The 113237-nt window shown below is 71.9% G+C and carries 100 protein-coding genes and 1 pseudogene (1 of these 101 only partly in view); 43 read left to right on the forward strand and 58 right to left on the reverse strand.

Annotation, left to right across the window (positions count from 1 at the left end; translation table 11 throughout):
• Positions 1–54 precede the first annotated feature (54 nt).
• Positions 55–1800: a protein kinase gene (locus tag ACH4E8_RS15855; RefSeq protein WP_398448428.1), complete on the reverse strand. Its 1746-nt coding sequence runs from the start codon at positions 1798–1800 to the stop codon at positions 55–57.
• A gap of 585 nt (positions 1801–2385) precedes the next feature.
• Between ACH4E8_RS15855 and ACH4E8_RS15860 the strand changes: the two genes are divergently transcribed.
• Entirely contained in the window at positions 2386–3939 is a 1554-nt protein-coding gene (locus tag ACH4E8_RS15860; protein WP_398448430.1) for a protein kinase, read from the forward strand.
• 18 nt (positions 3940–3957) lie between these two features.
• Here the strand turns inward: ACH4E8_RS15860 and ACH4E8_RS15865 are convergent, their stop codons facing one another.
• From ACH4E8_RS15865 to ACH4E8_RS15875, 3 genes are all read right to left on the reverse strand, one after another.
• On the reverse strand, positions 3958–5034 hold the full coding sequence (locus ACH4E8_RS15865; protein ID WP_398448432.1) for a phosphotransferase: 1077 nt from the start codon (positions 5032–5034) through the stop codon (positions 3958–3960).
• 15 nt (positions 5035–5049) lie between these two features.
• Positions 5050–5487, reverse strand: a complete 438-nt coding sequence (locus ACH4E8_RS15870) for a pyridoxamine 5'-phosphate oxidase family protein (protein ID WP_398449199.1) — start codon at positions 5485–5487, stop codon at positions 5050–5052.
• Positions 5488–5870: 383 nt separating this feature from the next.
• On the reverse strand, positions 5871–6557 hold the full coding sequence (locus tag ACH4E8_RS15875; protein ID WP_398448434.1) for a response regulator: 687 nt from the start codon (positions 6555–6557) through the stop codon (positions 5871–5873).
• A 386-nt stretch (positions 6558–6943) separates the two neighbouring features.
• Between ACH4E8_RS15875 and pdhA the strand changes: the two genes are divergently transcribed.
• The 3 genes from pdhA to ACH4E8_RS15890 are packed head-to-tail and all read left to right on the forward strand — an operon-like array spanning position 6944 to position 10623.
• Positions 6944–8104, forward strand: coding sequence for a pyruvate dehydrogenase (acetyl-transferring) E1 component subunit alpha (pdhA, locus tag ACH4E8_RS15880; RefSeq protein WP_398448435.1), 1161 nt, complete (start codon positions 6944–6946; stop codon positions 8102–8104).
• A gap of 2 nt (positions 8105–8106) precedes the next feature.
• Complete coding sequence (locus ACH4E8_RS15885; protein WP_398448437.1) at positions 8107–9087, forward strand: alpha-ketoacid dehydrogenase subunit beta; 981 nt, start codon at positions 8107–8109, stop codon at positions 9085–9087.
• A 21-nt stretch (positions 9088–9108) separates the two neighbouring features.
• Positions 9109–10623 (forward strand): dihydrolipoamide acetyltransferase family protein, encoded by a 1515-nt coding sequence (locus ACH4E8_RS15890; RefSeq protein WP_398448439.1) that lies wholly within the window; start codon positions 9109–9111, stop codon positions 10621–10623.
• 148 nt (positions 10624–10771) lie between these two features.
• On the opposite strand, the gene ACH4E8_RS15895 is transcribed toward ACH4E8_RS15890, so the two are convergent.
• From ACH4E8_RS15895 to ACH4E8_RS15910, 4 genes are all read right to left on the reverse strand, one after another.
• Positions 10772–11593 carry a hypothetical protein gene (locus ACH4E8_RS15895; RefSeq protein WP_398448441.1) on the reverse strand — a complete coding sequence of 274 codons (822 nt, stop codon included), beginning with the start codon at positions 11591–11593 and terminating at the stop codon, positions 10772–10774.
• Positions 11594–11875: 282 nt separating this feature from the next.
• Complete coding sequence (locus tag ACH4E8_RS15900) at positions 11876–12085, reverse strand: DUF397 domain-containing protein (protein ID WP_398448442.1); 210 nt, start codon at positions 12083–12085, stop codon at positions 11876–11878.
• 28 nt (positions 12086–12113) lie between these two features.
• On the reverse strand, positions 12114–12326 hold the full coding sequence (locus ACH4E8_RS15905; protein WP_398448444.1) for a DUF397 domain-containing protein: 213 nt from the start codon (positions 12324–12326) through the stop codon (positions 12114–12116).
• Positions 12326–13165 carry a helix-turn-helix domain-containing protein gene (locus ACH4E8_RS15910; RefSeq protein ID WP_398448446.1) on the reverse strand — a complete coding sequence of 280 codons (840 nt, stop codon included), beginning with the start codon at positions 13163–13165 and terminating at the stop codon, positions 12326–12328. Before ACH4E8_RS15910 ends, ACH4E8_RS15905 begins: the two co-directional genes overlap by 1 nt.
• Before the next feature lie 180 nt (positions 13166–13345).
• On the opposite strand from ACH4E8_RS15910, the gene ACH4E8_RS15915 reads away from it, so the two are divergent.
• Positions 13346–13567 (forward strand): hypothetical protein, encoded by a 222-nt coding sequence (locus ACH4E8_RS15915; RefSeq protein WP_398448448.1) that lies wholly within the window; start codon positions 13346–13348, stop codon positions 13565–13567.
• A gap of 187 nt (positions 13568–13754) precedes the next feature.
• Positions 13755–14039, forward strand: coding sequence for a hypothetical protein (locus tag ACH4E8_RS15920; protein WP_398448450.1), 285 nt, complete (start codon positions 13755–13757; stop codon positions 14037–14039).
• 155 nt (positions 14040–14194) lie between these two features.
• Here the strand turns inward: ACH4E8_RS15920 and ACH4E8_RS15925 are convergent, their stop codons facing one another.
• The 3 genes from ACH4E8_RS15925 to ACH4E8_RS15935 form a co-directional block, all read right to left on the reverse strand.
• Positions 14195–14740 carry a hypothetical protein gene (locus ACH4E8_RS15925; protein WP_398448451.1) on the reverse strand — a complete coding sequence of 182 codons (546 nt, stop codon included), beginning with the start codon at positions 14738–14740 and terminating at the stop codon, positions 14195–14197.
• A gap of 331 nt (positions 14741–15071) precedes the next feature.
• Complete coding sequence (locus ACH4E8_RS15930) at positions 15072–15992, reverse strand: D-alanyl-D-alanine carboxypeptidase family protein (protein WP_398448453.1); 921 nt, start codon at positions 15990–15992, stop codon at positions 15072–15074.
• Positions 15993–16239: 247 nt separating this feature from the next.
• A complete protein-coding gene (locus ACH4E8_RS15935; RefSeq protein ID WP_398448455.1) occupies positions 16240–17268 on the reverse strand; it encodes a S66 peptidase family protein in 1029 nt (342 codons plus the stop codon).
• 156 nt (positions 17269–17424) lie between these two features.
• Here ACH4E8_RS15935 and ACH4E8_RS15940 point away from each other — a divergent pair, with 156 nt between their 5' ends.
• Positions 17425–18075: a GntR family transcriptional regulator gene (locus ACH4E8_RS15940; RefSeq protein WP_398448457.1), complete on the forward strand. Its 651-nt coding sequence runs from the start codon at positions 17425–17427 to the stop codon at positions 18073–18075.
• On the forward strand, positions 18072–19412 hold the full coding sequence (locus ACH4E8_RS15945; protein WP_398448459.1) for a nitrate/nitrite transporter: 1341 nt from the start codon (positions 18072–18074) through the stop codon (positions 19410–19412). The genes ACH4E8_RS15940 and ACH4E8_RS15945 overlap by 4 nt, the downstream gene beginning before the upstream one ends.
• Positions 19413–19481: 69 nt before the next feature.
• Here ACH4E8_RS15945 and ACH4E8_RS15950 read toward each other — a convergent pair whose 3' ends face one another.
• On the reverse strand, positions 19482–20306 hold the full coding sequence (locus tag ACH4E8_RS15950; protein WP_398448461.1) for a maleylpyruvate isomerase family mycothiol-dependent enzyme: 825 nt from the start codon (positions 20304–20306) through the stop codon (positions 19482–19484).
• A gap of 240 nt (positions 20307–20546) precedes the next feature.
• Positions 20547–20930, reverse strand: a complete 384-nt coding sequence (locus ACH4E8_RS15955) for a hypothetical protein (protein ID WP_398448463.1) — start codon at positions 20928–20930, stop codon at positions 20547–20549.
• Positions 20931–21187: 257 nt separating this feature from the next.
• Here ACH4E8_RS15955 and ACH4E8_RS15960 point away from each other — a divergent pair, with 257 nt between their 5' ends.
• On the forward strand, positions 21188–22750 hold the full coding sequence (locus tag ACH4E8_RS15960) for a recombinase family protein (protein WP_398448465.1): 1563 nt from the start codon (positions 21188–21190) through the stop codon (positions 22748–22750).
• Positions 22751–22816: 66 nt separating this feature from the next.
• On the opposite strand, the gene ACH4E8_RS15965 is transcribed toward ACH4E8_RS15960, so the two are convergent.
• Positions 22817–23122, reverse strand: a complete 306-nt coding sequence (locus tag ACH4E8_RS15965) for a hypothetical protein (protein WP_398448467.1) — start codon at positions 23120–23122, stop codon at positions 22817–22819.
• Positions 23123–23271: 149 nt separating this feature from the next.
• Here ACH4E8_RS15965 and ACH4E8_RS15970 point away from each other — a divergent pair, with 149 nt between their 5' ends.
• Positions 23272–25071, forward strand: coding sequence for a thioredoxin-like domain-containing protein (locus ACH4E8_RS15970; RefSeq protein ID WP_398448469.1), 1800 nt, complete (start codon positions 23272–23274; stop codon positions 25069–25071).
• Positions 25072–25179: 108 nt separating this feature from the next.
• Here ACH4E8_RS15970 and ACH4E8_RS15975 read toward each other — a convergent pair whose 3' ends face one another.
• The 5 genes from ACH4E8_RS15975 to ACH4E8_RS15995 form a co-directional block, all read right to left on the reverse strand.
• Complete coding sequence (locus ACH4E8_RS15975) at positions 25180–25620, reverse strand: MmpS family transport accessory protein (RefSeq protein WP_398448471.1); 441 nt, start codon at positions 25618–25620, stop codon at positions 25180–25182.
• A 98-nt stretch (positions 25621–25718) separates the two neighbouring features.
• On the reverse strand, positions 25719–27023 hold the full coding sequence (locus ACH4E8_RS15980) for a M18 family aminopeptidase (protein ID WP_398448473.1): 1305 nt from the start codon (positions 27021–27023) through the stop codon (positions 25719–25721).
• A gap of 53 nt (positions 27024–27076) precedes the next feature.
• A complete protein-coding gene (locus tag ACH4E8_RS15985; RefSeq protein WP_398448475.1) occupies positions 27077–27700 on the reverse strand; it encodes a Uma2 family endonuclease in 624 nt (207 codons plus the stop codon).
• Between the two features lie 125 nt (positions 27701–27825).
• Positions 27826–28620: a hypothetical protein gene (locus ACH4E8_RS15990; protein WP_398448477.1), complete on the reverse strand. Its 795-nt coding sequence runs from the start codon at positions 28618–28620 to the stop codon at positions 27826–27828.
• A 152-nt stretch (positions 28621–28772) separates the two neighbouring features.
• Complete coding sequence (locus ACH4E8_RS15995) at positions 28773–30599, reverse strand: acyl-CoA dehydrogenase (protein WP_398448479.1); 1827 nt, start codon at positions 30597–30599, stop codon at positions 28773–28775.
• A 127-nt stretch (positions 30600–30726) separates the two neighbouring features.
• Here ACH4E8_RS15995 and ACH4E8_RS16000 point away from each other — a divergent pair, with 127 nt between their 5' ends.
• From ACH4E8_RS16000 to ACH4E8_RS16010, 3 genes are all read left to right on the forward strand, one after another.
• On the forward strand, positions 30727–31215 hold the full coding sequence (locus ACH4E8_RS16000) for an SseB family protein (protein ID WP_398448481.1): 489 nt from the start codon (positions 30727–30729) through the stop codon (positions 31213–31215).
• A 197-nt stretch (positions 31216–31412) separates the two neighbouring features.
• Positions 31413–32369: a pirin family protein gene (locus ACH4E8_RS16005; RefSeq protein WP_398448482.1), complete on the forward strand. Its 957-nt coding sequence runs from the start codon at positions 31413–31415 to the stop codon at positions 32367–32369.
• A gap of 434 nt (positions 32370–32803) precedes the next feature.
• Positions 32804–33871 carry an AI-2E family transporter gene (locus tag ACH4E8_RS16010; RefSeq protein ID WP_398448484.1) on the forward strand — a complete coding sequence of 356 codons (1068 nt, stop codon included), beginning with the start codon at positions 32804–32806 and terminating at the stop codon, positions 33869–33871.
• On the opposite strand, the gene ACH4E8_RS16015 is transcribed toward ACH4E8_RS16010, so the two are convergent.
• On the reverse strand, positions 33868–34248 hold the full coding sequence (locus ACH4E8_RS16015; RefSeq protein ID WP_398448486.1) for a winged helix-turn-helix transcriptional regulator: 381 nt from the start codon (positions 34246–34248) through the stop codon (positions 33868–33870). The two genes, ACH4E8_RS16010 and ACH4E8_RS16015, sit on opposite strands and share 4 nt — an antisense overlap.
• Before the next feature lie 100 nt (positions 34249–34348).
• Between ACH4E8_RS16015 and ACH4E8_RS16020 the strand changes: the two genes are divergently transcribed.
• Positions 34349–34750 carry a RidA family protein gene (locus ACH4E8_RS16020; RefSeq protein WP_398448488.1) on the forward strand — a complete coding sequence of 134 codons (402 nt, stop codon included), beginning with the start codon at positions 34349–34351 and terminating at the stop codon, positions 34748–34750.
• A 275-nt stretch (positions 34751–35025) separates the two neighbouring features.
• Here ACH4E8_RS16020 and aspS read toward each other — a convergent pair whose 3' ends face one another.
• A complete protein-coding gene (gene aspS / locus ACH4E8_RS16025; RefSeq protein WP_398448490.1) occupies positions 35026–36798 on the reverse strand; it encodes an aspartate--tRNA ligase in 1773 nt (590 codons plus the stop codon).
• Between the two features lie 264 nt (positions 36799–37062).
• Here aspS and ACH4E8_RS16030 point away from each other — a divergent pair, with 264 nt between their 5' ends.
• From ACH4E8_RS16030 to ACH4E8_RS16040, 3 genes are all read left to right on the forward strand, one after another.
• Complete coding sequence (locus tag ACH4E8_RS16030; RefSeq protein WP_398448492.1) at positions 37063–39369, forward strand: SpoIIE family protein phosphatase; 2307 nt, start codon at positions 37063–37065, stop codon at positions 39367–39369.
• Between the two features lie 201 nt (positions 39370–39570).
• Positions 39571–40128, forward strand: a complete 558-nt coding sequence (locus ACH4E8_RS16035) for a hypothetical protein (protein WP_398448494.1) — start codon at positions 39571–39573, stop codon at positions 40126–40128.
• Positions 40129–40322: 194 nt separating this feature from the next.
• Positions 40323–41582, forward strand: a complete 1260-nt coding sequence (locus ACH4E8_RS16040; protein WP_398448495.1) for an FG-GAP-like repeat-containing protein — start codon at positions 40323–40325, stop codon at positions 41580–41582.
• A gap of 135 nt (positions 41583–41717) precedes the next feature.
• Here ACH4E8_RS16040 and metG read toward each other — a convergent pair whose 3' ends face one another.
• On the reverse strand, positions 41718–43334 hold the full coding sequence (metG, locus tag ACH4E8_RS16045) for a methionine--tRNA ligase (protein ID WP_398448497.1): 1617 nt from the start codon (positions 43332–43334) through the stop codon (positions 41718–41720).
• A gap of 269 nt (positions 43335–43603) precedes the next feature.
• On the opposite strand from metG, the gene ACH4E8_RS16050 reads away from it, so the two are divergent.
• Together ACH4E8_RS16050 and ACH4E8_RS16055 are read left to right on the forward strand one after the other, a co-directional pair.
• The gene (locus ACH4E8_RS16050; RefSeq protein WP_398448500.1) at positions 43604–44257 is read left to right on the forward strand and encodes a response regulator transcription factor; all 654 of its coding nucleotides are present in this window, start codon (positions 43604–43606) and stop codon (positions 44255–44257) included.
• 20 nt (positions 44258–44277) lie between these two features.
• Positions 44278–45612 (forward strand): sensor histidine kinase, encoded by a 1335-nt coding sequence (locus ACH4E8_RS16055; RefSeq protein ID WP_398449201.1) that lies wholly within the window; start codon positions 44278–44280, stop codon positions 45610–45612.
• Here ACH4E8_RS16055 and ACH4E8_RS16060 read toward each other — a convergent pair.
• Positions 45593–47797, reverse strand: a complete 2205-nt coding sequence (locus ACH4E8_RS16060; protein ID WP_398448502.1) for a VWA domain-containing protein — start codon at positions 47795–47797, stop codon at positions 45593–45595. The two genes, ACH4E8_RS16055 and ACH4E8_RS16060, sit on opposite strands and share 20 nt — an antisense overlap.
• Positions 47798–48112: 315 nt before the next feature.
• On the opposite strand from ACH4E8_RS16060, the gene ACH4E8_RS16065 reads away from it, so the two are divergent.
• The gene (locus ACH4E8_RS16065; protein WP_398448504.1) at positions 48113–50179 is read left to right on the forward strand and encodes a PhoX family protein; all 2067 of its coding nucleotides are present in this window, start codon (positions 48113–48115) and stop codon (positions 50177–50179) included.
• Positions 50180–50342: 163 nt separating this feature from the next.
• Positions 50343–50753, forward strand: a complete 411-nt coding sequence (locus tag ACH4E8_RS16070; RefSeq protein ID WP_398448505.1) for an RNA-binding S4 domain-containing protein — start codon at positions 50343–50345, stop codon at positions 50751–50753.
• A gap of 149 nt (positions 50754–50902) precedes the next feature.
• Here the strand turns inward: ACH4E8_RS16070 and ACH4E8_RS16075 are convergent, their stop codons facing one another.
• Both ACH4E8_RS16075 and ACH4E8_RS16080 read right to left on the reverse strand, forming a co-directional pair.
• A complete protein-coding gene (locus tag ACH4E8_RS16075) occupies positions 50903–51940 on the reverse strand; it encodes an endonuclease/exonuclease/phosphatase family protein (protein ID WP_398448507.1) in 1038 nt (345 codons plus the stop codon).
• 205 nt (positions 51941–52145) lie between these two features.
• On the reverse strand, positions 52146–53063 hold the full coding sequence (locus ACH4E8_RS16080) for a hypothetical protein (protein ID WP_398448509.1): 918 nt from the start codon (positions 53061–53063) through the stop codon (positions 52146–52148).
• Between the two features lie 250 nt (positions 53064–53313).
• Here ACH4E8_RS16080 and ACH4E8_RS16085 point away from each other — a divergent pair, with 250 nt between their 5' ends.
• The 4 genes from ACH4E8_RS16085 to ACH4E8_RS16100 all read left to right on the forward strand — a co-directional run bounded on the left by ACH4E8_RS16085 (position 53314) and on the right by ACH4E8_RS16100 (position 56514).
• Positions 53314–53691: a hypothetical protein gene (locus tag ACH4E8_RS16085; protein WP_398448511.1), complete on the forward strand. Its 378-nt coding sequence runs from the start codon at positions 53314–53316 to the stop codon at positions 53689–53691.
• A gap of 217 nt (positions 53692–53908) precedes the next feature.
• Positions 53909–54463: an NADPH-dependent FMN reductase gene (locus ACH4E8_RS16090; RefSeq protein ID WP_398448513.1), complete on the forward strand. Its 555-nt coding sequence runs from the start codon at positions 53909–53911 to the stop codon at positions 54461–54463.
• Positions 54464–54631: 168 nt separating this feature from the next.
• On the forward strand, positions 54632–55651 hold the full coding sequence (locus tag ACH4E8_RS16095; protein WP_398448515.1) for an ATP-binding cassette domain-containing protein: 1020 nt from the start codon (positions 54632–54634) through the stop codon (positions 55649–55651).
• A complete protein-coding gene (locus tag ACH4E8_RS16100; protein WP_398448517.1) occupies positions 55648–56514 on the forward strand; it encodes an ABC transporter permease in 867 nt (288 codons plus the stop codon). Before ACH4E8_RS16095 ends, ACH4E8_RS16100 begins: the two co-directional genes overlap by 4 nt.
• 227 nt (positions 56515–56741) lie before the next feature.
• Here ACH4E8_RS16100 and ACH4E8_RS16105 read toward each other — a convergent pair whose 3' ends face one another.
• A complete protein-coding gene (locus ACH4E8_RS16105) occupies positions 56742–59972 on the reverse strand; it encodes an ATP-binding protein (protein ID WP_398448519.1) in 3231 nt (1076 codons plus the stop codon).
• Between the two features lie 171 nt (positions 59973–60143).
• Here ACH4E8_RS16105 and ACH4E8_RS16110 point away from each other — a divergent pair, with 171 nt between their 5' ends.
• A complete protein-coding gene (locus ACH4E8_RS16110) occupies positions 60144–60542 on the forward strand; it encodes a DUF732 domain-containing protein (RefSeq protein WP_398448521.1) in 399 nt (132 codons plus the stop codon).
• 155 nt (positions 60543–60697) lie between these two features.
• On the opposite strand, the gene ACH4E8_RS16115 is transcribed toward ACH4E8_RS16110, so the two are convergent.
• The 3 genes from ACH4E8_RS16115 to ACH4E8_RS16125 all read right to left on the reverse strand — a co-directional run bounded on the left by ACH4E8_RS16115 (position 60698) and on the right by ACH4E8_RS16125 (position 65161).
• Entirely contained in the window at positions 60698–62110 is a 1413-nt protein-coding gene (locus ACH4E8_RS16115) for an FAD-dependent oxidoreductase (protein ID WP_398448522.1), read from the reverse strand.
• The gene (locus ACH4E8_RS16120) at positions 62103–63287 is read right to left on the reverse strand and encodes an MAB_1171c family putative transporter (RefSeq protein ID WP_398448524.1); all 1185 of its coding nucleotides are present in this window, start codon (positions 63285–63287) and stop codon (positions 62103–62105) included. Before ACH4E8_RS16120 ends, ACH4E8_RS16115 begins: the two co-directional genes overlap by 8 nt.
• Positions 63288–63739: 452 nt before the next feature.
• Positions 63740–65161 carry a PLP-dependent aminotransferase family protein gene (locus ACH4E8_RS16125; protein ID WP_398448526.1) on the reverse strand — a complete coding sequence of 474 codons (1422 nt, stop codon included), beginning with the start codon at positions 65159–65161 and terminating at the stop codon, positions 63740–63742.
• Positions 65162–65222: 61 nt separating this feature from the next.
• Between ACH4E8_RS16125 and ACH4E8_RS16130 the strand changes: the two genes are divergently transcribed.
• Positions 65223–65948, forward strand: a complete 726-nt coding sequence (locus ACH4E8_RS16130) for a YitT family protein (protein WP_398448528.1) — start codon at positions 65223–65225, stop codon at positions 65946–65948.
• A gap of 77 nt (positions 65949–66025) precedes the next feature.
• Positions 66026–66172, forward strand: a pseudogene (locus tag ACH4E8_RS16135) (IS630 family transposase); the annotation flags it as partial.
• Here the strand turns inward: ACH4E8_RS16135 and ACH4E8_RS16140 are convergent.
• From ACH4E8_RS16140 to ACH4E8_RS16170, 7 genes are all read right to left on the reverse strand, one after another.
• Entirely contained in the window at positions 66171–66548 is a 378-nt protein-coding gene (locus ACH4E8_RS16140) for a nuclear transport factor 2 family protein (protein ID WP_398448529.1), read from the reverse strand. The pseudogene ACH4E8_RS16135 and the gene ACH4E8_RS16140 overlap by 2 nt on opposite strands.
• Before the next feature lie 99 nt (positions 66549–66647).
• Positions 66648–67334 (reverse strand): alpha/beta fold hydrolase, encoded by a 687-nt coding sequence (locus tag ACH4E8_RS16145; RefSeq protein WP_398448531.1) that lies wholly within the window; start codon positions 67332–67334, stop codon positions 66648–66650.
• A 193-nt stretch (positions 67335–67527) separates the two neighbouring features.
• Positions 67528–68259: an FMN reductase gene (locus ACH4E8_RS16150; protein ID WP_398448533.1), complete on the reverse strand. Its 732-nt coding sequence runs from the start codon at positions 68257–68259 to the stop codon at positions 67528–67530.
• A gap of 52 nt (positions 68260–68311) precedes the next feature.
• The gene (locus tag ACH4E8_RS16155) at positions 68312–69400 is read right to left on the reverse strand and encodes an LLM class flavin-dependent oxidoreductase (RefSeq protein WP_398448535.1); all 1089 of its coding nucleotides are present in this window, start codon (positions 69398–69400) and stop codon (positions 68312–68314) included.
• 425 nt (positions 69401–69825) lie between these two features.
• Positions 69826–70023, reverse strand: a complete 198-nt coding sequence (locus tag ACH4E8_RS16160) for a DUF397 domain-containing protein (protein WP_398448537.1) — start codon at positions 70021–70023, stop codon at positions 69826–69828.
• Positions 70024–70219: 196 nt separating this feature from the next.
• On the reverse strand, positions 70220–70420 hold the full coding sequence (locus ACH4E8_RS16165; RefSeq protein ID WP_398448539.1) for a DUF397 domain-containing protein: 201 nt from the start codon (positions 70418–70420) through the stop codon (positions 70220–70222).
• The gene (locus ACH4E8_RS16170) at positions 70417–71247 is read right to left on the reverse strand and encodes a helix-turn-helix domain-containing protein (RefSeq protein WP_398449203.1); all 831 of its coding nucleotides are present in this window, start codon (positions 71245–71247) and stop codon (positions 70417–70419) included. Before ACH4E8_RS16170 ends, ACH4E8_RS16165 begins: the two co-directional genes overlap by 4 nt.
• Positions 71248–71352: 105 nt before the next feature.
• Between ACH4E8_RS16170 and ACH4E8_RS16175 the strand changes: the two genes are divergently transcribed.
• Together ACH4E8_RS16175 and ACH4E8_RS16180 are read left to right on the forward strand one after the other, a co-directional pair.
• Positions 71353–71574 (forward strand): hypothetical protein, encoded by a 222-nt coding sequence (locus ACH4E8_RS16175; RefSeq protein WP_398448541.1) that lies wholly within the window; start codon positions 71353–71355, stop codon positions 71572–71574.
• A gap of 197 nt (positions 71575–71771) precedes the next feature.
• Complete coding sequence (locus ACH4E8_RS16180; protein ID WP_398448543.1) at positions 71772–72047, forward strand: hypothetical protein; 276 nt, start codon at positions 71772–71774, stop codon at positions 72045–72047.
• 229 nt (positions 72048–72276) lie between these two features.
• Here the strand turns inward: ACH4E8_RS16180 and ACH4E8_RS16185 are convergent, their stop codons facing one another.
• The 3 genes from ACH4E8_RS16185 to ACH4E8_RS16195 all read right to left on the reverse strand — a co-directional run bounded on the left by ACH4E8_RS16185 (position 72277) and on the right by ACH4E8_RS16195 (position 74526).
• Complete coding sequence (locus tag ACH4E8_RS16185; RefSeq protein WP_398448545.1) at positions 72277–73077, reverse strand: hypothetical protein; 801 nt, start codon at positions 73075–73077, stop codon at positions 72277–72279.
• 41 nt (positions 73078–73118) lie between these two features.
• Entirely contained in the window at positions 73119–73352 is a 234-nt protein-coding gene (locus ACH4E8_RS16190; RefSeq protein ID WP_398448547.1) for a hypothetical protein, read from the reverse strand.
• Between the two features lie 784 nt (positions 73353–74136).
• Positions 74137–74526, reverse strand: a complete 390-nt coding sequence (locus ACH4E8_RS16195; RefSeq protein WP_398448549.1) for a MerR family transcriptional regulator — start codon at positions 74524–74526, stop codon at positions 74137–74139.
• A 67-nt stretch (positions 74527–74593) separates the two neighbouring features.
• On the opposite strand from ACH4E8_RS16195, the gene ACH4E8_RS16200 reads away from it, so the two are divergent.
• Both ACH4E8_RS16200 and ACH4E8_RS16205 read left to right on the forward strand, forming a co-directional pair.
• Positions 74594–75814 (forward strand): MFS transporter, encoded by a 1221-nt coding sequence (locus ACH4E8_RS16200; RefSeq protein WP_398448550.1) that lies wholly within the window; start codon positions 74594–74596, stop codon positions 75812–75814.
• A 67-nt stretch (positions 75815–75881) separates the two neighbouring features.
• Positions 75882–76097: a hypothetical protein gene (locus tag ACH4E8_RS16205; protein WP_398448552.1), complete on the forward strand. Its 216-nt coding sequence runs from the start codon at positions 75882–75884 to the stop codon at positions 76095–76097.
• A 51-nt stretch (positions 76098–76148) separates the two neighbouring features.
• Here the strand turns inward: ACH4E8_RS16205 and ACH4E8_RS16210 are convergent, their stop codons facing one another.
• A complete protein-coding gene (locus ACH4E8_RS16210) occupies positions 76149–77240 on the reverse strand; it encodes a magnesium and cobalt transport protein CorA (protein ID WP_398448554.1) in 1092 nt (363 codons plus the stop codon).
• 235 nt (positions 77241–77475) lie between these two features.
• Here ACH4E8_RS16210 and ACH4E8_RS16215 point away from each other — a divergent pair, with 235 nt between their 5' ends.
• Positions 77476–78288, forward strand: a complete 813-nt coding sequence (locus ACH4E8_RS16215; RefSeq protein WP_398448556.1) for a Clp protease N-terminal domain-containing protein — start codon at positions 77476–77478, stop codon at positions 78286–78288.
• A gap of 43 nt (positions 78289–78331) precedes the next feature.
• Here ACH4E8_RS16215 and ACH4E8_RS16220 read toward each other — a convergent pair whose 3' ends face one another.
• On the reverse strand, positions 78332–78514 hold the full coding sequence (locus tag ACH4E8_RS16220) for a hypothetical protein (protein WP_398448558.1): 183 nt from the start codon (positions 78512–78514) through the stop codon (positions 78332–78334).
• A 224-nt stretch (positions 78515–78738) separates the two neighbouring features.
• Here ACH4E8_RS16220 and ACH4E8_RS16225 point away from each other — a divergent pair, with 224 nt between their 5' ends.
• Complete coding sequence (locus ACH4E8_RS16225) at positions 78739–81774, forward strand: hypothetical protein (RefSeq protein ID WP_398448560.1); 3036 nt, start codon at positions 78739–78741, stop codon at positions 81772–81774.
• 131 nt (positions 81775–81905) lie between these two features.
• The gene (locus tag ACH4E8_RS16230; RefSeq protein WP_398448561.1) at positions 81906–82526 is read left to right on the forward strand and encodes a hypothetical protein; all 621 of its coding nucleotides are present in this window, start codon (positions 81906–81908) and stop codon (positions 82524–82526) included.
• A 133-nt stretch (positions 82527–82659) separates the two neighbouring features.
• Here the strand turns inward: ACH4E8_RS16230 and ACH4E8_RS16235 are convergent, their stop codons facing one another.
• The 3 genes from ACH4E8_RS16235 to ACH4E8_RS16245 all read right to left on the reverse strand — a co-directional run bounded on the left by ACH4E8_RS16235 (position 82660) and on the right by ACH4E8_RS16245 (position 84810).
• Positions 82660–83004, reverse strand: coding sequence for a VOC family protein (locus ACH4E8_RS16235; RefSeq protein ID WP_398448563.1), 345 nt, complete (start codon positions 83002–83004; stop codon positions 82660–82662).
• Positions 83005–83052: 48 nt separating this feature from the next.
• Positions 83053–84078: a trypsin-like serine peptidase gene (locus tag ACH4E8_RS16240; RefSeq protein ID WP_398448565.1), complete on the reverse strand. Its 1026-nt coding sequence runs from the start codon at positions 84076–84078 to the stop codon at positions 83053–83055.
• A 273-nt stretch (positions 84079–84351) separates the two neighbouring features.
• On the reverse strand, positions 84352–84810 hold the full coding sequence (locus ACH4E8_RS16245) for a MarR family winged helix-turn-helix transcriptional regulator (protein ID WP_398448567.1): 459 nt from the start codon (positions 84808–84810) through the stop codon (positions 84352–84354).
• A gap of 215 nt (positions 84811–85025) precedes the next feature.
• Between ACH4E8_RS16245 and ACH4E8_RS16250 the strand changes: the two genes are divergently transcribed.
• Positions 85026–86543, forward strand: a complete 1518-nt coding sequence (locus ACH4E8_RS16250) for an alpha/beta hydrolase (RefSeq protein ID WP_398448569.1) — start codon at positions 85026–85028, stop codon at positions 86541–86543.
• A 282-nt stretch (positions 86544–86825) separates the two neighbouring features.
• On the opposite strand, the gene ACH4E8_RS16255 is transcribed toward ACH4E8_RS16250, so the two are convergent.
• From ACH4E8_RS16255 to ACH4E8_RS16275, 5 genes are all read right to left on the reverse strand, one after another.
• A complete protein-coding gene (locus ACH4E8_RS16255) occupies positions 86826–87731 on the reverse strand; it encodes an NAD(P)-dependent oxidoreductase (protein WP_398448571.1) in 906 nt (301 codons plus the stop codon).
• A 155-nt stretch (positions 87732–87886) separates the two neighbouring features.
• On the reverse strand, positions 87887–88948 hold the full coding sequence (locus ACH4E8_RS16260) for an erythromycin esterase family protein (RefSeq protein WP_398448572.1): 1062 nt from the start codon (positions 88946–88948) through the stop codon (positions 87887–87889).
• A gap of 104 nt (positions 88949–89052) precedes the next feature.
• Positions 89053–93807, reverse strand: a complete 4755-nt coding sequence (locus ACH4E8_RS16265; protein ID WP_398448574.1) for a DNA repair ATPase — start codon at positions 93805–93807, stop codon at positions 89053–89055.
• Positions 93808–94386: 579 nt separating this feature from the next.
• Complete coding sequence (locus tag ACH4E8_RS16270) at positions 94387–96363, reverse strand: SPFH domain-containing protein (RefSeq protein WP_398448576.1); 1977 nt, start codon at positions 96361–96363, stop codon at positions 94387–94389.
• A 67-nt stretch (positions 96364–96430) separates the two neighbouring features.
• On the reverse strand, positions 96431–97015 hold the full coding sequence (locus tag ACH4E8_RS16275) for a hypothetical protein (RefSeq protein ID WP_398448578.1): 585 nt from the start codon (positions 97013–97015) through the stop codon (positions 96431–96433).
• Between the two features lie 198 nt (positions 97016–97213).
• Here ACH4E8_RS16275 and ACH4E8_RS16280 point away from each other — a divergent pair, with 198 nt between their 5' ends.
• Positions 97214–98266: a PucR family transcriptional regulator gene (locus tag ACH4E8_RS16280; protein WP_398448580.1), complete on the forward strand. Its 1053-nt coding sequence runs from the start codon at positions 97214–97216 to the stop codon at positions 98264–98266.
• A gap of 1 nt (position 98267) precedes the next feature.
• Here the strand turns inward: ACH4E8_RS16280 and ACH4E8_RS16285 are convergent, their stop codons facing one another.
• The 4 genes from ACH4E8_RS16285 to ACH4E8_RS16300 form a co-directional block, all read right to left on the reverse strand.
• Positions 98268–99068 carry a phosphotransferase gene (locus tag ACH4E8_RS16285; RefSeq protein ID WP_398448582.1) on the reverse strand — a complete coding sequence of 267 codons (801 nt, stop codon included), beginning with the start codon at positions 99066–99068 and terminating at the stop codon, positions 98268–98270.
• A 126-nt stretch (positions 99069–99194) separates the two neighbouring features.
• Positions 99195–99782 carry a hypothetical protein gene (locus ACH4E8_RS16290; RefSeq protein ID WP_398448584.1) on the reverse strand — a complete coding sequence of 196 codons (588 nt, stop codon included), beginning with the start codon at positions 99780–99782 and terminating at the stop codon, positions 99195–99197.
• A complete protein-coding gene (locus ACH4E8_RS16295; protein WP_398448586.1) occupies positions 99779–101038 on the reverse strand; it encodes a hypothetical protein in 1260 nt (419 codons plus the stop codon). Before ACH4E8_RS16295 ends, ACH4E8_RS16290 begins: the two co-directional genes overlap by 4 nt.
• Positions 101039–101041: 3 nt before the next feature.
• On the reverse strand, positions 101042–101785 hold the full coding sequence (locus ACH4E8_RS16300; protein WP_398448588.1) for an ATP-binding cassette domain-containing protein: 744 nt from the start codon (positions 101783–101785) through the stop codon (positions 101042–101044).
• A gap of 134 nt (positions 101786–101919) precedes the next feature.
• Between ACH4E8_RS16300 and vph the strand changes: the two genes are divergently transcribed.
• Positions 101920–102777, forward strand: a complete 858-nt coding sequence (gene vph, locus ACH4E8_RS16305; RefSeq protein WP_398448590.1) for a viomycin phosphotransferase — start codon at positions 101920–101922, stop codon at positions 102775–102777.
• Between the two features lie 22 nt (positions 102778–102799).
• Here vph and ACH4E8_RS16310 read toward each other — a convergent pair whose 3' ends face one another.
• The 3 genes from ACH4E8_RS16310 to ACH4E8_RS16320 form a co-directional block, all read right to left on the reverse strand.
• On the reverse strand, positions 102800–104290 hold the full coding sequence (locus tag ACH4E8_RS16310) for an alpha/beta hydrolase (protein ID WP_398448592.1): 1491 nt from the start codon (positions 104288–104290) through the stop codon (positions 102800–102802).
• A 292-nt stretch (positions 104291–104582) separates the two neighbouring features.
• Positions 104583–105545 (reverse strand): electron transfer flavoprotein subunit alpha/FixB family protein, encoded by a 963-nt coding sequence (locus ACH4E8_RS16315; protein WP_398448594.1) that lies wholly within the window; start codon positions 105543–105545, stop codon positions 104583–104585.
• 84 nt (positions 105546–105629) lie between these two features.
• Positions 105630–106418, reverse strand: a complete 789-nt coding sequence (locus tag ACH4E8_RS16320; RefSeq protein WP_398448596.1) for an electron transfer flavoprotein subunit beta/FixA family protein — start codon at positions 106416–106418, stop codon at positions 105630–105632.
• A 165-nt stretch (positions 106419–106583) separates the two neighbouring features.
• Between ACH4E8_RS16320 and ACH4E8_RS16325 the strand changes: the two genes are divergently transcribed.
• The 5 genes from ACH4E8_RS16325 to ACH4E8_RS16345 all read left to right on the forward strand — a co-directional run bounded on the left by ACH4E8_RS16325 (position 106584) and on the right by ACH4E8_RS16345 (position 111549).
• Positions 106584–107309 (forward strand): TetR family transcriptional regulator, encoded by a 726-nt coding sequence (locus ACH4E8_RS16325; protein ID WP_398449205.1) that lies wholly within the window; start codon positions 106584–106586, stop codon positions 107307–107309.
• A 160-nt stretch (positions 107310–107469) separates the two neighbouring features.
• Entirely contained in the window at positions 107470–107871 is a 402-nt protein-coding gene (locus tag ACH4E8_RS16330) for a Zn-ribbon domain-containing OB-fold protein (RefSeq protein ID WP_398448598.1), read from the forward strand.
• Between the two features lie 104 nt (positions 107872–107975).
• Positions 107976–108686: a hypothetical protein gene (locus ACH4E8_RS16335; protein WP_398448600.1), complete on the forward strand. Its 711-nt coding sequence runs from the start codon at positions 107976–107978 to the stop codon at positions 108684–108686.
• Positions 108683–110155 carry a hypothetical protein gene (locus ACH4E8_RS16340; protein ID WP_398448601.1) on the forward strand — a complete coding sequence of 491 codons (1473 nt, stop codon included), beginning with the start codon at positions 108683–108685 and terminating at the stop codon, positions 110153–110155. The genes ACH4E8_RS16335 and ACH4E8_RS16340 overlap by 4 nt, the downstream gene beginning before the upstream one ends.
• On the forward strand, positions 110152–111549 hold the full coding sequence (locus ACH4E8_RS16345) for a hypothetical protein (RefSeq protein WP_398448603.1): 1398 nt from the start codon (positions 110152–110154) through the stop codon (positions 111547–111549). The genes ACH4E8_RS16340 and ACH4E8_RS16345 overlap by 4 nt, the downstream gene beginning before the upstream one ends.
• A 9-nt stretch (positions 111550–111558) precedes the next feature.
• On the opposite strand, the gene ACH4E8_RS16350 is transcribed toward ACH4E8_RS16345, so the two are convergent.
• On the reverse strand, positions 111559–112443 hold the full coding sequence (locus ACH4E8_RS16350) for a nucleotidyl transferase AbiEii/AbiGii toxin family protein (RefSeq protein ID WP_398448605.1): 885 nt from the start codon (positions 112441–112443) through the stop codon (positions 111559–111561).
• Between the two features lie 177 nt (positions 112444–112620).
• Positions 112621–113237 carry the 3' portion of a hypothetical protein gene (locus ACH4E8_RS16355; RefSeq protein WP_398448607.1) on the reverse strand. 241 nt of this gene lie beyond the right edge of the window, so the window shows 617 of its 858 coding nt (coding positions 242–858); its start codon lies beyond the right edge, outside the window; it ends in the stop codon at positions 112621–112623.

The following is a 113237-nucleotide window of genomic DNA, read 5'->3' on the forward strand; positions in this document are numbered from 1 at the left end:
AGAGCCCCGGCAACGGCCCCGGCAGCAGTCCGGGGCGCCCCTCCTACGGCCTGCTCAGCCGGCCTTCCCCGTGGAGACCTTCAGCTCGAACTCCTGGCTCCTGGGGGTGACGGCCGTGTTCGGGCTGGGGAACTGGTCGACCACCGCGTCCTTCGGGTACTGCGGGTTGTCGACCTCGGTGAGCCGCCACGTCCAGCCCGCCGCCCGCAGGCAGTCCTTCACCGAGAGCACGTCCCGGTACCGCAGGTCCGGCGCGTACACCTTCGACGGGTCGTCGCTGTCCTCCGTCGCGTCGCTGCACTTGTCCGCGTCGAGCTTGCGCGTGCGGTCCGGCGGGATCACGCCGTCCGAGCCCGTGTTGTCCGCGGAGGCGGAGGCGGTGGGGTCGCCGCTGCGGCCCGCTTCGTCGTCCTTCTTCTTGTCCGGGTCGGTGAACGACTGGACGATGCCGATCACCAGGAACAGCCCGAGGATCCCGCTCACGATGATCAGCGCCGCGGTCTTGCCCCGACCGCCGCGACCGCCGCCCCGGCCGGCGCCCCCGACGGTGTGCGGCTGCGGGGAGACGGCGTACGGCGCCGGCGTGGGCACCCCCGCGCCGTGCTGCCCGTGCTGGTTGGGGTGTCCGTGCCCCACGCCCTGCCCGTGCGCCACACCCGCGTGCCCCGTCTGCGGATACCCCTGCGCCGCGTGCTGTCCGTGCTGCTGCTGCGGATAGCCGTACGGCTGCGGCGTCGGCTGTACGGGCGGCGGCGTCGCCGGTCCGTACGGCCCCGGCGCGGGCTGGTAGGGCGCCTGCACGCCGTGCGGCGCGGCCCCCTGGGCCGCGCCCTGCCCCAGCGGCGGGAACACCGCGGAGCCCACGCCGGACCCGCTCGACGGCGCCGGCGTCCCGCTGACGATCACCGGCGCCGCGCTCTGGCCCGCGCTCGCGACCCGCAGCACCTCGGTGCGCATGGCGTCCGCGCTCGGGAAGCGCTCGTTCGGGTTCTTCCGCAGCGCCCGCAGCACGAGCGCGTCCATCGCCGGAGTGATCGAGCGGTTGATCGTGGAGGGCGCGACCGGCTCCTCCTGGACGTGCGCGTACGCGATCGCCAGCGGCGAGTCCGCGTCGAACGGCAGCCGCCCGGTGAGCAACTGGAAGAGCATGATCCCGACCGAGTACAGGTCGGAGCGGGCGTCCACGCCCCGCCCGAGCGCCTGCTCGGGCGACAGGTACTGCGGGGTGCCCACCACCATGCCGGTCTGCGTCATCGAGGTGACGCCCGACTGCACGGCCCGCGCGATGCCGAAGTCCATCACCTTGACGACCCCGCGCTTGGTGACCATCACGTTGCCCGGCTTGATGTCCCGGTGGACGAGCCCGACCTCGTGGCTGGTCTCCAGCGCGGCCAGCACGTCCGCGGTGACCTTGAGCGCCCGGTCCGCCGGCATCGCGCCGTGGCCCTGCACGTCCGTCTGGAGCACGGAGCCCAGCGGCTGGCCCTCGACGTACTCCATGACGATGTACGGCATCGGTGCGCCGCCGAGCACGTCCTCGCCGGTGTCGTAGACGGACACGATGTTGGTGTGCGAGAGGTTGGCCACGGCCTGCGCCTCGCGCCGGAACCGCTCGCGGAAGGACTGCTCGCGGCTCAACTCGGTGTGCAGCGTCTTGATCGCGACCTGGCGGGCCAGCGCCGTGTCGTAGGCGAGGTACACGGACGCCATGCCGCCCTCGCCGAGCAGGTCGCGGAGTTGGTAGCGACCGCCCGCGATCGAAGCGCCCACGTGGCGGCCCTGCGTGCCGTCCTGGCTCATGGTTCTGCTTCCCCCCCCGGCGTGAGGAGCCGGCGCGCCCGGAGGCGCGCCCGTCGGCGGCTGCTCACGCGACGATCCGTTTCGATCCGCTCCGCGCTCGACCTGTGGTGCGTGTGGTGCCCGTGTCGTGGTGTCCAGGGCGCCGGTGCGCGTGATCGTGCTCCGGTGCCCCGGCCAGTCTGCCCGAGCCGCGCGCTCCGACGTCAAGTCGGGTGCCCGTTCCGTGACCGTAACCACGCGAAGCGTCCTGGAAGCGTTACCGGAACACCACCGGAATTTGCGTGGCCGTGCTCACAGCGGGTTTGATGACCGGTCCGTCCCGGGCGGTCATGTCGTATGAAGGCTGTAGCGTGAGGCAACGGAACGCACCGCGACTCCGTTATATGGACGCACCCCCTTAACAGAAGCTCCCACGAACCCCTCACAATCACCCAGAGCGCACGGCGACACCCGCCGCGGAACCCGCCGCAACGGCAAGTGCGCCGGCGCGGCGGGCAGTACGACGGACAGGCAGTACGGAAGCCCCGGCACCGGCGCTGATGCACGACGGCTCCACTGACAACGGACAACGGACGGCGAGGACTGATGGCACCCGAACCCGAAGCAGGCGGCCGCGGTGTGCCGGACTCCGGGGACGCCTGGGGCATCGGCGGACTGGTCGGCGACGGTCGGTACCGGCTGAGCTACCGCCTCGGACGCGGCGGCATGGCCGAGGTGTTCGCGGCCGAGGACGTACGGCTGGGCCGGGACGTCGCGGTGAAGCTGCTCCGTACGGACCTCGCCGAGGACCCGATCGCCAAGGCCCGCTTCACCCGCGAGGCACAGTCCGTCGCCGGGCTGAACCACCACGCGATCGTGGCGGTCTACGACTCCGGCGAGGACGAGGTGGCCGGCCAGTCCGTCCCCTACATCGTGATGGAGAAGGTCGTCGGCCGGACGATCCGCGATCTGTTGATCAACGCGGAGGCGCCGCCGGTCGAGCAGGCGCTGATCATCGTCTCCGGCGTCCTGGAGGCCCTGGCCTACTCCCACCAGCACGGCATCGTGCACCGCGACATCAAGCCGGCGAACGTCATCATCACCGACTCCGGCGCGGTCAAGGTGATGGACTTCGGCATCGCCCGCGCCCTGCACGGCGCGTCCACGACGATGACGCAGACCGGCATGGTCATGGGCACCCCGCAGTACCTGTCGCCCGAGCAGGCGCTCGGCAAGGCGGTCGACCACCGCTCCGACCTCTACGCGACGGGCTGTCTGCTCTACGAACTGCTGGCGCTGCGCCCGCCGTTCACCGGCGAGACCCCGCTCTCCGTGGTGTACCAGCACGTCCAGGACACCCCGGTGCCGCCGTCCCAGGTGCTGGACTCGGTGCCGCCGGAGTTGGACGGCCTGGTGATGCGTTCCCTGGCGAAGGACCCGGACGACCGGTTCCAGAGCTCGGAGGAGATGCGCGGACTGGTGCAGTACGCGCTCCAGATGCTTCAGCAGGCGGGCGGCCACAGCGGCAGTTGGAACACCGGCCCGGTCGACGCGTACGGACAGGGCGCGACCGCCGGCGGGTTGGCCGGCATGACCGGTGCGACCGCCGTGCACCCCGCGGCGCACGGCCGCGGCGAGACCTCGCAGGGCCCGATACTGCCTCCGGTGAATCCGGACGACGGCGGCTTCACGGGCTACAACGGCCGGCCGGGCGGCGGCCGTCGGCGCGGCAAGGTGTGGCTGGTGGCCGCGCTCGCGGTGATCGCGGTCGTGGTGGGCGTCGCCTTCGCGGTGAAGGCGACCGAGGAGCCCGGCAAGCCCAAGGACGACACCAAGGTGTCCGACGCGCCGACGCAGCGGGAGACCACGTCCCCGACGGCCGAGACCAAGCCGTCGAAGGACGAGGAGCGGGACGAGAGCCCCTCGTACCACAACACCCCGCGGTGGCCCACCTCCAGCAAGACGTACAAGCCGACGCAGGACGTGAAGCCGTCCGACGACGTCAAGCCGTCGGACGACGTGAAGCCGTCGGACGACGTGAAGCCGTCCGACGACGTGCCGACCCAGCCCACCCAGTCCGAGAACCCGGGCGCCTCCAGCAACCCCGGCAACTCGGGCGGCCCGGACCCCGAACAGCCCCCCGGCGGCAACAACGGCTAGCCGGACCGGGCACGACGCTCAGGACGCGAAGGCTTCGCGCACCGCTTCGTACTCCCTCGTCCACCACACCGCCAGGGCCGACACCGCAGCGAACTGCGGGTCGGCCCTGCGGTCGTTCAGCTGGTAGCGCCAGCGGAGTATCCAGAAGTCGTTCAGCCGCTCCCACCACACGCGGTGCACGGCGGCGGCGAGTTCGGAGGTGTCCGCACCGACGGCGTTGCGGTACGCCCGGGCGTACGTCCGCACCTTCGCCAGCTCCAACGCGCCCTCGGGCCGTACGAAGAAGATCGCGGCGGCCCGTACCGCCTCCTCGGCGCGCGGCTGGACGCCCAGCCGGTCCCAGTCGACGATCGCGGCCGGTTCCGCCCCGCGGTAGAGCAGGTTGAGGGGGTGGAAGTCGCCGTGCACCCAGCCGCCGGCGACGGCCGGCGGGGGGCGGGAGTCGGCGTGCAGCTCCAACAGGGTCCGCCGCTCCAACAGGCGGTGCTCGGCGAGGAGGTCGAACGAGTCGCGGTGCGGGGCGGCGCGGACGAGGGCGAGCAGTTCGTCGATGAGGGTGAAGGTGTCCTCGGGATCGGCGCTCGCGTACCCGGCGGCCCCCGCGCCGTTCCCGGCCCCCTGTTCCTTCCCGTTCCCGGTCCCGTGCCCGGGTCCGTCCTCGTCGCCTTCGGCGCTACGGCCCATGACCTGTTCCAGACAGGTGTGCACCAGCCCCAGCAGCCCGCCGAGCCGGCGGCACTGGAGCGTGGACAGATGGGCGCCGTCGCGGTGGCGGCCGTCGATCCAGGGGTGCAGGGCGTAGCAGTCGCCGCCGATGACGGCGACGGTCTCCCCGTGGGCGTCGGTCACCGGCGGCGCGACGGGCACGCCGAGGCTCTGGAGCCGTTGGGTGACCCGGTGTTGCCGGGCGATCGCGAGGTGGTCGCCGTCGAGGTGGTGTTTGAGGAAGTACGCCCCTTCCGTCGTCGACAGCCGGTAACCACGGTTGAGCAGCCCCAGCGTGACCGGTTCGCAGGACAGGGGCTCGCCGGGGCCGTCGTATCGGCGCAGCAGTGCGCCGAGGGGAGGAACGGCGGTGGCAAATGAGCGCAGCACGCGCCAGATGTTAGATCACGCAGCGTGTCCGTTGGGCTGCTCTTCGCAATAGTCCAGCGTGTGCAGGGTTACGAACTGAGGTTCTACGCGCATGAATACGGGCTCGAAGGGCTCGCCGTCGGCGCGCAGCGGGGGCCGGCCGAAGCGGCGGACCTCGTCGGGCGTCGGCTGGACGATGGCCGCGGTGCCGATGAACTGCACGGACCACATCGCGGAGGCGGGCGCCTGCGGGCCGGTGCCGTTGCCGTTGCCCGGGCTGCCGTCGGGGCCGGCGTGCGGCCCGCCGTCCGGTCCGCCGGTGGGCAGGCCGTCGGTGGTGAAGCCGTCCGCGCCGTACGCGACGACGCTGCCGTTGCAGGCGCGGTGGTAGCCGAAGCCGCGGTGGATGCGCAGGACGACGCCGCCGTTGCACACCACGTGGCGGGCGGGGGCGACGAAGGGCATCGCGCGCATGCTGGTGGCGAGCCGTCCGTACGAGACGCTGCCGAGCAGCTCCAGGGCGCGCTGCTCGTCGGTGCGCCCCTGCTCGTGCCCGTTCTCGTGCCCGTTCCCGTGCGCGCGCTCGTACTCGTACACGTACCTGGGCTCGTGCTCGTCGGTGCGCACGTGCGCGGCGCGGCGTTCCCCGACCCGGCGTTCCTCGGTGGACATGCGTTCCACTCTCGGTGACGGGAGGTCGGACGGGAAGGGGCGGGGGCCCCTCCTCGCGGAGGACGTAAGTCCCGTACGGGTGGGTCCGTCAGGGTTCGGCCGTTCGTGGTGCCGGGCCGGCGCCCCCTGACCGGAGCGGTGCTCGGGCCGGTGCTCGGGGCGCGGGTGCTGTTCGGACGCGCGGGTCACGGAGCGTACGGCTCGGGCTGGCCGGCCTTGCCCTGCGCCTGCATCCGCGCCACGTACGCCGCCGCCTGGGAGCGGCGCTCCATGCCCAGCTTGCTCAGCAGGCTCGACACGTAGTTCTTGATGGTCTTCTCGGCGAGGTGCAGCCGCTCGCCGATCGCCCGGTTGGTCATGCCCTCGCCGATGAGGTCCAGGATCCGGCGCTCCTGCTCGGTCAGCGCGGCCAGCCGGTCGTCCTTCTTGGGGCCGTTCCCGTCCCGCAGCCGCTCCAGCACGCGCGCGGTGGCGACCGGGTCGAGCAGCGAGCGGCCGGCGGCGACGTCCCGGACGGCCGAGAGCAACTCGTTGCCGCGGATCGCCTTGAGGACGTAGCCGGAGGCACCGGCCATGATGGCGTCGAAGAGCGCCTCGTCGTCGGCGAAGGACGTCAACATCAGGCACTTCACCGACTCGTCCCGGGAGCGGATCTCCCGGCACACCTCGACGCCGCTGCCGTCCGGCAGGCGCACGTCCAAAACGGCGACGTCCGGGCGGGTGGCCGGAATGCGGGCGAGGGCGTCCTCCGCGGTGCCGGCCTCGCCGACGACCACGATGTCGTCCTCCACGGAGAGCAGTTCGTGGACGCCCCGGCGGACGACTTCATGATCATCCAGCAGGAATACCGTGATTTTTCCTTCTTCGCGCACGCTTGCAGTCTCACACATCGACTCTTCCCGTGTGCCGGGTGCCCGGGATAACGTTCGCGTGTTCCCGGCGGTCCACGAGGCCCCACCAAAAGGCCGCGTCAAGGCCCTGACCAGTCATTGTCACCCGTGCTGCGGGACCCACGACCGATTTACTTGGAAATCCAAGCAAAAATGCAGGTCAAATAGGGTTTCGCAGGAATGCGACGCACTGGGTAACGTGCATGGAACAGGGCGCTTCGTCGGGACACCTGTCACGCCTGCTCCCGGCGCCGCACCCACCCCGTGCGGGGGTTCGAGAGCGGGTGAGCCTCCCCTTGCCCTCCGGGGCAGGGGCGACCCCAGGCTCCCGGCGAACCCGGGGACCGGACAGACGGAGGAGCACGCACGTGACCGTGGAGAGCACCGCCGCGCGCAAGCCGCGTCGCGGCAGCAAGCGCGTGAGCGCCGCGAAGAAACCACAGCGTTCCGAGCCCCAGCTCGTACAGCTGCTGAATCCCGAGGGCGAACGCGTCCAGGACCCCGACTTCGACCTCGAACTGACCCCCGACGAGCTGCGCGGCCTGTACCGGGACATGGTCCTGACCCGCCGCTTCGACGCCGAGGCCACCGCGCTCCAGCGCCAGGGCGAGCTGGGCCTGTGGGCCTCGCTGCTCGGCCAGGAGGCCGCCCAGATCGGCTCCGGCCGGGCCCTGCGCGACGACGACTACGTCTTCCCGACCTACCGCGAGCACGGCGTGGCCTGGTGCCGCGGGGTCGACCCGACGAACCTGCTGGGCATGTTCCGCGGGGTCAACAACGGCGGCTGGGACCCCAACACCAACAACTTCCACCTCTACACCATCGTCATCGGCTCGCAGACCCTGCACGCCACCGGCTACGCGATGGGCGTGGCCAAGGACGGCGCCGACTCCGCGGTGATCGCGTACTTCGGCGACGGAGCGTCCAGCCAGGGCGACGTCGCGGAGTCGTTCACCTTCTCCGCGGTCTACAACGCCCCCGTCGTCTTCTTCTGCCAGAACAACCAGTGGGCCATCTCGGAGCCCACCGAGCGCCAGACCCGGGTGCCGCTCTACCAGCGCGCCCAGGGCTACGGCTTCCCCGGCGTCCGCGTCGACGGCAACGACGTCCTCGCCTGTTACGCCGTGACCCGCTGGGCGCTGGAGCGGGCCCGTCGCGGCGAGGGTCCCACCCTCGTGGAGGCGTTCACCTACCGGATGGGCGCGCACACCACCTCCGACGACCCCACCCGCTACCGCCACGACGACGAGCGCGCGGCCTGGGAGGCGAAGGACCCGATCCTGCGGCTGCGGCGCCACCTGGAGGCGCAGGGCCACGCCGACGAGGCGTACTTCGCCGCGCTGGAGGAGGAGAGCGACGCACTCGCCAAGCGGGTGCGGGAGGCGGTGCGGACGATGCCCGACCCCGATCCGATGGCGATGTTCGAGAACGTGTACGCCGACGGGCACGCGCTCGTCGACGAGGAGCGCGCCCAGTTCGTCGCGTACCAGGCGTCGTTCGCGGACGCCCCCGAGGGAGGGGAGAAGTGACCATGGCCGTACAGAAGCTTCCGATCGCGAAGGCGATCAACGCGTCCCTGCGCACGGCCCTGGAGAACGACCCCAAGGTCCTGGTCATGGGCGAGGACGTCGGCAAGCTCGGCGGCGTCTTCCGGGTCACCGACGGGCTCCAGAAGGACTTCGGCGAGGACCGGGTCATCGACACCCCGCTCGCCGAGTCCGGGATCATCGGCACCGCGATCGGCCTGGCGCTGCGCGGCTACCGCCCGGTGGCGGAGATCCAGTTCGACGGGTTCGTCTTCCCGGCGTACGACCAGATCGTCACCCAGCTCGCCAAGATGCACGCGCGGGCGCTCGGCAAGGTCAAGATGCCGGTCGTCATCCGCATCCCGTACGGCGGCGGCATCGGCGCGGTCGAGCACCACAGCGAGTCCCCCGAGGCGCTGTTCGCGCACGTCGCGGGGTTGAAGGTGATCTCGCCGTCGAACGCGTCGGACGCGTACTGGATGCTCCAGCAGGCCATCCAGAGCGACGACCCGGTCATCTACTTCGAGCCCAAGCGGCGCTACTGGGAGAAGGGCGAGGTCGACACCGAGGCCATCCCCGGGCCGCTGCACACCGCGCGCGTGGTGCGCGAGGGCAGCCAGCTCACGCTCGCCGCGTACGGGCCGATGGTCCGGGTCTGCGCCGAGGCGGCAGCGGCGGCGGCCGAGGAGGGCACTTCGATCGAGGTGCTCGACCTGCGCTCGATGTCCCCGATCGACTTCGACGCCATCCAGCGGTCGGTGGAGAAGACCCGGCGGCTGGTGGTGGTGCACGAGGCGCCGGTGTTCTACGGTTCCGGCGCGGAGATCGCCGCTCGCATCACGGAGCGGTGCTTCTACCACCTGGAGGCGCCGGTGCTGCGGGTGGGCGGCTTCCACGCGCCCTACCCGCCGGCGCGCCTGGAGGAGGAGTACCTGCCGGGACTGGACCGGGTGCTCGACGCCGTCGACCGCGCGCTGGCGTACTGAGGAATGAGGAGTGCCGAGACGATGACGGAGAACGCTTCCCTGCGCTACCGCGAGTTCAAGATGCCCGACGTGGGCGAGGGGCTCACGGAGGCGGAGATCCTCAAGTGGTATGTGCAGCCCGGCGACCGGGTCACCGACGGTCAGGTCGTGTGCGAGGTGGAGACGGCGAAGGCGGCGGTGGAGCTGCCGATCCCGTACGACGGAGTGGTGCACGAACTGCGCTACCCGGAGGGGACGACGGTCGACGTCGGCCAGGTGATCATCGCGGTGGACGTGGCGCCCGGGGCGGCGTCGGAGGCCGCTTCGGCGGGTGCGCCTGCGGCTTCGGCTTCGGCTTCGGAAGAGGCTGCTGCTGCTCCGGCTTCGGAGGCTGCTGCTTCGGACGAGCCCGCTGAGGATGCGCCGAAGGGGCGTCAGCCGGTGCTCGTCGGGTACGGCGTGGCGGAGAGCTCCACGAAGCGCCGGGCGCGCAAGGCGCCGGCCGGATCGGGTGCGCCGGTCGCCGCCGCGACGGTGGCTGCTGCTGCGGCGGCGGTCCAGGGCGAGCTGAACGGGCACGCGCCCGCGCCTTCAGCGCCTCCTGTGCCTGTTGCTCCTCCTGTTCCTGCTGTTTCTGCTGTTTCTGCTGAGCGTCCGTTGGCGAAGCCGCCCGTACGGAAGCTGGCCAAGGACCTCGGCGTCGACCTGACGCAGGTCGTCCCGACCGGCCCGGACGGCATCATCACCCGCGACGACGTGCACGCGGCGGTCGCCCCGGCCGCCACCGAGGCCCCGGCACCCGCGGCGCCCGCGCCCGTACCGGAGGCGCCGCAGGCGCAACTGGCCGACCTCGGCGTCCGGGAGACCCGCATCCCCGTGAAGGGCGTGCGCAAGGCGACGGCGGCGGCGATGGTGAACAGCGCGTTCACCGCACCGCACGTCACCGAGTTCATCACGGTCGACATCACCCGCACGATGAAGCTCGTCGAAGAGTTGAAGTCCGACCGGGACATGACGGGCCTACGGATCAACCCCCTGCTGATCATCGCCAGGGCGCTGCTGGTCGCGGTGAAGCGCAACCCCGGCGTCAACGCGTCCTGGGACGAGGCCGCGCAGGAGATCGTGCAGAAGCACTACGTCAACCTGGGCATCGCGGCGGCCACCCCGCGCGGTCTCATCGTGCCGAACATCAAGGACGCGCACGCCAAGACCCTGCCGGAACTGGCTGGTGCGCTGGCGGAGTTGGTCTCCGTCGCCCGGGACGGCAAGACGACGCCCGCGGCGATGCAGGGCGGCACCATCACCATCACCAACGTCGGCGTCTTCGGCGTCGACACCGGCACCCCGATCCTGAACCCGGGCGAGTCCGCGATCCTGGCCGTGGGCGCGATCAAGCTCCAGCCCTGGGTCCACAAGGGCAAGGTGAAGGCCCGCCAGGTGACCACGCTCGGCCTGTCCTTCGACCACCGCCTGGTCGACGGCGAGTTGGGCTCCCGCTTCCTCGCGGACATCGCGGCGATACTGGAGAACCCGAAGCGGTTGATCACCTGGGGCTAGCCCGTTTGACGGGGCCGGCGGCGCCGGGCTGCACCAGTGCGGCCTGCGCCGCCGGCGCCGTTTTCCCTGCGGGAGCTTGTCTCCTGCCCCCGAGATGCGGCGCTGGGTGTCACGGCCCTCAACCCGACACCGCAGCGGGCTGCGGTGACTACGTCCGCCACCGAACCCCGTGCCGCCGCAGCCGGTGGATCTCCCACCAGGCCAGCGCCGTCACCGACAGCGGGCCGCCGAGGAACGCGCAGACCGCGAGTGGGACGGGGCCCGGCGGAAGGCCGCCCGTCGCCAGGCCGAAGAAGGCGAAAGCCCAGACCAGGACGGCGGTGACCAGCGCGGGTAGCGCCGCGTGCAGGGCGGTCAGGTTGAAGGCGTGGCGCAGCGCCGGGCCGGAGGAGAAGCCGACGAAGTAGACCAGCCACCAGAACGGGGTCCAGAGCGCGAAGAACACGAACAGCAGGAACACCCCGAGCAGCAGCCCGGACCCGCCCTCGAACCGGTTCGGCGCCAGCCAACCCATCGTCTGGAACGCCGCCACGGCAAACAGCGGGATCAGGCTCCAGGCACCGAAGTACCACAAGGCTGACCGGCCGGCCGGCCACAGGTTCGTCCGCATGGCCCGCCGCGTCCCGGGCCTGGCCGCGCAGAAGAACAGCGCCACGACCACCACGGCGCTCAACAGCGCGCCCCAGGGCGTGAGGAACAGCCGCAGCGTGAGCTGTACCTGCGCCTCCTCGACGTCTTCGAAGTCGCCGAACACGGCCAGTACCGCCACCGACATGACGAGACCCACCCAGGCCCGTACCCGCTGCACCCGGAGCAGTGGGGCGTCCTCGACGTGCCCTTCCGGGCGTACGGGGAAGATCCGGCGGGCCACCCGGCGGGCCGTACGCGCCGACGCGTAGCCGAGCATGAGCGGCACGGTCAGGCACCACAGGCACGGAAGGGCCAGCACCAGCACCAGCCCGGGGGGCATCCTTCGTACCACCTCACCCAGCGGTGGCCACTCGTCCTCACGAATCCGTTGCCACGGCGACGGAAACGGCTGCGGCGGATCGACACTCATGAGCGTCCCTTCGACGGTCGGGAAGAGGAACGCGATCCGACTCGCAGCGGTTCCCGGCCGACGAGCCGTTCCCCCAACAAGCCATTGGATCCTGCCCGTTCGTACCGGCCAGGGCGTGCCCGCGGGCAGCGAAGAGCCCCGTGACACGGTCCCGTGTCACGGGGCTCTCGGATGCTGCGGGCGGCTCGATCGTTAGACGGTGCCGTCCTTGACGCCCGTGACGAACGCGGTGAACGCGTCGGCGGGGACGTTGAGTACGGGTCCGGTCGGGACTTTGGAGTCGCGGACGGGGACGACGCCGGTGGCGGACGCGTGGTCCGGGGCCCATTCGACGCATGACCCGCCGTTGTTGACGCTGTACGAGGACTTGACCCAGCGCAGTGCGTGGGAGTCAGGTGTCACGGCATGCCCTTTCGAACGTGGCTGTTCGTTAGACGGTGCCTTCTTTGATGCCCGTGACGAACGCGGTGAACACGTTGGCGGGGACGTTGAGTACGGGTCCGGTCGGGACTTTGGAGTCGCGGACGGGGACGACGCCGGTGGCGGACGCGTGGTCAGGGGCCCATTCGACGCACGAACCGCCATTTTCAACGCTGTACGAGGACTTGACCCACCGCAGCGGAGAGGGGTTGGTCTTGGCCATCACAAAGTGCCCTTTCGTAGCTGTTCGATCATGGCGACGGACTCAGCCTGTGACGCAGCCTCGATCTGAAGTTGATGGTACTTCCTTACCAGCGGCAGGACGGAGGACGGATCACGGTCCAAGTGCCCCTGGGTCTGCGACTCAACGTAAGACATCACCGACCGATCGGCCATCGTCAGCAGGTGCACCAGTCGGTTGAACGATCGCCGCTCCCCCATGGAGTACGGGGCGATCTGTAGCCCGGAGTTGGGCATGGCGGCGAACTCAAGCAACCAAGCAAACTGTGCGTCCATCACACCTGGGCCGCCGATGGGCCTGCGGATGCAGCTCTCGTCAAGCACCACGTGGAACAACGGGCCCGGAGTCCGAAACAGCGCCGCCTGTCGGTCCGCCAGGAAGTCCACGCGTTCCGCAGCCTGCTCAGGTGTGATGTCCCCTTGCTGGATACCGAACTTCGCAATTGCCTGGGTGTACTCGCGAGCCTGGAGCGGTCCAGGGATCGCGCCTACTTCGAACAGCCGGACCTCGGTCGCGCGGCTTTCGTAGCCCACGTACTCGGGAAATCCTTCCAGCAGGCTTCCGTGCTGCATCTCATGCCACTGGCGTTCGAATGTGGCATCCGTGCCCACGAGGCCGAATGCCGCGTCGGCAGCCTTCGCGAAGTGCAAGGACGGCGACTTGCGCGTGGTTTCAACTCCCGAGATATGCCCGCTGGATACGTTCATATGCTCGGATAGGTCCTCCTGTGTCCAGCAGCGTAGCTCCCGTGAACTGCGGAGACGTGCGCCGAACGCCGCTTGCGGTGATGCGTCCGGGTTCAGTTCCTTACGGTTAACCATGCATCCCCCAACTGATCCGCCCAGGCAGCCATGTTGATTGGGTTCTGACTCTAGTCCACTCTGAATCCGCTTGGTAGTGAAACCGCTACGGAGAGGAGTGGTCGTGCCCGGAATGTCTCCGCGTCAACGTGTGTCAGAAGAACTGGACTTGTTAGTCGGCGGACACGAAGAAGGCGCGCCATGAGCGGCCCCCGAGACCTGCCGAAGGGCACCGTGGTCCGTGACTCCGTTGCCAAGCGGACCGGTGTCGTCATGGCCCACGACGGTGGGCGTTACTACCTCCGCCCCTGCAAAGGCGGGATCGAATGGACCGCGCGTCGCGAAGATCTCAGCGCCACGCTCTCCGACGTTCTGCGCCCGGCTGTCGCTGAGTTGAACGCCAACAGCCGCAAGAACATGTGACGGGCGAGGCCCACTAGCTCCGCTCTCGCGCATCAGCGCGCCCTGGCGCTGAAGGCAATGACGCGAGGGCGGCAAGGGGCGGGACCGAAGGGTCCCTCTCCTGGTTCCGGTCGCCAGCGGGCGTGCCCCCGTCCCTGGCGGCCGGGACCGAAATCAACTCTCAACCATCCTGCACGGGAGTCGCACCATGATCGAGCGAGGTCGGTACAAGGGCTGGCGCTCCGTTCACGTCCTGGCCGAGGACATCGTCGTGTCCGCCGAGTGCATCACGGGCGGCCCGCAGTGCGGTGCCAAGATGCCGCCCCCGGAAGACGGGGAGTGCGCCGGGCACGACGACGTCGACGAATGGATGGAGTTACACCTCCGCCTCACCGGCCACGACCTCTTCGTCGAGATCCACCGCGAACCGGTCCGCTGGGGCCCACCCACCCCGTACTCCGAGCCAGCACCCGACCCCCGGGCGGCGAGCTGATGACGCGGCTTGCCGTCGCCGTGTTCTTCGGCATCGTCGGCGGCTGCCTCGGGCTGATGCTCCTCGGCCTGGCCAGGCCGTAGAAGACTCCCGCTGTCGCGGCGGGCAAGGGGAAATCCGCGGCAGCGGGTCGAACGAGTGGCTACGCGACGTGCTCAGCCGGCGGCTTGTGGAGCGTCCAGTGATCGGGCGAACTCGGCAAGCTTGTGGAAGTCGTCCTCGCGCAAGCCGACTCGCGGATTGACGTGGTGGAGAAGCCCGGGGGCCCGGTGGTGGGTGGCTACGTGTAGTTCGTCGAGCCCGCTCTGTTCGTCGTCCACCCAGGCAAAGGGACGGCCGTTGGCGTAGTCCACGAGGGGGCTGGTCTTCCAGTGGACCCCGTCGGGGCGCTCTTGGAGGAGGGTGTCGCCGAAGTCCACGAAGGGAAGTTCGGGGAGGCCGAGCACCGGGGCGATCCACCGATTGGCATCGTCCATCCACGTGGTGGCCCAGCACAGTTCATAGTCGAGCCGAAGAAGGGCTTGCCCGTGCGCGGGGTTGAGCCAGACTCGCAGAGTCCGCCGGCGCAAGAGTCCGTCGTGATCCATGGAGGGCTCACGGGGCACCCTGATGGTGGTGTAACCGCCAGGGCGCTTCTCCGGTTTGGCTGCGTAGGGGTTGAGCGGCCCGTCCACGTCGAGAAACAGCAGCGGTCGGCCCACGGTCCCCCCATTGCCCAAAACCGGATGTGCCGTGGAAGCGTAGCCGCAGCGCTCGTCTCTGCGAAGCTTCGTGCCCGAGGTCGGAGGAGGGGCATGGGGATTGAGTTGGAACTGCACTCGGGGCGCCCCACGCGGAAGGGACGTTCCCGGGACACCTTGTTGCGGGGCTCTTACGAGCACGGTGAAGCGTTGGCGAGGGTGCTGGGCACCCTTGACCGGCGGGGCTCCGGAAAACTCGGCTGGTTCGCCAGACACGGCCCTGCCCCCCTCACAGCGAAGAGCCCCGTGGCACGGCACAGTGTCACGGGGCTCTCGGTTGCTACGGGTGCGATCAGTCCTGCTGGGCGCCCTCGGGGAGGGTGCGGAGCTTCATCGTCTTCGCGCTCGTCGAGCCGAAGCCGTAGTCGAGCAGCTTCGCCGCGTCGTCGTAGCGGCCCGCGCCGTTCAGCAGGACGCCGATGTAGGTCTTGCCGTTGCGGGAGGCGGTGAAGGTCAGGCAGGGGCCGGCGGCCGTGCCGGTGCCCGTCTTCACGCCCGTCGCGCCGCTGTACGAGCCGAGCAGCTTGTTGGTGTTGTACCAGGTGTACGTGCGCGCGGCGCCCGTGCTGGTGGTCGCGGGCGCCTTGTAGGACGTCGCCTTCACGATGTCGCGGAAGGTGCCGTTCGCGTAGGCGTGCCGGGCCAGCTTCGTGAGGTCGGCGGCCGTGGTGTAGTTCTGGCCGCGCTGCGAGATGCCGTCGAAGGAGTCGAACTTCGTCTTCTTCAGGCCCAGCGACGCGGCCTTCGCGTTCATCTTGGCGACGAAGGAGCGGGTCCGCTCGTTCGGGCTGTTACCCGTGCCGAACGCCTCGGCCAGGGCGTACGCGGCGTCACAGCCGGAGGGCAGCATCAGGCCGTACAGGAGCTGGCGGACCGTCAGGGTGTCGCCCGGCTTCAGGTCGGCGGTGCTGCCGCCCTGCTTTATCACGTAGTCGCGGTGCGAGGACTTGACCGTCACCTTGCGGTTGAGGTCGACGCCCGGGGTGGTCAGCACGGTGATCGCGGTCGCGATCTTCGTGGTGCTCGCCATCTGGCGGGTGGTGTGGGCGTCCTTGCTGTAGATCGAGACGCCGGAGTCGTAGTCCATCACATAGCCGCTCTTGGCCGTGATGGTCGGCACCGCGGCCTTCGCCTGGGCGGGCGCGGCCAGCGGGGAGGCGGTGAGCAGGAGGCCGCCGGAGATTACGACGGTGGCGGCCCGGCGTGCCCGCACGCTGTTGAGGATCAAAGGGAACGCTCCCGATGTGGACGTATGCGTGTGCGTCAAAAGGTGTGTGGGAGCCCTGTCGTCATGGGAGTGCGAGAAGGGGCTCACATAAAAGACGCGTGAGTCTCGTGAATGGATGCACAAGAAGCCCGAATTTCTGTGCGGGCTCCCTCGAACAGGTGCTTCGTGCGCCGCGATGTCCGCGCCGCGGATGTCGAGCGTCTCGACCCGGGTGGCGGTCGTGGCTGCCGCGTCAGTCCAACGTCTGCGTCAGTTCGCTCCGGCTCGGGGTGTGGACGACGCGGCCGTGCGCTCCGTTGACGATCGGCATGTAGGGCGGGACGTGGCCGCACTCCACGTCGGCGATGATCGGCACGCCGAGCGGGCCGAGTGCGTCGAGGACGGCCTCGTGCTGGCTGAGGGAACGGTTGTCGGGTGCGTCGGTCCGGCCGACGAGGACCGCGTTCGCCCGGTCGAAGAACCCGGCGAGCCTCATGCCGTGCAGGTTCCGGCAGATGGTGAAGGCGTCGTCGCCGCCTGCCTCCACGTACACGAGGAGCCCGTCCGGCGACTCGTTGCGGGCGAAGGCGGAGACGTCGAGGTAGGGCGTCCCCGCGAGGTTGCACAGGGTCTCGATGCAGCCGCCGATCAGCCTCCCCTCGGCCGTCACGTCGCCGCTGCCGTCGAGCCGGGTCCAGGTGCCCGCGGCGTCGAGCGCGTACTCGCGCACGTCGGGGTGGGCGGCGAAGTCGTCGAAGCCGGCGGTCCGGTGGCGGCCGGGCGGGGTCTGGGTGAAGCGGTGCCCCCGGGGCGCCGCGACGACGTCGAGCCACGACCGCAGCCCTTCGGGCACGCGGTAGGGCGTGTCCATGAGGTTGTTGCCGTGCACGGTCGCCGTCCCGGTGAGCAGCGTCAGCGGCGTGATCAGGGTCGACAGGTCGGAGTAGCCGACGAGCCAGGTTGGCTCTGCGTCCCGCAGCCCGTCCCAGTCGAGCAGTGGCACCAGGTCGATCGCGGTCTCGCCGCCCCACGGCGGTACGACGGCCTTGACGGTGGGGTCCGTCAGCATCGACATCAGCTCGCCCGCGCGGTCCGCCGCCGAGGCGCTGACGTGCCCGGAGCCGTCCATGCACTGTCCGATGACGACCTCGTACCCGCGGTCCCGAACGTCCTGCACGGCCACGTCGAGGCGCTTGCGCAGCTCCTTCGGGACCCCGCTCGACGGAGAGGTGACGCCGACGCGGTCACCGGGACGCAGGGGCGAGGGATATCGAACAGCCATGCGCCGGATCTTGACACGGCGCCGTGCCCCGGGGACACCGAATTCCGCCGGGCCGGAAGCGGAGACCCTGGCGGAATCCTGCGTTGCGCATCTGGGCTCGTCCTGCATGGTGGACAGGCCCTGGGAACGCACCTCACTTGTATCTATGCTGTGCGCATGTCAGCTCCTGCGCCCGCTCCGCCCGCCGCCGAACGCGTCTACACCCACATCAAGCAGGCGGTGCTGGACCGTCGTTACGAGGGCGGGACCCTGCTCACCGAGGGGGAGCTCGCCGATGCGGTGGGGGTCTCCCGGACGCCCGTGCGCGAGGCGCTGCTCAAGCTTGAGGTGGAGGGGCTGATCAAGCTCTACCCGAAGAAGGGCGCGCTGGTGCTCGCGGTGTCGGCGCAGGAGATCGCCGACGTGGTGGAGACCCGGCTGCTGGTGGAGGAGCACGCGGCGCGCAAGGCCGTGCCCGCGTCGCCCCGGCTGTTGGCGCGGCTGGAGGAGCTGTTGGAGCAGCAGAAGCGCCAGTGCGAGGCGGGCGACCTGGCCGCCGTCGCCGTCACCGACCGCAACTTCCACCTGGAGATCGTGCGCAGCGGGGGCAACGAGATCCTGTCCCGGCTGTACGAGCAGCTCCGCGACAGACAGCTTCGGATGGGCGTCGCGGTGATGCACGCCCACCCCGACCGGATCGCGAAGAACGTCGTCGAGCACGGCGAGATACTCGACGCGCTGCGCGCCGGCGACCCGGACGCGGCCGCGGCGGTCATCCACCGGCACGTCGGCTGGTTCAACAACCTGGCGCGGGGCGACGTCCGATGAACAGGGGCCCGTCGGGCGGATCGGCGCCGGCCCCGATAGCCCTCCCCGGTGACCCGCCCGGCGGCCGTCGCGCCGCCGTGATCTGGGGCATCGGGGTCTCCGTCTACTTCGTCGCGGTCATCTTCCGCACCTCGCTGGGCGTCGCCGGGCTGGACGCCGTCGAGCGCTTCGACGTCAGCGCCTCCGCGCTCTCCACCTTCTCCATCGTGCAACTGCTGGTCTACGCGGGCATGCAGATCCCCGTCGGCCTGCTGGTGGACCGGCTGGGCACCAAGAAGGTGCTCGCGCTGGGCGCCGCGCTGTTCACCCTCGGCCAGTTGGGCTTCGCGCTCGCCCCCTCGTACGGCACCGCGCTCGCCGCCCGTGCGCTGCTGGGCTGCGGCGACGCCATGACCTTCATCAGCGTGCTACGGCTCGGCAGCCGCTGGTTCCCGGCCCGGCGCGGGCCGTTGGTCGGTCAGGTCGCCGCGCTCTTCGGCATGCTGGGCAACCTCGTCTCCACCATGGTCCTCGCACGGGTGCTGCCCGACCTCGGCTGGGTCGCCACCTTCGCGGGCAGCTCGGCGGCCGGCGCGGTCGTCCTCGTCCTGGTGGTCTGCTTCCTCAAGGACCACCCCGAAGGGCACGAGCCGCCGCCGCTGCGCCCCGAACGCGGCCGCAGCTCGGGCGGGTCCTTCGTCCGCCAGCAGGTCGTCGACTCCTGGCGGGAGCCCGGCACCCGGCTCGGGATGTGGGTGCACTTCACCACCCAGTTCCCCGCGATGGTGTTCATGCTGCTGTGGGGCCTGCCGTTCCTCGTCGAGGCGCAGGGGCTGTCCCAGGAGACCGCCGGCTCGCTGCTCACCCTGGTGGTGCTGGTGAGCATGGTGGTGGGGTTGGTGTACGGGCAGGTCATCGCCCGGCACCACGCGGCCCGACTCCCCCTCGCCCTCGGCACCGTCGCGTTCACCGCGCTGGCCTGGGGCGCCACGATCGCGCACCCGGGCGACCGCGCCCCGCTCTGGCTGCTGATCACGCTCTGCGTCGTGCTCGGCGCCTGCGGTCCCGCCTCGATGATCGGCTTCGACTTCGCCCGCCCGGCGAACCCTCCGCAGCGGCAGGGCACCGCGTCGGGCATCGTCAACATCGGCGGCTTCACCGCCTCGATGACGACGCTGCTGGCGATCGGCCTGCTGCTGGACGCGACCGGCGGCTCCTACCCGATCGCCTTCTCCTGCGTCTTCGTGCTGGAGGCGCTGGGCGTGGCCCAGATCCTGCGGCTGCGCGGACGCACCGCGCGGCTGGAACGGGAGCGGCTGGTGGCGAGCAAGGTGGAGGCGGTGCACGTACCGGCGTGACCACGGTGCCGCCGCTGCGGGTGCGACGGAGCGCCGAGGCGGCCCGCCGTCACGCCGTGATCGCTGCCGTCACGGCGTGACCGCGAACTCCCGCAGGATCGCCGACGCCAGCTCCTGATCGCCCTCGATCTTGATCCGGTCGGCCACCGCGCCCGCCCGCACCCGACCGCACGCCAGCCGGTAGTACGTCTCCCAGTCCGTCGCCAGCGTCACCAGCGGGCCGAGCGAGGGCGAGCCGTCGATCGAGCCGTGGCCCTCCGCGTTCACCCGGACCGTGCGCAGGAACTCCACCGGACCGTGCACGTCGATCACCACGGCGGAGTTCGCCGGGGCGCCGGCGTCCTTGGCGACGACCTTGGGCAGCGCCTCCAGCAGCACGTCCCGCGTCACCAGCGCACCGGCGGAGTCGATGTTCCCCGGGGCGTTCAGCGCGGTGCGCAGGTCCTGCTCGTGCACCCAGGTGTCGAAGGCGCGCATCCGCATCGCCAACTCCAGCGTCTGCTCGGCCCCGAGCGGCGCGCGCACCATGGTCTCCGGCGACCTGCTCTCGTTCCGCAGCTGCCGGGCGCGGCGGATCATGACGTATTCCAGCTCGGCCACCATCTCCGGGGAGGTGTGGTGCCGGCGCACGTCCACCTGCATCTCCATGTACCGCGCGAAGTCGCTCTTCACGTGGTACAGGTCGCGCGGCAGCGTGTGGATCGGACGCGGGTCGCCCAGCATCTCCGTCTCCATGCCGATCACGTGTGAGACGACGTCCCGCACCGACCAGGCGGGGCACGGCGTGGCGCGGTTCCACTCGCCTTCGACGAGGGGGGTAACCAGCTCCGCTATGGCTTCGACGGAGTGGGTCCAGGCATCGGCATAGGTCTGGAGACTGGGATGGACGGTCACGGAACCCCTCGACGAATCTTCGGGTGGCTGGGCGGCTGGGCGGTGGGCGGTGCGTGGGAGGCTCGGCAGGGTAAAAGTTACGCTGCCGGGCACCGGGACGGCAGAGCTTTCGTGTGACGATCGTAGGCCCGTACGCAAGGGGGGAGTACAGCTACGGCGTGGGTACGCCACGACGGCGGGCGCATCCGACCCTACGCCGGAGCCCCCGGCGTGCGCTCCGGCCCTGCTGCGAGCGCCCCGTCACGCCAGTTCCACCCCCACGAAGACCGCCGTCGTCGGCAGCAGCGCCACCGCCGCGAGGACCCACCAGTACGCCCGGGCGGCGCGCAGCGGCCCCCTCCGCAGCAGTGTCCCCACCAGGAACCACAGCCCCAGCAGACCGCCCGTCAGCGGGACCAGGACCACCAACCAGGGGAGCATGCCGTCGTTCTCGGTCGGCTCGCGCTCCGTCAGCCCCAGCTCAGCCAGCGGGAAGTTGATCGCGAAGAAGACCCACAGCCACAGCGGGACGACGGCGAGCAGGCCCAGCACCAGGTTGAGGAGGACGGGCACCACCCACGCGACGGCCGCGGCGGCGCCCCCGCTCGGCGGTGCGGCTCCGTCGCGGTCGGTTTCGGTGCTCATGTGAAGGATGGACGACTGCAGGCCAGCACCGGTTCGGCGGGGCCGGCCGTGATCCGGTGTTCACACCCGGGTGGCATGAACGATCCCGCCCCGCCGCCCGTCGCGCCCGTGTCCGCGCCCCCGAGCTGGTCGGCAAGGGCGGCTTGATCAACACCGGCGGTCAGCAACTGGCCCTCGTCGACCTGCCGGCAAGTGGGTCGTCCTGGACTTCTAGATTTCCTGAACTAATGTGTGCACTCTTCCGTAGCGTTAGGCACGTGCACCAACACACCACTGCCGACCTGTACTTACGTCTGTCCCTGGATCGTGAGGGCAAGACTGCGATCGACCGTCAGGAAGCCGACTGCCGTGCATGGGCGGAGCGCAACGGATTGACCGTCCGCAAGGTCCACATCGACCGTGGACGTTCCGGCTACAAGAACGTCAGCCGCAAGGGGTTCGATGCGGCGATCACAGCGGCCACGGCCGGCGTCGTGGGCGTTCTGATCGTCTGGAAGCTCGACCGCCTGTCCCGCAGAGGCATCGGTGAGGTCGGCAAGGCGCTGGACGACATAGGGCGGGTCGGCGGACGGCTGGTCTCTGTCATGGACGGCCTCGACACGAAGAACGATAGCGCTCGGGTCACCATCGCGATGCTGGCGGAACTGGCGCGCACTGAGTCCCGCAACCTTGGGATGCGCGTCGGCAACGCCAAGCGGCACCTACGCCAGCGGGGCCAGTGGATCGGCGGACAACCTCCTTACGGGCTGCTGGTGGACCCGGCGAAGAAGCTCGTCCACGACCCCGAGACCGCCGTCTACGCCCGCCTGATCGCCGACGAGGCGCTCTCAGGGAAGGCGCTCGTCCACATCGCGCGGCTGCTGAATGAGCACGGGGTGGAGTCAGCCCGCGGAGGCGAATGGAACTCGTCGAGTGTTATGCAGCTCCTTCGCTCACCAGCCTTCGCCGGTCTCATGCCGCAGACTGAGTACGAGGAGCAGGCGGACGGGACACGCAAGTACATGAACCGGGTCTCTCCCTACCGTGACCCGGAGACGCTCGAAGCCGTGAGCATCGGCGAGGGGATCATCACGGTCGGGGAGCGTGAGCTCATCCTCCGCCGGCTCGAAGCGCGCACGTTTCCTCTGGCGGGGAAGCGGCACGGTCACAAACAGGGGAAGTCTCTGCTCACCGGGCTGGCGCGTTGCGGGCTCTGCGGGGCCCGGATGAGCAAGGCCGGCACGTCGTACCAGTGCTCCAGCCACCGGATGGGGCGAGGATGCTCCGGCGTATCGGCTCGGGTGGAGAGCATCGACGACTATGTGACCCGGGTGGTCCTCTCGCGCCTGCCGTCCCTGGAGCCCAACGACCCGCTGCTCGTCGTGATAGCCGATCGCTGGGCACAGAGGGAGGACCCGGAGGTTTTCGCGAAGCGGGACGCTATCGAGGCGGAGATCGCGGATGAGAGGGCCCGTTTGGCGGACCTGGAGGAGGCCAGGTATGTCCGTGGAGAGTTCACCAGTGCAGACGCGATCGACCGGTACAACCGACTCGCCGGACGACTTCATGCCCGTATCGAGGGGCTGCGTGTGGGGCTACGGCGGATGCCACCCCCTTCCGTGGACATCTCTCCGCTCCTGGACGCAGGCCGCTTGCGTGATGCTTGGGAAGCTGATGATGCTGCCGGAAGGCGTGAACGCCTTGGCCTCGCAATCGATCGCGTGGAAGTCAAGCGAGGCAAGGTGGGCGTGCGGTTCAACGGTGACGAGCGCTGCCGGATCGTCTGGGCGACCAGAGACGAGGCAGGGGCGGAGCCAACGGGGGACGAAGCGACGGAATGACGGCCGAAGCCCATTACCTCTTTGAGAGGTGCTCTGAGTCTTCTGTAGATGGAGCAGAACAAAACGTCATTCCGTCACTGCGCACCTGGGCCATCGGAGGGGCGGCGCGACCTGGACGCGCCCGCGCTCTAACGCGTTCCGCGCGGGCTTAAGGAAGACGCGGTTGAAGCTCGGGCCGGGGTTGTGGACGGCCGCCCTGACTAACGCGTCGAACGACTCCCCGGAAACCTTCAGGCCCTGCCGGCAGGCATTGCGCACCGCCGTACGGACCCGCGACACCGAGACCTCCCGCTCGTCGGACTCCGTCTCGGCAGCGACATCGAGCGAGAGGGCGCGGACGACGTTCGCCAAGCACTCGGCGAACTCATCCATCCGCTGCTCCGTACGTCCCGGCAACGCCATGAATCCCGCTGCCGCCTCCGGCGTCCTGTCCCGTCCACAGTCGTCCGCTGCCCCCTGTGTCGTAGTCACTGCCGCACATGTGTGATCCGACGCTCATACCAAGGTGGCAAGCTTGAAGCATGAACGATGCTGCCCCGGTGCCCACCCCCGCACCCCGCCGCGCCCGCGTCCGCGCCCCCGAGCTCGTCGGCGAGGGCGGCTGGATCAACACCGGTGGGAAGGAGCTGAGGCTCGCTGACTTCCGAGGTCGCACATTGATCCTCGACTTCTGGACCTTCTGCTGCGTCAACTGCCTGCACGTGCTCGACGAGCTGCGGGAGTTGGAGGAGAAGCACCGGGACACCCTCGTCGTCATCGGCGTGCACTCGCCCAAGTTCGTGCACGAGGCGGACCACGCGGCCGTCGTGGACGCCGTCGAGCGGTACCAGGTGCACCACCCCGTGCTCGACGACCCCGAGCTCGCGACCTGGAAGCAGTACGCGGTGCGGGCCTGGCCCACGCTCGTCGTGATCGACCCGGAGGGGTACGTCGTCGCGCAGCACGCCGGTGAGGGGCACGTCCACGCCATCGCCCGCCTGGTGGCGGAGCTGGAGGCGGAGCACGCGGCCAAGGGCGCCCTGCGGCGCGGCGACGGGCCTTACGTGGCGCCCGAGCCGGTCGCCGGCGACCTGCGCTTCCCCGGCAAGGCGGTCGCCCTGCCGGACGGCCGCCTGCTCGTCTCCGACAGCACGCGCCACCAGCTCGTGGAGTTCGCGGCGGACGGCGAGAGCGTGCTGCGCCGGATCGGCGGGGCGGGCGAGTTCAACGAGCCGCAGGGGCTCGCGCTGCTGCCCGACGGACGCGTCGCCGTTGCCGACACGGTGAACCACCGCATCCGGGCGTACGACCCGGTCAGCGGCGCGATCGAGACCCTGGCCGGCACCGGCCGCCAGTGGTGGCAGGGCTCGCCCACCGAGGGCCGGGCGCGCGAGGTGGACCTGTCGTCGCCGTGGGACGTCGCCTGGTGGGACGGGAAGCTGTGGATCGCGATGGCCGGGGTGCACCAGCTCTGGACGTACGACCCGGCCGACGACACCGTGCGCAAGGCCGCGGGCACCACCAACGAAGGGCTCGTGGACGGGCCGGCCCACGAGGCGTGGTTCGCCCAGCCCTCCGGCCTCGCCGCCGCCGAGGACCGGCTGTGGATCGCGGACTCCGAGACGTCCGCGCTGCGCTGGATCGACCGCGACGGCGTCGTGCGCACCGCCGTCGGCACCGGCCTCTTCGACTTCGGCCACCGCGACGGGGCCGCCGGGCAGGCGCTGTTGCAGCACCCGCTGGGCGTGACGGTGCTCCCGGACGGCTCGGTCGCCGTCAGCGACACGTACAACCACGCCCTGCGCCGCTACGACCCGGCGACCGGCGAGGTGACCACGCTCGCCACGGACCTGCGGGAGCCGTCGGACGCGCTGGTGGTGGACGGGGACGTCGTGGTCGTCGAATCGGCGCGGCACCGGCTGACCCGGCTGCGCCTGCCGGAGGAGGCGGTGCGCGTCGAGGCGGTCGCGCACCGCACGCAGCGCGCGGCCACGGACGTCGCCGGCGGCGCGCTGCGGCTGGACGTCGTCTTCGAACCCCCGGCAGGCCAGAAGCTGGACGAGCGCTACGGCCCCTCCACCCGGCTGCTGGTCTCCGCGACGCCCCCGGAGCTGCTGCGCTCCGGCGCGGGCACGGATGCGGCGCTGTCGCGGGAGTTGGAGATCGACCCGGCGGTGGGCGAGGGCGTCCTGCACGTCTCGGCGATGGCGGCGTCCTGCGACGACGACCCGGAGAACCCGTATCCCGCGTGCCACGTCCACCAGCAGGACTGGGGGGTGCCGGTGCGGGTGACGCCGGACGGGGCGGAGCGGCTGCCGCTGGTGCTGGCGGGGCTGGCGTAACCCCGCAGGACGTGCGCGAGGGCCGTGGTGTGCAGCACACCACGGCCCTCGGCCGTCTCTCAGCGTCCGTCCCGGCGCGTCACTTCGCGATCGGGGAGACGGCGACGGTCACTTCGCGATCGGGGAGACCGCGACGCAGCCCCCGGCCGTGGCGATGCCCGAGCCGGACTTCTCCGCGATGACCTTGCCCTTGTGGGTGATCTTGCAGGTCATCTCGGCGTCGCCGCCGGCGTCCAGCGCGGACGGCAGCACCGACGCCGGCATGACGCCGCGCAGCTTCACCGTCTTGGTCCACGGCAGGGTGGGCTTCTCGACGGTCTCCATCTTCGGGTCCATGGCGGTGCCGCCGCCGGCCGTGTAGACGATGGAGTCCACGCTCTTGCCGGTGACCTCCAGGGTCACCTCGTACTCCTCGTTCACGACCTTGTCGACCTGGTCGACGGCCTTGTCCTTGACGGCCTCCTCGGCCTCGGAACAGGCCGTCAGACCGAAGACGAGGCCGGCGGTGACGGTCGCGGCCACGGCGGCCTTGCGGATGGAACGGTGCATGAGGAGCCCCCCGGTGGTGATCGATTGCATCGGCACATAACCGTAAAGACGAGGTAAAAGTCAAACGGTTACCGGGGCCCCGCAACCACTGCGCCCGACTACTCCGCGAGGAACGCCGTGAGGGCGTTGGCCAGCAGGTACGGGTCGTCCGCGCCGCACAGTTCGCGGGCGCTGTGCATCGACAGGATGGCCACGCCGATGTCGACGGTCTGGATGCCGTGCCGGGCCGCGGTGATCGGGCCGATGGTGGTGCCGCACGGCATCGCGTTGTTCGACACGAACGTCTGCCACGGCACCCCGGCGCGCTCGCACGCCGCCGCGAACACCGCCCGGCCGCTGCCGTCCGTGGCGTACCGCTGGTTCACGTTGACCTTGAGGATCGGTCCGCCGTTGGCGCGCGGGTGGTGCGTCGGGTCGTGCCGCTCGGGGTAGTTGGGGTGGACGGCGTGCCCGGTGTCCGATGACAGGCAGACCGTGCCGGCGAAGGCGCGCGCCCGGTCCTCGTACGTGCCGCCCCGGGCGAAAACGGAACGTTCCAGCACGGATCCGAGCAGCGGGCCTTCCGCGCCGGTGTCGGACTGGGAGCCGTTCTCCTCGTGGTCGAAGGCGGCGAGCACGGGGATGTACGACGGCTCGGCGGCGTCGCCCGCGACCGCGGTGAGCGCGGCGGTGCCGGCGTGCACCGAGAGGAGGTTGTCCATCCGCGGCCCGGCCAGCAGCTCCCGGTCCCGACCGAGGTACGACGGCGCCTCCACCGGGTGCACCATCAGGTCCCACCCGGTGACCTCGCCCGCCGACAGCCCGGCTTCCTCGGCGAGGAAGCGGATCAGGTCGCCCTCGCGGACGTCGTTCCCCAGGCCCCAGATCGGCTGCATGTGCCGCTGCTTGTCGAGCTTGAGCCCCTCGGTGTTCACCGAACGGTCCAGGTGCACCGCGAGCTGCGGCACCCGCAGCAGCGCCCGGTCGACGTTCACGAGCCGGGTGGAGCCGTCCCGCAGGCTCAGCCGCCCGGCGAGCCCGAGGTCCCGGTCCAGCCAGGTGTTCAGCAGCGTCCCGCCGTAGATCTCCACGGCGACCTGCCGCCACCCCGCGCTCCCGGTGTCCGGCAGCGGCTTCACGCGCAGGTTCGGCGAGTCGGTGTGCGCACCGACGATCCGGAACGGGGTGTGCGCCGCGGCGCCCTCCGGCACGTACCAAGCGATGACCGCCCCGCCGCGGACGACGTACCGCCCGCCGGCGGTCCCGTCCCACGCGTCCGTCTCCTGCACCTGCCGGAACCCGGCCTTCTCCAACCGCGCCCCCACGTTCGCCACGGCGTGGTACGGCGACGGCGACGCGGCCAGGAAGGACATCAGTTCATCGGTGTGGCCGCGGTCGAACGGGCCGGGCGCTTCGCTGCTCATGGACCCACTGTAACGAGCAAGTGTTCTCTTCCCGGCGGAGCCGGGGAGCGGGGCTACAGCCGGTCGAGCTCGGTGAGGTCGATGTCGATCTCGAAGGGCTCGGCGAGCTTCAGGCGGTCGCGGAAGACGCCGGTGGAGACGTAGGCGCCGCTGTCCGCGTCCCGAGTGAAGGTGTGCACCACGGGCTGCTCGCTCCGCGGTTCCATCTCCACGAGCCAGAAGTGCGGGATGCCGGCCGCGGCGTACTTGCGGGGCTTGGTGTCGCGGTCGCGGCTCTCGGAGTCGGGGGAGACGACCTCGACGGCGAGGACGACGTCGGCGGCCTCGTAGCGGGTCTGGTCCTGATCGCCGTCGCTCTCCGCCGTCACCACGACGAGGTCCGGCTCCGGGACGTTCTTGCGGCCGAGCACCACGGCCATCTCCCGGCGCACCCGCAAGTGCTGGGGTACGCGCTGCCGCAGCCCCACTTCGAAGAGGAACATCGCCAGCGAGTGGAACTTGCGCTGCGGACTCACGAAGACCAGGCTCCCGTCGATCATTTCGGTGTGCGGCGGGAGGTCGAGCGCGAAGTAGTCGTCCATGGTGTAGCCGTCCTGAGGCGGCATAGGCCACGCGGAGCCGTCCGGCTGTCGGTGCTTCGAGTAGTCCGTCGCCTTGGCGGTCATGGTTCCTCCCATGAACGGGATTCTGGGGCCCTGAACCAGCCTACCCAGCTGATACGACGAGAGCCTCACTCGCATGAGTGGATCTCACGTTCGATGTTGACGCGTGTCGGCGAATCCGCTGGTCCATGCCTTGGAGCTCAGCTCTTCGGTCCGGTGTAGCTCAGGGCGTCGTCCTGGAGGCGGGCCGTCGGGGTGGTGCCCTTCTGGGTCTGGCGGGAGCGGTCGGAGAAGAGGGTGGTGAGGGCGGCGAGCTCGGTGTCCGTGTAGGTCTTGGCGGCGGTGCCGAGGCCGAAGGTCCGGATCGTCAGGACGGTCGTGCCGACCGCGTTCACGGACAGCACGCTCGGGGAGCGGAGCTTGCCGGTGCCGCGGACGGCGTCGGTCTTCTCGCCCTCGCGCGGGGGCAGCGCGATCTTCTGCTGGCCGTCGGGCAGCAGTTCCGCCTGCGTTTGGTCCGTCAGCAGGGCCGGGTGCGCCGCCGTCGCCGCCTGGGCCGTCTCGTAGGTGTGGACGGTGAACTCGACGGTGCCCGCGTCGGGGTGGTTGAACTGCGCCGTGCTCGTGTGCAGCGCGCCCTTGCACCAGCCGGTCGCCTTGCCGCGGCAGCTCGGCTCGGTCCTGCTCCGGGGCTCTTGTTGCAGGTCGTACGGGGACGGGGCGGCGCTGATCCGCCAGCCCGGCAGGTCGCCGTCGCCCGGGAGCACGGAGACGACGCGGGCGGCGTCGATCCGGGCCGCGACGAGTGGGCCGGGATCGGTGGTGCCCGACGGTCCGGACTCCGGCTTGCTGCCCTCGCTCTTGCCGCTGCTCTTGCTCTTGCCGTCGTCGGAGTCGGACGACGAGCAGCCGGTCAGCAGCAGCGCCGCCGCGAGCGCCGCGGCCGTCGTGACGGTTCTGACGGTCGTGAAACGCGCATTCCCCGTGAACTTCATGTTCCCCCCATGTCGTTGGGCGCGATCATACGTACGGCCCGTCCCCCCGAGGAATCCCCGGAAGGACGGGCCGACGTACGCATTCGGCTACGACACCGCCACGGGCGGGCAACCGACCTGGTCGAAGCCGTCGGTCGGCGTCGCCCGAGGGGTCAGAACGCGGCCTCGTCCAGGTCCATCAGCGAGCCGTCCACCGACTCCGCGAGCGCCCGCTCGACCGAGACGCCCGGCAGCACGTTCGCCGCGAAGAACTTCGCCGCGGCGATCTTGCCCTGGTAGAACGGCACGTCCTTCGCCGACGCCGTCTGGAGCTTCTCCTGCGCCACGGCCGCGCCCCGCAGCAGCAGGTAGCCGACGACCACGTCACCGGAGGCGTACAGCAGCCGGGTGGTGTTGAGGCCGACCTTGTAGATGTTCTTCACGTCCTCGCCGGTGGCGATGAGGTCGTTCGTCATCGTGCCGACGATCGCCTCCAGGTCCACCGCCGCCTTCGCGAGCGCGTCGCGCGCCCCGGCCAGCTCCTCGCCGCCGCTGCCGAGCGCGAGGAACTTCTTGATCTCCTCCGCCAGGGTGTTCAGCGCGCCGCCCTGGTCGCGGACGATCTTCCGGAAGAAGTAGTCCTGGCCCTGGATCGCGGTGGTGCCCTCGTAGAGGGTGTCGATCTTGGCGTCCCGGATGTACTGCTCCAGCGGGTACTCCTGGAGGTAGCCGGAGCCGCCGAAGATCTGGAGCGCCTGGGCGAGCTGCTCGTACGACTTCTCCGAGCCGTAGCCCTTCACGATCGGCAGCAGCAGGTCGTTCAGCGCGACCAGGCCGGACGCGTCCTCGCCGGCCGCCTCCTTGACCGCGATGTCGTCCTGCACGGACGCCGTGTAGAGGACGAGCGCGCGCATGCCCTCGGCGTACGCCTTCTGCGTCATCAGCGAGCGGCGCACGTCGGGGTGGTGGGTGATGGTGACCTTGGGCGCGGACTTGTCCGTGAAGTTCACCAGGTCCTGGCCCTGGACGCGCTCCTTGGCGTACTCCAGCGCGTTCAGGTAACCGGAGGAGAGGGTGGCGATCGCCTTCGTGCCGACCATCATCCGGGCGAACTCGATGATCATGAACATCTGGCGGATGCCGTCGTGCTTGTCGCCGATCAGCCAGCCCTTGGCCGGGTGGCGGTCGCCGAAGGTCATCTCGCAGGTGTTGGACGCCTTGAGGCCCATCTTGTGCTCGACGTTGGTCGCGTACGCGCCGTTGCGCTCGCCCAGCTCGCCGGTCTCCCAGTCGAACTCGTACTTCGGCACGAGGAAGAGGGACAGGCCCTTGGTGCCGGGGCCGGCGCCCTCGGGGCGGGCCAGCACGTAGTGGAGGATGTTCTCCGCCATGTCGTGCTCGCCGGAGGTGATGAAGCGCTTCACGCCCTCGATGTGCCAGGAGCCGTCCTCCTGCTGCACGGCCTTCGCGCGGCCGGCGCCCACGTCCGAGCCGGCGTCCGGCTCGGTGAGGACCATGGTGGAGCCCCACTCCTTCTCCACCGCGATCGCGGCGACCTTCTTCTGCGCCTCGTTCCCCTCGGCGTAGAGGATGCCGGCGAAGGCGGGGCCGGACGAGTACATCCAGATGGCCGGGTTGGCGCCGAGCAGCAGCTCCGCGTACGACCAGATCAGGGAGCGGGGCGCGGTGGTGCCGCCGATCTCCTCCGGCAGGCCGAGCCGCCAGTACTCCGAGTCCATGAAGGCGCGGTAGCTCTTCTTGAAGGTCTCGGGGACCGGGGCGGTGTTCGTCTCGGGGTCGAAGACCGGGGGATTGCGGTCCGCGTCGGCGAACGACTCCGCGAGGTCGTGCTCCGCGAGGCGGGCGATCTCCTCAAGGATGCTCTTGGCGGTGTCCGGGTCCATCTCGGCGAACGGACCCGTGCCGTACAGCTTGTCGCGGCCGAGGACCTCGAAGAGGTTGAACTCGATGTCGCGGAGATTCGACTTGTAGTGGCCCATGGCGACGGCTCCGTTGTAGATCGACTCGATCGACTACCAGTACTGGTGAGTAGTTACGATGATGCTACCCACCGGTAATAAAGCGCAACCCCGTTTGGGTCATCTGTGACTCGTTACTCTTGCGGGCATGTACGGCTATGACCAGAGTCAGGGCGCTCAGCAGCAGTACGCGTCCCAACAGCCCTACGGCGGACAACAGCACGGGCAACAGCAGCACGCACAGCAGCAGCCGGGGCAGCCGCTGTACCCGGAGCCGTCGCCGCCGTCCCTCGCCGACGCCGTACGGGCCTTCACCACGGGCTCCCTCTCCGCCGAGGACTTCCAGCAGATCTTCGCGACCTCCAAGGTCTACTGTCCGCGCGGCGACAACCCCGGCTTCCTGGCGCTGCACAACACCCAGCAGCCGGTGATCCCGATGTTCACCTCGCTGAAGGAACTGCGCCGGTACGCGGGCAAGGAGTCGAAGTACTTCGTGATCACCGGCGCTGAGGTGATCGACCTGCTGCCGACGGGGTACGGCTTCGTCCTCGACATGGAGGGCGACCACCGGATGGTCTTCGACGCGAAGGCGGTCGAGCAGATGGTCGACTTCGCGATGCGCCGCATGTACGGCTGAGGCGTGCGCGGCCGGAGCGCGTACGCCTGAGGCGCGTGCGGCTCCTGAGGTGCGTACGCCTGAGGCGCGCGGCTCGCAGCGCGTCCGTCCTTTTTCGGGGCCCGGGAATGACTCCCGGGCCTCCTTCGTTGCCAGTGGCAGAAAGTTCAGTCTTCAACTAAACTGGCTGTCACCAGTCGCACAAGGAGGTAGCCCCCATGCCCGCAGTGACTGTCGAGAACCCGTTGACCCTGCCGCGCGTCGCCGCGCCCGCCGAGGCCGTGGCCCGTCCCGTGCTCGCCGTGACCACTGCGCCCGGCGGCTTCGAGGGAGAGGGCTTCCCGGTGCGGCGCGCGTTCGCCGGCATCAACTACCGGTACCTCGACCCGTTCATCATGATGGACCAGATGGGCGAGGTGGAGTACGCGCCCGGCGAGCCCAAGGGCACGCCCTGGCATCCGCACCGCGGCTTCGAGACCGTGACGTACCTGATCGACGGAACGTTCGTCCACCAGGACAGCAACGGTGGCGGCGGCACCATCCAGAACGGCGACACCCAGTGGATGACCGCCGGCTCCGGACTGCTGCACATCGAGGCCCCGCCGGAGGACCTCGTCGTGTCCGGCGGCCTCTTCCACGGCCTCCAGCTCTGGGTGAACCTGCCCGCGGCGGACAAGATGATGGCCCCGCGCTACCAGGACATCCGCGGCGGCCAGGTCCAGCTGCTGACCTCCCCGGACGGCGGTGCGCTGCTGCGCGTCATCGCCGGCGAGCTGGACGGCCACGAGGGGCCGGGCATCACGCACACCCCGATCGTCATGGTCCACGCGACGCTGCGGCCCGGCGCCCAGATCACGCTGCCGTGGCGGGAGGAGTTCAACGGCCTGGCGTACGTGCTGGCCGGGCGCGGCTCGGTGGGCGCGGACCGGCGACCGATCCACGTCGGCCAGACCGCGGTCTTCGGTGACGGCGGTTCGCTGACGGTCCGCGCGGACGAGTCCCAGGACTCGCACACCCCCGACCTGGAGGTCGTGCTGCTGGGCGGCCGGCCGATCCGGGAGCCGATGGCGCACTACGGCCCGTTCGTGATGAACACGCAGGAGGAGCTGCGGCAGGCGTTCGACGACTTCCAGAAGGGCCGCCTGGGCACGATCCCGGCGGTCCACGGAATGTGACCGTCGCCTAAGGCTCCGTTCACGCGACCCGCGGTTCCGCCGTGCGGCGGGCTTGCGGGGTGAAGCCTGCGGGTCGCGTGCGGCGGGCCGTGCCGTCGCCGTTGCTCTGGCAGCCGGTTTTGCGTCTGCGGGTGGTCTGTGGCCGGTCACGCAGTTCCGCCCCCTATGACCAGAGGGCATGGGGGACCCCCAGCGCCCCTGTTTCGCTACCCCCGTCACTTGTCTGCAAGCCGGGGCAGGGGGTTTCAGGGGCGCGGGGAACTGCGCGACCAGCCACAGGCGGCGTGCAGACGCAAACTGACTGTCAGAGCAACGGCGCTCCGCGTCGACGCCGCGACCCGCAGGCTCTGCCGCACAGCCCGCCGCACGGCGAAACGTCACCCGGACGGACCTTCCGGGGGGCCGTCACCCCGGTGGGGTGGTCGGGTGGCAGGGTGCACACCCTGCTTCCCGAACCGGTGCGGCGGCTCGCCGCGTGGTGCGTCGTCCTGTTGCTGATCGCGGGCGTCGGCGGGGTCGCGATCTGGCTGATCATCACGTTCCGCACCGCCGTCACGCCCTTCCTGCTCGCCATCCTCGGCACCGCACTGCTCGGCCCGCTGTACCGGCGGCTCGTCGCCATGAAGGTGCACCCCTCGCTCGCTGCCGGGCTGACCTGTGCCGCGGTGGTCGCCGTCGTCGGCGGTGCGCTGTACGTGATCGTCGCCGCGCTCGTCGACAACGGCACCCAGATCCTCGACTCCCTGCGCAACGCCGCACAGGGCATCACCGACCACTTCGGCGCCGCCGGCACCTCCATCAACGACGTGGCGCGCAACGCCAAGGACCTGCTCGCGAAGTTCGGCGGCACCGCGGCGTCCGGGGTGATCAGCGGGTTGAGCGTGGTGGGGCAGGCCATCGCCACCGCCGTGCTCGCACTGCTGTTGATCTTCTTCTTCCTCCGCGACTCCCACAAGGCCGCGGGGCTCGCCCGCTCCGTCGTGCCCGGCAAGGGCGGCGAGATGGTGGAGGCGATGGGCCGCCGCGCCTTCGAAGCCGTCGAGGGCTTCATGCGCGGCACCACGTTCATCGCGCTGATCGACGCCGTGTGCATCACCGTCGGCCTGCTGATCCTGCGGGTGCCCGGCGCCGTCGGGCTGGGCGCGCTGGTCTTCGTCGGCGCGTACATCCCCTACCTCGGCGCCTTCCTGTCGGGCGCGGTGGCCGTCCTCGTCGCACTCGCCGACCGGGGGTGGGTGATCGCGCTGTGGGCGCTGGGCGTGGTGCTCGCCGTGCAGGTGCTGGAGGGGCACGTGCTCCAGCCGATGATCCAGAGCCGTACGGTCCAGATGCACCCCGCAGTGGTGATGCTGGCGATCACGGCGGGCGCGGGGGTGGCCGGCATCCTCGGGATGCTGTTGGCGGTGCCGGTGACGGCCGCGGCGTTCGGCATCATCGGCGAGCTGCGGGCCCGCTACGGCCGGGCGGACGAGCCCGCACCGACCGACCCCGCAACGCCTTAGCCGTCGAAGCGGCGGCGGGCCTCGTCGATGTCGCCGAGGTACTGGTGCGTCCAGGCGCACATGCCGTCGACCGTGGCGTGCAGCGCCCGGCCCGGCTCGGTGAGGGCGTACTCCACCCGCGGCGGGACGGTGGGGTGCACTGTCCGGTCCACCAGGCCGTACCGCTCCAGCATCCGCAGGTTCTGGGTGAGCATCTTGTGGCTGATGCCCTCGACCTCGTCCCGTAGTTCGCTGAAGCGCCGGGTGCCGTCGTTGAGGGCTTCGATGATCAGGAACGCCCACTTGTTGGCGATGTCGGCGAAGATCTCCCGCGCTAGCGAGTCCGCGCGCCGCAGGTCCGCGTCTTCGGGCGAGCCCGTGTACTGCTTGGTCACCATCAGGTTCCTCAGTTGCCGAAAAGTGCGTTCTTCCGCTGGTGCCTCCACTCTCCTACGGTTTCTGAGTAACCACAAGAGACCATGGTGAGGGAGCAGAACCATGACGACCACGGACATCTACAGCCACGGCGTGCCGGCGGAGGACGACTTCGGATACGTGCAGGCGATCAGGTCCGGCGAGCTGATCCACGTCTCCGGCCAGCTCGCGCTCGACGAGGCGGGCGCGTTCCGCCACCCGGACGACTTCGGGGCCCAACTGGAGCTGACGTACGCCAACTTCGACCGGATCCTGGACCACTACGGAGCCACCCGCAACCAGATCGTCTCGCAGGTCCTGTACGTGGTGGGCCTCCAGCGGTACGCGCAGGCGATGGCGGAGGGGAACCGGGCGTACTTCGGCGACCACCGCCCGGTCAGTACGGCCGTCGGCATCACGGAGCTCACGTTCCCGGGCCAGGTCGTCGAGATCAGCGCGATCGTGGACACGACGCTCCCCCGCTAGGCAGCCTGCGGCTCGCGGTGCGGGGGGTGCGGTGCGGGTTGCTGGGCGCTTGGACGTGCCCGCCGTTTCCCCGACGGGTGCGCCGCAGAGGCCGACGCACCCGCCGGAGCAACGGCGGGCACGTCCAAGCAGCCCGCACCGCAACGCACCCCGCACCGCAACGCAGCCCGCACCGCGCAAGCGCATCCGCACCGCGCGAGCGAAGAGGCCCCGCACCGGGCCGGGCGCCGGTGGCGCGGGGCGGTGCGGGGCCTCTCGGGGCGAAGACCGGGAGGTTACTCCGAGGGCTTCGCGACCGGCTTGCGGAGCTGGAGGTTCAGCTCCCGCAGTCGCGTCTCGTCCAGCTCCGTCGGCGCGCCCATCATCAGGTCCTGCGCGTTGCCGTTCAGCGGGAAGGCGATCGTCTCGCGGATGTTCGGCTCGTCCGCGAGCAGCATCACGATACGGTCGATGCCGGGCGCGATGCCGCCGTGCGGCGGGGCGCCGAAGCGGAACGCGCGCAGCATGCCGCCGAACGCCTCCTCGGTGGTCTCCCGCGCGTAACCCGCGATCTCGAACGCCTTCAGCATGATCTCGGGCTCGTGGTTCCGGATCGCGCCGGAGGACAGCTCGATGCCGTTGCAGACGATGTCGTACTGCCACGCCAGGATGTCGAGCGGGTCCTTCTCCTCCAGGTCCTTCATGCCGCCCTGGGGCATCGAGAAGGGGTTGTGCGAGAAGTCGATCTTGCCGGTCTCCTCGTCCTTCTCGTACATCGGGAAGTCGACGATCCAGCAGAAGCGGAAGACGCCCTCTTCGAAGTGGCCGGCGCGCTTCGCCGCCTCGACGCGGACCGCGCCCATGATCTTGGAGACCTCGTCGAACTCGCCCGCGCCGAAGAACACGGCGTGGCCGGCGGCGAGGCCGAGGCGCTCGGTGAGGACCTTGACGTTCTCCTCGGTGAGGAACTTGGCGATCGGGCCGGTCAGCGACCCGTCCTCGGCGACCCGCACCCACGCCAGGCCCTTGGCGCCCTGCTCGACGGCGTAGTCCCCGAGCTGGTCGAAGAACTTCCGCGGCTGGCCGGCGACGTCCGGCACCGGCAGCGCGCGCACGTGCTTGCCCGCGAACGCCTTGAACTCCGAGCCCTCGAAGACGTCGGTGATGTCCACCAGTTCGAGCTGGGCGCGCAGGTCCGGCTTGTCGGAGCCGTACTTCAGCATCGACTCGCGGAACGGGATCCGCGGGAAGGGGGACGTGACGTGCCGACCGCCGCCGAACTCCTCGAAGAGCTCCGTCATCAGCTTCTCGACCGGCCGGAAGACGTCCTCCTGCTCGACGAAGCTCATCTCCAGGTCGAGCTGGTAGAACTCGCCGGGGGAGCGGTCGGCGCGGGCGTCCTCGTCGCGGAAGCAGGGCGCGATCTGGAAGTAGCGGTCGAAGCCGGAGACCATCAGCAGCTGCTTGAACTGCTGCGGGGCCTGCGGCAGCGCGTAGAACTTGCCCGGGTTCAGCCGGGAGGGGACGACGAAGTCGCGCGCGCCCTCGGGGGAGGTCGCGGCGAGGATCGGGGTCGCCATCTCGTTGAAGCCCAGCGCGGTCATCTTGTGCCGGATCGCGGAGATCACCGCGGACCGCAGCATGATGTTGCGGTGCATGCGCTCGCGGCGCAGGTCCAGGAAGCGGTACTCCAGGCGGCGCTCCTCGTTCACGCCGTCGTCGGCGTTGATCGTGAAGGGGAGCTGCTGGGCGGCGCCGAGCACCTCGACCTCGGCGACCTCGACCTCGACCTCGCCGGTGGGCAGCTCCGGGTTCACGTTGTCCGCGCCCCGGCTGACGACCTTGCCGTCGACGCGGACGACGGTCTCCTTGGTGAGGTGGCTCAGCGCCTCGTTCGCGGCGGTGCCGGGACGGGCCACGAGCTGCGTGATGCCGTGGTGGTCGCGCAGATCGATGAAGAGGATGCCGCCCAGGTCTCGGCGATTGTGCAGCCAGCCGCTCAGCCGGACGTCCGTGGAGACGTCAGAGGCGCGGAGCTCGCCGCAGGTGTGGGACCTGTACCGATGCATCGTCGTTCATCCAGTCTTGGGGGTCGGGGGCTGCTGTCGGGGGTCGGGTGCGCCCCGGTCAGCGGGTGCCCCGGGCAGTACGGGGCCCTAAAAGGTTACCGCCCGCCCCTCCCGTACCTCATTGCCTTATACATGCCACGGCGCCGGGGCGGTGCGGGCCGGCGTTGCCGGGGTGGTGCGAGCCGGCGTTGCCGGGGCGCCGCAGCCCCGGTGGGAAACCGCCCCCGTCGGTCATCACCCACCTGATCGGAATAAAGTGAGGCAATGCGCACCGAGGACGTCCTGGCCGCCGTCGCGACCGGCCTGTGGCGGTGGGACAACGCAGCCGGGACGGTCACCCTCGACGCCGAGGCGGCCCGGCTGCTGGAACTGCCCGCCGCGCCTCGGGCGTACCCGAAGCCCGGGACCTCGGACGCGCAGAGCACCGCCCCGGCCCCGGAAACCGCTGCCGCGGACCCGGTGAGCGCCGCCCCGGCCCCGGAAACCGCTGCCGCGGACCCGCTGAGCGCCGCCCCGGGACCGCAGCCCGCTGCCGCGGACCCGCGGCAGGCCACCGTCTCCTACCCGGAGACCACCGTCCGCGCCCGGATCCACCCCGTCGACTGGAACGAGATCAACGGCGTGGTGAACCTCGCCGTCGCCGAGGGCACGGTCGCCGAGGGCCGGCTGCGGGTGGTCGACGACGACGGCCGGGTCCTGCGCACCGTGCGCAGCCGCTCCAAGCCGGTCTCCCGGAACGGTTCGTACGAGCTGATCGGCCTGCTCCAGGAGGTCGCCGAGCCCGCGGAGGGCGCCGCGGCCAAGACGCCCGTCACCGGCGACTGGCGGCGCTCGCGGGAGGCGTTCCTACTGGACGCCGGGCGGGCGCTGGCCGAGGCGCGGTCCACCGCGGAGGTGCTGCGGGTCGCCGCGTCCCTGTCCATGCCCGGCTTCTCCCCGGACGGGCTCGCGGTCTTCGGCGCCGCCGGCGACCGGCTGCGGATCATCGGCCACCACGGGCACCAGAGCGCCGGCGGCGACCCCTTCAGCGACATGCGGCTGGACACCGACCACCCGGCGGCCGAGGTGGTCCGCTCCGGCCGCGCCGTCTACCTGCCGAGCCCCGACGAGTACGCCCGCCGCTACCCCACGAGCTGGCCGCTGGCGCAGCCGCTGGGCCGGCAGTCCTGGGCGTACCTGCCGCTGATCGTCGCCGGGCGGACGATGGGCGCGTGGCTGGCGGCCTTCCGCCACCAGGTCGTCTTCACCCCCGACGAGCGGTCCGTGCTGACCACCGTCGCCCGGATGCTGGCGCAGGCGCTGGCGCGCGCCGGCGTCGCCGAGACCGAGCGCGAGCTGTCGCTGGGCCTCCAGCGGTCGATGATGCCGGTGATCGGGCCGGCGATCCCCGGCATGGCGGTCGCCGGGCGCTACGTCCCCACCGGCGGCGGGCTCCAGGTCGGCGGCGACTGGTACGACATGATCCCGTTGCCGTCCGGCCGGATCGCGCTGGTCATCGGGGACGTCCAGGGCCACGACGTCCGGGCGGCCGGGCTGATGGGCCAGCTCCGGATCGCGCTGCGGGCGTACGCCTCCGAGGGGCACCGGCCGGACGCGGTGCTCTCCCGCGCCTCCCGCTTCCTGCACGGCGTCACCGACGCGTACGACTCCCCGGAGGTCTCCGACCTCTCCGACCTCTCGGGCTTCTCCGGCCTCTCCGGTCCGCGCTTCGCGACCTGTCTTTACCTGGAGGTCGACCCGGCGACCGGGCACATCGAGATCGCCCGGGCCGGGCACCCGGAGCCGGCGGTGCGGATGGCGGACGGCACGGTCATCGTCTGGCCCACGGAGGGCGGGCTGCCGCTCGGCATCGACCCGGACTCCGACTACCCGACGACCCGGCTGCGGCTCCAGCCCGGCGAGACGATGATGATCTGCACCGACGGGCTGTTGGAGACCGGCGGCCACGACCTGGACACCGGCTGGGTGCGGCTGCGGGAGGTCATGGAGCGCCACCCGGACACCGCGTCCCTGGAGGAGCTGGCCGACTCCCTCGTCCAGGCCGTCCACGGCCCCGTCTCGCACCACACCACGGGCCCGCTGGCCGACCGGCGCGAGGACGACGTGGCCCTGGTGCTGCTCTCCCGCGAGGGCGGCCCGGTGGCCGTCGCGCCGCGGCGCACCGCGATGACGATCGCCCAGGCGGAGCCGGAACGGATCGCGGCGGCGCGCCAGACCGTGCGGGAGCTGCTGCACGACTGGGCGGACCCGGAGCAGGTCGACTCGGCGGTGCTGATGGTCTCCGAGATGGTCACCAACGTCCTGGTGCACACGGACGGCAACGCGCTGTTGGTCGCCCGGGTGACGCACCCCGACGGCACGGGGGAACGCGTCCTGCGGGTCGAGGTCGCCGACGGCAGCGACGAACTCCCCCACAAGCGACGCCCGGGCGAACTGGCGTCGTCCGGGCGCGGGCTGGTGCTGATGGAGATGCTGGCGGACGCGTGGGGGGTCGATCCGCGGGGCGAGGGCAAGTCGATCTGGTTCGAGCTGCACGAGTCGAAGCCGGAGCCGGAGCCGAAGCCGGCGTAGGGGGCAGGGCGTTGGGGCCGTGGATCCTACGGCTTCGCGATGCTGATCCTGCTGGTGCTGCGCCCGCGACCGGGCGGGGGCGGGTTGAGACGTCCTCCGCCACGTGGCGGAGAGCGCGGGGCGGGCGTCACCGCGGCGGCGTAGGCGCATCGGGCCTCCGGGCCGACGGCAGCGGGCCGACGGCCCGGCAGGGTGGTGCCCATGGACGAACGGACCGGCACTGACTCCCGCAACGACGCTGTCAACACGACCCCACCGGCGCCCCGTTGGGCGGTTCGGGCGGCGCACCTGACCGCGCTGGTGGTGCTGCCGACGGGGCTGTGGCGGCTCGCCATGGTGCTCGGCCACCCGTCCGGCTACACCGACGAGGGCTTCGTCCCCTTCGAGACGTTCGGCTCGAAGGTGTGGATGCTGACGCTGAGCGTGGGCTGTGAACTCCTGGCGCTCCTGACGATCGGCCTGGTGCGGCCGTGGGGCGAGGTCGTCCCGCGCTGGATCCCCCTGATCGGCGGCAAGCCGGTCCCACTCCTCGCCGCGGTGATCCCCGCGGCCCTGGGCGCGCTGGTCCTGACCGGCGTGTGGGCCGTCATGCCCCTGTGGTGGAGCGTCCCGCACGCCGACATGACGGCCACCGGCAACCTCGTGGTCGGCATCCTCTACCAACCACTGGTGCTGTGGGGCCCCTTGGTGGGGGCGGTCACCTTCTCGTACTACCGCCGCCGCCGAGCGGGGGCGTGCTCTGTCACCCGCTGGCGATAGGGTCGCGACGCTGCGAACAAGTGTTCCCGAGGCATGTGTGCGAAGTGCGCGGGGAACGAAGGGAGTTCGCCGGCCCGCCACGTTCTCCAGTTGCGACGGGCGCGTCAGCACGACGGCTGCAACGGCACGACTGTCGCGGCGGCACGACGCGGAGGACACCGGCACCCCGACCCGGAACGAATGGAGACCGCACGATGCTCAGAACCCCGCCCCGCCGGCGTGGTACGGGAACGTCCTCCCCGCTCAAGGGCGCCGCCGCCCGGCGGACCCTCGGTGCCGTCGTGGCGCTGGCCGCGTCCATGGCCACCATGGTGACCGCGGCACCGCCGGCGGCGGCAACGTACGGCTCGGACCGTTGCCCCGCGGGTAGCTTGTGCCTGTTTGAGCGCTGGGCGTTCAAGGGCGAGATGAAGATCATCTCGACGAGCCACGCCGGCATGGGGCGCTTCGACAACAAGACGTCGTTGTTGGAGAACAACGGCCCGCTGTGGGGCTTCGCCTACTTGGAGCCCGGCTACAAGGGCGACGCCTTGCTCATCACGCCGATGAACGGGCCCATCGACGTCGGCGGTTTGTTCGGCGGTCGATTCGACAACTCCATCAGCTCGATCAAACTCGCCACCACCCGCTACGAGCTGGAGAACGACGTCCCCTGGATGGACTGGTACCGCGGGCCGGAGAGCAAGCGGCCGACGGGCCTCCCCCGGGCGAACCAGTTCGGCGACATGAACCACGACGGCCACCCCGACCTCCTGGAGCGCGCGGACGACGGCCGGTTGTGGTTCCTCTCAGGCACCGGTGCCATGGGCAAGCTCGTCGGGACCGGTTGGAACGACATGACGCAGCTTCTCCGGCACGGCGACTACACCGGGGACGGCAAGGAAGACCTGCTCGCCCGGGACAAGACCGGGGTGCTGTGGACCTTCCCGGGCCGCGGCGACGGCGGCCTCGGCAAGAAGATCAGGGTCGGCGGCGGCTGGAACGGCATGCGCGACCTCGCGGCGGCCGGCGACCTGACCGGCGACGGCCGGGCCGACCTGCTCGCCGTCGACACCGCGGGCACCCTGTGGACGTACCCCGGCAACGGGCAGGGCATCTTCGGCGTGCGCCAGAAGGTCGGCGGCGGCTGGAAGGCCATGAACGAGCTGGCCGCACCGGGCGACATGAACGGCGACGGCAAGGCCGACCTGCTGGCCCGAGACGGATCGCGCGCCCTGTGGCTCTACCCGGGCAACGGCAAGGGCACCTTCGGGGTGCGCAAGCAACTGCCCCTGTCCTGGCGCAACGACGGCCCGCTGGTCACCACCGGCGACGTGAACGGCGACGGGCTGCCCGACCTCATGCGGCCCGTCGGCAGGAACGTGTACGTCCACTTCGGGGACGGGAAGGGGTCCGTCAGCCGTGCCCAGCCCATCATGAACTGGGACGACGAGCCCAACGTCCGCATCTTCTGACGGACTGGGGAAGAACCACCGCACCGCTTCGACGAACGGCGTCGGCGCCGCGCCCCGCGCCGACGAACGAGGGGCGGGCCCGGAGGAAACCCGGGCCCGCCCCTGCGCATGACGGCGTGCGTCGTACGGCGACGGCTACTGCTTCGCCGGCTCCTCAAGGCGCGGGAAGAGCACCGCGCCCTTCGTCACCGTCGAGCCCACCGGCAGCAGGCCCCACTCGCCCGCCGCCGCGACCCGCTGGTCCGCCAGCGCGCCGAGGCCCGCCTCGGCGCCCAGGGAGTCCCACAGCGCCTGCGAGGTGCGCGGCATGACCGGGTTCAGCAGGACGGCGACCGCGCGCAGCGACTCCGCCGCGGTGTACAGGATCGTCGCCAGCCGCGCCCGGCCCTCGTCGGAGGTGTCCTTCGCGACCTTCCACGGCTCCTGCTCGGTGAGGTAGCCGTTCACCTGCTTGACGAAGTCGAAGACCGCCAGGATGCCGCCCTGGAAGTCCAGCTCGTCGCCGATCTTCCGGTCGGCCTCGGCGACGGCCTTCGCCAGGCCGTCCCGCACCGCCTGCTCGGCCTCGCCCGCCGCCGTCGCCGCGGGCAGCTCGCCGCCGAAGTACTTGCCGACCATCGCGGCGACGCGCGACGCGAGGTTGCCGTAGTCGTTCGCCAGCTCGCTGGTGTAGCGGGCGGTGAAGTCCTCCCAGGAGAACGAGCCGTCCTGGCCGAAGGCGATCGCGCGCAGGAAGTACCAGCGGTAGGCGTCCACGCCGAAGTGCGAGGTCAGGTCCTGCGGCTTGATGCCGGTCAGGTTGGACTTCGACATCTTCTCGCCGCCGACCATCAGCCAGCCGTTGGCCGCGACCCGGCCGGGCACCGGCAGGCCGTTCGCCATCAGCATCGCCGGCCAGATGATCGCGTGGAAGCGCAGGATGTCCTTGCCCACCAGGTGCACGTTGGCCGGGAACGTCTCCGCGAACTTCGCGGGGTTCTCGTTGTAGCCCACGGCGGTGGCGTAGTTCAGCAGCGCGTCGATCCACACGTAGATCACGTGCTTCTCGTCCCACGGGATCTTGATGCCCCAGTCGAACGTCGAGCGCGAGATCGACAGGTCCTGGAGGCCCTGCTTGACGAAGTTCACGACCTCGTTGCGCGCGGACTCCGGCTGGATGAAGCCCGGGTTCGCCTCGTAGAACTCCAGCAGCTTCGGGCCGTACTCGCTGAGCTTGAAGAAGTAGTTCTCCTCCTTCAGCAGCTCCACGGGCTTCTTGTGGATGGGGCAGAGCTTCTGCCCCGCGTACTCGCCCTCGCCGTCGATCAGGTCGCCGGGGAGCTTGTACTCCTCGCAGCCCACGCAGTACGGGCCCTCGTACCCGCCCTGGTAGATCTCGCCCTTGTCGTACAGGTCCTGCACGAACTCCTGCACGCGGTCCGTGTGCCGCTTCTCCGTCGTCCGGATGAAGTCGTCGTTCGCGATGTCCAGGTGCTCCCAGAGGGGCTTCCACGCCTCCTCGACGAGCTTGTCGCACCACTCCTGCGGGGTGACCCCGTTCGCTTCGGCAGTGCGCATGATCTTCTGACCGTGCTCGTCCGTGCCGGTGAGGTACCACACCTTCTCACCGCGCTGGCGATGCCAGCGGGTGAGCACGTCCCCTGCAACGGTCGTGTAGGCGTGGCCCAGGTGAGGAGCGTCGTTGACGTAGTAGATGGGGGTCGAGACGTAGTACGCCTTCGCCCCCTGCTTCTCGGATCCAGTGGCCGCCATGCCCGAAATCCTATCGGCCCGGGCGCACCGCCCCGTCCGGATTAACCGGTGGCACCCGCATGCTCACCGAGGGCGGCGGCGGGCGAGTGGGGTCGAGGGCGACGGCGACGGACCGAGGGCGGCGGTGGCGATGGACGAGGGCGGCGACGGACCGAGGGCGGCGGAGGCCGCGAAACATCGGCGAAACACCCCGGGGCGTAGAAAGCACGCATCCTGGGGGGAGACATGCCGCAAACATGCCGTAAAAGGGAACGGATGGGGACAGCACCATGCGGGTACTGGTCGCGGAGGACGAACAGGTACTGGCCGAACTCGTCGCCACGGGACTTCGCCGGGCCGGATTCGCCGTCGACACCGTCTACAGCGGGGACGCCGCCCTCGCCTACCTAGGGCTCCACGACTACGACGTCGTCGTCCTCGACCGCGACCTGCCGCGGGTCCACGGCGACCAGGTCGCCCGGCACCTCGTCGCCACCTCGTCGCGCACCCGGATCCTGATGCTGACCGCGTCCGCGTCCATGGAGGACCGGGTCGAAGGGCTCGACCTGGGCGCGGACGACTACCTGGGCAAGCCGTTCGAGTTCCCCGAGCTGGTGTCGCGGGTGCGGGCGCTGCGCCGGCGCAGCGCCCGCTTCGTACCGCCCGTGCTGGAGCGGCACGGCATAAGCCTGGACACCGTCCGCAGGACCGCGGAGCGCGACGGGCGGGAGCTGGACCTGTCGCCGAAGGAGTTCTCCGTGCTCCAGATCCTGCTGGAGGCCGAGGGCGGGCTGGTCTCCGCGGAAGAGCTGCTGGAACGGGCCTGGGACGCGCACGCCGACCCCTTCACCGGCGCCGTCCGGGTCTGCATGAGCAAGCTGCGGTCGAAGCTCGGCGAGCCGGCGCTGATCCGTACGGTGCAGGGCTCGGGGTACGCGCTGTGAGGCCGCTCGGCGTCGGCCGCATGGTCCGCTTCTTCGGCGGGCTGTCGGCCCGGACCCGGATCGCCCTGGTCTTCGGCGCGGTCTTCCTGGTGCTCGGCGGGGCCCTGCTGACCGTCGTCAACCTGCTCTCCAGCGCGGGGACGGAGACGGAGGCGGAGGCGATCGCCCGCCGGGTGCGGCTGGTGCCGGCGCCGCTGCTGAGCCCCACCCAGGAGGCGTTCCGGTCCGGGAACGCGTACGGGGTGCCGTACGGAGTGGGGCCGATACCCGGCCTCCGCGGCTCCCAGTCGCAGCTCTCCGCCTCGTACTGGATCGACTCCGACCTCTCCACCGCGTACCAGCTCACGGACAACGTCAGCGACGCCGCGTCGCAGCAGATGCTGTACTGGTCGGTCGCCGCGCTGCTGGTGACGGCGTTGTGCGCGGTGGCCGTCGGCTGGTGGACGGCGGGGCGGGTGCTGCGCCCGGTGCACGCGATGACGGCCCGCGCCCGCCGGCTCTCGGAACGCACCCTGCACGAGCGGATCGGCGACGCGGACGGGCCCGACGACGAGCTGAGGGAGCTCGGCGACACCCTGGACGCGCTGCTCGCGCGGCTGGAGAAGGCGTTCGACAGCCAACGGCGGTTCATCGCGAACGCCTCGCACGAACTGCGCACCCCGCTCGCCACCCAGCGCACCGCGATCCAGGTCGGGCTCGACGCGGCCGCTTCGGCGGACGAGTTGGCGGCCACCAAGCAGGTGCTGCTGGAGAGCAACCGGCGCAGCGAGCGGCTGATCGAGGGGCTGCTGATGCTGGCGCGCGGCGAGCGCGGCTTGGAGGACTGCGAGGACGTCGACCTGGGCGCGATCGCTGCGGAGGAGGCGGCGCGCTACGACATCCGGGCGGTACGGGCCGGGGCGGACCGGCCGCGGCTCTCCCTGCGGAAGGGGGGCGGGGCGCCTGCACCGCGGGTGCGCGGTGACCGGCTGTTGCTGGCGCAGCTCGTGGACAACCTGGTCGCGAACGCCGTGGCGTACAACGTGCCGGGCGGAACGGTGTCGGTGGTGGTGTCCGGGGGCGTGCTGACCGTGGAGAACACCGGGCCGACGGTGTCGGAGGAGGACGTGCCGGCGCTCTTCGAACCGTTCAGGCGGGGGGAGGGGCGCGACCGGATGGGGCCGGGCGCGGGCCTCGGGCTCTCCATCGTCCGCTCGATCGCGGAGGCGCACGGCGGGACGGTGACGGCCCGGCCGGGGCCGTCGGGCGGGCTCTCCGTCACCGTGCGGCTGCCGGAGTCCCGTACGGAACGCGGCGCGGGGCGGACCGGTCGCCCGGCCCGCCCCGCGGGGCGCGTCAGGGGCGCCAGACCTTGAGCAGTCCGTCGAAGAGCTCCGCGGCGGGGAGGTCCTTCGGGGCTGGGCCCGCGTGGAAGAAGCCGACGTTCGGCGGGTTCTCCGCGGTCAGCTTGCGCAGGTAGTCGAACGCCTTCGCGTCGTGCTCGCCGAAGGCCACGAACTGCCAGAACACCGGGCGGTCGGCGGCGGCGGTGAGCGCGGCGGTGGCGGCGGTGCGGGACTCGGGCGCGCCGTCCGTCTGGAAGACGACGAACGCGGGCGCTGCGGGGTCCGCGGAGGCGGCGTGGAGTTCGAGCACCTTCTCGACGGCGAGGTGGTAGTTCGTCCGCCCCATGCGGCCGAGCGAGGCGTGCAACTCGTCGATCTTGCCCTGGTACGCGTCGGCGGTGAGGGCGCCGGTGCCGTCGACGTCCGTCGAGAAGAACACCACCGAGACCTCGGCCCGCCCGAGTTGCCCGGCGAGCGCGAGCGTCTGCTCGCCGAGCTTCTGCGCGCTGCCGTCCTTGAAGTACCCGCGCATCGACCCGGACCGGTCGAGCACCAGATACACGGCGGCCCGCTCGCCCTCGACGCCCGCTCGTGCGACGGCCGCTGCGGCGGCGGGGGCGTGGGGGGTGACGTCGGTGCCGGTGCCGGCCGCGGGCGCGCCTGCGGCGGGCTCGGCGGTGGCGTCGGCCGCGGTTGCCTGTGCGGGTGCGTCCGGCGTCTTGTCGGTGCTGACGGTCTCGTCTGCGGCCGGTTCGCCGTCCGTACTGGCGGGCGTGGCGTCGTTCGCCTCAGCGGCGGGGGCCGGCGCCTGGGCCGTGTCGTCGGTACGGGCGTCTGCGGGCGATTGCGCGGGTGCGGCCGCCGGCTGCGCGGTGTCTGCTTCGGCGGCGGGCGCGGCGCCAGTGGTCACGGCGTTAGCGGTCACGGCGTCAGTGGTCGCGGTGTCGGCGGTCGCGGTGTCGGCGGTTGCCGCCGGCTCCGCAGGTGCGGTTTCGGCGGGGGCCTCGGACCGGGCGGGGGCCTCGTCGTCGGCAGCAGGCGCGGCCTCCACGGCCTCCACGGCCGGAGCAGCGGCAGCACTGCCGGCGTCGGTCCCGGGCTCGACGTCGGCCCTGACCGGGGCGTCGTCGTCCTTTGACGCTTCGGACGCGACGGCTTCTGCGGGTGCGTCCGGCGTCTCGTCCGCGCTGACGGTGTCGGCCACGGCGGCCTCGGTGGCCGGGGCGGTTTCCGCCTGGGCGGTCTCACCCGCGGCACCGGTGTCGTCTGCGGCGGGCTTGGCTTCGGCACTGACGGGCGCGGCGTCTGCTTCGGCGGCGGTGGCAGCCTCGGCCTCGGTTTCGACCTCGGCCTCGGCCTTTGTCTCGGTCTTGGCGTCAGCGCTCGCCGGGGCGTCGTCGTCCTTCGCCGGCACGGGCATGGCGTCCGCCGACGGCTCGGGCTCGTCGGTGTCGACGGCGTTCTTCGCCTCGGCGGTTGCGGGGCCGGACGCGTCGGAGTCGTCGGCGGCCTGCGTCTCGTCAGAGGTGGTGGCGTCCGCGGACGCGCTGTCGGCCGCCGGGCTCGCGGCCTCGGCCTCTGCCGGTGCCTGCGGCTTCGCGGGCTCGGGCTCGACTGCGGCGGTCGGCTCGGCGTCCTTGCTCGTCGACGCGGCGGGCGCGGAGTCGTCGACCTTCGCCGCCTGCTCGGGCTCGGCGACGGCTCCGTCGGCGCTCGCCTCGGCGGTGTCGCCCGCGGGTGTGCTGTCGCCTGCGGCGGCCGGTGCGTCCGGCGCGGCACCCTTAGCGCCCTCGCCCTCGCCCTTGCTCGCGCCAGCAGCCACGTCAGCGTCGGCCGGCTCGGGCGTCGGCTCCGAGCGGGTCTGAGCCGGGACGGACGCCGAACGCGGGCGGGGGTTGTCGAAGGCCGCCGACACCAGGTCCGCCGCGTGGCTCTCGGTGGATTCAGCGCCGGACGCCGCCGTCTTCGCCGGTGCACCGGAGCCGGAGCCGGCATCGGAACCGGAGCCGGCATCGGAACCGGACGCGGACGCTGCCGGCTTCACGGACGCCGCAGCGGCCGCATCCGCATCCGCGGACTCGCGCGTCCCCGAAGCCGAAGCAGCCGGATCCGTACGGTCGGACTGGGGCGGAACGGAGGCCGACGCCGACGCCGATCCGCTGGTCTCCGCGCGGTCGAGACCGAACACCTTGCGCAGCAAACTCCGAATGCCCATGAGTGAGCCCTTTCGCATGAGTTGAATGCGTTGTTTATCCGCGCTCGGGGCAGACTGTCCCAGTACTCCCCTGGCCAGGGCGGACACGTAAGGTTATCCGCCGCACGCCCGCCAGCCCGGCAGGGGCGACCCGCTCGCCGTAGACCCCCGTACCGCACCGGATCCCGCCTCGGTTGGCCGGGACCTTACGGTCCACGTCCCGGATTCATCCACCGTTCACTCAACGTCCGCCACTTTGCACACGTTCCCCCCTAACGTCACGCCCGGAGAGATTCCGACACGCTGTCGGCGCGCTGCGCGCCGGAGGAGGACGAAGTGCGCAAGCTGCTGCCGTTGTTGAGCAAGCCGCACGCGGGTGGACGTTCCGCGCTGACCTGTCGTTTCCGCTGTGGTGACGCCTGCTTCCAGGAGGTGCCGAACACCAGCGACAACGAGTACGCCGGCGACATCATCGCGGGCGCGCTGTCGCGCCGTTCGATGGTGCGGGCCGCCGCGGTCGTGACCGTCGCCACCGCGGCCGGTGCCGCGACCGTGGCGAACGTGGGCGGCGGCGCGCAGGCCACCGCCGCGCCGCTGGCCGGCCGGGGCCGCGGGCCCGGCGCCGGCAGCGGTGACGGCGCCCGCGGCCTGCGCTTCTCGCCCGTCGCGCCCAACAAGGACGACAAGGTCACCGTCCCCGGCGGCTACACCCAGGGCATCGTGATCCGCTGGGGCGACCCGATCCTGCGCGGCGCGCCCAAGTTCGACCCGAACAAGCAGACCGCGAAGGCGCAGGCGGGGCAGTTCGGCTACAACAACGACTTCCTTTCGCTGCTGCCGCTGCCCGGCGAGCGCGGCCGACAGGTGCTCGTGGCGAACCACGAGTACACCGACGAGGTGCTGATGTTCCGGGGGTACGACCCGGAGAACCCGACCCGCGAGCAGGTGGAGATCGCCTGGGCGGCGCACGGACTGTCCGTCGTGGTGGTCGAGGAGGAGCGCAAGTCCGGCGGGCTGACCCCGGTGACCCGCCACCGCCTCAACCGTCGACTGACCGCGACCAGCGAGTTCAGGGTCACCGGCCCGGCCGCGGGCAGCCCGCTGCTGCGGACCTCCGCGGACCGCACCGGCTCCCGCGTCCTCGGCACCCTCAACAACTGCGCCGGCGGCGAGACCCCTTGGGGCACCACGCTGCACGGCGAGGAGAACTTCAACCAGTACTTCGCCAACGGCTCCAGCGCCACCGACAAGCGCTACGGCATCGGCACCGGCGCCTCCGAGCGCAAGTGGGAGCGGTTCGACAAGCGCTTCGACGTGCAGCAGGAGCCGAACGAGTCCCACCGCTTCGGCTGGGTCGTCGAGCTGGACCCGTACGACCCCGACTTCACGCCCCGCAAGCGCACCGCGCTGGGCCGCTTCAAGCACGAGGCCGCGCAGCCGCGGATGACGGACGACGGCCGCCCGGTGGTCTACATGGGCGACGACGAGCGGTTCGACTACTTCTACAAGTTCGTGTCGTCGAAGCGGATGATGAAGGGCAACTCGCGGGCCGCCCGCGAGCACAACCGCACCCTGCTGGACGAGGGCACCCTGTACGTCGCCAAGCTGTCCGGCGACAGCCCGCAGAGCGAGGTCGACGGCTCGGGCAAGCTGCCGAACGACGGCGAGTTCGACGGATCCGGCGTGTGGATCCCGCTCGCCACCGGCGACACCTCGCACGTGCCGGGCATGACCGCGGACGAGGTGTACGTCTTCACCCGTCTCGCCGGCGACAAGGTCGGCGCGACGAAGATGGACCGCCCCGAGGACGTGGAGCCCTCCCCGCGCACGGGGCGGGTGTACGTGGCGCTGACCAACAACAGCGACCGCGGCAAGCCGGGCAAGCCCGGCGCCGACGAGGCCAACCCGCGCAACCTCAACAAGCACGGCCAGATCCTGGAACTCGCCGAGAACTGGGACGACCCGACGGGCGACGGCTTCGCCTGGCGGCTGTTCCTCGTCGCGGGCGACCCGAAGGACCCGTCCACGTACTTCGCCGGCTTCCCCAAGGAGAAGGTCAGCCCGATCTCCTGCCCGGACAACGTCGCCTTCGACCCGCACGGCAACCTGTGGATCTCCACCGACGGCAACGCCCTCGGCTCCCACGACGGCCTGTACGGCGTGGCCACCCACGGCGAGCGGCGCGGTGAACTGAAGCAGTTCCTCACCGTGCCCAAGGGCGCGGAGACCTGCGGCCCGGTCATCCAGGAGCGTCGGGTGCTGGTCGCGGTCCAGCACCCGGGCGAGGTCGACGGTGCCTCCGTCGAGAAGCCCGCGAGCACCTGGCCCGACGGCCCGGGTCGACTCGTCCGCCCCTCGGTCGTCGCCGTCTGGCGCAAGGACGGCCGCGACATCGGCGTCTGAGCCGCGCCCCCTGGCCGCACCGGCGCACGGGCCCCCGCCCCCACCTGGGCGGGGGCCCGTCCCGTCCCCTGCCCCGGCCGGAACGCCCGCCGGGCCCTTCGCCGGGCCCTCTCGCAGGGAAAACCCCCGCCGCGTACGGTGCGCCGGGTCGTACAGTCAAGGCATGGCTTCCCAGGATTCGTCCGCACCACCGCCGCCCGCCGGCGGGTCCGAGCGCATCGACGCCTGGATCTGGTCCGTACGCCTGACCAAGACCCGCTCCCAGGCGGCGGCCGCCTGCAAGGCGGGCCACGTCCGGGTCAACGGACAGCGGGTCAAGCCGGCGCACGCCCTCAAGGTGGGCGACGAGGTCCGGCTCTTCCACGCCGACCGCGAAAGGCTCGTCGTCGTCTCCAAGCTCATCCGCAAGCGGGTGGGCCCGCCGGTCGCCGTCCAGTGCTACGTGGACAACAGCCCGCCGCCCCCGCCGAGGGAGTTCGTCGCGCCGGTCGCCGTGCGCGACCGCGGCACCGGCGGCCCCAGCAAGCGCGACCGCCGCCAGATGGACCGCCTCCGCGGCAGCGCCAAGCGCTGACCATCACCCTGTGCTGGCCATTACCAAGTGCTGACCGTCGCTCCATACTGACGTCACCCCGTGCTGGCCATCGCCCAGCGGAGCCGTGCGTTGGGGACCGTACCCCCTTTCGTGGCGCTGCGGCCCGGGTATCTCCCGGGGCGGATGCGTCAACGGGCGTCGTGCAACTCCAGCTTCGTCAATAGCGCCCGGTGGTCGGTGTCGGCCAACTCCAGGAAGCGGGCCGAGCGGACCGAGAACTCCTCGCTGATCAGCACGTGGTCTATCTGGGTGCCCAACGGCCGGCTCACCATCGTCGGCCAGGACGGCGTGCGCGCCGCACCCCCGAGGACCGCGGCGTCCCGCAACCCGCCCGCGTCCAGCACGCGGCGGAACGCGGCGTGGTCCTGCGAGGAATTGAAGTCGCCCGCGATGATGCCCGGGGCGTCCTTCACCCCGGCCGCGTACGTCCGTAGCTGGCCCAGCTCGCGGCGCCAGTCACCGAGGCCGCTCGGGACCGGCGGCATCGGGTGCGCCAACTGGAGGTGTACCTCGCGGCCTGCTATCTCGGCGACGGAATTGGGCTGCGCCAGCGTGGAGTCGATGCCGGGGGCGGTGCGCAACGGGTACTTGCTGAGGATGGCCGAGCCGAAGGCGAGCTTGCCCTCGACGACGTTCCGATGGGGGTAGTCCGCCAGCGGTATCTCCCGGGCCAGGCCCTCGGAGCACTCCTCCGCGCACTCCTGGACGAACACCAGGTCGGGCTGCTCGCGCTTGATGGCGGCGAGTAGGTCCTCCGTGGCATTGCCGAACTCCACGTTGGACGTGAGGACTTCGACTCCGGCTATGACCTTGCCGGAGGGCTTCTCGGCGAGCCCGGTGTCGTACGGCCGCACGAACCAGCCGGCGACCGCGAGCACCGCGGCGGCCCAGATCATGCCCGTGCGCCACCGGGCGAGGAGCGCCAGCAGCAGGGCCGCGCCGGTGGGCACCAACAGCCAGGGCAGGAAGGCCAACAACTGGGGGACGGGCGTCGTGGCGTCGGTGTCGGCGACCCGGCAGGCCACCACCACCGTCGGCACGAGCAGCAGCAGGGCGGAGAACCAGGCGGCCACCCGGCGGCTGCCACCGCCCCGCTGGCGCTCGGCAGGGGCGTCATCGTCCCGCTGCGCGGCGTCGTCCGCCGCCGTCGAGATGGCGCTGTCCACTCCGGCCTCCGGCTGTCTGCTGTGTCTGAAGAAGCGTCTGATGTATCGGACGGTGTCTGCGTGCGTGTGTAGCGGTGTCGCGTCGTCTGAGGCTGGCTGCGGCCATCCGCCGCGATTGCTGCATCCGCCGCGTCCGTGCCGCTCTGCCCTCACCCGTGATGACTTCAGTTTCGACGAGATCGTTCCCGCTGTCCCCGCCGTGGCGTCAACTCGCCGTATGCGGAACGGAGCCTTCAACTCCCGCGCCCGCAGCGCCCTCGGCGCCCGCACCGGACCCGGCGGGCGTACCGACCTCGCCCCCGGCCGGCGTACCGAGCTTTCTGTGCCGCCCGCGCCGGACCAGCGCCGCCACCAGCACGCCGGCCGTCATCAGGCACCACGCGGTGAGCCGCAGCGTCGCGGTCAGGGCGTCGAAGGCCGCGTCGGCCGCGGGGCGGTTCACCCGCAGCGGGAGGTCGTTCAGGGCGAGGAAACGGGCCAGTGCCACGGCGAGCAGGAGCAGCAGGCCGCCCGCGGCGAGCGCCAGCGCGAGTTCCGGGAGCCGGCGCCGGGCGACCAGCAGCACCGCGGCCATCAGCAGCAACGTCAGCAGCGGCAGCCAGACGCCGGCGAGCTGGAGCGTGTCGAACACCTCGCGCGCCGAGCCGAGCGTGTCGTGGTCCAGGACCGTGATCGTCGCGTCCCCCACCGGGATCTCGTGCGCGTACGGCACTCCGTCCTTGCTGAGCTGTGCTTTGAGCTGCTCGATCACCGGGGCCAGGTCGACGCTCGCCGTCTCGCCCTCGTAGCTGGTCAGCGCCTTTTCGACGGCGGTGTGGGCCGCCTGGTTCACCGTGTTCCAGGCCGTCCGGTACGCGTCCGTGCCGGCGAAGGAGAGCACGGCGTCGTGCACCAGGCCGCGCACCTCGTCCGCGGCGTCCGACGTGGCGAACTCCTTCATCACCTCGTCGGTGACCCGGTCGGCGACCGCGTCCTCCACGTCCCGGTCCGAGGCGAGCGGAGCCATGGCCGTGACGTATCCGTCGGTGTCGCCGATCTCCCGGTCGGCCCAGACGGCGAGTGCGCTCAGCGGGGTCAGGACGGCGACGAGGACGATCAGCACGGTCGAGAGGAAGCTCCGCACCCCTCCAGGGAAAGCGGGGTCGCCACCGGGCGCGAGCGGTGCGCCGCCGACCGGGCGGGCCCCGCGCCCACCCGGACGACGCGGTCGGGCGGTCGGGCGGTCGCGTTCCGGGCGGGCGCCGGGCCGACTTGCCGGGTACGGGGCGCGGGTGTGCCCTGGGAGGAGGACACGAGGACGCGCGGAGGCGGCGAGCGCGCGCCGCAGGGCGCGCTGCCCGTCCTGCCTCGGCGGTACGGAAGGAGCCTCCGCCATGGCCACGCACGCGACGGCGCCGATGCGCCACCACGGATCCCTCCAGTGGGCCGTACCCCTCGGCCTGGGCCTGCTCTTCGGCTTCTACGCGGGCTTCCTGCACCGCACCGGATCGCCGGTGAGCTGGTGGGACGTCCTGTACGGGGTGGTCGCAGGGCTCGTCTTCACCGCGCTGGTCTTCGGCCTGGGCAGGATTCAGGGCGCCCTCATCCAGGAGGTGCGCGCGGCGGCGTACGGTGTGCTGGGCGGCGCGGCGGTGGGGTTCCTGCACTCCCTGACCGGCGACAGCGTCTTCAGCTCGTCGATACTCGGACTCATCATCGGCGGGGCGATCGGCGCGGCGGCGTTCTACGTCTTCCACACCCACGAACCCTGATCGACACCGGCCAGCCCCGACCGGCCTCGATCGATCGAGCCCTGCCATGGCCCCGCGCCTGCTCTGCGCTGGTCCTGCGCTGGCCCTGACCTGGCGCTGACGAGGCCGTCAGTGGGCCGACAGCGGCCCGTCAGCGCGAATCTCGCGCGGTCGCCAGATCGGATCTGGCGACCGCGCGAGCATGTCTAGCGCCTCCTGGGTGAAGGGAGGTACGGACATGGACGACGGGGGAGCGGCGCCGCTACGGGTGGCCGTCATCATCGGGAGCACGCGGGACGAGCGGGTCGGCGGAAAGATAGGTGACTGGTTCACCGAGCGGGCTTCCGCGCGCGCGGATCTGGAGCTGTCGGTCATCGACCTGGTCGACTTCGACTTCCCGGCGCACTACCCCCAGCACGCCACCGCCCCGATGCAGGCGTTCACCGACCGGATCGCCAGCGCCGAAGCGTTCGTGATCGTCACCCCGGAGTACAACCGCTCGTATCCCGCTTCGCTCAAGCAGGCCGTCGACTACGCGTACGACGAGTGGCACGCCAAGCCTGTCGCTTTCGTAAGCTATGGGCACGGTTCGTGCGGGATACATGCGGTTGAGCACCTGCGCTCGGTCTTCACGGAGCTGCACACCGTGACCCTGCGCAACGGCGTGGCGATCGACCTCCTGGACGAGTCCCGGGGCGACCGTGACCGCTCGGTCGGGCTGATGCTCGACCAGCTCGGCTGGTGGGGGATAGCCCTCCGCGAGGCCCGGGCCGTCCGCCCGTACGCCTCCTAGGAAGACGCGACCCCGCGAGGCGCGCCTGAGGGGGCGCTGTCGGCAGCGGCGATCCCGTCGCGCTGGTCGACCGACCGATGAGTTTCGGCAATTGGCCGAGTCCACCTCCCACCACCCTGCCGAAGATGTTTTCGATTTTCGAGGACCAGAAGAAGCAAGGACTGACGAATGAGTACAGAGCTGGCAATCGAGACCAAGGGTCTGGTGAAGGTCTTCGGTGAGAACCGCGCCGTGGACGGCGTCGACCTCACCGTGCCCGCCGGCACGGTCTACGGCGTCCTCGGCCCCAACGGCGCCGGGAAGACGACCACGGTCAAGATGCTCGCCACCCTGCTGCGCCCCGACGGCGGCGAGGCCCGCATCTTCGGCAAGGACGTCCTCACCCGGGCGAACGAGGTCCGCAGCCGGGTGAGCCTCACCGGGCAGTACGCGTCCGTGGACGAGGACCTCACCGGCACGGAGAACCTGGTTCTGCTGGGCCGGCTGCTCGGCCACTCCAAGGCCGCCGCGCGCGTCCGCGCCGAGCAGTTGCTCGACGCCTTCGGCCTCACCGAGGCCGGCGACCGACAGATCAAGAACTACTCCGGAGGCATGCGGCGCCGCATCGACATCGCCGCCTCCATCCTGAACACCCCCGACCTGCTCTTCCTCGACGAGCCCACCACCGGGCTCGACCCCCGCAGTCGCAGTCAGGTCTGGGACATCGTGCGCGCGGTCGTCTCCCAGGGCACGACCGTGCTGCTGACCACGCAGTACCTGGACGAGGCGGACCAGCTGGCGTCCCGGATCGCCGTGATCGACCACGGCAAGGTGATCGCCGAGGGCACCAAGGGCGAGCTGAAGGCGTCGGTCGGCTCCGGCGCCGTCCACGTACGGCTGCGCGACGCGGCCCAGCGACCGGACGCCCAGCGACTGCTCAGCGGTGTGCTGGGCGGCGAGATCCAGTTGGACGCGGACCCGGTCGCCCTGACCGCCCGCGCCGGCGCGACCGACTCCGGGCAGGACGCCGCCGAGCAGGCCGGCCGGGCGCTCGCCGAGCTGGCCCGCGCCGGCATCACCGTGGACAACTTCTCCCTGGGCCAGCCCAGCCTGGACGAGGTCTTCCTCGCCCTGACCGACAAGGGCGCCAACCGCGCCGCGACCGACACCACCACCGCAGCGACCGTGACGAAGGGGGCGGCAGCATGAGCACCGCGACGACCACCAAGGCGACCAAGGACCTCGACGACATCGCCCTCGAAGCACCCAGGGCCGAGCACCTCGCCTCGGTGCTGGTGGGCCAGGAGCGACCACCGAAGCCCAGCGCGCTCTCCGCCTCGGTCACCTTCGGCTGGCGGGCAATGCTCAAGATCAAGCACGTCCCCGAGCAACTGTTCGACGTGACGGCGTTCCCGATCATGATGGTGCTGATGTACACGTACCTCTTCGGAGGTGCGCTGGCCGGCTCCACGCAGGAGTACATCCAGTTCCTGCTCCCCGGCATCCTGACGATGAGCATCGTCATGGTCACCATGTACACGGGCATCGCGGTAAACACCGACATCGAGAAGGGCGTCTTCGACCGGTTCCGTACGCTGCCGATCTGGCGGCCGGCTCCGATGGTGGGCTATCTCCTCGGCGACCTGGTGCGCTACGTCATCGCCTCGGTGGTGATGCTGGCCGTCGGCATGATCATCGGGTACCGGCCGGACGGCGGGTTCGTCGGCGTGGTGCTCGGCATCCTGCTGCTGATGGTCTTCGCCTTCGGCTTCTCCTGGACCTGGACGATGTTCGGTCTGCTGCTGCGCAGCGAGAAGTCGGTGATGGGCGTCAGCATGATGGTCCTCTTCCCGCTGACCTTCCTGAGCAACATCTTCGTCGACCCGAAGACCATGCCCGGCTGGCTCCAGACGTTCGTCAACAACAGCCCGGTGACCCACGTCTCCACGGCGGTCCGGGAGTTGATGGCCGGCGAATGGCCCGCGGCGGACATAGCGTGGTCGCTCGGGTGGGCCGGCGCGCTGACGGTCGTCTTCGGGGCGATCACGATGCGGCTGTACAACCGCAAGTAGGACGGGGGCGTGCCCTGGCACGACGAAGGCCCCCTCAGAAGAGGGGGCCTTCGTTCATGGAGCGCCCGGCAGGCCTTGCACCTACATTTCCCATCGGCAGATGGGCGTCTTTCCTTGGACCACAGACGCGTGACTTCCGGTCGGTGAACCGGAGTTACAAGAAGATCATACATACGATCGGGGGTGGTTGTCGCCTCGCGGACACGGAGTAGAAGGCCCCGCGCGGGTCAGAGCCGCCAGTCGACCGCGCGGGCCGGACGGTAGGAGCAGTGGGCGCCGGTGGTCACCGACTCCTTGAGATGCGCGGCCAGTTCGGGGTGGAGCTGCTGCATGCGGCGCAGGGCGTCGCGGATTCGGGCCGTGACCGTCTTACGGGCGCGCTCGGCCTCGTCGCCCAGTCGACGCGTACGGCCACCGAGGCCGGCAGCGGTGCGCAACTCGTCGAGCAGTGCGTCCCGTTCGCGGCTGTACTCAGTGGCGCGGCGTTCGTCACCCAGCTCGGCAGCCCGGTCGATCTCCTCGTCCAACCGCTCCAGCCGGCGGCGGTAGCTGGCTTTGGCCTCCTCGTCGAGGACGGGGTCGCCGCCGAGGCCGCGGGCGGCGATCACCTCGGCGCCGCCTTCAGGGGCCAGCAGTTGGACGGCGGACAGGTCGTCGCCGGCGTGCGTCAGCAGGGCGTGCAGATCCCGTAGGCCCTTGGCGTCCGGCATGTGCGCCACCCGGCCCTCGAAGACCAGCGCCCAGACGGCGCCCTCCCGATGGAACTGCGCGGTCGGCCCGGCCGAAGGGCCCGCGGCCGTAGGGCTCGTGTCCGAGGTTGCCGCGTGCGGACGTTCCTCCAGGGCCGGCTCCGGCGCAGGCACGGGCACGGGCGCAGACGTGGCCACCGGGGTGGGGTGGTGGGGCTGGAGGAGGTGTGTCATCTGTAGTTCTTCGGCGTCCCGGTGGACCGTTGCGACCAGGTCGGCGGGCGCGTCCTGGCCGAGGACGTCGAGGAGGGCGGCGCGGGAGCGCAGCGCCCAGGGCCGGGCCCGCATCCGGTCGGCGGACTCCGCGGCGGACGTCAGTGCGGCGACGGCCGCGGCCCGGTCGCCCCGGGCCGCTTCCAGCAGCCCGCGCCACAGGTCCACCGGCCCGCTGAGGTCGCAGCCGTAGAGGGAGACGATCCATTCGCCGGCGTGCGGCGCGAGGGCCGCCCGGGCCTCCTCCACCCGGGCCGGGTCGCCGGAGGCCGCCGCGACCTGGGCGTGCAGCCGCATCTGGATCGGGGCGAAGAGCCGCGGCACCGGCTCGGACAGCGCCGCCAGTTCCTCGTGCATCCGCAGTGCGAGGGCGGTGTCCCCGGTCTCGACGGCGGTGATGCCGATGCCGATCTGCGGATAGGGGTGGCCCAGGTCGTTCATCTCCGCCAGCAGGATCCGGGCTTCTTCGTACCGCCCCTGGAGCAGGAAGAGCGACCACTGCATGTGGGAGGTGACGTAGCCGAAGGTCGGGTGCTCCCGTTTGAGCACGCCGGCCGCCGACAGCAGGTCCACGGCGTCGGTGAACCGACCGGTGAAGGCGGAGACGAGGGAGTTGTCGATGGCGCGGGAGAGTTCGAAGCGGCGTTGCCCCAGCCGGCCCACCAGGCCGTTGAAGGCGCGCAGTTGCTCGAAGTAGCCCGGGTCGCCCAGCTCCAGCAGGGTGACCCAGCGCATCGAGGTGGCGTGCATCTCCATCTCGCGGTTGTGCGTGCGCCGGGCGACGGCCGCCATCTCGTCGGTGAGGGCCAGCCGCTCCCGGGCGGTGCCGAGGCCCCAGATGGAGTCGTGCCGGGCCCAGAGGGAGAAGCCGAGGGTGTCGTCGTCGTCCGCGCGGCGGGCCAGGGCCGTGATGCGTACGGCCAGGTCCTGGGCGACCTCTTCCACCGACAGCCGGGCGACCGGCTCCCCGCCGTCGCCGATCAGGGCCCGGTGCGCCTCGCGCAGCAACTCGACGCTGCGCGGGCCCGTGCCGAAGGCGCCGCCCGCGGTGAAGTCGTTCTGGTGGATCGTGATGGCGACCCGGGCCAGCAGCTCCGGATCGCGCACGCGGCGGGCGTGCGCTATGGCTTCCTCGTAGACGCGCCAGCCGTTCTCGTCGCCGTGGTGGTGCATCTCGGTGGCGAGGCTGAGCCGGATGAGGGTGGCCCGCTGGACGTCGTCGTCGCCCGTGACCTCCAGGGCGCGCTGGTAGTGCGCCACGGCCTCCTCGGACGCGAGCCGGCCCGAAGCGTCCTCGGCGGCTGCCGTCAGCAGGTCGACCCGGGCCTTGCGGTCCAGCTCGGGGCCGGCGAGGTACGCGTGGCGCGCGACGTCGGCGGGGAGCAGCTTGGCCCGTAGCGCGGAGGAGCCCGCCACGGCCCGTACGACTGAGGCGTGGCGCTCGTGGCGCTGCTGCTCGTCCAACTCGTCGTAGAGCGTTTCCCGTACGAGGTCGTGGACGAAGGCGAACCGGCCGGCGCGGCCGACGGTGACCAGCCGGGCGGCGGTCGCCCGCTCCAGCAGCCGGTCGGCGTGGGCCACGGGGACCCCGGACGCGGCGGCCAGCACCTGTCGGTGGAACTCCCGCCCCAGCACGGCCGCGACGTCCAGCAGCTCGACGACCGTCGCCGGCAGCAGCGCGAGCCGCCGCCGCACGGCTTCGCGCACGCCGGGCGCGACGGTGCCGAAGGGGCTGCCTCCGGCCCAGTTCCGTACGGTCTGCTCGATGAAGAAGGGATTGCCGCCGGAGCGCCGGTGGACCTCGTCGACCAGGGCGGCTTCCGGCTCGCTGCCGGCGAACAGCGCTATCAACGCGCCGACGTCCGCCCGGTCGAGGCCGGCGAGCGTGACGGTGGCGGTGGCGCGGGCGACGAGCGGCAGCAGTAGCGGGCGCAGCGGGTGGTCGGCGGCCTCGACCTCGGCGTCCCGGTACGTCCCGATGAGCAGGACCCGTTCGAACCAGGCGTGGCGCGCGATGAATTCGAGCAGCTTGAGGGTGGCCGGGTCGGCCCAGTGCAGATCGTCCAGGACGACCACGACGGGGCGCTGCTGGGCGGCGGTGACCAGGGCGGTCGTCACGGCGTCGTAGAGCGGGAAGGCGTCCGCGGCCTCGCCGGGCGGGACGCGGGCGACCGCCTCGCCCAGCAGCGTGCCGAGGCGGCCGTCGGCGGCCTTCTCGATGCGGGGCCAGGCGTCGCCGACGGCGCGCCGCAGCCCGCGCATGACCTGGACCCACGGCCAGTAACCCGGGGCGCTGTCGGAGTCCCAGCAGGAGCCGCCGAGCACGAGCGCACCGCGCCGTCTGGCTTCGTCGGCGGCGTCCGTGACGAGCGAGGTCTTGCCGATGCCCGCCTCGCCCGTGACCAGCACGAGGCCCCCGTGGCTTTCGGTGACCCGGCCGATTTCCGTGTGCAGGACGCGGGTGGGGTGCGCGCGCCCGATCAGTGCAGGGGTCATGCCCCAAACGATAGGAGGACCCACTGACAATCGCCCCGGGATAACCCCCGGGCGGCCCCCGGCCCGCGCCAGCCGCTTGCTCCGGCGCGCTGTCGCGTGCGCCCTGTGCTCGGTGCGTGCGCTGTGTGTAATGGGCGTGCTGGGTGTGCTGGGTCGGCGATTGGGGGCGGCGTGGACCGGAATACGTGGATCGTCATCGGGGTCGCCGTCCTGGCGCTGGGCTGGGTGAACTCCTCCGGCGATGACGACGACGGCGACAACGGCACCCCAGCGGCGAAGGGTTCCGCGGGGGCGTCGGCGAAGCCGGGGAGCGGGGTGCCGACGCCGACCGCGCAGCAGCGCACGGCGTTGCTGCGGGCGCTGAAGGCGGTGGACGCCGGGCTGGTCGCGAAGGAGGACCGGGCGGTGAGCCGGGCGCGCAAGGTGTGCAACGACATCAAGCACGGCAAGAGCGAGAAGGCGGTGCGGCCCAACACGAAGGCCCGGTTCGAGGGCAGTGCGGTGCCGAAGCTCACCGACGAGCAGGCGGCGGCGATCGTGGCGGCGGTGAAGACGTCGTTCTGCCCCTGAGGCCCCTGAGGCCCCTAGGGCCGCTGAGGATCCTGAGGCTGCCGTGGCCCCCGTGACCCCCGTGCGCGCCGGCCCCCGTGACCCCCGTGCCCGCCGGCCCCCGTGCCCCCCAGGCCCCCGCGCCGCCCCCAGGCCCCCGCGCGCGGCGGTGGGGATCACGACCGGGCCGCGTGCATCTCGCCCTCGGTGAGGGGCGGGGCGGTCAGCGGGCGCTTCCTGCGGCCGAGCAGCATGGGCCAGATCATGTCCGGCGCGAACAGTCGACTGGGCGCCCGCTCCAGGCTCATGACGTCCAGGAGGGCGCCCAGGGCGCGCGGGTTGGTGGCGCCGGTGTTGACGCAGCGGTCGAGGTAGCGGGCGAGGAGCCGGTCCAGGGGCCTGGGCGGTGCGTCCGTCGCGCCGGGGTAGAGCGCGTCCTGTCCGATGGCCAGGTTCCAGGCGGCGGCGACGGGCCGGGACGCGGCGCGTTGGAGGTGTCGGGCGGTGCCCGGGGAGTGGAAGTTGCCGGAGCGCAGGGTGTCGCGGACCGCGAGGGCGCACTGTGCGGCGACGGTGAGGCCGTGCCCGTAGGTGGGGTTGTAGCGGGCGACGGCGTCGCCCAGGACGACGAATCCTTCCGGCCAGCGCCGGAACTCCTCGTAGTGGCGGCGCCGGTTGGCGGTGCTGCGGCTGGTGAGGACGGGGCCGAGCGGCCTCGCGGAGCGGAGCAGTTCGCCGATCACGGGGTCGCTCAGGCCGAGGGCGAACTCGACGAAGGCGTCGGGATCGTCGGTGGGTTCGCCGCCGCGGGTGCCGGACAGGGTGACGATCCAGCGGCCGTTCTCTATCGGCAGGATGACGCCGCCCTGGCCCGGCGGTTTCGCGGGGTTCGCCTGCACGTTGACGACGGGGAACGCGATGTCGGCCGTCCGCCCGGGGGCCTCGAACAGGCGGGTGGCGTAGCGCACTCCCGCGTTCACCGTCGCTTCCCTGACCTGGGGGAGTCCCAGGTCCCGGAGCCATCGGGGAGCCTGTGAGCCACGGCCGGAGGCGTCCACGACCAGGGCCGCGTCCAGGGTCTCCGTGGAGTTGCCGGTCCGGATGCGCACGCCCCGCACCGAGGTGGCGTCCCCCTCCAGGCCGTGGGCGACGGCGTTCTGGCGCAGCGTGATCCGCTCGTCCTTGAGCACGCGTTGCCGCAGCACGTGGTCGAAGAGGTGCCGGGAGCAGACCAGGTTGGCGTGGTGCGTGGAGGTGAAGCGCCTGAACCACGTTTCGTTGGGGGCGCGGGAGACCATGTCGCCCATGATCTGCGTCAGTCGGGCACCGCTGGCGACGAGTTCGTCGACGAGGCCGGGGACGAGCTCGTTGAGGGCCGAGACGCCGCCGCTCCACACCAGGTGGGCGTGGTCGCCCTGGGGAAGTCCGCGGCGCCGCTCGGGTGCGTCGGGTAATGCGTCGCGTTCGACGATGACGACGTCGAAGAATTCCACGAGCGCGGCTGCCGCGAAGAGCCCCGTGGCACTTCCGCCGACGATGACTGCGGTTGGCTGTCTCACTCTGGTCCGCGCTCCGGTCCTGTCAGGCATGGGGAGTCGTCTTTTCTGATCCGAACAGGCTCTCATGGAATTCTTTGAGCCTTTGGGGGTTGTTCAGCATCCGGGAGATTGATTCCATGTGGTCAATTATTTCCGATCCGATCTCGATCGAATGGTCGTTTTCGCCCTGCCCGCCGTGGGATTCGATGGCGGAGCTGATGGCGACGGCGCCTGCGAGGCCGCGGGCCGTGCGTTCCTCCTCCTGGGCGAGAGCGGTTTCGTACGCCCGTTGGTAAAGGGACCTGTCGTAGTGCGGCGCGAGTTGTAAGAGGCCGTCCAGGATCTGCGTCTGGCGTTGCAGGAGGCGCAGGTCCAGCGGGGCGAAGCGGCCGACGGGGGCGGTCGCCGGGGACGGGGTCACCCGTTGGACGGCGCGGACGAGCGGCTTCAGCGTCCAGTAGGTGAGTTGGTCCCGCGGCCACTGCTGGAGGAAGGGGCCCACGACGGGGAGGATGAAGCCCAGGGCCACCAGGGTGCCGCCGAGGATGGCGAAGGGCGGCGCGATGAGGACGTTCAGGTCGTCCCAGTCCGTGCCGGTCCACCGCGCGCCGATGGCGAGGAACTTCGCGGTGACGAAGACGATGCCGCAGGCGTGGCCGAGTTGGAGGGAGACGAGTCCCGCCCTGAGCCAGCCTTCGCGCACCTTCGAGATCCACGTCCAGATCATCCAGGCGGAGACGACGGTGGATATCAGGTAGCCGAGGAGGTACAGGACGATGTGCTCGCGCATCCAGGGCGTGTTGGCGTAGAAGGTGTCCAGGTCGCGGGCGCGCGACTGGGGCACGTCGGCCATCAGGAACGTCGCCCACAGCGTGGCCACGATGCCGCCGTAGGTGATCCAGACCTGCCGGATCCTGGTGTCCCGCCGCTTGGAAGGCTCCTCGCGCCAGGTGATGAGCATCGTGAGGCACGCCCCGCAGAAGGCGTTGATCATGCTGTACGTCCACGGTGCCGCGATGTTCGGCACTCCGGTGAACGCGTTGATGTTCTGGATGTTCGGCGGCGTCACGGAGACGAAGACGGCCGATGCGAACAGCAGGACGAGCCAGGTGGCCCTGGAGTTCGGGTCCTTCCAGGAACGGATGATCGTCGGCGACTTGAGCGAAAGGCCGGCGATGAGGAGGACGGTCGGCAGGATGTACGGGTGGTAGATCGGTACGCCGTTCATGGTGCGTGGACGCTGCCGGGCGAACAGGCCATTCGGCCTGCGGTCGCACTCGCCCATTCCGCGACGGGTTGATCCGTGCAGGAGGCATTAACTGCCGGCGCTGCGAATAATAAGGACTTCCGGGTCGACCCCTTTTCCACGTTCCGGGAGAATTTCGCAGACTTGCAGAAGGCGTGCATGGCGCTGTGCGGTTCTGGTCGCGCCATGCGCTTGTCCGCTGTCGGATTCATCGGTCGTAGCCCCCCGGGGAATTCATGAATGACACGTGTGAATCACCTTACGGGGCCGCTTGTGATCGCCGCAACGATCGATTCGGGTCCGGAATCGATCGTTGCGGTGGTATTTCCGGCACGGCGGGACGAGCCCCGGTGCTGCTTTTCCCCGCCGCCTCCTCCGTCCGGTCGCCCGCCACGGCCCGCTCCTGTCAGGCCGCTCGCCGCGGCCCGCTGCCGTCACGCGACGGGCGCGGGCGTGTGCCGTCCGGTCGCACCCTCGACGAGCGCCTGCCGTGCCCGGGCGAGTCCGCGTACGGCACGGGTGAGTTGCTCCTCGGGCAGCGTGTACGGGAGGCGTACGTACCGTTCGAAGGCGCCGCCGACGCCGAAGCGCGGGCCGGCCGCGATCGTCACACCGTGATCGGGCGCGAGGGCCGCCAGCCGTGAGCTGACGGGCTCGGGGAACGCGGCCCAGACCGTCAGCCCGCCGGGCGGCTCCGGCGCGTCCACGTCGGGCAGGTGCGCGGCGACCGCCTGCCGCAGCGCGTCCCGTTGCGCCCTCAACCGGTCGAGTGCGTCGGGTCGGCGGGTCTGCCGTTGGTCCAGCAGGACGGCGGTGGCGAGCTGTTCGACGACGGGTGTGCCGAGGTCCGTTGCGGAGCGGGCCTGTTCGACGCGCTCCAGGACGGCGGGCGCGGCGCGGATCCAGCCGATGCGCAGACCGCCCCAGATGCTCTTGGAGACCGAGCCGACGCTGATGGCGGCGGGTGCGTGCAGCGCGAAGGGCTCCGGTTCCGTCCCGTCCAGCGCCAGGTCGGTCATCGTCTCGTCGACGACGGTGGGGCACGCCAGCTTGAGGCCGCGGCGCACGCTCGCGGACATGCACAGCCCGGTCGGGTTGTGGAAGTCGGGGATCAGGTACGCCAGGTGCGCGGCCCGTCCCGCGGCGCGCAGTTGTGCGGCGTCCCAGCCGGACGGCGTCACGGCGACGGGCAGCAGCCGGGCCCGTACGTCGGTGAACGCCCTGATGGCGTGCGGATAGGTCGGGTGGTCGATCAGGACCTTGTCGCGCGGCGACAGGAGCGTGCGCGCGAGCAGGGCCAGCGCGTGTTGGGCGCCGTTGGTGATCAGGACGTGGTCGGGCCGGGTGGGCAGCCCCCGGCGCCCGTACCAGTCGGCGACCGCTGCGCGCAGCTCGGCGGTGCCGTACCGGTCGTAGCCGTGGCGTGCGAAGTGCCGCGGCAGCCGTTCGAGGGCCGTCGCGAACGCGGCGTGCAGGATCTCGTTCGGCGCGGGCGGTGCGGCGAAGGACAGGTCGATCGTGGGCGGCGCGGCGAAGGACGGGTTGATCGTGGACGGCGCTGCACCGGCCCGGCGCTCCGGCGGCGGGTCGTCGGGCAGCCGTACGGTCGCCCTGGCCCGCGCCCGGGTGGCGAGGTACCCGTGGTCGACCAGGGTGCGGTACGCAGCGCCGACGGTCGTCCTGCTGGTGCCGAGCGCCGCGGCCAGGTCGCGCTCGCTGGGAAGGGCAGCGCCGAGGGAGAGGCGGCCGTCCAGGATCAGCAGCCGGAGCCGGTCGGAGAGGCGCTGATGCGCCGGCCCGGCCCCTTCCTGCCAGCTCCCCAGCATGCGGGCCACCGCGTGCGAACTGATCTTCACAAGGCCAGGGTAGGCGATCTGGCTATGGAATCGATGACCAGATCGTCCGCAGGGTTGCTCCATGTCACTTCCCGCGCGCCCCGGACGCTCCTGCACCCCGCCCCCTCCCGACCGGCCCGTGCTGCTGCGCATGACCGCATCCGCGCAGGTCCGGGCCGGGCGGAAGGCCCGCCGGATCCCTCAGCTGCTGGTCGGCCTGGTGGGGTACGGGGCGGCGGTGATGGTGCTCGTCCAGTCCGGGCTCGGCGCCGCGGGCTGGAACGTGCTCACCGAGGGGACCGCCGGCACCCTGGGGATCTCGTTCGGCTGGGCGACGAACCTGATCTCCGTGCTGGTGCTCCTCGCGTGGATCCCGCTGCGGGAGTTGCCGGGGCTCGGCACGCTGCTCAACGTCGCCGTCGTCGGCTTCGCCGCGGACGCCACCGCCGCCGTGCTCCCCGCCCCGCAGGGCGCCCCCGCACAACTCGGCTATCTGCTGCTCGGCCTCGTCGCCCTGGCGTTCTTCGACGCGCTCTACCTCGGTGCGCAGTTCGGCTCGGGCCCGCGCGACGGCATCATGACCGGGCTCGTGCGCCTCACCCGCCTCCCCGTCGCCGCCGTCCGCACCGGCATCGAGGTGTCCGTGGCCAGCGCCGGCTGGCTCCTGGGCGGCACCGTCGGGTTCGGAACCGTGCTCGTCGTCCTGGGCACGGGGCCGCTCGTCGGCTTCTTCCTGCCGCGGGTGACGGTCCGGCTGCCGGTGCCCGGACCGGGCCCGCTGCGCGATCGGAGGACGGCGTCGGCGTGACGAACGCCGCGAGCACCGGGTGGACACCGGGCTCCTCGCCGTACGACGGGCGATCGCGCCCCGGCTGCTGATGTGCGGTGGCTGAGCCTGTCCGTGTCCACAGACTGACCGACCAGGACGGGCAGCAGCTGGAGCAGGTCGTGCGCCCGGGCGGCACGAGTTCGGTGCGCTACCGGCGCGCGATGATGCTGCTCGCCGCGGCAGCCGGGAACCGGGTGCCGGTCAGGAGGCGGACGGCTCGATCTCCCCCGCGAAGACGATGACCTGGTCGATGAGGCTCCGTCGCAGATGGACGACGTCCGTTCCCGCCAGGAGGGGGCCTCCATCAGGCGTGGTGAAGACCCACTGGTACCGGGCCCATTCGTCGGGCATGTCCACCGCTGAGCAGCGCACCATCGTGCCGGTCCCCGCCGGGTGGCGCCGGATGTCCAGCACGAACCGCTCGACCGCCGCGATTCCTTCGCTGCGACCCAAAGGTCCCCAGAAGACCACGTCCGAGGTCAGGGACTGGGAGAGCAGGGCGGTCACATAGCCGTCGTCCGAGGCGTTGAACGCAGAGATGAACATGTCGATCGCGGAGCGTGCGGTCTCTTCCTGCATGCCCCAGTAATACCAGCCGTTTCGCGTGCACTCGTCCCACGAGCCGCCTTCCGATCACGGCGAACCATCCCGGTCACGGCCCTGGAGCGCCCACCTCGGTCAGACGTCCGCCAGGAACGCCGAGACCGCCTCCGTGAACTCCTCCGGCGCCGCGCGGTGGATCAGGTGGCCGGCCGGGATGGTGGTCATGCGGCCGTCGGGGATGCGGCGGGCGAGTTCGGCGATGCCGTCCTGGGGGACGTGGCTGGCCGGGCCGCCGGCGATGACCAGGGTCTCGGCGGTGATGCGGGCGAGGCGGGGCAGCCATCGCGGGTCGGGCCGGTCGAGTTGGCTCCTGACGGCCAGCACCATGGTCCAGTCGAAGGTGAGGGCGCCGTCCGGTCTGGTGGGGGTGCTGGGTTCGCGGGGGCGCGGCAGCGGGGCGTCCTCCAGGACGAGGCGGTGGATCCGGTGGGGGTGGTCCTGGGCCAGCAGGTAGGACACGACCCCGCCCATGGAGTGCCCGATCAGATCCACCCGGGCGAGCCCCAGGGCGTCCAGGAAGCCGAGCACGTCGGCCTGCATGAGTTCGAGCGAGTACGCACTCGGCCAGTCGCTGCGGCCGTGGCCGCGGAGGTCGACGGCGTACGTCCGGTGGCTCCGGGCGAGGGCGGGGAGGACCGCGTCCCAGTCGGCGGCGTCCTCTCCCAGCGCGTGCAGCAGGACGAGCGGTGGTGCGTCCGGTGGGCCGGACGTCCGGTACGAGAGCCGGATGCCGCCGACGTCGACCGAGCGTTGATCAGCCATGGTCGGACGATAGGCGAACCGGGGCGGCCGGAGGTAGGCGTTCACCCGCAGCCGAACCCGCCGAATCGCCGAACCCGCCGAACCCGCCGAATCGCCGAACCGTCGGCGGAACCGCAGTCGACCGCAGCCGAAACCCCGGTCTTCGAGGGCCGGCGAGGGCCGTTGAAGACCGGGGTCGACGTCCCCGCCGCCGTCAGGCCGACGGCAGCGGGTCCAGCGGTGCGTTGTCCGGGCCCGTGGCGCGGCGCGGGGAGACCGCGCCGAGCAGGGCGCTCAGGTCCGGTTCCGCGGGGGTGGCCGCGGTCGGGGACTTCGCGTTGGCGAGCATCGCCTGTGCGAGCTGGCGGCCGGCGCGGGTGATGCGGGTGGGGAGGGTGTCCGTCAGCGGGTCGCCGTTGCCGCCCCAGTCCTCCGACGCCGCGTACACGGCCGTCGGGACGACCTCCGCCCGCAGGTAGGCGAAGAGCGGGCGCAACGCGTGCTCCAGCACCAGCGAGTGGCGGGGCGTGCCGCCCGTCGCGCCCGCCAGCACCGGCTTGCCGGTGAGCGCGTCGGGGTCGATCAGGTCGAAGAACGACTTGAAGAGCCCGCTGTACGACGCGGAGAAGACGGGCGTCACGGCGATCAGGCCGTCCGCCTCCGTGACCGCGTCGATCGCCTCCTCCAGGTCCGCCGACGGGAAGCCGGTGACCAGGTGGTTCGCGATCGCCACGGCCAGCTCGCGCAGTTCGACGACGCGGACCTCGACGTCCGGGGCGGCCACGGCGTCGCCGCCGTTCACGGTGTCGCCGTTGTGCACGGCATCCCCGGCACCCGGGAGTTCGCCCAGGAAGCCGCGTACGGACTCGGTCAACCGGTCGGCGAGCAGACGCGTCGAGGACGGCACGCTCAGACCGGCCGATACGGCCACCAGCTTCAAGGTCATGACTCTCTACTCTCCTCAGGTTTCTCGTACGGGATCGGGCGCGGTCACGCCGTCACGCCTTCGCGGGCTCGCCCGCGCCCCGCACCGCCGGGTGCAGCGGCGCCGCCTCCGGTACGCCCGCCGGCCGCAGGGCCGCGAACTCCTTGCGCAGCACCGGCACGACCTCCTCGCCGAGGATGTCCAACTGCTCCAGCACCGTCTTCAGCGGCAGTCCGGCGTGGTCCATCAGGAAGAGCTGGCGCTGGTAGTCCCCGACGGAGTCGCGGAAGGACAGCGTCCGCTCGATCACCTGCTGCGGGGAGCCCACCGTCAGCGGCGTCTGCTCGCTGAAGTCCTCCAGCGAAGGGCCGTGCCCGTACACCGGCGCGTTGTCGAAGTACGGACGGAACTCCTTCACCGCGTCCTGCGAGTTCTTCCGCATGAACACGTGCCCGCCGAGCCCGACGATCGCCTGTTCCGGGGTGCCGTGCCCGTAGTGCGCGTACCGCTTGCGGTACAGCTCGACCATCTTCTTGGTGTGGCTCATGGGCCAGAAGATGTTGTTGTGGAAGAAGCCGTCGCCGTAGTACGCGGCCTGTTCGGCGATCTCCGGGGAGCGGATGGAGCCGTGCCAGACGAACGGCGGGACGCCGTCCAGCGGGCGCGGGGTCGACGTGAAGGACTGGAGCGGCGTGCGGAACTTGCCTTCCCAGTTGACCACGTCCTCCCTCCAGAGCTTGTGGAGGAGTGCGTAGTTCTCGATGGCCAGCGGGATGCCCTGCCGGATGTCCTGGCCGAACCAGGGGTAGACCGGCCCGGTGTTGCCGCGGCCCATCATCAGGTCCACGCGTCCGTCCGCGAGGTGCTGGAGGTACGCGTAGTCCTCGGCGATCTTCACCGGGTCGTTGGTGGTGATCAGGGTGGTCGAGGTGGACAGGATCAGGTTCTCGGTCCGGGCCGCGATGTAGCCCAGCAGGGTCGTGGGGGACGAGGGCACGAACGGCGGGTTGTGGTGCTCGCCGGTCGCGAAGACGTCCAGTCCGACCTCCTCGACCTTCTGCGCGATGGCCAGGGTCGCCTTGATCCGCTCGTGCTCGCTCGGCGTGCGGCCGTTGGTCGGGTCGGTCGTGACGTCGCCGACGGTGAAGATGCCGAACTGCATGAAGCTCACCTCTCGCGTGCAGCCTCCGGGCTGCCCCGGAAATCAGTAGTTGAACTTTGAACTAAACCCTACAACGGGGACCCCCTCGCGTCTATTCCAGGGTGTGCCCGGGGCCGTTCCATCGCCTGTCGGCCGGCCCGCCTGATCGCCGTCCTCGCAGGTCAGGCCGTGCGTGACGCAAGCCGCGCCCAGCGGGGCCGCCGAAGGGACGTACGCCCTCCGCCACGGCCCCGCCACGGGGTGCGACCGTGCTCGGTCCGCCGCGCCCTCGAAGCCGCGGTGTGCGGGGGGTCGGCGAGCGGGAGCCGGGCTCGGCCCGACGGCCCGCGCACCCCGCCACCGACCGCGGCGCCCCGGTCCGACTCGCCACTGGACCTGCTGTCACTGCCGCGACCGGGGCGCGTGCTGCTGCCTCGCGGCCGTCGTCAGACCGTGCCGCCCTTGATGGCGGCGATGAAGGTGGTGAAGGCGGTGGCGGGGACGTGCAGGACCGGGCCGGTCGGGGTCTTGGAGTCGCGGACGGGGACGACGTCGGACGGGAGGAGGTCTGCGGATACCTCCACGCACGCGCCACCGTTGTTGCTGTAGGAGGACTTGAACCAGCGGGGGGAGTCGGACGTCATGAGATGCCCTTTCGTAGCTGCCTGTTGACGGCGCAAAGGGCCGGCTGAGGCGGCGCCTCCACGTTCAGCCGAGGGTAGCTCTGCGCGTTGCGTCAGAGGGCGGGATCGGCTCGCGCGAGGCGCAAAGACGAGGGTGCCCCGACGAGCCGGGAAGCGGGCTCGACGGGGCACCCTTGCGTTGGTGCGGGGGCGGTCGTCAGACCGTGCCGTCCTTGACGCCGGCCACGAAGGCGGCGAAGGCGGTGGCGGGGACGTGCAGGACCGGGCCGGCCGGGACCTTGGAGTCGCGGACGGGCACGACGCCGGTGGTGGACGCGTGTGCGGGGGCCCACTCGACACAAGTACCACCGCTGCCGCTGTACGAGGACTTGATCCAGTTGAGGGGTTCGGTTATCACGAGATGCCCTTTCGTACCTGATCAATCAGGAACACAGACTCCGCTTGCGACGACGCCTCTGTCTGAAGCTGATGGTAGGCCCTCATCAGCGGCATCACCGAAGTGATCTCACGGTCCAAGTACCCCTGTGTTTGGGACTCCACGTAGCCACACACGGAACGGTCCGTCAGCGTCAGCAAGTTCACCGACCTGTTGAACGGGCGGCGCTCGCCCATGGAGTAGGGCGCGATCTGTAGTGCCGTGTTGGGTTGCTCCGCGAACTCGATCAACCTGGCTAGCTGCCGTCCCATGACGTCGGTGCCTCCGACTACGCGACGGATGCAACTCTCGTCCAGCACGACAAACACCAGGGGGGAAAGGTCCCGAGCCAGGGCTTCCTGGCGCGAAAGCAAGATATGGACGCGCTCCTCGGCCTGCTCGGTGGTGATGGCGCCCCGGCGTACGTGACCTGACTCGATCGCCGCTGCGTACTCGCGCGTCTGAAGTGGACCAGGGATCAAGCCGACCTCGAACAAGCGCACTTCCTCGGCCCGGGCCTCGTACCTCACGTACTCCTCAAACCCCTCCAGCAACGCTGTACGTCGAACTGATCGGCTCTGACGTTCGAGTCGGTCGCCGGTTCCGAGCACCCTGTCCGCGATTGATGCGAAACGTTGAGTTGGTGGGCGTCGACCAGTTTCGACGGCCGAGATATGGGATCCCGTGCAGCCGATCCGGTCTGCTAGCTCGTCCTGCGTCCACCCATGTTCGTCCCTTAGGGCACGCAGTCGCTGGCCAAAGGCCGCGCGGGGGGACTGCTTGGGGTCCAACGTCTTTCGGTTCACCATCTCCGGAACCCACCAATCAACCAGTCTGCGCAAGTTGAACTGCTTCTCGACTCTAGGCCAACCTGACATCGCTTGGTAGTGAAACCGCTACGGAGAGGAGTCGCCATGGCTGGTGAACTCGCAGTCGGCGCGCTCGCGTACGACATCGTGCAGATGCGGTGCGGCGTGGTCATGGAGGTCTACGGATCACTCGTCGCGCTGCGTCCGCGTGGTGGCGGGATTGAGTGGGATGCGCGTCGGGAGAACGTGCGGGCAGCGACGGTGGACGACCGGCTGAGGCCCGTACTCGCTGAGCTCAACGCGTTCAGCAGCAGAGGCGCGCCGTAACCCAACCCAGCCGCAAGACCCTGAACTCCGTTCTCGCGTATCAGCGTTGCCCTAGCGCTGAAGTGCTATGCGCGGGAGCGGCAGGGGGATGGGGACGGTGGTCCCTTTCTCCTGGTCCCGGTCGCCCTTGGGGCATGCCCCTGTCCCTAGGTGGCCGGGACCGAACAACCTTCACCCCACCCTCCGTAGGAGGAATCGTGATCGAGCGAGGTCGGTACAAGGGCTGGCGGTCCATCCGCGCCCTGGATGAGGACATTGTGGTGTCCGCCGTGTGCATCACGGGGAAGCCGGAGTGTGGTGTGCAGATGCCGTCTCCGGAGAGCGGCCAGCGGCACGGGCACGATGACGTGGACGAGTGGATGGAGTTCCATCTCCGTCTCACCGGTCACGACCTGTTCACCGAGATTCACCGTGAGCCCGTTCGCTGGGGGCCACCCACCCCGCACCCCGAGACCGGAATCACGCGCACATGACCCGTATCGCCGTCTCGGTGTTCTTCGGGGTCGTCGGTGCGTGCATGGGGTTGATGATCCTGAGCCTGGCCCGGCAGTAGGAGAGAGAACCCGTTGATTCCCCTCCCGGTCGAAAGGGCCCAACCCTGCCCCCGGTCGGCCCGGAGGGACGGGGAAGCGTGCTTGGTCGCCCCGCTTCCCGGCCCCGGTCACCTGCTCACTCACACCCACGGTGACCGGGGCCCTTCAATCAACCAGCCCGTGGCGTCGAGACCGACGGGAACAGCGCGCGGAAGACGTCCGCGGAGTCCGTGCCCGAGCGGCCGAAGGGTGCGTCGAAGTCCCAGACCAGGAACAGCAGGAACGCGATCAGTGCGGTGAAGAAGCCGGCCAGCAGCAGTTCTTGGTAGCTGCGGCCGATGTTCATGGTGAAGATCAGGCCGACCGTCACCAGCGCGCCGATGATCAGGCCGAACCACACCACCCCCGGCAGCGTCGCCCCCGCGCTCGCCACCCGGGAGTTGCGCGCCGCGTCCGCGATCGCGACCTGGTCCAGCATGGGCTGGTAGGCGTGTGCCTCCAACTCGTTCGCGGGGGTGTGCTGGGCCACGTCGGAGCGGACCTCCGCGAGCAGTTCCGCGCCGCGGCCGTTCACCTCGCGGCCCTCCACCATCCGGGGCCACTCCTGGTGCACGACGTGCGTGACGTACGCGTCCACGTCGTCGCGGAGCGCGGCGCGGAAGTCGGAGGGGTAGACCTCCGCGCGCTGGACCACCTCGTGCAGCGCCTGCGCCTCCCGCCGGGCGTCGTCCTGCGCGACGCTGCGCGCCTCCCAGACGCCGGCGATGGCCAGGCCGAGGACGATCGCGTACACGACGCCGACCATCATCGTCATGTACTCCAGCACGTCCGGGGTCTCCACCCCGGCGCGGTCGCCGTCGCCGGCGAGTGCGGTACTGGTGCGGCGTCTGCGGTGGTTGAGCAGGGTGACGGCGAGCACGACGGCGCTCGCCGCGGCCATCACGATGGCCAGGACCAGCCATTCGGACATGGGTGTCTCCGTACTTCAGGGGGCGGGCGGCGCCCGGGCGGTCAGCGGCCCCGGCGGGGCTTGAGCAGCGCCGCGGCGAGCACGGCCGGCGTGGTGGTGACGAGCATCAGGACGACGATGGACATCCCGTCCTGCCGCGGCTTCGCCGGCAGCGGCCGGTGGGCCCGTACGGGCTGCACGGTGCGGGTGACCGGCTGTACGCGCGGCGGCGCGGGCGCGGGACGGGGCGTCGTACGGGGCGTCGTGCTGGGTGGGACGACGACCGGCACCGGCACGGGGGCGGGCGCGACGTCGGGGCCCGGGGCCGCCGGCGGCGGGCTCGACGAAGGAGGCGGCGTCGGCGTCGGCGAAGGCTTGGGGGTGGGCGTCGGCGTAGGGCTGGGACTCGGCGTGGGCGTAGGACTAGGCGTCGGCGTCGGGCTGGGAGTCGGTGTGGGCGACGGCGTCGGCGTCGGGGACGGCGTGGGCTTCGGCGGCTTCGTCGGGCACCCGTGCAGCACGTGCACCGACACCTTCACGGACACCTGCACCGGACGCGGCCCGGACGCGGAGACCCCGGCCGAGACGCACACGACGCCCGGCACGTCCACGCGCGCGTCGACGGACACGTGGAACGACGGCACCGGCCACGGCCGATCCACCGAGTACGGCCGTACGACGTCGGACCCTACGACGTCGGACCGTACGGCCTCTGACCGTACGGCTGTTGACGCAGCAGGCAACGCAGAAGGCGACGCAGACGGCGACACCGAAGACGCCGGCCGGAACGACTGCTTCCGCGGCGCCGTGGACACCTCGCCCCCCGTTACGGACTCACGCTCACGCCCCCCACCTCCCCCCGGATCCCCACCCGTAGCGACGGCCACACCCACCCCTTGCGCACTCAGGATGACCGTCGCGGCCACCAGTGCGCTCAACTGCTCCCATCGGGCCACATCAGCACGTTATGGGCGCAAGCCAGGACACAGGTAGCACTATCACTTGGACTGATAAATGAGACGTTTGTCTGATCGTTCACCCACAGGCGCATCACTGCCGGACAGGGGTGCCATCGTCCCGTCAACCGCCCCGCGGAGCCCCCTGCGTACGCCGGTTCCCCCGCACCGCGCTGAGGTACTCGTCGACCGCATTCCTGTTCCGTACAAGGCAGTTGATGCGACGCGTCATGCTGTCCCGCTCGCGCTCCAGGGTGGACAGCATCTCCGGGGTCGCGTCCTCGAAGTGGATGACCCGGGGCTTGTTCAGACAGGGCAGGATCTGCTTGATGATCCGGGTCGGCAGTCCGGCGTCGAGCAGACCGCGGATCTGGACGACGCGGTCGACGGTCGCCTCGTCGTACGAGCGGTAGCCGTTGGCGCAGCGCTCCGCGACGATCAGGCCCTGTTCCTCGTAGTAGCGCAGCAGTCGGCTTGCGGTGCCGGTGCGTTGCGACAGCTCTCCGATCCGCATGGTGGTCCGTCCCTTTGAATGCCGATGTTGACCTTCACATCAGTGTGAAGGTTTGACCCTAGCCGGCATGAAGAGTCAGCAGAGGTCCGAGACCGCCCCGCAGAGCTCGTACGCCGGCGGTCAACGACTCCCACTCGGCGCCCTGTTGGCGCTCGCCACCGCCGTGTTCGTCACCAGCCTCACCGAGACCCTGCCCGCCGGGCTGCTGCCCGGCATGAGCGCCGACCTGGGCGTCGGGGAGGCGGCCGTCGGCCAGACCGTGACGGCGTACGCCGCGGGCACCGCGCTCACCGCCGTCCCCCTCACCGCGGCCACCGCCGCCCTGTCCCGCAAGCGGCTGCTCGCCGCGGCCATGGCCGGCTTCGCCGTCGCCAACACCGTCACCGCCGTGTCCACCAGCTACCCGCTGACGATGGTCGCCCGCTTCGCAGCCGGCGTGGCGGCCGGGCTCGCCTGGGCGCTGCTCGCCGGCTACGCCCGCCGCATCGCCCCCGCCCACCTCCAGGGCCGGGCGGTCGCCGTCGCCATGGCCGGCATCCCGGTGGCCCTCTCGCTGGGCGTGCCGGCGGGGACGTTCCTGGGGGAGGCGGTCGGGTGGCGGGCCGCGTTCTGGGGCGTGACGGCGGTGACCGTGGGCCTGCTGGGGTGGCTGGCCGCGGCCGTACCGGACGTTCCGGGAACCCCGGCCGCAGGACGCGAGAGCGCCGAGGGCCGGGCCCCGATGTTCGCGGTGCTGCGCGTCCCCGGCGTCGCCGCCGTCCTCGCCGTCACCGCCGTCTTCGTCCTCGCGCACACCGCCCTGTACGCGTACGTCGCCGCCTACCTGGAGCGGCTGGGCATGGGCGGCGCGACGGGCCCGGTGCTGCTGGTGTTCGGCGGGGCGTCGCTGGTGTCGCTGTGGGCCGTCGGCGCATACGTCCACGGCCGGTTGCGCACCCTGACCCTCGCGAGCACCCTGCTCGTCGCGGTGGCCGCGGCGGTGCTCGCCGTCGTCGGCGACAGTCCGCCGCTGGTGTACGCGGCGGCGGTGCTGTGGGGCCTGGGCTGGGGCGGGGTGCCGACGCTGCTCCAGACGGCGGCGGCGGACGCGGCCGGCGACGCGGGGGACGCGGCGCAGGCACTGCTGGTGACGTTGTGGAACGCGGCGATGGCCGCGGGCGGCGTGCTCGGCGGCGTCCTGCTCGCACGGGCCGGCACCGCCGCGCTGCCGTGGAGCGTGGCCGTACTGCTGGTGCCGGTGCTGGCGGTCGTCGGCGCGGCCCGTGCGCACGGCTTCCCCCGCGCCTGAGGGACGGCCCCACCGGTACGGACTAAGCCGGCATGCGGGCCCCGACGGGCCGTGAGACGTTCGCCGGGTGAGGGAATCCTTGATCGCCGCGGTGCAGGCGGGCGCCGGCATGACCGTCGCCGCGCTCACCGTCGTGGCGCTGCTGCTGCTGGGAGTCGCCGCGCTCCGGCTGTCGACCGCGGGCCGTACGGACCCGTCCGACGAGGCGCGTTCGCTGACGCTGGCGCTGTACGGGTGCGGGGCGGCCGTCGTCTCGCTGAGCCTGTTCGTCACGGTGATATAGCGCGACGGCGGAGCGCGGGACGCTTTAGCGCGAGGGCGCGACGGCGTGCGGCTACAGCCAGCCGTTGCGGCGGAAGGCCCGGTGGATCACGAAGCACGCCGTCGCCATGACGCCGAGCACCAGCGGATACCCGTACGTCCACCGCAGCTCCGGCATGTGGTCGAAGTTCATCCCGTAGACGCCGCAGACCATCGTGGGCACGGCGATGATCGCCGCCCACGCCGTGATCTTGCGCATGTCCTCGTTCTGGGCGACGGTCACCTGCGCCAGGTGCGCCTGGAGGATGGAGTCCAACAGCCCGTCGTACGCGGAGATCTGCTCACCCACCCGCGCCAGGTGGTCGACGACGTCCCGGAAGTACGGCTGCATCGCGGCGCTGACCGGCGCGGCGGGCGGCTGCGCGGTGGCGAGCGCGAGCAGCGGGCGCTCCAGCGGGCCCGACGCCCGCTTCAGCTCCAGGAGTTCCCGCTTGAGCTGGTAGATCCGGCCCGCGTCGGCGCGCCCGGCGGACGCGCTGAAGACGGCGTTCTCGACCGCGTCCACGTCGTCCTGGACGGCGTCCACCACGGCCAGGTAGTCGTCCACGACCTGGTCGGCGATGGCGTGCAGCACCGCGGCCGGCCCCTTGGCGAGCTGCGCGGGGTGCTCCTCCAGGGACTCGCGCAGCGGCCCGAGCGAGCCGTGCCGCCCGTGCCGGACGGTGATCACGAAGTCCGGTCCGGCGAAGACCATCAACTCGCCGGTGTCCACGACCTCGCTGGTCGCGGTGAGTTCGGCGTGCGCCACGTACACACAGGGCTTGAGGACCGCGAACAGGGTGTCCCCGTACCGCTCGACCTTGGGGCGCTGATGGGCGTGGACGGCGTCCTCGACGGCGAGCGGATGCAGCCCGAACACCTCGGTGAACACCGCGAACTCCAACTCGGTCGGCTCGTGCAGCCCGATCCACACGAAGCCGCGGCCCTTCTTGCGGACCTGCCGCAGCGCCTCGCGGGCGTCGCCGTCGCACCGCTGGCGCACCCCGTCCGCGTACACGACGCAGTTCACCACGGCGCTGCCGAGCGGCGAGCGCGCGGGGTGGGAGAGGTCGACGGGACGGCGGCGGTGCGCACGGCGCATCGCGCGCCGAAGCGTCCGGATCATCGGCACGGTGGGCTCCTTCGGGACGTGCCAGTCTCCCACTGACGGCCGACTGGTGGGGGAGTTGTGCCCAGGTCGGGCCCGGTGTACGCGGCACGCGACCGGCGTGCGCGGCACGGCGCCCGGTGACGCCGCGCCTTCCCGCGCCGACCCGCCCCGGCCAGGATCGTCCCGTCCCGAACGGATCGGTCGCTCCTGGTGCCTTGGCGGCGCCGGCCCACGACCTTACGGTGACGCCGTGGACAGCAGCGACCCGGACCTCCCGGACCCCTTCGACGCCGACGAGCACCCGGGGAACTGGATCGACGAGGCGTTGGGCGGCGACGACGCAGACGGAGAGCTCATCGCCGGGCTGGACGCCCTCGACCGGCTCGACGTCGTCATCAGCACCACGTGGGACCTGACCGTGCAGATGGAGGCGGCCTTCCACAAGGCGGTGCAGGACGCCGTCCACGCCGACCACCCCTGGGCGGAGATCGGCGAACGCCTCGGCCTCACCGAGCAGCAGGCGCGCCACGAGTACGGCCGCGGCGAGGTCTTCCTCCAGGACCCCGCGCCCGGCGTGACCCGGAGCGCGGAGCTGACGTCCGCCCTGGTCGCGGCGCACCGGGCGACGGTCGAGGGCCGCGGCCCCGACGTGGACACCGATCACCTGCTGGAGGGCCTGCTGAGGGTCGACGGCACCGCGGCCGCGGTGCTGAACGCACTGGGCGTGACGCGCGAACGGGTGCGTACGGCATGGCTGCGCACGGCCGACCCCAGGCCCCGGAAGACGGTGCTCCAGGGCTACTCGGCGCCCGCCAGGACCGCGGTCGCGGCGGCGGAGATGCACGCCGTGGAGACCACCCCGGAGGGCACCCCGGTGACCGCCGCCACCCACCACCTGCTCGCGGTCCTCCTCGCGGACCCCTCGTCCCGCGCGTGCGTGGCCCTCGCCGAACTGGACGTGTCGCCCCGGGTCGTACGCCACCTCCTGTCCGCGCACACCCCGCCCCCGCGCAACTTGATGGGCCGCCGCTTCCGCTACGGGCCGCGGCCGGGGGCGCTCTAGGGAGAGTCGGCCCCCGGTCGCCGGCCCGGGCGGTCGCGGCGGGTCAACGGAACGCGGACACGCCGGCGAAGAAGATGACCAGGACGGTGCCCGCGGCGCCGCCCCCGACCAACGTCGCGTTGTACAGCCCGCCACCGGCTCGCTGGGCGACCCACCCCGCCCCGAAAGCGATGTTGAGCGCCACCGACAGCGCGGTCAGCAGCGACAGCAACTCCAACTGGTTCACAGCGGTTCCTCCGGCTCTTGGTCCAGCTCCCGACCGTCGGGAGGGCGCACCCGACTGCTGCGCGCAACTCGACGATCGGCGTTCGGGCCGGTGTCCAGCCACCTTCCGTCTCGGCTTGGACACACCCACCCCGTCGCCGCTCGTCACGGCCGTACGCTTCGATGCGTCCACCCCGCGGTGGACGGGCTGGACGGGGCAGTTGGACGGCGCTCGGGGGGTACGGCGTGGTGGACGGCGACGGCGAGGACGGCTTCCTCGCCCGCATGAAGGCGTTGGGCGTCCTGAGGCGGCAACAGCTCTCGGGCCGGCCGTCCGATCGGCACCTCGCCCGGCGGGCGCGGGTGTCGCAGACGACCGTGGGCGTCTGGCTGCGCGGTGAGCGCTTCCCGCAGGACGTGGACACCTTCCTGGTCGTCGTCCGCGAACTGCTCGACACCGCACGGGCGCTCGGAGCGGCGACGCCCGGCGTCGAGGAGCGGCTGGCGGAGCAGGGCTGGCGGCAGGCGCACGCCGCGGAGGCCGCGCGGCGGGCGGGCGTCGTCAGCGACGGCGTCGTACGGGCCCAGGGGCGGGCGGCCCTGGAGACGGCCCTCGCCGGCGCGGGTGCCACCGGCGCCGCACTCCCGGCCGCACTCGCGTCGGTGACCCCCTCCGTAACCCCGTCCGTCCCCGGCGCCCGTCGCGTCGAGGACTGGCACCCGCGGCTGCTCGGCGTCAAGCCGTCCGTCACGGCACCGGGCGGAGACGACCTCCCCGGCTACGTCGTCCGCGACCACGACCGAGAACTGCGTTCGGCGCTGCGCACCATGGCGACATCGGGCGGCGGCGTACTGCTCCTCATCGGCAACCCGTCGACCGGCAAGACGCGCTCGGCGTACGAAGCGGTGCGCGCCGAACTGCCCGGCCGGTGGCTGGTGCGACCGAAGGACGCCGCCGAAGTGGCCGCCCTGGCGGAACGGGGCGGGACGCCCCCGGACCCGGCCCCGCTGATCCTCTGGCTCGACGGCGTCGACCGGCTGCTCGACGCCCCCTTAGCCGACGCCCCCTTAGCCGACGCCCCCGCCCCGCTGGCGGCGGCCCTCGTCGAGCTGTGCGATCCGCAGCGCCCGACGGTGGTCATCGGCACGCTGTGGCCCGAGCAGTACGACCGCCACGCATCCGCCTCCGTTGCCGCCGTCCGCGAGGTGCTGGACCTGGCGACGACCGTCGTGGTGCCCGACGAGTTCAGCGCGTCCGAACGGGAACGCACCCAAGACGTCGGCTGGAGGGACCCGCGCCTCTCGGCCGCGTACTGGATCTCGAACTTCGGCATCGTCCAGACCCTCGCGGGCGCACCGGCCCTGGAGCGGTGCTGGCGCACGGGCGACCCGTACGGACGCGCCGTGCTCACCGCCGCCGTCGACGCCCGCCGGCTGGGCGGCCCCGAGGTCACGCCCTCCGCGTTCCTGCGGGCAGCCGCTCCCGGATACCTGACCTCAGCCCAATGGGCACGGGCGGACGACGGCTGGTGGGAACGGGCCATCGGCTACGCCACCCGCCCTGTGGAGGGCACGGCCCGAGCGAACGGCACGGCAGGCACGACGAGCGCGCTCTCGCCGTGCGCCGGCGACGAGCCGGGCAGCGTCGTCGGCTACGCCGTCGCCGACTACCTCCTCCACCTCGGACGGTCCCAACGGCTCTTCGAAGCCGTGCCCGAACGCACCTGGCGCACGTTCCTGACGACCACGGACGACCCGCGCGTCCTGGTGCGGATCGGGTGGAGCGCCCAGTGGCGGCTGCTGTACGAACTCGCCGAGGAGCTCTATCTGGCCGCCGGCACCGAAGGCGTACTGCCGCGGGCCAAGCTGCTGGTTGCCCGCGGGCGGTCGGCCGAGGCGTGGCGGCTGGTCACGTCCCTGGCGGAGCGGGGGCACGACGAGGCGGTGCAGCTCCTGGTCACCTGGGTGCGGAGCATCTCCGACGACGATCAGCGGCTGGCCCAGCTCGCGCGGTACGCGCCCGCCCACGACGAGGCGGCCCGCGCCCTCGCCCGGGAGCTGGCTGCGATCGGCCGGCACGGCGACGCCGTGGAGCAGTGGACGGGCCTGGCCGAGAAGGGGGACGGGAAGTCCGCCGTCCGCGCCGCCGAGTTGCTGGCCGAGGCCGGCCGTGGCGCCGACGCCCTCGAACTCCTGCGCCGCCACGCCCCGACCAGCCCTCCGGTCCGGCGCACGCTCTTCGACCTGCTGCTGAAGACGGGGGCGCCCGAGGACACCGCGGAGGCGGAGCAGTTGCTCCGCCGCGACGTGGCCCGCTCGTCCACCGACGGACTGACGGAGTTCGACCTCGTCGAATTCCTCCGCACCTTCGACCGGTTGGAGGAGCTGGAGTCCCTGGCGACGGCCGGCTCCCGTGCGGCGCGGAGCCGGATGATCGACACCTGGGCCACCGAGGGCGAGCACGATCCGGCCGTCGTGGACCGGGCGGTCGTGATCTGTGCGCGGTGGGACGCGGAATCAGACGACGGGCCCTGGTCTGCGCTGCATCTCCTACGGGAGACGGACCGGTTGGCGCAGGCCGTGGACGTCGTGAACGCCTGGGAGCGCGACCACGAAGGCAACGACGACATCAACGCCGTCGTCACCGACATGCTGATGGACCTCGGACGGTGGGACGACGTCGCCGCCCGCGCCGACCGCGGTGACACCCGGGCCCAGGAAGCCGTCGCACGTCGACTGCTTGAGCAAGGCCGGATCGACGAGGTGATGCGGCGGGCCGAACGGGGGGAGCTCCCGGCCTGTCGCCGGGTCAGCGAGTTGCTGGCGGAGCGCGGCGACTTCGCGGGCGCCGCCGAGGTGTGGTGCGGCACGGTGGCGCTCCGCCGGGAGTACGCCCACCTCGGCCTCGTCGACCTCCTGCACGAGCACGACCGCGTCGACGACCTCCTGGACCTGCTGACCTCCCTGGACCGCCGGCTCGGCAAGCGCGAGGCCCGCATCCTCGCCGACCTCCTCGTCCGCAAGGGCCGCATCGCCGAACTCACGGACCGGGCCGCCGCCGGCGACAAGCACGCGGACGAGGCACTGGTCCACCACCTGGCTTCCCACCGCCGGTTCGCCGACGTGCGCAGCCGCGCGGTGGCGGGCAGCGGCGCGGCCACCCGCGTACTGCTGGATCTGGGCGTCGAAGAGCCAGAGTTGCAGGGACTTACGACGTACGGCCTACGGCTTGACGGGTCGATCGCCGTGCCGCGTGCCGGAGTCGACGACGTCTCGCGGTGACACCCTTTCGAACGCCCGCCCACGGTCGACGGGTTCCGCGATGCGGGGCGGCGCGGCGGGGCGTCATCCGGACGGGGGAATCCCCCGCGTTCCGGGCGGCTGCGCAGGGCGCGCGGGCCCAGGATGCGGGCATGTCGATCATGCGCGTCCGTTTCCTCCGTCGCCCCGTCCGCACCGCCGCCGTCTCCGTGGTCTCCGCCGTCCTCGTCGGGCAGGCCGTCTTGTTCTCCGGCGCCGGCACCGCCGGGGCCGCCGTCTGTGCGCCGTCCACCGGGGCCTGCGGGTCCGTGGTCGTCGGGCCGGTGTCGCAGGAGCCGCCGAGCGCGGGGCCGTGCACCAGCCCGGAGCCGGTGGTGTGCCAGATCCGGGAGCAGACCCCGGAGCAGCGCGAGGAGTCCCGCGTCATCCGGATGATGTACCACGGGCTGCTGATGGACATGGACCGCGAGGAGTGCGGGATGCGGGCCGCGGGGGCGTCGGAGGAGGAGATCGCCCGTCGCATGGTGCAACTCCGCAACGACGCGAAGGAGATCACCCGCGCCGGCATGAGCCCGGAGGAGGTCCGCCGGCTGGAGGAGCGGAACATCGCCAAGTACGGCAATCCGCTGGGCCCGACCGCGGACCAGCTCCACGCCAAGTACGGCTCCTGGCCCGCGGTCACCGCGGCCGCGACCCGTACCAGCGTCCCCGTCGACCGGGAGCTCGGGCTGGAGTACCGGGAGTGTCCCTGCGCCGCCGACCTCTCCGCGTGATGGTCGCGTGAGGGCCGTGGGCGGTCCGCGGCCGTGAGCGCGGGCCAGGGGCCCCGCCGCACCGTTGGGCACCCGTACGGGCGGGCCCGCCCCCTCCGCAGGGGGGCGGGCCCGCAGTCCGTTGGCGGTGGCGTCAGCTCGTGGGGGTGCCGCCGAGGCTGATCTCGTTGCCGTCGGGGTCCCGGTAGACGACCTTGGTCACGCCGCCTTCGTACGTCTCGCGCCGCGCGGGTGCGACGCCCCGGGCGGCGGCTGCGGCGACCCGGGCGTCGAGGTCGGTGACGAACGACAGGACCAGGGCGTTCCCGGCCCGTTCGGGGTCCTTGACGATGTAGACGTAGCGGTGTTCGGCCAGCTCCCACACCGCTTCGTCGTCGTTCGGCAGGAACGACGGCTGGGTGCCGATGAGCCCTTCGTACCAGGACAGCGCCGTGGTGAAGTCGGTGACGGGGATGCCGGCGAAGAGGTCGAGGGACATGCCGTCCTCCAGGTGCGGTCGAAGTGCCGACGGTGTGGCGTCGGACGGTCACACCAGCTTTGACCACCACGAGCCGATCAAACGCTCCCACATGTCGCGCTTCACGCCGGTTTGGGGCCGGTCCTTGATGACGTCCTTGGGCGAGCTCCGGGCCGCACGGTCGTACACCTTCTTGGCGGTGGCGCCGAGCACCTCCCCGTACATCTTGGTCGGGGTCATGGAGTCCAACGATCCGTTGACGGAGACGAGGACGCCCTTGCCGGTGGCGGCGTCGAAGTCGGCCAGCCACGGGCCGCCGCTGGAGCCGCCGGTCATGTCGCAGGGGATGAACTGGGTGCCGTGCTCCTTCTTCGTCCGGCCGGTGCACTGGAGGAGCTGCTCGCCGCGTTGCGGGCGGGTGGCGGAGTAGCCGAAGGAGGTGACGGTGCCGCCGACGGGGCGGTCGAAGGAGACGGGCAGGCCGCCCACGGCGTCGGTGAGCTTGCGGCCGTCCTTGTTGACGTCGACGGTGAGCGCGGCGACGTCGTTGACGGAATCCTCCTCCCAGGTGCGCGGCGTCGCGACGGTGTTGACCGCGAACGCGCCGTACGGCGACTTGCCCTTCGCGTAGCCGGGGACGAACACCATCGTGGTGTTGGTGTTGACGGGGGAGGCGCCCCGGCGCACGCAGTGCGCGGCGGTCATGACGGCGGACTTGTTGGCGCTCGTGACGGCCGTGGCCGTGCACCAGGTGTCGGCGCCCCTCGCGTTGACGAAGAAGAGCCGGCCCACGGACTTCAGCTCGGTGCCCTGCCACGGCTTCGCCACCGGGCCGGTCGGGCCGAGGTCGACGGACTTGCCGACGGCCTTGATGCGGGCGGGCGTCCAGTAGGCGAGGGCTTCGCGGCGCTCCTTGGCGGAGTACGTGAGGACGGAGACGGGGTTCGCCGCGGTGGCGGTGGCGGTGGCGTCCGCTTGGGCGGTGAGGGCCATCGCCGGCACCGGGGCGGCGAGGACCAGGGCCGTACCGGCCACGACGAGGCCCGTGGCGCGCCCGCGAAGACGTCGGGGCGCAGAAGGCGAAGTCTCGGTCATGGCGGCTGTCTCCTCGACTGGCGGGGGTGGCGGGCGGATTGCCAGTCTGTGCCGCGGGAGGAGGAATTTCGCCTGCTCAGTCGGGTCTGTCGACGTCCCGTGACACGCGTGTGCGGATTCGCGCACACGCGTGACGCAACCGCGGTCGGAACGAGATCGGACGGCCTCGGATTGCCCCGGGCCGCCCCGGACCGGCGCGCCTGTTGACGGTCGTTGGATGCCGGGTGCCGGGTGCCGGGTGCCGGGTGCCGGTTGGCGGTTGGCGGTTGGCGGTCAGGGCCGTGGCACGTTCCCGCCCGCGTTGTGGATCATCCGCTGGAGCACCTTCAGCGTGATCAGGTACTCCTCGTCGGAGATGCCCGCGTGCACCCGCTCCCGGTTGGCGCGTTGGGTCTCGGCGGCGTGCCGGTGCAGTGCGCGGCCCTCGTCGGTGATGCGGAGGCGGGCGTCCGCGTCCTGGAGGAGGAGCTTCCGCTCCACCAGGAGGTCGATGTCGGGGGCGAGGCCGCCGGCGCCGACGTCGAGGTTGGCCTGCTGGGCGGCGATCACGTCGGCCCGGGCGGCGCCGTCCTCGCCGTGCAGCACCTGGTTGAGCACCCACCACTGCGGCTGGGTGACCCCGATCGCCGCGAGCCGGCCCCTGGCGTACGCCAGCAGCGTCTTGTTCGCCGCCCACGTCCAGTACCCGGCCGGCTGGTTGACCAGGTCCGCGTCCTCGTGCGAGTACTCCATCAGCCCCACCTCTCCTGCATCCCCTGCGCTGATCCCGCCCGCCGTTTTGGCGGGTCCTTCCCGCACCGTAGAACCTCAACTGCGGTTGAGATCAAGTGTGTTGCTGATCACTCCGGCGTGGGGTGTTGGGCGTTGACCGGGGTGGGGGTAGCCCCCCTTGATGAACACCGGGTCGCCGGATGGGCCGGGGCGGTGCGGTCGATCACTCTTGGAACATGGTCAATCACTACAAGGCAGCAGCTCTGACCCTGTCCTTCGTCACCGGCGTCACGACCCTCACCGGTGCCACCGGGGTCGCCGGTGCGAACACGCCCCGCGCGCCCGCCGGGGCGTCCGCGCCCGCCCTCGATTGGAAGGCGTGCACCAAGCCCGGCGGTCCGGCGACGCAGGAGTGCGCCTCGTTGGAAGTGCCGTTGGACTACCGCGATCCGGGCGGCCCGAAGGTGTCCGTCGCCGTGTCCCGGGTGCGCAGCGAAGACCCGGGCGAGCGACGCGGCACGCTCTTGATCGTCCCCGGCGGGCCGGGCTCCTCCGGGGTGCAGCGGCTGACGGAGCAGGCCGCGGCCTTACGTCAGCAGTTGGGGGACGCGTACGACCTGGTGAGTCTCGATCCGCGCGGGGTCGGTGGCAGCACCAAGACCGGGTGCGGGCTCCCCGTCGAGGACCGCTATATGACGACCGTGCGCTTCTGGCCCGGCGCGGACGGCTCCATCGGGGAGAGCGTGGAGCGGTCCCGGCGCACGGCCGAGCTGTGCGCGCGCAACGGCGGTGCGTTGCTGCGCAGTTTGAGCAGCGCGAACGAGGCGCGCGACATCGAACGGCTGCGGCAGGCGCTCGGCGAGCGCAAGCTGTCGTTCTGGTCCAGCTCGTACGGGGTGTACGTCACGGCGGTGTACGGGCAGAAGTTCCCGCACCGCAGCGATCGCGTGGTGTTCGACAGCAACGGTGACCCCGACCACCGGAAGGTGGCGCGCGGCTGGCTGGCGAATCAGGCCCGTGCCGTGGAGGACCGGTTCCCCGACTTCGCCGCTTGGGCGTCGGACCCGGCGCGCGGGGCCGAGCTGCGGCTCGGCGAGAGCCCCGGGGAGGTGCGGAAGCTGGTCATCGACCTGATGGCGCGGCTGGACCGGCAGCCGAAGCCGACGGTCGATCCGAAGCTCAAGCTCACCGGAAACGGTCTGCGCCAGTCGGTGCTGGACGCGCTCTACGACGACGCGCGGTTCCCCGGCCTCGCGAAGCTGATCAAGGCGGCGCACGACCCGGCCGGCGTGCCGACGCTGGACCCGGTCCAGACGCAGCCGCTGCCGGACGCCGACGTCGCCGTGTCGATCGGCGTCGTCTGCAACGACGTGTCGAACTGGCCGACGTCGTTGGCCGGTTACCAGCGGGCCGTGACCGCCGACCGGGCGCGCTATCCGCTCACCGGCGGCCTGCCGCAGAACATCACTCCGTGCGCCTTCTGGAAGAACGACCAGCGGGAGGAGCCCACCCGAATAACGTCGGACGGGCCCTCCAACATCCTGATGATCCAGAACCGCCGCGACCCCGCGACGCCGCACTTCGGCGCGCTGGAGTTGCGTCGGGTGCTGGGGGACCGGGCCCGGATGGTCACCGTCGAGAGCGGTGGGCACAGGGCGTACCTGGGGACGGGGAACGCCTGCGGCGACCGTACGGTGACCGAGTTCCTGAAGACGGGGAAGCGGCCCGAGCGGGACGTCTCCTGCCCGGGCTGACCGCCCCTGCGCACTGGGTGGTTGCCACGGCTGGCTGACTGCCCGCTCGCGCGGCGGGACGGTCATGCGGCGGGACGGTCATGCGGCGAGGTATGCGGTGGCGCGGTCACTCGGCGGCGCAGGGCGGCCGGGTGGCGGCCACGGTCACGGCCGGGCTCGCGGTCACGGGGCTCGCGGCTCGCGGCGAGGCGGTCGCGCCGCGCGGGCGGGCGGCGGTCCCGCGGCGGCCACTCGGCGACGCAGGCCGGCGGCCACGGTCACGGCCGGCCTGCCGGGCACGGGTCACGCGGCGGTGCGGTCCGCCTTCAGGACCTCCAGCAGGCTGGAGAAGCTGTCCGCCGCGTGGCCGGCGTCCATGCCGCGCCGGAAGACCTCCACGACGGTCGCCGGCAGGGTGGTGTCCACGCCGGCGTCGGCCATCGTGTGCAGCACGTGTTCGGCGCTGGCGACGCCCATGGCCAGCCGGTCCACGTCCCCCTCGTGGTTTCCGGCGTCGATCCGCTCCGCGTAGAAGGAGGTGAAGGTCCCCAGGCTGCCGAAGGTGGACGTGGCGTGGTCGAGGACGTCGGCGGCCTTGAGGCCGCTGGCGTTCGCGAGCGCGACGGACTGGAGCATGCTGAGCATCGACGTCCAGAACATGCCCATGCCGAGCTGGTACATCAGCGCGGCGAGGCCGGGCTCTTCGCCCAGGTAGTCGGTGCGGGTGAGCACGCCCAGGGTGTCCCGGTGCCGCTCGAAGGCGGCGCTCGGCCCGCTGTAGAAGGTGTTCATGTTCTCGGTGTCGCCGATGCCGTAAGGCGGGCTGGCGACCCCGCCGGTGAGCATCGTCGCGCCGTGGCCGGCGATCCAGCGGGCGCCCTCGCGGGCCTTCTCGGGGGTGTCGGAGCTCAAGTTGACGACGATCCGGCCGGCGAGTGCGTCGGCGGCCGGCTCAAGGATCGCGTACATCGCGTCGTAGTCGGTCAGGCTCAGCACCACCAGTTCGTTGGCGCGCAGCGCGTCCGTGACGCTCGTGGCGAGTACGGCGCCCTGCTCGACGAGGGGTTCGGCGCGGGACGGGGTCCTGTTCCAGACGGTCACCTCGTGGCCCTGGGCGAGGAAGACGCGGACCATGGCCTGGCCCATGGGGCCGAGCCCGATGACGGTGACAGGGCGACGGGGCGAAGCGGTGGCGGCGTTGGCGGACATGGGTCTCCTCATCTCCGGCGTCGGAACTCCGACGCCCGTGACAGCCCTAGAACAAGCTCTAGAACGAGCGCTCTATCTAGAGCGCTGACGCGACTGTAGCACGCACTAGAGTGAGCGTTCTATCTAGCGAGGGCCGCCTTCCGCGCCCGCCCGCGTCAGCCGGTGAGGGGCCGGTTCGGGGTGACCTCCCGGACGTGGACGACCGCGTCGAACCAGTCCCGTAGCGCTCCGTCGGCGATGTGGTGTTCGGCGTGGTCGGCGGCGGTGAAGCCGGGGCCGACGAACCGCGTCCTGGTGGCGGCGTCGAGCCAACTCGACACCGGCGCGGGCGCGTCGCCCCGTAGGTCCAGCAGGTACGCGGCGGGCTGCGCGCCGCCCAGGACCGCCTCGGCGAAGTCCGCCGGCGGCGCGGGGACGGGGGCGGTGCCGGCCGCGGGGTCGGGGGCGGCGGCGGTGCCGTGGTGGAAGGTGAGGCCGATGGAGACGTAACCGGGCCCGTAGTGACGGCGCAGATGGCCGCCCGCGCTCAGGTGGGTCGGCGGTGGCGAGGTCGGCGCGGGCGTCCGCGGCGCGCGGTTCGCGGTGTGCACGAGCCCGCCCCAGTAGACGACCTTGACGTCCTTGTTCCCGGGGGTCCCGGGGGTCCCGGGCTTCCCGAGTTTCCCGGGGGCCCCGGGGCTTCCGGGCTGCTCGTGCCAACGGATCACGTGCTGCGCCAGGTCCCGTTCGATCCCGGCCATGCCGTCCGCCGGCGGGGACGGCTCCGTGCCGGGCACGGTCGCGGTGAACCGGACCGGGTCGTCGGGGTGCCGCACGTTGTACGAGCGCATCCACTCGACGAGGCCGAGCACTTCCCCCGTCCGCCAGAACGGCCGGGCCCCCGCCAACAACTCCCGCGGGTCGCCCGCGCCGGTGCCGACGTACGCGTCGAGCCCGATCCGCGCCGGGTCGTCCCCCTCCAGCGTGACGGCGCGGAACCCCGCTTCCTCGACGAGCAGCCGGATGGACCGGTGCACGAGCGCGGACAGTTCGTGCGTCTGCCGGGAGGCGACGCCGAGCGCCACCACCTGGGCGTCGCCGACCAGCGGCACCAACGGGCGGAGGTCGGCCAGCGGCGCCAACGGGTCGTACGTGGCCAGGCGATGGGCCCGGCCCTCGATCCACTGGACGACGTCCCGCGCGTACGGCACGAGTGGGGCGGTCTGGCGATCGGACACGGCGGACTCCTCGGGGTGCGCGAGCGGTGCCGGGCCGCGCCCGGCTGCGGCCGACGCCGCACCAAGAGCCTCAAACATCAACCAAGCTTCAGGTCAAGCTCCGTTCACGAAGGCCGCTGCGTCGCCCGTACGATCGCCGCCTCCACCGCCGCGATCCGCTCCGCCAACTCCCCGAACGGGTCCCGCTCCCGCGCCCTCGCCCGCCCGTACGCCTCCTTCACCGCCGTCCAGCGCGCCTCGCCCGGCCCGTCCAACGCGCCCCGCAGCTCCGCCAGCTTCAACAAGTTCGCCTCGGTGTCGCCCGGCAGCGCCCGCGCCTCCGCCGTGTAGTGGTCGGTGACCACGGCCGCGAGCTCCGCCTCGTTCATCGCCGGACTCAGCCGCTGCACGATCCGGTTCATGTCCCGGTACGAACCCTGGAGCCGGAACGGCGGCTCGGTGCGGGCCGCCTCCGAAACGCCCGCCGAAGCGATGTACGCCGCGTTCACCGCGAGGACCGTGCGCCGCGCCGCCAGCACGTGCCGCAACACGTCCACGACCTGCGTCAACTCGCCCGGCTCGTAAGGGTGCACCAGCGCGCCGCGGTCCGCCGTCGCATCGCCCGCCGCCAGCCGCACCAGCAGCTCCACGTCGCTGCGCTCCCGCCCGGCGAGCGGCGCCAGCAGCGGGTGCGAGGTCAGCGCGTTCTCGACGAAGCTCAGCTCGAACGCCTCCTCGCGCCCCGTCAGCACGTCGCTCAGGTCCCACACGTCCGCCCGGTTCGCCAACATGTCCGGCAGCCGGAAGCGCTCCCCGGACTCGGTGTACGGATTGCCCGCCATGCACACCGCGAACCGCTTGCCCCGCAGGTCCCGGCCGCCCAGCCGGCGGCTCGCGTCGCACAGCGGGATGAAGCGCTGCAACAGCTCCGGCGAGGTGTGCTGGATGTCGTCCAGGTACAGCAGCACGTTGTTCCCCGCCGCCAACGCGAACTCCACCTTCGCCAACTCGGCGCGCGCCGCGGCGTTCGGCGCCTGCGCCGGGTCGAGCGAGACCGTGTCCCGGCCCAGCGCCGGCCCGTCGACCTTCACCAGCAGCAGCCCGAGCCGCTGCGCGACGTACTCCACCAGCGTCGTCTTGCCGTAGCCCGGCGGTGACAGCAGGAGCAGCAGCCCGCCGCTGTCGGTGCGCTTGGCGTCGCCGGCCGCGCCGATCTGCCGGGCCAGGCTGTCGCCGACCAGCGGCAGGTACACCTCGTCCACCAGCCGGTTGCGGACGAACGCACTCATCACCCGCGGCCGGTGCTCGGCCAGCCGCAGCCGCTCCCGCTCCGCAGCCACCAGCGCGGTGCGCAGCTTCTGGTACGCCCTGAAGCCCGGCACCTCCCGGGCGGCGAAGTCGGCGGTGCGGGTCAGGAACTCGTCCAGGCGCGTCGTCAAGGCGCCCTGCCGCACCCGGGGGTGGTCGCCGAGCAGCCCGGTCACCGTCACCGACTGCGCCCCCGCCACGTCGTACCGCGCCAGCTTCGGGCACAGCTCCAGCGCCACCGCCTCCGCGACCACGTCCGGCCCGGCGTCCGTCGCGTACGCGCCGAGCCAGCCCTCCACCAGCCGCCGCGCCTCCGCCACGTCCAGGGCGTCCGGCACGTCCCGTACGTCGTACGAGTCGTCCACCGCCTCGTGGAAGCCGGCCAGCAACTCCCGCGCCGCGCCGCCCGTTGCGAAGGACTCGCCCGTCGCCAACTCCTCCACCAGGTACTCCGCGGCGACCGACGAGCCCACCGCGTCCGCGAGTTCGGCGTGCAGCGCGGCCAGCGCCGACGACGGGCCGAACCGCTCCCGCGCCGCGACCAGCGACCGCGCCTGCCGCGCCCACCGCTCCCGTACGGCCGCGTCGGCGAGCCCGGCCCAAAAGAGCTGCGCCCGGGCCCGCTCCCGGCCCGGGAAGCGCAGCAGCCCGGCCGTGTGCCACAGCCCCGCCACGGCCCGCAGCAGCGCCTGAGCGTCGTGGTCGTGCACCCCGCGCTCGTAGCCCTCGTCGTACGCGTCGGCCACCGCCCGCGCCACCAGTTCACCCGGGTCCCCGCCCGCCACGGCGGCCGGTAGCAGCCGCGCCGCCAAGTGCTCGGCCCGGTACACCTCCGGCGACTCCGACGGCAGTGACCGGGTCCAATACGGTCGGGCCGCCGCGAACTCCGCGCCCTCCACCGGCGCCCGGAAGTCCGTGCCGGTCAGCGCGAACGCCATGTCGTCGCCGCGCGGCACGAGGGTCAGCTCCGGCTCCTGCGCGGTCACCGCGAAGCGGTGCCGACCCAGCCGGATCGTGTCCCCGCCGTCCGCGAACAGCTCCCGGCGGTCCCGCAGCGCCCGCCCCGCCTCTTGCCGGGCCGCCTTCAGCCGCCCCGCCAACTCCTCCGCGCGCACCGCGTCCCCGAGCGCCCGCAACTCGTCCGCGGTGCGCCGGATGCGGGCCACCATCGGGTCGGAGCCGAAGTACGTGTGCACGGCGTCCGCGTCCGGCAGCGCCGCGGCCCGCCGCGCGACCGTCTCCACCGCCCGCTCGGCGGACTGCGCCAGCCGCTCCGCGCGCCGCGCCCGCTCGTCCTGGAGCGCCTGGCGGCGGGCCGAGAACGCCTCGTACACCTCCGAGCGCTGCTCGGCGATCTGTGCGAGGAAGCCGTCGTGGTCGGCGAACCGGGACTCCAAGTCCTCCAGGTGCAGCAGCAGCCGGGTGAGCTGCGCGTCGCACTCCTCGGGCGTCGCCGCGGCGGCCAGCGCACCCGTCACCGACTGCGCCAGCAGGGCGAACTCGGCGGTGAACTCGGCCCGGCCCTCCTGCTCGGCCAGCTCCCGACGGCGGTTCACCAGCGTGGCCCGGGCCCGGTTCACCGCGCCGACGACGCCGGCGACGCGCTCCAGGATGCCGGTGCGCACGGTCGCGTCCGCGACCTCAAGGCCCGTCACGACCTCCGTCAACGTGCGCAGCCCCGCCGCACGTTCGTCCAGCCGGGCCACGACCTCGGCCGCCTCGGCCGCGGTCGTCAGCGCGGCGGCCCGGTCCGCGAGCGCCGCGACCTCCTCGGCATAGCCGGCGAACGCCTCCTCCCGCTGGAGGAACGCCACCGCCCGGCGCGCGGCGGACGCGGTGTCCGCCTCGACGTCCCCGGCGAGCGCGTCGATCGCCGCGGCGTCCGCGTACCGCATCTCCTTCAGCGTCACCAACCGACCGCGGGCCGCCCGCAGTTCGGCGATCCGCGCGATCCACTCCTCGGCGGACGCCGGCGCCTCGCCGCGGATGCGGCGCACCAGGCGCGCCACGGTCGCCGCGGCGTCGGCGAGCGCCTCCGCGGCCGACCGGGTCAGCTCCCGCACGGTCGCGAACTCCTCCAGCGCCCGTGCCGCGGTCCCGCGCAGCTCGACCAGCGGGGTGCGCAGATCGCCCGCCTCGACGTCGCCCAGCCACGGGTAGCGGTCCGCGGTCCGCTCGCAGTCCGCGACCAGCGCCTCGTACAGCTCGACCGTGGGCGCCCCTTTGACGTCCCCGTCGTCCCCGACGGCGGCGGCACGGCGCGCCAGCGCGAACGCGTCCGCGACGCCCCGCACCAGGTCCGCGTTGCCGATGCGGGCGAGCGGGCCGTCGACGGCGGGCAGCGGATGCGTCTCGGCGACGTACGGGCTCTCCCACAGCCGCACCTGGTGGACCCGGGACGGCTCGTCGGCGCCGTGCAGGGCGAGCAGCGACCCGTCGTCGAAGAGGGCGTACGCGTCGCAGGTCAGCGGCGCCGCGACGGCCTCGCGGACGGTGTCGTACGGCAGCAGCCGGCGCCGGCCGTCGCCGCGGAACACGTACAGCACGTTCTCGCCGCCCGGCGACTGCACCGTGCGCTCGAACTCCATCGGCCCGTGCGTGCTCTTGGCGTCCGCGGGCTCGAACGTGCGGACCGTGCCGTCGGTCAGGCAGTAGCCGCCGGGGAACACCACGCCCTGGTCGTCGGGGAGGCGGCGGCAGGACTCCCCGACGCCGTCGACGCGCACCACGGAGGAGGTGAGGGTGTCGACGACGAGGTGGCGCACGACGTCCTCGTTGTACGGGCGCACCCGCAGCAGCACCAGCGTGCCCACGCGCGCCCACGCGACCTCCGCGTCCGCGAGGGCCTGCGAGGGGTCCTCCACGGGCTCGGCGTGCACGCCGTCCGGCGAGTCCGTGTCGTCGACCGCCTTCACGGTCAGCGCGCCGCCGGTGACGGCGACGTACACCCCGTCCGTGACGCGCACGTGCGGATGGCGGCCGGGCACGTGGTCGTCCCGGCTGGTCTCCGTCCACGTCACGTCCTGCGCGGGCGGCGCACCGGCGAGGTCGCGTTCGCCGCGCGCGTCCAGGAACGCGCGGGGCGTCAGCGACCAGCGCAGCACCCGCACGTCCTTCTCGCCGGTCCGGAACACGGCGAGCAGCTTCTCGCCCGTGACGCGCAGTTGCTCCAGGCGGGCGCCGCGGAAGTACCGGCACAGCGCGGCGAACTCCGCCTGGAACGCGGGGTCGTCGAGCAGGCCCGGCACGGCGTCCTCGGGCAGCGGCCGCAACTCCCGGTCGTACAGCGCGAACACGTCCCCCACGCGGCTCTCCGGCGACAGCGCGGCGATCGGGTCCCACCCGACGAGCAGCGCGCCCCCGACGGCGACGGCGTCACGGGGGGTGGCGGGGGCGCCGGCACGGAGCTGCACGGTCCGCGCGAGCTGGAGCCGGGCGGCGCCGAACGCTTCGGTGCGCTTGTCGTTGAGCGCGTCTGCGCGCTGCTGTAGCTCGCCTGCGGCGCGCTGTAGCCGTGCGCGCAGCACGTCGTAGTTCCCGGCGTCCTCCGTGTGCCCGGTGTTGCTCCCCATGACCCCTCCTGTCTCGCACTCCGGTGCGGTGTGTTTGTGCGGGTTCGCGTGCGCTGCGTGCGGCCCGGCGTCGGGCCCTCGCGTTCGTGACCATCCCGCCGTTTCCCTGCGGGAGCGTTGGTCTCCGCGGGCCGGTGGTGGGTTGTTCGCGCAGTTCCTCGCGCCCCTGAACCTCCGCGCCATAGGGCGTGATGCACGTTGGTATCCGCGGGCCGGTGGGTGGCTTGTCGCGCAGTTCCCCGCGCCCCTGATTGCCTACGCCCTACGGGCGTGGGGGAACCCATGCACAACCCGCAGGTGCCCGACGGAGGGAGCACAACAGGGGCGCGGGGAACTGCGCGACAAGCCCGCCGCCGGGCCGCGGGAGGCGACGCTCCCGCACGGGCAACGGCGGGTGGGCCTTAGGGGCGCGGGTTGCGCGACAAGCCCGCCTCCCGGCCGTGGAGACCAACGCTCCCGCAGGGGAACCGCGGGTACGTCCCGGGGCCCAGAGACCCGGCGGGGCACGCCGCGGGCGCGCCCCGCCAAGTGCCCGCCGCTGCCGCCCCCCGCGCGGCAGCGACGGAGTCGATGGACGGGTCACCCCGAACCGTTGCCGTTGCCGTTGGTGTTCGGGTTCGCGTTGGTGCGCGCAGCGTTCAGGAGTTCGCCCAGCTGCGCCTCCACACCCGCCGCGCCACCCGACCGCATCAGCTTCGTCAGGAGCGCGGAGACCGTCAGGTTCTGGACGTCGGACGTGGAGACCGAGCCGAGGACGGACGTCGCGTCCTGCGCGAAGGAGCGCGAGCCGTCGAGCCAGGGCTCGGCCAGCGTCCGCGCCGTCGCGGAGCCGTCGACGAAGGCGTCCACGCCCTTGCCCAGCGACACCGCTCCGACCAGCCGGTCGAGGAAGACGGACTCGCCGCCGACGATGTCGATGTCCGCGTTCTCCAGGCCCGCCGCCAGCACCTGCGCCTGCGCCTGCGCGATCTCCCGCTGCACTTCGAGGCCCGCGATGCGGACGTCCTTCTCGGCCTCCAGCCGGAGCCGGTACTCCTCGTGCGCCCGGGACGCCTCGTCCAGCGCGGCCATCGCCGCGGCCTTCTCGGTGATGCCGGTCGCCTCCGCCTTCAGGCGCTCCGCGAGCGCCGCGGCCTCCGCGCGGCCCGCCTTCTCGATCGCGTCGGCCTCCTTCTCGCGGACGGCGACCGCCGCGAGCCCGGCCGCCGCCGCTTCGGCGCGCACGCCCTCCGCGAGGCGGATCTTGGCGCGGGCGTCGAGGTCCGCCGCCTTGGTGCGGGCCTCGGCGAGCGTCATCTCCTCCGCGGCGCGGTGCACCGCGGCCTGCTCCGCCGCCTCCGCCGCCTTGATGTCCTTGACCAGCCGCTCCTGCGCCTCGGCCTCCGCCGCGATGACCACGGCCTGCCGCTCCCGCTCGGCCTCCTCGACCGCGCGCAGCCGCTTGATGGACTCCTCCTGCTCGGCCACCGTGCGGTCCACCGCGACGCGCTCCCGGATCACCTCGGCGATCTCGCGGCGCTCGGCCTCGACCTCCTTCTCCGCGGAGATCCGGGTCAGTTCGGTCTCCCGGTCCCGGGCGATGACTTCGAGGAGCCGGTCCTTCTCGATCCGCTCGCTCTCGATCGCGATCACCCGCTCGCGGTTCTTCGCGGCGACGGCGACCTCCCGGGCCTGGTTCTCCCGCTGTACGCCGAGCACTTCCTCGGTCTTGAGGAACGCGGCCTGCGCCCGCATCCGCTCCTCCTCGACGACCTTCGCCGTCTCGGCCTCCTCCCGGGCCCGCACGGTCTCGATCTCGCGGCGCTGCTTGATCTCGGCGTCGGCCTGCCGCCGCTCCAGCTCCAGGATCGCTTCCCGCGCGTCGACGTTCTGGCGGGTGATCTCCTTCTCCTCGTGCCGCTGGAACTCGTTGGTGCGCACGTGCTCCACGGCCGTCAGCTCGGTGATCTTGCGGATGCCCTGCGCGTCGAGGATGTTGTCCTTGTCGAGTTGGGCGAGCGGCGTCTGCTCCAGGTAGTCGATCGCCGCGTCCTCCAGGCTGTAGCCGTTCAGATCGGTGCCGATGACCTGGATGATCCGGTCCCGGAACTCGTCCCGCTTGGTGTACAGGTCGGTGAAGTCGAGCTGCTTGCCGACGGTCTTCAGCGCCTCGGAGAACTTCGCGTTGAAGAGGTCCTGGAGGGTGCCCTGGTCGCTGGCCCGGGCGGTGCCGATGGCCTGGGCGACCTTCACCACGTCCTCGACGGTCTTGTTGACCCGGACGAAGAACGAGATGCGGATGTCGGCGCGGATGTTGTCCCGGCAGATCAGTCCGTCCCGGCCGGTGCGGGAGATGTCGATGGTCTTCACCGAGATGTCCATGACCTCGGCCTTGTGCAGCACGGGCAGCACGACCTGCCCGGTGAAGGTGACGTTGACGGTCCGCATCTTGGAGACGATGAGCGCCTTGCCCTGCTCGACCTTGCGGAAGAGCCGGCTGACGACGAGCACGACGACGACGGCGATGACGAGGACGACGGCGATCAGCACGCCGACGCCCAGGGTGATGGCGTCCATGTTGGGGTACCTCACGTGTGAATTCAGAAGGAGGCGGGGCACGGCGGCTCCCCGCAGGAGGGAAGCCTCAGTAGGGCGCGACCCAGAAGAACTCGCCGGCCTCGTCGTACGCGTACAGCAGCCCGGTGCTGCCGCTCACGAGCGCGTACGCGTCGGTCTGCCGGACCTGGACGAGCGCCGTGGAGCCGTCCCGCGCGGTGACTTCCGCCTGGCCGAAGTCCCCGTCCACCCGTCCCGTGCGGATGGTGCAGGTCAGCCCGATGAAGTCCTGTCGGGACGGCCCGGGTTCGTCGGGGAAGAGCTTCGCCAGCGGCCGTACGAGCAGCCGCACCAGCGCCCACGCGCCGACCAGGGACCAGCCGAGGGCGGCGAACCCGAGCGGCAGGACGGCGTCCGTGCCGCCCTCGTCGGCGTCGAAGAGCAGCACGCCGCTCGTCAGGCTCAGGAACCAGGCGACGGCGATCAGCAGGGAGCCCGAGACGGCGACCGGCTCCCCGCCGAGGTGCAGCGCGTGCGCGTCGATGTCGACGTCGAAGCCGTCGTGTTCGAGTGCGCCGGCCAGCACCAGCAGCCAGAAGCCGATGACGACGACGAGGGCGGCGGTCAGGAAGAGCGTGGGGAACCCGACGGCCGCTGCCACGAACGCATCCATGTCGTCTCCCCCTTCGTCCCTCGCCCGCCGGTTTCCCGGCCGGCCCTCCCGCGGTCTCCGCGTCGGCTCCCGGGCCGCTTCCCGTACCCGGCCAACGAGATCCATCTTGCCCCGGTGCGCCCCCCGCCTGCATTGCCGGTCACCGGCAGTCTTTACGCTTTCTTAATGCCGGATGGGCACAGAGCGGGGGAAACGATCATGCAACTGCCGGAAGAGCACCTCGACGGATACACCGGAATCCTGGCCGACGCCTGCGCGACCGGGCGCCGGCTGAGCCGCGACGAACGCGCCCTGCTGCGGGACCGGGGCGAACGCGCAGCGGAGGCCGGCCTCGGGCTGCGCGCCGTGGTCCGCGCCCAACTCGCGCTCGCCCGCACCGTCGTCCCCGAACTGCCCCGGGCCGCCGCAGCCGACCTCCTCGCCACCGTCGAGGAGGCCGTCGACGCCCTCGCCGAGGGCCACGAGCGGGCCCAGCGCCTCGCCGTGCGCCAGCAGGAGGCGGCCCGCCGCGAGTTCATCGACGACCTGCTGTACGGCCGCAGCGACCTCGGCCGGGTCGCGGAGCGGGCCGAACGCTTCGGCCTGCTGCTCTCCCAGTCGCACGCGGTCGCCGTGGCGCAGGGCGCCGAGCCGTACGACGACGGCTACCCCGTGACCCGCGGCATCGAGACGTCGCTGTTGACCCGGTTCGGGGACCGTCACATCCTGCTCACCACCAAGGACGGCCGGGTGATCTGCATCGCCCCCGGCGACCGGGGCGAGGTGCTGCGGTTCTTCGCCAAGCAGGCGTACGCGGCGATGGACGGCGGCCAGGTCGCCATCGGCCGCGCCCACCCCGGCGCCGGCGGCGTCGTCCACTCGTACGAGGAGGCCCTGAACGCCCTGGAGCTGGCGGCCCGCATGGACCTCGACGACCCCGTGCTGCTCGCCGCGGACCTGCTGGTCTATCCCGTGCTCACCCGTGACCGGCAGGCGATGGCGGACCTCGTCCGCTCGGTGCTCGGCCCGCTGAAGGCGGCCCGCGGCGGCGCCCGTCCGCTGCTGGACACGCTCACCGCGTACTTCGACACCGGCTGCGTCTCGGCGGAGGCGGCGCGCCGGCTGTCGCTGAGCGTGCGGGCCATGACGTACCGCCTGGACCGGATCCGCAAACTGACCGGCGCGGACCCGAGCGACCCGGTGCACCGCTACACCCTCCAGACCGCGGTGATCGGCGCCCGGCTGTTGGACTGGCCGGAACAGGAGCTGTGAACTACCCCTCCAACAAACACCGGTGGTGGTCGTCGTCGGCGGCGGAAACGAAGGCGCGCACCGCCGCCGGATCCGCCCGGCGCCAGGCCGGGAAGGTGGCGAGCCAGCCGAGCGCGTCGTCCACGGGCTGCCCCGCCGCCATCAGCGCCACCGCGGTCCGCGCCGGGTCCACCCAGGCGGGCCCGGTCGCGGCCCGCGCCCAGTCGACGACGTACGCGTGCCCGCCGGCGTGCCCGATGAGCACGTTCCGCGGCCGCACGTCGGTGTGCAGCAGCGTTTCTCCGGCCAGCAGTTCGGCGTCCCGGGGCGCGAGCCGGTCCGCGTACCGCTCCGCGAACGCCGGTACGCGGACCCCGCGCGGCGCCTTCAACCGGGCCATGCGCTTGACCACGGAGTCCACCGCGGCCAGGTCGTGCGTACCCGGCCGGAAGTCGGCGTGCCGCCCGTCGACGTGGATGAACGCCAGCACCAGCCATCCCGAGCCCCGCACGGCGTGCCGCACGCTCGGACCCACCCCGGCGACGGCCCGGTTGACGGCCTGCTCGTACGCCAGCGCCGCGGCCCGCCCGCCGCCGCCCGCGCCGTCGCCGTCGTTCCGTACGCCTTTGAGGAAGAGCCGGCCCTGCCGCTCGGTGCGGACGACCGTCGCGAGGGAGCCGCCGAGCCCTTCGCCGTCGGAGCGTCCTTCGCTGCCGGAGCGCCCTTCGTCGACGGTGGTCGCCTCCACCACGCGCCCCGTGCGCTCCTCGACCTGCTCCCTTAAGCCGGCGGGAAGCCCTTCCCACCCGACGCGCTCAGGCATGCGCTCTTCCTCTCGTGTCGACCCCGGCACCCCCACGGGCGGCGCCGGAGCCCGTGCGCCTTCCGCTCCATTGTCCGTCGAGCGGTACGCAGATCGTGCGCCTGTTGCTCGGTTGCGAACGGCCGGTCAGGTGTGCGCCCCCCGCGCCCGCCGGCGCAGGAGAAGCCCCACGGCGAAGAGCCCGAGCGCGGCGGCCGACGCCGACGGGGACGCGCCCTCGTGCAGCGGCCACGCCCACGGGTACGGCCGGCCCCCGGCGGGGAGCCCCACCAGCGCGCACCCCACGGGCACCGCGGCGACGGCGACGGGACCGTACGCGGCGCCGGCGAGGGATTGGACGATCAGGCCGACGCCGAGATAGCCGACGAGGTTGCGCGCCACCGCGGGCCCGAGGTCGAAGTCCAGCCACTGCGCCTCCGCCAGCCCCAGCGCCGCGGCGACGACGGCGGCGCCCGCGAACAGCCCGGCCCGGTAGCCGCGCACCGGGCGCACGGCCGTGGCTTCGTGCTCGAAGGGCCCGCGGCTCAGGGCGTACAGCAGGAACCCGGCGGGCACGGCGGGCAGCACCAGCGGCACCGGGATGCCGGTGCCCAGGCCGCCGAGCAGGGACGGCACGGGCAGCGCGGAACCGGCCAGCAGCGGCGCGAGGACGAGGCAGGCCAGGACGCCGGCACAGGCGCCCGGCACCAGGTGCACCCGCAGCCACCACGTCACGGCGCCGCCCCGGCCGTACCGAACGACGCGGGGTCCAGGCTCGGGCGCACCGAACAGTCCCGTACCGCCCGCAGGTTGTGCGCGTACCAGGCGCGCTGCTGCGCCACCGGCGACTGCCGGACCCGGTCGGCCGCGTCGACGTACGCCGGGACCGTGCGCCGCGCGAGGTGGTCCTTCGGCTCGCCGGCCGTCAACGACAGCCAGGCGTAGACGGTGGAGTACGCGTCGTGCGCATCGGGGGCCGCGGTGGTGTCCGACGGGCAGGTGGGCGTGCTCAGGGGCAGCGGGCCGGCGCCGACGATCCACCGCACCTGGTCCTCGGTCGGGGCGACCGCGCCGAACTCGACCTCCGCGGCCGGCGTGACGCCGACGGCGCGCAGCCGCCGTTCCGCGTCCTTCGCCCAGCGCAGCACGTCCGCCCGCCGCTCTTCCTGTTCCGGCCACAGGCAGTACGCGACGGGCCCGTCCGTGCAGTTGCGCTCGGCGCGGTCGCGGGCCTGGACCCCGCCGCCGAAGCCGAGCGGCAGCGCGAGGGCGACGGCGCCGGCGGTGGTGAGGGCGAGCGGGAGCGCGGCGTACCGCAGGTGCGCGGAGCGCACCTTGCGGCCCAGCGCGGTGCAGACGACCGCGGCGGCGATCAGGCCGACGGAGAACAGGAGGGTGGCGGCGGTGCTGCGCGGGGCCGTCGTCTGGTCGAGACCGCAGCAGGCTTCGAACCCCTGCCCGTTGAGGTGTCGTAGGAAGGCCGGACTTTCGAGGGCGGCGGGCCAGAACCCCCACAGGTAGCCACCGACGAGCATGGCCGCCGCGCCCAGGTAGCCGGGCATCAGCGGCCCCACGAGCCAGCCGACGCCGATGTGCGCCAGCACCACCGCGTACGCGGTCAGCAGCACGGACGGGTCGGGGTGGCCTGGGGCGTCCAGGGATTCGGGCGCGAACACCGCGAGATTGGTGAGGACGCCCAGCAGGCCGAGCGCGGCGACGGGCGCCAGGTGCAGGGCCGCCACGCTCAGGGGGCCGCGGACCGGCGCCCAGTCCGCCACCCGGGCGCGGTGCAGCCGCGCGGACTCCCAGGCGGCGCAGGCGCCGCACGCGGCGCTCACGAAGCCCAGCAGCATCAGTGACGCCGCGGTCGCCGCGGTCCAGGACTGCATCGTGTCGCGGGTGTTCTGCTCACCGGTCCACAGCAGCAGCGGCAACAGGACGACGGCGACCCACAGGACCGGGCCGGAGCGGAGCAGGGTGGTGGTGCGCACGGCTCAGACCTCCCCGCGGACCAGGCCGCGGTAGGCGCTCTCGGCCCGGCGCTCGACCGGCACCCCGTCGGACGCCAGGGCCAGGAAGTCGGGTACGCCGCCCTGGAAGACGGGTCTGCCGCGGTCGAGGACGACGACGGACTCGTACGTCTCGACCAGGTCCTCCGTCTGGTGGGTGGAGATCACGAAGCTGACGGACCCGGCGAGTTCGGCGACGAGGTCGCGGAAGACGCCGCGCTGGACGGGGTCGAGGCCGGCGGTCGGCTCGTCCAGCAGCACCACGTGGGCGTCGTGGATCAGGGACTGCGCGATGCCCATGCGGCGCAACTGCCCGCCGGAGAGCTGGTGGCTGCGGCGGCCGGCCAACTCGGTGAGCCCGACGCGTTCCAGGGCGCGGGCCGACCGCTGCCACGCCGCGGACTTCGACAGGCCCTTCAGCCAGCCCGCGTACGCGACCTGTTCGCGGACGGTCAGCGACGGCACCGGATTCACCTGCTGCGGCAGCCAGCCGACCTGGCACCGGTACTCGTTGCGGTCGTCGCGTCCGGTGCTGCTGAGCCGTCCGACCCGGACCTGTCCGGCGGTCGGTTCGAGCACGGAGGCGCCGAGGGCGAGCAGGGTGGACTTGCCGGCCCCGTTGGGGCCTAAGAGGACGGTGCACCCGGCCGGTAACTCCAGGGTGAGGCGGTCGAGTACGGGATGCCCCGCTCGGTAGGCGTACGAGCAATCGGTGAAGCTCAGCGGCATGAGGTGTCCAAGGGGTCGGTTGTGCAGGCGTTCTCGTGGGACACCGGGGGCGACGTGCGGCGGCTGGCCGGCGGTTCCGTGCGGGGCGGGAATCCGGTGGCCGGGAGGGTCGCCCGTGCGGTCCCATGGGCGCCATGGACTCCCCCGCCCCGGACGCCCTGGCGCCGCACCGCTCCCTGCTGAACGAACTGCTCCCGCACGACGCACCGGATCGACTCGTCGTCCACGAAGGACAGTTCCACCGGGTCGTGGTCGGTGCGCAGCGGGTGGTGTGCTTCGCGCGGACGGCGGCCGCCGCGGAGCGCCTGCCCGAGCGGGCCGCGGTGCTGCGGGTGCTCGACGGGGTGGAGCTCGGCTTCCGCACCCCGCGGCTGCTGGCGCAGGAGGCGTCGTACGTGGTGCTGAGCCGGGTCCCCGGCGCGCCCCTGACCGCGGCGGCGCTGCGGGACCCCGCGGTCGCGGAGGCGGTGGCGCGGCAGTACGTCGACCTCCTGCGGGCCCTCGCCGCGGCGGGCGCCGACGAGGGCGTGCGCGGTGCGCTGCCGGCCGCGCCGGAGGGGGAGTGGCAGCGGTTCGCGGCGGACGTGCGCGCCCGGTTGTACCCGCTGATGTCCGAGGCCGGCCGGGAACGGGCCGAACGCGAACTCACCGCGCTCGACGCCCTGCCCCGCGTCACGTCCGCCGTGGTCCACGGCGACCTCGGCGGCGAGAACGTGCTGTGGGAGACCGTAGCGGGCCTGCCGCGGCTGAGCGGGGTCATCGACTGGGACGAGGCCGGCCCGGGCGATCCGGCCGAGGACCTCGCCGCGGTCGGGGCGAGCTACGGGGACGCCCTGCTGGGCCGCGTCCTCGCGCTCGGCGGCTGGGACGACGACGCGACGACCGGGCGCATCGCGGCGATCCGCGGCACCTTCGCCCTCCAACAGGCGCTGTACGCCGAGCGCGACGGCGACGCGGCGGAACTCGCCGACGGGCTGGCCGGCTACCGCTGACCAGCCCGTCGGGGCGATGCCCTCAGCCCTTCGGGTTGATCAGGTACTTCTCGATCGCCGGGCGGGTGGCCAGGTCGCCGTAGAGGACGTGCGTCACGGCGTCCACGACCAGCAGCGACGCGTTGGGGAAGGCGCGCGCGGTGCGCCGGGCGCCCGGGAGCGGGGTCGCCGCGTCGTGCGTCGCGTTCACGACGAGCACGGGCGGGAGGGTGCCCTTCGCCTGGGTGGGCCGGGGCTTCGGCGCCATGGGCCAGCCCTGGCAGCCGAGGGCGAAATCGAGGGCCTGGTCGTCGTAGCGGACGTGCGGTGCGGCCTTCGCGACGCGCTCGCTGATCGCCCGGTACTCGGCGTAGTCCCGGATGCGGAAGTCGAAGTCGCGGCAGAGCACGAGTTGCTTGACCGGGTCGGGGTGTTCCTCGGCGAAGTACACCTCGCCCCTTCCGGACTGGAGCGCGGCCAGGTCCCGGGCCGCCGCCTCCGGGGCGAAGTCGGAGAGCATCCGGGTGAGGAGGGCGGCGAACTTGTCGGAGCTGACCTCGGTCCGCGTCGGGCCGTCGGGCCCGGGGACGCGGAGGGTGCCGGCGTCGGCGCGGGCGTACAACTCGTCGATGACGGCCGTGACGTCCTGACCCTTCAGTGCGCACGACGCGTCCGTCTTGCACCAGGCCGCGAGCTTCTTCGCGATGTCGTTGAGGGTGACGGCGCCGTCCGTGAGGAGCTGCTCGGCGGTCGGCCGGACCGTGTCCACGGTGCTGTCGAGCGCCAGCGCCCGCAGCCGATCCGGGAACAGCCGCGCGTACCGCTCCCCGAGCACCGTGCCGTACGAGTGCCCCAGGAAGCTGATCTTCCGTTCCCCGAGCGCGGCCCGGATCGCGTCCATGTCCCGTGCGACGCTCTCCCCGTCCATGTGCGCGGCGAGCTGCCCGCCCTTGGCGAGGCAGCTCTTCGCCAGCTTCGCGTTGAGGGTGCGCAGCTTCTCGAACTCGGCCGCGTTGCGGGGCCGCTTCGGCGCCTTGGCGGCGATGGTCTCGTCGCACTGCACGCGGCCGCTCCGGTCGATGCCGCGCGGGTCGAACCCGATCAGGTCGAACCGCTGGAGCAGCTTGGGGGAGTAGGTGCCGAACACCGTGCCCGAGTACATGACGCTCTCGACCCCGGACGCCCCCGGCCCGCCCGGGTTGACGAGCAGCGCCCCGATCCGCTTCTTCGGGTCGGTGGCCCGGTGCCGCACGAGGTGCACCTCGGTCTTCGCCCCGTTCGGCTTGGCCCAGTCCACCGGGACCTGCACGGTCCCGCACTCCGCGTTCGGGCTGGGATCGGGGAACTCGGGCTGGGCCTTGGTGCAGGCTCCCCAAGTGATGGCCGGGTTCTTCGCACTCGCTTCCTGCGCGCCGGCGGCCCCGGGCACGGCGAGGGTGGAGAGGACGGCGGAGGCAGCGGAGAGCGCGAGCAGTCCGGGGAGCCCCCGCCGTCTCGTCCAAGGGCCCTGGTGCGTGCGCATGTTGGGATTCATGCGCGTCACTGTGGTGGGTTCAGGTGGTGGCGGGTCGATGGGTTGATGACGGGAACGTAACCGCCGACTCCCGGGCCTGGGCCGCGTCGTGCCTGCGGAGTGCGTCGCGCGGCAGCGGGCCCCGGCCCGGAGCGGCCGGCGCAGTTCCGTGCCGGGCGGGCGGCCCCGCGCCCGTGGACGTATGTGGTGCCGGGCGGGCGGCCCCGCGCCCGTGGACGTATGTGGTGACGCAGGGGGGGCTCCACCCGTACGTGACGGTGGAGCCCCCCTGCCGTGCGGGTCGGTCAGTTCTTCAGTTCTTGCGGGTGTTGATGTCGTCGGTGAGTTGGGGGACGACGGTGTGGAGGTCGCCCACGACGCCGTAGTCCACGAGGTCGAAGATCGGGGCCTCGGGATCCTTGTTGATCGCCACGATCGTCTTCGACGTCTGCATCCCCGCACGGTGCTGGATCGCACCCGAGATGCCCGACGCGATGTACAACTGCGGCGACACGCTCTTACCCGTCTGACCCACCTGATGCGCATGCGGATACCAACCCGCGTCCACCGCAGCACGCGACGCACCCACCGCAGCCCCCAGCGCGTCCGCCAACCCCTCGATCAACGCGAAACCCTCACCACTACCCAACCCACGACCACCGGAGACCACGATCGCCGCCTCCGTCAACTCCGGACGACCCGACGACACCCGCGCCGTGCGCTCCACCACCCGCGCCACCCGCGACACATCACCGAACCGGACCGGCAACTCCTCCACCACGCCCGCACCCGCCACCGGCTCGACCGGAGCACTGTTCGGCTTCACCGTGATCACCGGCACCCCACGGGTGACCCGCGAACGCGTCGTATAAGCAGCGGCGAACACCGACTGCACCACCACCGGACCCTCGGCATCCGGCTCGACGTCAACCGCATCCACGATCACACCCGACCCCACCCGCAACGCAAGACGGGCAGCAATCTCCTTGTTCTCCCCCGACGACACGAACAACACCGCAACCGGGGACACCACATCCACCGCCGCCTGAACCGCATCCACCCGAGGAGCAACCGAGAAGTCAGCGAACTCGTCCCCCTCGTTCACCAACACCCGCTCCACACCATGACCACCCACCACCTCCGCCGTGCCACCCGCACCCGGCCCCAACGCCAGAGCCACCGGCGTACCCAACCGCCGCGCCAGGGTCAGCACCTCAAGCGTCGGCTTGCGCACCGCGCCCTCGACGTGATCCACAACCACCAGAACATCAGCCATGACCCAACACTCCCAACGAGAACAAAGAAGACGAAGACGCAGACGAAGATGTGAACGACGGTCGGCAGGACATGCCGGGTGGGGCTAGATGAACTTCTGCGACGCGAGGAACGCGGCGAGTTGCTTCCCGCCCTCGCCCTCGTCGGTCACGATCGTCCCCGCCGTCCGCGCCGGACGCTCCACCGCCTCGTCGACCAGGGTCCAAGCACCCTCCAGACCGACCTGGTCACCATCGAGGTCGAGGTCGTCCAGGTCCCAGGACTCCACCGGCTTCTTCTTCGCCGCCATGATCCCCTTGAAGGAGGGGTAACGGGCCTCGCCGGACTGGTCCGTCACCGACACCACCGCCGGCAACGCCGCCTCCAGCACCTCCACCGCGCCCTCACCGTCACGCCGGCCCCTCACCACCGAGCCGTCCACCGACACCTCGGACAGCAACGTCGCCTGCGCCACCCCCAACCGCTCCGCCAACAGCGCCGGCACCACACCCGCCACACCATCCGTCGACGCCATCCCACACACCACCAAATCGAACCCGACCTTCTCCACCGCCGCCGCCAACACCAACGACGTCCCCATCACATCCGAACCATGAATCCCGTCATCCTCAACGTGCACCCCACGATCCGCACCCATCGACAACGCCTTACGCACCGCATCCCGCGCATCCTCAGGCCCCACCGTCACCACCGTCACCTCAGCATCACCACCCGACGCCTCAGCAACCCGCAACGCCTGCTCCACCGCATACTCATCCAACTCCGACAACAGACCGTCCACACCCTCACGATCCACCGTCAAATCCGCACCGAAACCCCGGTCACCACTCGCGTCAGGCACGTACTTCACACACACAACGATCTTCAAGCTCACGCCGACTCCTAGCGAGGGATTCCGATGGACGGAGGGCTATGTAGTTGGGTCCGAGGCTATGGCACCAAGTACCCTCTGTAAAGGTACCCAGTGCCAAAATGGCCCTTCCGGTGTTACGTTCCCGCCATGACTGAGGTGCGCAAGCGACGCAATGCCGAAGTGCCCATGCGGGAGGCGCTGGCCAAGGCCGCGTTCGAGCTCTTCATGGAGCGGGGGTTCGAGCGGACCACGGTGGACGAGATCGTCGCGCGCGCGGGCGTCGGGCGGCGCTCGTTCTTCCGCTACTTCCCCTCGAAGGAGGACGTGGTCTTCCCGGACCACGAGGGGTGCCTGGCCGAGATGACCCGCTACCTGGAGGCCAGCACGGCCGACGGCGCCTCGGAGGACCCCGTCGACACGGTGTGCGACGCCGCCCGGATCGTCATGCGGATGTACGCGGCCAAGCCCGACTTCTCCGTGCAGCGCTACCGGCTCACCCGCGAGGTGCCGGGGCTGCGGACGTACGAGCTCTCCGTCGTGCGGCGCTACGAGCGCACCCTCGCCAACCACCTGCGCGCCCACTGCGCGGACGACGCGGACGGCGCCCTGCGCGCCGAGGTGATCGCCTCGGCCGTGGTCGCGGCGCACAACAACGCCCTGCGCTCGTGGTTGCGGTCGGGCGGCGTGGGCGACGCGGAGGCCGCGGCGGTCCATGCGCTCGGGCTCGTCCGCGAGGTGTGGGGCGGGGCCCCCGAGGGGCGCGGCGCCGCCCGCACCGCAGCCCGCCACCCCGTCGACGTCAGCGGCGGCACCGACGGCGACGGCGAGGAGGTCGTGATCATGGTGGCGCGCAAGGGCACGCCCGTGTGGCGGGTGGTCCAGGGCATCGAGACCGCGCTCGGGGGCTCCTGACGGCAGGCGCGTAACGGCGCCGGCGAGACAGCCCGTTGGCCAGAAAACTGGCACCCAGTACCTATACATCGAGACACTGAGTGCCATATGGTGCGAAGGCGCCAGTGCGAGCCGCCCACGGCGCGGTGGCGCATCCGAGCCGAGTGCAGGGGGTCGTGCCATGTCCCAGCCCGGAACCGACAGTCTCGCCGCGCCCAACGCGTCGGCCGAGGACTCCGGTTCGACCTATCTCACCTACCAGAGCTGCCGCTGGTGCGGCACCGCTTCGTTCCGCAAACTGCTCTGCCCGGTCTGCGCGTCCAGCGATCTGGAGCCGCGGCGCAGCACGGGCGAAGGAGTCGTGATCCGCTCGTCCGTGGTCCACCGCTACACGCGCGTGGCCCGCAACGAATCCCTCGTCCGCTTCCCGGAGGGCTTCATGTTCCGCTGCCGGGTCGTCGGCGCCGCGCCCCACCTGGTGTGGGTCGGCGCACGCGTCCGTCCCGTGGCGGAATCCGGCCTGGACGCCGGTGAACTCGTCGTCGAACTCTGCGACACCGTCCGCACCTTCGACTGGCAGTAGCGCGGGACCCGCGGGACGAGGGCCCAGCGGACCCGACGGCGGCTACCGCCGACGCCCGGGCTGCTGGTTGACTGCTCCTGACTGCCGAGCTCAGGGGGTGCCGGATGCCAGTGGACGACGTGCGGCAGGGTGCCGTCGCGGACATCGAGCACATCACCCCGGTGCTCGCCCGCGCAGCCATCGCCGCCGCGCTCCACAACACGTACGACGGCGCTGACGACGGCACCGGGACCGGCGCCCACGGCCTCCTCCCGCCCGCCACCGCCGTCCCCGTCGCGCACCCGAACGGCTTCGTGAAGCTGCCGCTCGCCCGGGTCGCGCGCGACGGCCGGCGACTGTTCCTGCACATCTGGGCCGAGGGCGCGGAGGACGCCGAGATCCACGACCACCGTTGGGACTTCGCCTCCACCGTGCTGCGCGGTGCGCTCGACAACACCGTCGTCGACATCGCACCGCAGAACCAGCGGGATGCGGACGGCTACCGCGTCGTCCACTACCGGCCCCGCCCGGGCGGCTACCGCTTCGCCCCGGCCGGCGACGGCGCAGGCCACGGCGTCGTCGTCACCTCCCGCCGTACGGAAGCCCTCACCGCCGGCGCCCGCTACCGGATGACCGCCAGTGCCCTGCACCACGCCCGTGCGCTACCCGGCACCGTCACCCTCATCGCCCGCGGCGCTCCGCTGCGCGACCACGCCCGGGTCCTGACGCGCGGGCCGCTGTCCGAGCGGCCGACGGCGTGGCGTGCGGTGGACGCGGCCGAGCGCCGCCGGCACTTGGACGAGGCGTACGCGATCGTGGCCGGCCCGGCGCGATGAGCACTCCCGACGCCCCCGCTCCACCGGACCCCGATCCCGGCCCCGGCCCCGGTGCTGGCTCCGGCTCCGATGTCGGCTCCGGCTCTGACTGCGGCCCTCCGGGCCTGGTCCGTCGGGACGTCGTCCTGATCGTGGCCGTGCTCATGGCCGGGCCGCCCGACGAGCCGTTCCGACCGGGGCCGTTGGAGCGCCGCTGGCGGACCGGAGGGCCGAGGGAGGTGGCCTCCAACGCCGCGCGCCGCGCCGCTTACACCAGCACCCGGCTCGACCCCCTGCTGTGGGGCGAGGGGGTGCGCTGGCACCGCGAGTTGGACGGGAACGCCTCGCTCCCGCCGTCCCCCGCCCGGTTCGAGCTGTCCGCGATCGAGTTGGTACGGCTCGACGAGGCCGCCCGCGCCGCGCTGTGGGACATGGGCGCGCCGCCGGACGCCGACGGCGTGGCGGTCCTGCACGGCTCGCTGCCGCCGGACCCGCCCGGGCGGCTGCCGAAGACCCTGGAGGAGTGCGCGGACGTCGACCCCCACCACGGTGACGGCGATCAGCGCACCTGGGTCTCCCAGGTGCTGCCGCCCGGCTGCCGCATCGCCGCATCGGAACGGGAAGCGGTCCACGGAACCCTGGTCACGGCGGGCCGCGACGGGCTGCCGACGCGTTTCGACGGCGACGAGCACGACGGGTGGGAGCCCGCCGACCAGTGGCTGTGGGCGATGCAGCACGCCACCTGCTACCCGCCGCTCGCCGATGCCCTGGATCAACTCCAGGGGCGCCGGCTGCCGCTGTCCGGCAAGGTCCGCGGGGTCGCCGGGCTGCGCGGGCTGACCCTCGTCGCCACGCACCCGGACGCGGGGCCCGGAACGTCGGACAACTACTACGACGGCACCAGCTACCAACTCGCCACCCTGCACACGGACGCCCTGGCCCTGGCCCGGCTCCAGCAGATCGTGCTGGCCGCCTTCGACGACGAGGTCGCCCGCATCGGCGCGCACGAGCCCCACCGGCGGAAGGTCGCCCAACTGGAGCGCGACCTGTTGGTCTTCCGCCGCAGCTACTGGTCCGCCGGCTTCGGCCGGCAGCGTCCCGCGGACGCGGTCACCCGGCTGTGGTGTCAGGACGCGGGACTGCCGGAGGCCGTGCAGGGGCTCGTCGACGACCTCGCCGAGCTGTCGCGCCAGGTGCAGGCCGCGGAGACGGAGACGACGAACGCGATCCTCGGGCTGCTGGCCGCCGTCGGCCTGCCGCTCACCGTGGGGCTCGCGGTGTGGCAGGGGCTGCCCGACGCGGGCGCGGCGTCGTTGGCGCGGATGCTGGCCGTCACGGCGGTGGCCACGGCCGTGCTGGTGACGTTCTTCCCCGGGCTGCGGCGGCTGTTCGTGGACCTGTTCCGACGCGGCGGAGGGCGCGGTGGGCTGCGTGGCGGACGACGACGCGGCGGGCGGCGGAGCGGGCTGCGCCGGGACGGCGACCGGTGACCCGCGCCTTCCGCTGGCCCCCGCGGCACGCGCCCGGCTTCCCCGCCGGGTGCGCCGACGCCGGGGACGTCCTCGCGCACCTCGCCCGCACCCGGCACGCCTCCGTGACCCTGGCCGTCGTCACCAGCGCGCTCCGCGCCACCGTCGAGCAGAGCGGTGACCACGAGCAGGGGCTCGTACGGGTACGTCGCAGCCTCGCCGAACTGGGGCGGGCCGCGGGCGCGCCCTGGCACCCCTCGTACTACGGCAAGGACCTCGTCCTCGTCCGCCCCGGCGAACACGGCCCGGTGGACGCCCACGCGCCCACCTCGGGCATACGGCACGGCTCCGCCTGGGAACACGTGCCCCTCCCGGCCGGCGCGGAAGCACGCCTCGCCGCGCTGCTGCGGGCCTGCTACGCCGTGTCGATGGCGGCCCGCGCCGTGCGCGACCGGCCGGAGTCGAGGGGGCGCGGCCGAGCCGCGGACGTCCTCGCAGCGGTGCCCGGACGGCTCTCCGACGAGGGGTGCGCCGCGCTCCTGGCGGGCGTCCTGGTCCGCCCGTCGGGCGGCTCGCGCGCGGTGCGGGGCGCCGGGCCGGGGGAGGACCCGCGGTTGCCGGGCGTGCCGTCGGCCGACGCCTGGCCCGCGTACGCCCAGCAGTACGGGCAGCACGGGAAGTTCGCCGGCCGCGGCCCCGCCCACTACGTCGTCACCGACGTCCACGACATCGAGTGGGGCACGGTCGTACGCCACCCGAGCCCCCGCCCAAGCCCGAGCCCCCGCCCGGGCATCGACGGCCGCCGGACGGCCGGCAACGCGCACCTGCTGCTCCCGCTCGCCGCGGCCTGGCGCTCCGGCACCCTGCCGACGCCCGTCGTACTGCGCCGCGCTCACGGGCTGCGCATCCGGCGCGAATCCCTGCTGGTGGAGCACCTACGGGCGCTCGGCGACGGTGGCGGCGCCGCGGGCGGACGGCTCTTCGCGGCCCTCGGCGACGGGCTGTGCGGGCTGGTCACCGACCCCGACGCGCTCCGGACGGCGGTGTACGCGGCCAACGCGCGCACCGCGGGCCAGTTGCACAGCGGCGCCGGCGTCGCCGAAGTCACCGGCGCCTTCGGTGCCGCGGAGCTGCGGGCAGCGGCCGGCCGCGCCCAGTTCGCGCTGCACGTCACCAAGACCCTCAAGGCCAGCACCCACGAGGCCCGCGCGTACCAGGAGTTCGGCCGTCCGCTGGACGCGGCCGCCGGGGAGACAGCAGTGGCGTTCCTCCGGGAACTGTACGAGCGGGGCCCCGGCGCCCGCGGCGGGCACCACCTCGCGCACGCCGTGCGCCACCGCGACCACTGGCGCCGACACTTGCCGCCGACGGCGACGGCCCGCTTCGACGGCCTGATGGAGCTGGTGGTGGGGTGAGCGCCGGGCTCACTCCCGGATGGCCCACTCCCACGCCCCGGGCGACCACGCCCGCGCCGGAGCCGGCTGCTCCGAACCCTCCAGCACCGGCAGCAGGAAGCGTTCCAACTGCCCTACTGCATCGGGCAGTCGCCCGAACGGGAGGGCGTGGAGGAAGGTCGCGTTGTCCCAGAAGTCCAGCCACTCCGCGGGCGGCGCGGGCAGGCGGGCCGGCCAGGGGCGGCGCATCTCGGTGAACTCGACCGCGATGTCGTGGCGCAACTCGCCGAGGTGCAGTGCCGGCGCGCGGTGGGACGCGGCCACCAGAAGGACGTCCATGAGGTCGGCCCAACGGGTGTTGACCTTGCCGTCGCGCAGCCGCGTGTAGCGCAGCAACTTCTGCGCCACGAGCCGGCTGAGGGTGCCCGCGGGCACCGTGACGGCGCCGGCGGAACTCGGGAAGTGCAGGGGCGCGGTCCTGGCGTCCGCGGCCGCGCGGACGTCGGGAACCAGCAGGACGTTCAGCAGGACGCGCCCCACCACGACCCCGCCCGGACGGTCCGCGACTTCGGCCAGCACCCGGTGCGCAGTGGCCCGGTCCGGCGAACTGAACACGATCGGCTCGGCCCGCAGCAGCCGCACGCACGCACCGCCCTGCGCCCTGGGCAGCGCCACCGGGGACAGCAGCCGCGGGGCCATGCCTGAGGCCAAACAAAGATCCACGTCATTCGGCAACCGCGCCGCGGGCCCGAGCCACCCCAGGAGCGCCGCGGACCCCTTCAGGTGCCACCCCTGCGCCGGCAGCACCCGACCGACGCCGTCGAGCACGGCCGCGACGACGTCGATCCGCTGCCGGTCCAACGCGCCCAGCCCTGCGAATTGGCCGCCGCCCCAAGCCCCCGACACCGCGCCCACCGCGCCCTTCCTCGCCCGCCCACGCTCACCAGGAGCGTATCCAGCGCCGGCGGCGGGCGGTGGCCCGCGATGGACGTTGGCATAGCTCCTCCCCCAGTGCCCTCGGACACGGGGCACACCGGTCCTATGCCCAGGGGCGTGGTGGGAACCCACTGGGGCTCGTGTGAGACGTGCCGGTCAGGTGATCGGGCGTGCGGGGGAGGGGGCCGGAGGACGGACCCCCGTCAGCTCCTCTGCGCGTCGGCGCAGGAGCGGCGCCAACTCGACGTACCAGCCACGGCCCACGGCCTGGAGCATCTCGGCGAGGGCGATCCGTTCGCCGATGCGGCCCGCGGGGGTGTCGAGGACGTGCGCGAACTCGGCGCGGATGCGGTCGGCGACGGCGGGGACTCGGAGGCTGTTCACGTAGAGCATCGCGGGGTCGTAGCCGACGGGGACGGCGCCCCAGCGCTCCCAGTCCAGGATCACGAGGGGGGCGTGGGTGAGGTTGGCCCACTGAAGATCGGCGTGCCCGGTGACGCGTTCGGTGATGACCGGGGCAGGGATCCCCAGGAACTCGGGGAAGACCCGGTCGGCCCAGGACTGGCGGATGGTCTCGCGGGGTGGTTCCGCGTTGCTGAGGGCGTCCAGGCTCTCCCGCAGGGTCGCCCACCAGGAGTCAGGCAGCCCCGGATCCTCGGCGAGGTCGGGTGTTTCCGGCGAGACGACGGGCTGGGCGACGTAGTCGATCAGCTCCGCTTCGAAGACGTACTCGCCGCCGTCCCAGCGGTACAGGTCGTACAGATGCGGACGGG

Source organism: Streptomyces sp. NPDC017979, assembly GCF_044328175.1.
In the GTDB taxonomy this organism is placed as follows: domain Bacteria; phylum Actinomycetota; class Actinomycetes; order Streptomycetales; family Streptomycetaceae; genus Streptomyces.

Bases quoted from the DNA above. Each gene is read 5' to 3' on its own strand.
- ACH4E8_RS15855 (WP_398448428.1), bottom strand. From the start codon at position 1,800: ATGAGCCAGGACGGCACGCAGGGCCGCCACGTGGGCGCTTCGATCGCG.
- ACH4E8_RS15860 (WP_398448430.1), top strand. From the start codon at position 2,386: ATGGCACCCGAACCCGAAGCAGGCGGCCGCGGTGTGCCGGACTCCGGG.
- ACH4E8_RS15870 (WP_398449199.1), bottom strand. From the start codon at position 5,487: ATGCGCGCGATGCCCTTCGTCGCCCCCGCCCGCCACGTGGTGTGCAAC.
- ACH4E8_RS15885 (WP_398448437.1), top strand. From the start codon at position 8,107: ATGGCCGTACAGAAGCTTCCGATCGCGAAGGCGATCAACGCGTCCCTG.
- ACH4E8_RS15890 (WP_398448439.1), top strand. From the start codon at position 9,109: ATGACGGAGAACGCTTCCCTGCGCTACCGCGAGTTCAAGATGCCCGAC.
- ACH4E8_RS15895 (WP_398448441.1), bottom strand. From the start codon at position 11,593: ATGCCCCCCGGGCTGGTGCTGGTGCTGGCCCTTCCGTGCCTGTGGTGC.
- ACH4E8_RS15905 (WP_398448444.1), bottom strand. From the start codon at position 12,326: ATGGCCAAGACCAACCCCTCTCCGCTGCGGTGGGTCAAGTCCTCGTAC.
- ACH4E8_RS15910 (WP_398448446.1), bottom strand. From the start codon at position 13,165: ATGGTTAACCGTAAGGAACTGAACCCGGACGCATCACCGCAAGCGGCG.
- ACH4E8_RS15915 (WP_398448448.1), top strand. From the start codon at position 13,346: ATGAGCGGCCCCCGAGACCTGCCGAAGGGCACCGTGGTCCGTGACTCC.
- ACH4E8_RS15920 (WP_398448450.1), top strand. From the start codon at position 13,755: ATGATCGAGCGAGGTCGGTACAAGGGCTGGCGCTCCGTTCACGTCCTG.
- ACH4E8_RS15935 (WP_398448455.1), bottom strand. From the start codon at position 17,268: ATGGCTGTTCGATATCCCTCGCCCCTGCGTCCCGGTGACCGCGTCGGC.
- ACH4E8_RS15940 (WP_398448457.1), top strand. From the start codon at position 17,425: ATGTCAGCTCCTGCGCCCGCTCCGCCCGCCGCCGAACGCGTCTACACC.
- ACH4E8_RS15945 (WP_398448459.1), top strand. From the start codon at position 18,072: ATGAACAGGGGCCCGTCGGGCGGATCGGCGCCGGCCCCGATAGCCCTC.
- ACH4E8_RS15955 (WP_398448463.1), bottom strand. From the start codon at position 20,930: ATGAGCACCGAAACCGACCGCGACGGAGCCGCACCGCCGAGCGGGGGC.
- ACH4E8_RS15965 (WP_398448467.1), bottom strand. From the start codon at position 23,122: ATGGATGAGTTCGCCGAGTGCTTGGCGAACGTCGTCCGCGCCCTCTCG.
- ACH4E8_RS15970 (WP_398448469.1), top strand. From the start codon at position 23,272: ATGAACGATGCTGCCCCGGTGCCCACCCCCGCACCCCGCCGCGCCCGC.
- ACH4E8_RS15975 (WP_398448471.1), bottom strand. From the start codon at position 25,620: ATGCACCGTTCCATCCGCAAGGCCGCCGTGGCCGCGACCGTCACCGCC.
- ACH4E8_RS15980 (WP_398448473.1), bottom strand. From the start codon at position 27,023: ATGAGCAGCGAAGCGCCCGGCCCGTTCGACCGCGGCCACACCGATGAA.
- ACH4E8_RS15985 (WP_398448475.1), bottom strand. From the start codon at position 27,700: ATGGGAGGAACCATGACCGCCAAGGCGACGGACTACTCGAAGCACCGA.
- ACH4E8_RS15990 (WP_398448477.1), bottom strand. From the start codon at position 28,620: ATGAAGTTCACGGGGAATGCGCGTTTCACGACCGTCAGAACCGTCACG.
- ACH4E8_RS15995 (WP_398448479.1), bottom strand. From the start codon at position 30,599: ATGGGCCACTACAAGTCGAATCTCCGCGACATCGAGTTCAACCTCTTC.
- ACH4E8_RS16000 (WP_398448481.1), top strand. From the start codon at position 30,727: ATGTACGGCTATGACCAGAGTCAGGGCGCTCAGCAGCAGTACGCGTCC.
- ACH4E8_RS16005 (WP_398448482.1), top strand. From the start codon at position 31,413: ATGCCCGCAGTGACTGTCGAGAACCCGTTGACCCTGCCGCGCGTCGCC.
- ACH4E8_RS16015 (WP_398448486.1), bottom strand. From the start codon at position 34,248: ATGGTGACCAAGCAGTACACGGGCTCGCCCGAAGACGCGGACCTGCGG.
- ACH4E8_RS16020 (WP_398448488.1), top strand. From the start codon at position 34,349: ATGACGACCACGGACATCTACAGCCACGGCGTGCCGGCGGAGGACGAC.
- aspS (WP_398448490.1), bottom strand. From the start codon at position 36,798: ATGCATCGGTACAGGTCCCACACCTGCGGCGAGCTCCGCGCCTCTGAC.
- ACH4E8_RS16030 (WP_398448492.1), top strand. From the start codon at position 37,063: ATGCGCACCGAGGACGTCCTGGCCGCCGTCGCGACCGGCCTGTGGCGG.
- ACH4E8_RS16035 (WP_398448494.1), top strand. From the start codon at position 39,571: ATGGACGAACGGACCGGCACTGACTCCCGCAACGACGCTGTCAACACG.
- ACH4E8_RS16040 (WP_398448495.1), top strand. From the start codon at position 40,323: ATGCTCAGAACCCCGCCCCGCCGGCGTGGTACGGGAACGTCCTCCCCG.
- metG (WP_398448497.1), bottom strand. From the start codon at position 43,334: ATGGCGGCCACTGGATCCGAGAAGCAGGGGGCGAAGGCGTACTACGTC.
- ACH4E8_RS16050 (WP_398448500.1), top strand. From the start codon at position 43,604: ATGCGGGTACTGGTCGCGGAGGACGAACAGGTACTGGCCGAACTCGTC.
- ACH4E8_RS16055 (WP_398449201.1), top strand. From the start codon at position 44,278: ATGGTCCGCTTCTTCGGCGGGCTGTCGGCCCGGACCCGGATCGCCCTG.
- ACH4E8_RS16060 (WP_398448502.1), bottom strand. From the start codon at position 47,797: ATGGGCATTCGGAGTTTGCTGCGCAAGGTGTTCGGTCTCGACCGCGCG.
- ACH4E8_RS16070 (WP_398448505.1), top strand. From the start codon at position 50,343: ATGGCTTCCCAGGATTCGTCCGCACCACCGCCGCCCGCCGGCGGGTCC.
- ACH4E8_RS16085 (WP_398448511.1), top strand. From the start codon at position 53,314: ATGGCCACGCACGCGACGGCGCCGATGCGCCACCACGGATCCCTCCAG.
- ACH4E8_RS16090 (WP_398448513.1), top strand. From the start codon at position 53,909: ATGGACGACGGGGGAGCGGCGCCGCTACGGGTGGCCGTCATCATCGGG.
- ACH4E8_RS16095 (WP_398448515.1), top strand. From the start codon at position 54,632: ATGAGTACAGAGCTGGCAATCGAGACCAAGGGTCTGGTGAAGGTCTTC.
- ACH4E8_RS16100 (WP_398448517.1), top strand. From the start codon at position 55,648: ATGAGCACCGCGACGACCACCAAGGCGACCAAGGACCTCGACGACATC.
- ACH4E8_RS16105 (WP_398448519.1), bottom strand. From the start codon at position 59,972: ATGACCCCTGCACTGATCGGGCGCGCGCACCCCACCCGCGTCCTGCAC.
- ACH4E8_RS16115 (WP_398448522.1), bottom strand. From the start codon at position 62,110: ATGCCTGACAGGACCGGAGCGCGGACCAGAGTGAGACAGCCAACCGCA.
- ACH4E8_RS16120 (WP_398448524.1), bottom strand. From the start codon at position 63,287: ATGAACGGCGTACCGATCTACCACCCGTACATCCTGCCGACCGTCCTC.
- ACH4E8_RS16130 (WP_398448528.1), top strand. From the start codon at position 65,223: ATGTCACTTCCCGCGCGCCCCGGACGCTCCTGCACCCCGCCCCCTCCC.
- ACH4E8_RS16140 (WP_398448529.1), bottom strand. From the start codon at position 66,548: ATGCAGGAAGAGACCGCACGCTCCGCGATCGACATGTTCATCTCTGCG.
- ACH4E8_RS16145 (WP_398448531.1), bottom strand. From the start codon at position 67,334: ATGGCTGATCAACGCTCGGTCGACGTCGGCGGCATCCGGCTCTCGTAC.
- ACH4E8_RS16150 (WP_398448533.1), bottom strand. From the start codon at position 68,259: ATGACCTTGAAGCTGGTGGCCGTATCGGCCGGTCTGAGCGTGCCGTCC.
- ACH4E8_RS16155 (WP_398448535.1), bottom strand. From the start codon at position 69,400: ATGCAGTTCGGCATCTTCACCGTCGGCGACGTCACGACCGACCCGACC.
- ACH4E8_RS16160 (WP_398448537.1), bottom strand. From the start codon at position 70,023: ATGACGTCCGACTCCCCCCGCTGGTTCAAGTCCTCCTACAGCAACAAC.
- ACH4E8_RS16170 (WP_398449203.1), bottom strand. From the start codon at position 71,247: ATGGTGAACCGAAAGACGTTGGACCCCAAGCAGTCCCCCCGCGCGGCC.
- ACH4E8_RS16175 (WP_398448541.1), top strand. From the start codon at position 71,353: ATGGCTGGTGAACTCGCAGTCGGCGCGCTCGCGTACGACATCGTGCAG.
- ACH4E8_RS16185 (WP_398448545.1), bottom strand. From the start codon at position 73,077: ATGTCCGAATGGCTGGTCCTGGCCATCGTGATGGCCGCGGCGAGCGCC.
- ACH4E8_RS16195 (WP_398448549.1), bottom strand. From the start codon at position 74,526: ATGCGGATCGGAGAGCTGTCGCAACGCACCGGCACCGCAAGCCGACTG.
- ACH4E8_RS16200 (WP_398448550.1), top strand. From the start codon at position 74,594: ATGAAGAGTCAGCAGAGGTCCGAGACCGCCCCGCAGAGCTCGTACGCC.
- ACH4E8_RS16210 (WP_398448554.1), bottom strand. From the start codon at position 77,240: ATGATCCGGACGCTTCGGCGCGCGATGCGCCGTGCGCACCGCCGCCGT.
- ACH4E8_RS16230 (WP_398448561.1), top strand. From the start codon at position 81,906: ATGTCGATCATGCGCGTCCGTTTCCTCCGTCGCCCCGTCCGCACCGCC.
- ACH4E8_RS16235 (WP_398448563.1), bottom strand. From the start codon at position 83,004: ATGTCCCTCGACCTCTTCGCCGGCATCCCCGTCACCGACTTCACCACG.
- ACH4E8_RS16240 (WP_398448565.1), bottom strand. From the start codon at position 84,078: ATGACCGAGACTTCGCCTTCTGCGCCCCGACGTCTTCGCGGGCGCGCC.
- ACH4E8_RS16245 (WP_398448567.1), bottom strand. From the start codon at position 84,810: ATGGAGTACTCGCACGAGGACGCGGACCTGGTCAACCAGCCGGCCGGG.
- ACH4E8_RS16250 (WP_398448569.1), top strand. From the start codon at position 85,026: ATGGTCAATCACTACAAGGCAGCAGCTCTGACCCTGTCCTTCGTCACC.
- ACH4E8_RS16255 (WP_398448571.1), bottom strand. From the start codon at position 87,731: ATGTCCGCCAACGCCGCCACCGCTTCGCCCCGTCGCCCTGTCACCGTC.
- ACH4E8_RS16265 (WP_398448574.1), bottom strand. From the start codon at position 93,807: ATGGGGAGCAACACCGGGCACACGGAGGACGCCGGGAACTACGACGTG.
- ACH4E8_RS16270 (WP_398448576.1), bottom strand. From the start codon at position 96,363: ATGGACGCCATCACCCTGGGCGTCGGCGTGCTGATCGCCGTCGTCCTC.
- ACH4E8_RS16275 (WP_398448578.1), bottom strand. From the start codon at position 97,015: ATGGATGCGTTCGTGGCAGCGGCCGTCGGGTTCCCCACGCTCTTCCTG.
- ACH4E8_RS16280 (WP_398448580.1), top strand. From the start codon at position 97,214: ATGCAACTGCCGGAAGAGCACCTCGACGGATACACCGGAATCCTGGCC.
- ACH4E8_RS16285 (WP_398448582.1), bottom strand. From the start codon at position 99,068: ATGCCTGAGCGCGTCGGGTGGGAAGGGCTTCCCGCCGGCTTAAGGGAG.
- ACH4E8_RS16300 (WP_398448588.1), bottom strand. From the start codon at position 101,785: ATGCCGCTGAGCTTCACCGATTGCTCGTACGCCTACCGAGCGGGGCAT.
- vph (WP_398448590.1), top strand. From the start codon at position 101,920: ATGGACTCCCCCGCCCCGGACGCCCTGGCGCCGCACCGCTCCCTGCTG.
- ACH4E8_RS16310 (WP_398448592.1), bottom strand. From the start codon at position 104,290: ATGAATCCCAACATGCGCACGCACCAGGGCCCTTGGACGAGACGGCGG.
- ACH4E8_RS16315 (WP_398448594.1), bottom strand. From the start codon at position 105,545: ATGGCTGATGTTCTGGTGGTTGTGGATCACGTCGAGGGCGCGGTGCGC.
- ACH4E8_RS16325 (WP_398449205.1), top strand. From the start codon at position 106,584: ATGCGGGAGGCGCTGGCCAAGGCCGCGTTCGAGCTCTTCATGGAGCGG.
- ACH4E8_RS16330 (WP_398448598.1), top strand. From the start codon at position 107,470: ATGTCCCAGCCCGGAACCGACAGTCTCGCCGCGCCCAACGCGTCGGCC.
- ACH4E8_RS16335 (WP_398448600.1), top strand. From the start codon at position 107,976: ATGCCAGTGGACGACGTGCGGCAGGGTGCCGTCGCGGACATCGAGCAC.
- ACH4E8_RS16340 (WP_398448601.1), top strand. From the start codon at position 108,683: ATGAGCACTCCCGACGCCCCCGCTCCACCGGACCCCGATCCCGGCCCC.